Here is a 114400-nt window from a genome sequence, read left to right as displayed (position 1 = left end):
GTGGGCCGACCAGGAGCGCGTCGCCGCAATCGAACGCATCGCGGCGGATATTGCGTGAGCGCGCTGCCCGAACCACTCAACGAGCATCACCGCATCGAACCGTTCCGCAGCCGGGAGCCGGAACTCAACAATTGGCTCCACGACCGCGCCCGCCGCAGCGACGCCGCCAACACCGCCCGCACCTACGTTGCCACCGCCGCCGAAGGTCTCGTGATCGGCTACTACACCCTGTCCGGGTACAGCGCCGGCTGCCGCCGCGCACCGAGCCGCCTCGGCCGAAACCAGCCGGACCCAATCCCCGGAGTGCTGATCGGCCGCCTTGCCGTCGATGAACGTTTCGAAGGCATCGGACTCGGCAAAGCGCTGCTCCGTGACGCGCTCACACGCGTCAGCGCAGCCGCAGAAACAGTCGCCACGCGGGCGGTGTTCGTCGACGCGCTCAACGAAGACGCGGCCCGCTTCTGGAAGGGTCACGGTTTCCTCCCACTCCGCGACGAACCGCTCGCCCTGTACATGCGACTGGACGACGTGCGCGCCACTATCGCCGCACTCTGACCTGGCGCGTCAGCGCAGGCGCGCCACCCCGGCGTGCAGGTCCAACACGAGCGCGACCCTGGCGCGGGCTCGAGGCGCCAAGCGCACGGCGATCCGCGAGCCGCCCTCGAGCGAGACGTCCTGTTCCTCGTCAGTGTCGACATCCCGGAGCACGGCCCGACGGATGACGTGCTCTCCGAACCCGCCTGCCTGTATGACAGTCTCCACACCGTCATCGCCGAGGTTCACGAGTTGCACGACCGACCGCTCCGGGTCGATCGATTCCACGAGCGCCGCCACCTTCGGCGGCAGCCCCGGTCGCCCTGCGATGGGGTCGAAGTACCGCACGAACGCGTGCTGCAGCCCGCCGTTGTAGAGGGCCTGCGGCGCCCCGAACGCCGTCATCACGAGCGCCTCGGTGACCACCGGGTTCACGCGCTGCCAGCGATCCTGGTCGAATCCGGAGGCGAGGTCATCCGCTCGAAGCGCCGCGAGCCGCTCGTCCACCTGTCCGTGCGCCACCGTCAGCAGGTCGGCCGCGAAGCGCTCGACGTCGCCGTCCCTCAGCGCGGCGAACCAGGCATCCTCGTGCCCGGCCTCTTCCTTGTCGCGGAACTGACGCACCAGGGACCAGTCCCAGCCCCCGGCGGCACGCAGCTCGTCGAGCGCCCGGAGGTCGTCCGACCGGCGCGAATGCCACCAGAGCCACACCGGGAACGCCGCCTGCGGTGGCTGATGGTCGAACCACCCGTCCGGCGCGAGCCGCGTCGGCCAGAGCTCGAGCTCGTGGTCGAACTCGTCGCCGAAATGGGTGCTCCAGCGGCGCTTCATCGTCATGGCACGGCCTGTGGGCACGTCGCGCACCCGCTGGGAGCGAACGGCATCGAGGATGCCTCGAGCCAGTTGCAGAGCACCGTCATCGGCGCTCGAGGTGAGCAGCCCGGCTCCCGCGTTCAGGGCAGCGGGCAGAAGACTGTGGATGCCGTGCGGCCACGTCCATCCGTACAGCCCGCCGAACCATGAGCCCACCGGCTCGCCGCCCACCACGCCATCGGCGCCGACGTTGTCGGGGAGGAGGCCGCCGTTGTCGGCCGCGCGGCGCATCCACGCCGTCACATAGCCCTCGACCCAGTCGCGCCAACGCGCCTCTCCGGTCAGAAGCCACGCGAGCGTGACGAGGGAGACGACGCTGAGGTTCACGGCGACGTCACCGGAGCCGAACCGATGCTGCATCGCCTCGGCCATGCGCTCGGCGTTGCCCGGAGAGTCCAGGTCATCCCACGACTCGATGCCGGGCAGTCCGCGCACGGGCAGCCCGTAGGTACGCATCTCACGTCGCTCGGTGCCGAACCGCGGCAGCTCATCCTCCAGCCCCGGTCGCGGACCGCCGGCACCGTTGTGCGGTGCTCGGATGATCCGCAGCTCCGGATCGTAGTTGCCGGCCGGCGAGTCGGGCAGGTAGAGGCCCGCGAACCGGGTGACGGCATCCACCAGCTCCGGGTTGCGCGGGTCTGCGAGGCAGAGACCGTAGAAGAGCTCGAGCCCTTCGCCGAGGTGGAACCAGTCGTAGCCGGTCTCGAAACCGTCGCGGAACAGCCCCAGCTCCTCGAGCTGCGCGCTGACACCGCGCCAGATGCGCAGGCCGGCCTCCAGCAGTTCCGGGCTGCCCCCGACCGAGTAGAGCGTCGGCCAGTTGAAGACCGCCTCGAGAAAGTCGTCGGCGCCGTCGCGGCCGATCGGCCGTCCACCCGGGCGCAGCCGACCGTCGTCGTCGACGTACGTACCGGCGAACTCACGCCACGCCTGCTCGAGTCGTTCGCGCAGGCTCACCTGCAGCAGTGCCCAGTCGGGCGCTGTCATGGACTATCCCTTCGTCGCACCGACCGTGAGGCCGCTGATGATGTGCCGCTGCATGTAGAGGAAGAACACGATCACGGGCGCGACCGCGAGCAGGAGGTTCGGGAACACCTTCGTGAGGTCGGTCGTGTACTGGCTGATGCCGGTGTAGATGGCCGTCGTCACGGTGTATTGATCGGATGACGGCCCGAGCAGGATCTGCGGGCTCACGAAGTCGTTCCACAGCCCGATCGAGTTCAGGATGAGCACCGTCACGACCGCGGGTCTCAGCAGAGGGAAGATGATCGTCCAGAACGTGCGGAGCCGGCCGGCGCCATCGATCGATGCCGCCTGATCGATGTCGCGCGGCACCGTCGCGATGTAGCCCACCATAAGGAAGATGCTCACCGGCAGCGTCGTCGCGGAGTCGTAGAGCACGAGCCCCGCAAAGCTGTTCACCAGGCCGAGCGTTCGAAGCACGTAGATAGCGGGGATCACCATCGCCGCGCCCGGAATGAACGTTCCGGCGAGAAAGTACAGCATCAGCAGTCTGGTTTTGCGGCTGGTGCTGCGCGCGATCACATACGCCGCCGGACCGGCGAGCGCAATGCAGATGACGTCGACGACCACGACGATCGCCGCGGTGAAACCGTACGACGCCACCACGTTGTACTCGGGGCTCGTGATCGCGTCGATCAGCGGTTGCAGCGTGAGCCGGTCGAACGGGATGCCGAACGGCTGGCTCTGGATGTCCTGCTGCGTCTTGAACGCGTTGACGAGCAGGATGTACGCCGGTCCGCCCATGAGCGGCACGAGCAGCGCGAGCATGATCACCCGTCCGACGTTGACCCGCTCGCGCCGACGTCGACGCGGCATCCGTACGGCTGTCTCGGCGGTCATCCTTCGCCCTCCGCTGCCTTGTCACTGCGATTGCGCAGTGCGGTCACCAGCAGCGCGAGGGCTGCCGACACGATCATCAGGAACACGGCCTGCGCGTTGGCATAGCCGATCTTCGTGCTGCCGAACGACTGCGCGAGGATCACGTACGCATACGTCGACGTCGAGCCCGCCGGGCCGCCGCCGGTGAGGCTCACGACGATGTCGTAGGCGCGCAGCAGGCCGATCAGGCTGAGTATCAACGCCACCGTGACCACCGGCGCGATCATCGGGATCACGATGTTCCGATTGATCTGCCAGCGGCTCGCGCCGTCGATCTCGGCCGCCTCGATGAGCTCGAGCGGCACGGTCTGCAGCGCCGCGACGAAGAGCACCACGTTGAAGCCGAAGCCGGCCCACACGATCACCGCGATCAGCGAGATGAGCGCCAGGTTCTGCTCGAACAGGAAGCCGACCGGGCCGATCCCGAACGGGGCGAGCAGCGTGTTGAGCGCGCCCTTCGTGCCCAGGATGGCATTCCACAGGAACCCGAGGATCAGCGCGCTGATCACGTGCGGGTAATACGTGAGGGCCCGGAAGACCGAGTTCGTTCGCGACTTCTGGCGAAGGGCCAGCGCGTACATCAGGCCGAATCCGATCTGGAACGCAGAGCCGAAGATGACGATGAGCACCGTCACCCACATGGAGTGCGTGGTGTTCGGATCCGTGAAGAGATGCGTGTAGTTCTGGATGCCGATGAAGGCGGCATCCGAGAAGCCGTCCCAGTCGGTGAAGCTCAGGTAGATCGCGACTCCGACCGGCACCACCATGAGCGCGGAATAGAGCAGCACCGCGGGGCCGGCCATGCCGAGCGAGACCGCCGTGTCTTTGAGTCGTCTGTTTCGTTTGCGCGCCGCAGCGCCCTCCCCGGATCGTGTCCGGGGAGAGCGCGCGTCGGCGATCACTGCGTTTGCGAGTCCCACCACGTGTCCAAGTTCTCCGCCACCTGCTTCGGGGTCGATCCCGAGTACAGGGACTGGATCTGACTGTTCAGTTCGGTCGAGTAGCCGGGGAGCGGCTGCTCATCTGCCGCTTCGACGAATCCGCCGGGCGAGGCATCCACGATCTTCTGCACGCCCTTGCCCAGGCTCGACATCGTGTAGGTGTAGCCCTTGCGGAAGTTGCCGTCGGCGGCGAGCTCGCTGCCTACGGCGGTCTTGTCCGTGGTCAGCCACTTCACCAGACTGATCGCGGCCTTCTGATTCTTCGACTGCTTGACCACCACGTACGGGTCGGCGATATTGCTGAACTGCTTCGTCGGGTACGTGCCCGTGGTCGGCATCGAGAACACGCCGAAGTCGTCGCTGGCCTTGGCCTGGTCGGCCGCCGGAACGAAGAACGAGCCCATGATGTACATGGCCGACTTGCCTTCCAAGAAGTTGGTCTGCCCGTCGGCGTATGCGAGGCCCAGATCGCTCTTCTGCAGGTATCCCTTGTCGACCCACGACTTGTAGGCCTTGAGCGACTTCATGTAGTCCTTGTCGCCCGCGAACGTCACGTCGCCTTCCCGGCGCTTCTTGATCCAGTCGGGTGTCTTGGTCATGGTCGTCGAGTCGTTGAAGAGCGTGAACTGCGAGCCCGTGACCCACTGACCGGCGGTCTGCAGCGGCACGTAGCCGGCATCCTTCAGCTTGCCCATCGCCTTGGTGAACTGGGCCACGGTCTTGATCTTGGCTGCGTCGAGCCCGGCCTTCGTGAACGCCTCCTTGTTGTAGAAGACCAGCGACTGCACCTGCTCACCGGCACCCACGAGATACGTCTTGCCGTTGATCTTGTAGTTGTCGACGAGCGGAGTCTTCTTCGTCCACGACTCCTTGGAGAGATCGGTGAACAGCTTGGCCGTGTCAGCACTGGGGGTGACCTGCTGCACAATGTCGGGCGGATCACCCGCGGCGAGATCCTGGTTCAGCTTGTCTGCGGCCGAGATGGTGCCGGTGCGCTCCAGCTTCACCGTGACGCCGGGGTGCGCCTTCTCGTATTTGGCGAACAGCTTGTTCCAGTACGCCACCGTGAGGTTGGGCGAGATGTTCACGATGATGCGCAGGTGCGCCGACTCCGCCTTCGCCGTGTCGGCCGATGCACTCGCCGACCCGTTCGACGAACAGCCGGCCAGCACCATGGACGCCGCGCCGGCGACCACTGCGACGGCGCCTACGCGCCGCCAGATCCCTTTGCCTTTCATTCCGACTCCACTCTGATGTCTGGGGATTGAGGCGGGAAGTGACCCTAGCCTCGTTGCTGGGATCGGTCTTCGTTCCGGATGAACCGTGGTGTGCAGAACCCATTGATCCAATCGGAACGACTATCGATAGTCGAAAGAATTACACGATCGAGGTCGGAGCGCAAGCCGGTGCCGCATCCGATCACACTCGACCACGACCGTCACAGGCTTTCACCGCCGTCGACGGGCAGCGACACGCCCGTGATCATGGATGCCTGCGACGAGGCCAGGAAGACCGCCGCGTTCGCGACATCCTCCGCCCCGACCCAGCGCCGGAGCGGTTTGCGCGCGGCCTGTTCGGCGAGCTTCGCTTCGATCTCCTCGGTGCTGCCGCGCAGGGTCGCGCGCAGCATGGGCGTATCCACGCCGCTCGGGCACACCGCGTTCACCCGAATGCCCTGCTTCGCCAGATCGAGCGCCAGAGTGCGCGTCATGCCGACGAGTCCGCTCTTCGCTGCGGCGTACCACGGAGCGCCGGGGTGCGCGCGAAGTCCGGACGTGGAGCCGGTGAACGTGATGCTCGGCGCATCCGATTCGGCAAGCTGCGGCGCGAACGCCGCAACACAGTTCGCGGGTCCCTGCAGGTAGAGCTCCAGCATCGGGCCGAGTTCGGCCTCGACGCGGCCCGCGCTGAGGAAGAGTGCGTCGACACGCCCGAACGCCTCCACGGTGCGTGCGGCGAGACGCTCCAGGTCACTCGGCGACCGGATGTCCGCAGCCGAGAAGATCACGTCGGCACCGGCATCCGTCAGTTCGGCCGCCACCGCCGCCCCACGAGTGGCGTCCAGGTCGGAAAGGCTGACCCGTGCGCCTCGCGCGGCGAACAGCGCCGCCGTCGCCCGCCCCATGCCGGATGCGCCGCCGATCACGACCGCGACCCGGCCCTCGAAATCGCGCGGGACGGGTGGTCCTGCCGCGCCATTCGTGGCCGCCTCCGATCCTCCTCCGGGCGCTGCGTTCCGCTCCGCATTCGATGCGCTGTTCGATGCGGTGTTCATCGTCGTCATGTGCATCCTCCTCGACATAGGGAATACTATCGTTCATCGATAGTCGCTAATTCGTTCGCCCGGGTGACTGAGCGTTCGAAAGCGGTCCCGTCCCAGCGTGCCGGAATTCATGCCGTTCGAGGATCGTGCGACCACGGGCGATGCCGCCGGCACCGGCGACGCCCGCCGCAATCTGAAAGGACGCGCCAGCACATGCCCCTGTTCGACCTGCCTCTCGACCGCCTGCGGACCTACCGCCCGGCCAGCACGGCCCGCGCGGATTTCGACGCGTTCTGGGCGACCACGCTCGCCGAACACGCCCCAGAAGGACCGGCGCCGCGCTTCGATCCCGTCGACTCGCCGCTGACGACCATCGAGTCGTTCGACGTGACGTTCGCCGGATACGACGGGCAACCTGTCAAGGCATGGCTGCATCTTCCTCGGCATCGTCACGGTGCACTGCCCTGCGTCGTGCAGTACATGGGCTACGGCACTGGCCGTGGCACACCCGTCACGCTCCAGAACCTCCTCTACAGCGCCGCAGGCTACGCGAACCTCATCGTCGACAACCGTGGTCAGGCGGGCAGTGAGACGCCGGACGGCGACGAGGGCCGACTCGGACAGACATCCGGTTTCATGACCCAGGGCGTGCTCAGCGCCGAGACGTTCTACTACCGCCGCCTCATCGTCGACGCCGTGCGGGCACTGAGGACCGCAGCAGTCCATCCGGATGTCGACGCCCGGCACATCGCGGTCGCCGGCGGAAGCCAGGGTGCCGCGCTCGCCGTCGCCGTCGCCGCCCTCGACGACATCGCCCGCGCAGTCCTGGCCGACCTCCCGTTCCTCAGCCACCTGCGCCGCGCCGCCGACATCGCATCGGCCGGCCCGTCACTGGAACTCGCGGAATTCGGACGATCGAGGCCGGAGCTCGTGGAGCAGGCTTTCACGACGCTCAGCTACTTCGACACCATGAACTTCGCAGCACGGTCACTCGCACCCTCGCGCTTCTCGGTGGCACTCATGGATGACGTCGCACCGGCATCCACGGTGTTCGCCGCGTACAACCACTACGCCGGACCCAAGCAGATCGATGTCTACCCATTCAACGGGCACGAGGGCGGCGGCCAGCTCGCCGCCGAGCGCCGGCTCTCGTTCCTGCACGACGTCTTCGCCGAAGAAGCGAGCCCGCCGCCCATTGGTCGTGCGCCGGCCGAACATGTTTCGGCCGACTCTCTCGCGTAGCGTGCTCTGGTAAGGAGTCTGCACATGTCTTTCGACGACACCTCGGCCGCATCGTCGCCCGCCGACCGGGCGACCTCCGATCTCTCACGCACCAGCCAGGTGCCCGCCGCCCCTGATACTGCCTGGTTCACTCATGACCGGTTGGGGTTGTTCGTGCATTGGGGCTTGTATGCGTTGGGGGCGCGGCATGAGTGGGTGATGAACCGTGAGCGGATGTCGGTGGCCGATTACGAGCGGTATGCCGCGCACTTCGATCCGGATCTGTTCGATGCCCATGAGTGGGCGGCCGCGGCGAAGGCCGCGGGGATGCGGTATGTGGTGTTGACGACGAAGCATCACGACGGGTTCTGCCTGTGGGATTCCGCGTTGACGGAGTACACGGTGATGCGCACCCCGTTCGGTAGGGATGTGGTGGCCGAGTTCGTGGCCGCGGTGCGGGAGGCGGGTCTGAAGGTCGGGTTCTATCACTCGCTGCTGGACTGGCATCACCCGCATTTCCCGATCGACGGGCACCACCCGTTGCGCGACGACCCGAACGTGGCCGAGTTGAACGCGGGCAGGGATGTGGCCGTCTACCGGGAGTATCTGCACGGCCAGGTGCGGGAGTTGCTGACGAACTACGGCCGCATCGACTACCTGTTCTTCGACTTCTCCTACGGCGCCGACGAGGCGACCCCGGTGTGGGGCGGCAAAGGCGCCGATGACTGGGGTGCGCGCGACCTTCTGGGCATGGCGCGGCGGCTGCAGCCGGACATCCTCGTCAACGACAGACTCGGCATCCCCGGCGACTTCGTCACCCCGGAGCAGTACCAGCCCGACAGGCCGCTGGAGGTCGACGGCCAGCCGGTGCTGTGGGAGGCGTGCCAGACCCTCAACGGCAGTTGGGGATACGACCGCGACAACACCGACTACAAATCACCCGAGCTGCTGATCCGCATGCTCATCGACGGGGTGTCCAAGAACGGCAACCTCCTGCTGAACGTGGGCCCGAACGGGCGCGGCGCGTTCGATCCGCACGCCGAGCAGGCACTCGCGGGCCTCGGCGAATGGATGCGACTGCACGGTCGCGCCATCTACGGTGCCGGTGTCAGCGCGCACACACCGCCGCCCGACGTGCGATACACCCAGCGAGGAAACCGGCTCTACGCGCACCTGTTCGCGTGGCCGTTCGAAACACTCCACCTACCCGGGCTCGCCGACGAGGTCGAGTACGCGCAACTGCTCAACGACGGCAGCGAACTGAAGATGCGGGTCATCGACCCGAACGCCACCGCACAGAACCTCACCCAGGGCGGGCAACCGGCAGGCACTCTCACCCTCACGCTTCCCGTACGCCGGCCGGATGTCGCGGTGCCGGTCATCGAGATGTTCCTGCGCTGAGCACGCCGCGTCGCGTGCGGGGCGGTGTGCCGCTTCGACTCGGTCCCCTCGCGGGGCGAGTGCCACTTCGACTCGGTCCCCTCGCGGGGCGAGTGCCACTTCGACTCGCTCCGCTCGCTCAGCGGGCATGTGGGCTCGGTCCGCTCGGTCAGCGGGCACGCCGGACCGGGCTGCCTCAGCCGACGGCGAGCACGCTCGCCTGCTCCTCATACAGCCGCGCGTAGACGCCTCCTTCGGCCAGCAGCTCGCCGTGCGTACCGTGCTCCACGATGCGCCCGCGGTCGACCACGAAGATCACGTCGGCGGCGACGATCGTGGAGAGCCGGTGCGCGATCGCGATCGTGGTGCGCCCGTGTGCCGCGGAGTCGAGCGCCTGCTGCACCACGCGCTCCGAGATGGTGTCGAGAGCGCTGGTGGCCTCGTCGAGGATGAGCACTTCCGGGTTCTTCAGCAGCACGCGTGCGATGGCGATCCGCTGCTTCTCGCCGCCCGAGAGCCGGTAGCCGCGCTCGCCCACGATCGTGTCGTACCCGTCGGGGAACCCGGCGATCGTGTCGTGGATATTCGCGGCGCGCGCGGCGTCCTCGAGTTGCTGCTGCGTGGCATCCGGTGCCGCATAACGCAGGTTCTCGGCGATGGATGCATGGAACAGGTACGTCTCCTGGCTCACGATGCCGATGTGGTCGACGAGCGACTCGTGCCGCAGGTCGCGCACGTCGGTGCCGGCGAACAGCACGGTGCCGTCGGTCGCCTCGTAGAGCCGCGGCACGAGGTACGACACCGTGGTCTTTCCCGCGCCGCTCGGCCCGACGAACGCCGCGAACTGACCGGGACGGATGGCGAAGTCCACATCGTCGAGGGTCGCGCGCTCGCTCGCCGCGGCATCCGGATAGCGGAACGTCACGCCGCGGAACTCGATGTCGCCCACGGGCGCGTCGACGGAGACGTCGACGGCGTTCGCGCGATCGACGATCGCAGGCTTCAGGTCGAGGTACTCGAAGATGCGGGCGAACAGGGCGCCGGAGGTCTGCAGGTTGAGCGCGGTCTGCATGATCCCGATCAGCGGGAACAGCAGGCGCGCCTGCACCGTGGTGAACGCCACGATGGTTCCGGCGGTGATGTCGTGGGCGCCGAGGCCGAGCATCCAGGCCGAGACGAGGTAGACGATCGCCGGAATGGACGACAGGAACAGGTGCACCATGGCGAAGAACCACTGGCCGCTCATCGTCTCCTTCACCTGCAACGCCACCTGCGTGTCGTTCTCGGCCGAGTAGCGCGTGATCTCATCACGCTGACGGTTGAAGCTCTTCGACAGCAGGATGCCCGACACGCTCAGCGTCTCCTGCGTGATCGCGGTCATATCCGACAGTGATTCCTGCGTGGCCGTTGCGATGCGCGCCCGCACCTGTCCGACTCGCCGTTGTGCGATCACGAGGAACGGCATCAGCACGACCGCGATGAGCGTGAGCTGCCAGTTCAGCGCGACCATGGCGACGAACGCCGCGATCACCGTCACGATGTTGCCGAGCACGCTCGAGATCGTGTTGCTGAGCACGTTCGAGACGCCGCCGACGTCGTTCTGCAGGCGGGACTGAATGACACCGGTCTTGGTGCGCGTGAAGAAGCTCAGCTCCATCGACTGCAGGTGGCGGAACAGCCGTACCCTCATCTCACCCATCACGGAGTTGCCGACCCGTGCCGTCAGATAGGTCTGCCACACGCCGAGCCCGCCGGAGACGAGGAACACGGCGATCATGGCGACGACGAGGATGGTCGTGGTGCGGTAGTCCGGATGCCCCGCCTTCGGGAACAGGCCGTCGTCGAACACCCGCTGGGTGAGCAGCGGAGGCACGACCGACAGCGCCGCGGAGAGAAGCACCAGCGCGACGGTCACCGTGAGTGCGGTCTTGTGCGGCGCGAACAATGCCGCCACCCGGCGCATCAGGTGCGGGATCTTCGGCGCCTGCGCATTCGCCGCCTTCTGGGCCGCAATGTCGCGCCCCGCGGGACCGCCGTGGCCGCCACCGTGGCCGCCGCTGGAGCGACCGCCCGCGTGTCCGCCACCCGCGTCGCCACCGGGGCGGGCCGCGCGGGCACTCGGCTGTCCACCGTCCACGGCACTCCCGCCAGACGCACCGCCGCCCGTGCTGTGGCCATCCGGACCTGCACTGACACCCGGTCCGCCACCGTGCCCTCCCGGCCCAGCCTGTCTGTTTTCGCTCATGAAGCCCTCCTCGTGACGTGCGCGGCGTCTCACCACGATCGCCCACACAACAAGACACGTCAACGATATATCGTTTGGATCTATTCCGCGCTACTTCGGCCGCCTCGTCGACGGCGAACGCGTCGCGTCGTCGGCGTCACGGACCCGATCTCACCCGGTCTGGACCTGACGGACCGCGACGGCCAGGTGCACGATGGCGACGGCGACCGACCCCCGGAGTGAAGGACGCAAGCGTGACGACAACAGACAGCGGCCTGGCGAATCCCGAAGCCGAAGCATCCAAAGCAGGAAAACTCAGTCTCCCCGCGCTCACCGCGATGGTCGTCGGCTCCATGGTGGGAGCCGGCGTGTTCCAGTTGCCGACGCGCTTCGCCACGCAGACCGGGGTCTACGGCGCCCTGATCGCGTGGGGCATCGCCGGGCTCGGGATGCTCATGCTCGCGCTGGTCTTCCAGACCCTCGCGAACCGCAAGCCGAAGCTCAACAACGGTGTGTACGTCTACGCCCGTGAGGGCTTCGGGGTCTACCCGGGCTTCCTCTCCGCGGTCGGATACTGGGCATCCGCGTGTGCGGGGAACGCCTTCTACTGGATTCTGATCATGACCACGATCAGCCAGCTGTTCCCCGAGCTCAAGCCCGCGCTCGGCGAAGGCGACACCTGGCTGTCATTCATCATCTCGGCGGCGGCCGTCTGGGGGTTCTTCTTCCTGATCCGTCAGGGCGTGAAAGAGGCAGCGGCGATCAACGCCATCGTCACGGTGGCGAAGCTGGTGCCGCTGGCACTGTTCCTCGTGCTCGTCATCTTCTTCTTCAAGTGGGATGTCTTCATCGGCAACCTGAGCGGCGGTTACGACGTTCCCGGCGGAGACTCCCTGTTCCTCCAGGTGCAGGGCACCATGCTCGTCACGGTGTTCGTGTTCCTCGGCATCGAGGGGGCGAGCGTCTACTCGCGGCACGCGAAGAAACGATCGGACGTCGGCAAGGCGACCGTCACCGGCTTCCTGGCGGTGCTGGCACTGTTCGCGTGCGTGTCGATCCTGTCGTACGGCATCTTGCCGAAGGCCGAGATCGCGCACCTCCCACAGCCGTCGGTGGGCAGCGTGCTCGAAGCGGCGGTCGGACCGTGGGGTGGCGCGTTCATCCGCATCGGGCTCATCATCTCGGTGCTCGGCGCCTATCTGGCCTGGCAGCTCCTGGCGGCCGACGTGGTGTTCGCCGCCGCGAGCGACAAGGACATGCCGAACTACTTCGGCCGTCTGAACAAGCACGGCGCGCCGGCGAACGCCGTGCTCTGGACGTCCATCTTCGTCACGGCCATCCTGTTCGCCGTGCAGTTCCTGCACAACGCGCTCGACTTCACGCTCGACCTCACGGCGGCGCTGTCGCTCGCGCCGTACGCCCTGGCCAGCGGCTACGCGATCAAGATCGCGCTGAAACGCGACGGCTACGACATCACGAAGCCCGACCACCGCACCCGCGACCTCGTCATCGCGATCATCTCCACCGTGTACACGCTGTTCCTCGTCTGGGCGGCCGGGTATGTGTTCATGTTCCTGGCGGCCCTCTTGCTGGCTCCGGCGACGCTGCTGTACTACTTCGCGCGCCGCGAGCAGCGACAGGATGCTTCGCCTGGCACACACGTCAGCATCTTCACCAGACCGGGCCTGATCGTGTTCATCGTGCTCGTGGTGTTCGCCATCGTGGGGCTCGTGCTGCTCCTTACCGGGGCCGTGCAGATCGCGCCGCCGGCACCCGTCGATTACTACAACCACTGATAACGAACCAGGCAAACGCAAGAAGGAGCATCCGATGCCGAATCAGCCGTACGGCGTGCACTCCGAGGTGGGCAAGCTCAACAAGGTTCTGGTGTGCCGCCCCGGGCTCGCGCACGAGCGCCTCACGCCCAGCAACAACGACGACCTGCTCTTCGACGACGTGCTGTGGGTGCACAACGCCCAGCGCGACCACCACGACTTCGTGCTCAAGCTCGAGGCGCGCGGTGTCGAGGTGGTGGAGCTGCACGACCTGCTCACCCAGACGCTGGCTGTGCCCGGCGCGAAGGCGTGGCTGCTCGACCGCAAGATCACGGCGAACGAGGTCGGGCTCGGGCTCGTCGACGATACCCGGGCGTTCCTCGACTCGCTGGATGACGCGGTGCTGGCCGAGTACCTGATCGGCGGCCTCTCGACACGCGAGCTTCCCGCGGAGTTCCGGCCCGCATCCGTGTCGCTGGCCCGCGAGTCGACGGGCACGACCGAATACCTGATGCCGCCGCTGCCGAACACGATCTACACGCGCGACACCACCTGCTGGATCTACGGCGGCCTCACGATGAACCCGCTGTTCTGGCCCGCACGGCACGACGAGACGCTGCTGATGAAGGCGATCTACACGTTCCATCCGGAGTATGCCGGAAGCACGGTGTGGTGGGGCGACCCGGAGAAGGAGTGGGGGCAGGCCACGCTCGAAGGCGGCGACGTGATGCCGGTCGGCAACGGCGCCGTGCTCATCGGCATGAGCGAGCGCACCTCCCGACAGGCGATCACCCAGGTCGCGGCGAACCTGTTCCGGGCGGGCGCTGCGTCCCGCGTCGTGGTGGCCGGCATGCCGAAGCTGCGGGCGGCGATGCACCTCGACACGGTGTTCACCTTCGCGGACCGCGATCTGGTGACCTACTATCCCGACATCGTGGACGGCATCCAGGCGTTCTCGCTGCGCCCGGCCGATTCCGGCGGCGTGGAGGTCACCGAGGAGAAGGATTCGTTCGTGGACGTGGTCGCGGATGCCCTCGGGCTGGCCCGCCTGCGCACCGTCGAGCCAGGAGGCGGCTGGTACGCCGGCGAGCGCCAGCAGTGGGACAGCGGCAACAACGCCGTCGCCGTGGAGCCGGGCGTCGTTTTCACCTACGACCGCAACACCCACGTGAACACGCTGCTGCGCAAGGCGGGCGTCGAGGTGATCACGATCGTGGGCGCCGAACTCGGCAGGGGCCGCGGGGGCGGCCACTGCATGACGTGCCCGATCTCGCGTGACCCCGTGGAGTTCTAAGCCGTACGCGACAACCCGGACCACGGCCTATGGCCGAGCGACCGCTCGCGGCTGATGCCCGAACCTCGTGGCCTGAATCGGATGCGCTCGCGCCGTCGTGTCGGGGCTGCGCATGCCCTTCTCCCGGTGCGCCGGGCGGATCTCGGTCTCCGTGCCCTCCAGCACCCTGATCTGCTCGATCAGCTTCGCCCTGAGCTCGGTGATGACCTCCTCGAACGCCGCCTCGTGGATGAGGTTCTGCAGTTCGTAAGGATCCGCTTCGAGGTCGAACAGGGCATCCTCTTCGTAAACCGTCGATGACGCGGCCGCCATGCCGTCGTCGCCGGGAACGAGCACCGAGTACTTCCAGCGCTCCGTGCGCAGCGCGCGGCCGAGTTGCGACTCGCTGATCTGCACGAGCACGCTGTCGCGCCACGGCTCCGCGTCGGGCCGGCGGTCCACCAGCGGCAGCAGGGAGCGACCGTGCAGGTTCTGCGTGTCGACTCCCGCCATCTCGAACAGGGTCGCCGGCAAGTCGACGGTGCTGACGAGCTCGCTGTGCCGGCCGCCCGCGGTGAACGGGCCGCCGTGCAGCACGAACGGAACCCTGATGGATGCCTCGTGGCACGACCGCTTGTATTCCGCGTTGCGCGTCTTGAAGTGCGACCCGTGGTCGGAGGTCACCACGACGACGGTGTCGTCCAGCAGTCCGAGGCTCTTCAGCGCATCGTTGATGCGGCCGATGCACTCGTCGAGCCGCTTGATCTGGCCGTAGTATCCGCCCAGGTGCGCGGCAGACGTGCCGCCGAGCGTCGCGAGGTCCGGCGGCGTCCACCGTCCGGTGTACTGCTCCGCGTAGCCGTCCGGCGCCGGATAGTCGTCGCGCTCGTTCTGATGGTGCGGCTCGAGGAACGAACTGAACAGCATGAAGGGGCGGTCGTGATTGTCTGCGATGAAGCGGATGATGGCATCCGTCAGAGCGTCGGCGCGATAGCCGGGAAGCATGACGGGCTCGCAGTCCTCGTCCCAGACGACAGTGCGGTACTCGTCGGAGCTGAATTCCAGCAGGTCGGCGGCGAGCCAGCTTCGGTAGCCGCCGCGGTGCTCCTCGGTCACCGGGTCCTGGTCGGCGAGGTGCCACTTTCCGATGTAACCGGTCTGATAGCCGGCGTCGTTGAACGCGCCCGCGATCGTCCTGGCATCGACTGCGAGCGGGATGCCGTTGACGTGCACGCCCGTCGCGGTCGGCATGAGCCCGGTCTGCAGAGCCGAGCGTGCGGGAGCGCACACCGGGTTCGGCGTGAACGCGTTCTCGAAGTGCGTGCCGGTCTGAGCCATGCGGTCGATATTGGGCGTGAGCCCGAGAGGGTTGCCGTGCACGCCGAGCGTGTCGAACCTCTGCTGGTCGGTGAGGAACACCAGGACATTGGGTTTGTCGGCCACAGTCCTACCTTTCTGGTCGAAAACCTGTCGATTCGGACGTGCGCCGATTCGCAAGTCCGTCGGTCACTTGATCCCGGACATCGCGATACCCCGAACGACGTACTTCTGCGTGAACAGGAACAGGGCGCAGATCGGCACGAACAGCAGAAGAGAGGCCATCGCCGTCAGGTTCCACTGCGTGAACGACTCCTTGTTGAACAGCGGGAGCGCGATGGTGATCACGCGCATCTGCTCGGTCGAGGTCGCGATCAACGGCCAGATGAACTCGTTCATCTGGAACACGAATGAGAACAGTCCGAGCACGGCCAGGGCCGGCTTCGTCTGCGGCAGCACGATGTTCCAGTAGATGCGCCATTCGGATGCCCCGTCCACGCGAGCCGCTTCGCCCAGCTCGTTCGGCACCGAGATCATGTACTGCCGCATCAGGAAGATGCCGAAGGCATCCATCAGGAACGGCACGACCAGACCCTGGTACGAGTTGAGCCAGCCCGCGTTGCTGAACATCACGTACAGCGGCAGCATGCGAACGAAGAACGAGATCATCATCGTCGCGAGGATGGCCGTGAAGATCGCGCCTTTGAGCGGGAAGTCGAACTTCGCGAACACGTAGCCGACCATCGGGTCGAACACGAGGTGGGAGATCGTGATGAGGCCCGCGACGATGAGGCTGTTCAGCAGGAAGCGACCGAACGGCGCGGCGTCGAAGACGCGGGCGATGTTGCCCCACTGCCACGTGCTCGGGAGGAGCACCGCCGTGCCGCCCTGCACCTCGGCGTCCGACTGGAAAGCCAGCGAGATCATGTACAGCAGCGGGATGACGCATGCCAGGGCGAGCAGGATCGCGACGACATAGCTGACCGCTGTCGCGCCGGGAAAGAGCCGGTCATCGAGCCCGCGCTGGGAGCGGCGACGGGCCGGGCGGGCTGCGAGCGTCATACGAGATCCTTCCGACGCCCGATCCTCATCTGGATGAAGGAGAGGATCAGGATGAAGATGAGCAGCAGGAACGCCATCGCGGAGGCGTAGCCGATGTCCTGGTTGGTGAACGTCTCCTGGTACACCTGGAAGACGAACAGCGACGTCGCATCCCCCGGCCCGCCGTTCGTGACGATGTACGGCAGCCCGAACTGCTGCATCGAGCTGATCACGCCGACAAGCAGCACGAAGAACGTCGTGGGCGCCAGCAGCGGAACCGTGATGCGACGGAACCGGGTCCACACGCCCGCGCCGTCGATCTTGGATGCCTCGTAGACCTCTTCGGGAATGGCCTGCAGTCCGGCCAGGAACAGCATCATCACGTATCCGCTCTCCTGCCAGACGGTGATGCCGATCAGCGTCTGAAGCGGCGCGGTGTTGAGCCACTCCTGCCCGGGAAGCCCCACCGCGTGCAGAGCCGTGTTCAGGATGCCGACGCTCGGGTCGAGGATGTTCCGCCACAGCAGACCGACGATCGCGATCGACGTCATGTAGGGAACCAGGATCATGGTGCGCAGCACGACGCGCCCGCGCAGTCCCTGGTTCAGCATCAGCGCCAGCAGCAGGCCGATGATGATGCTGCCCACCAGGCTCCCGGCGGCGTATTCGAGCGTGACGAGGAACGAATGGATGACGACGGGGTCGCTGAGTGCGCGCAGGTAGTTGTCGAAACCCACGGGCACCGGGTCGGTGAGGCCCGAGGTGAAGCTCGTGAGGAGCTCGTTGAAGAGCGGATAGAAGAACATCGCGACGAAGAAGACGACCGCCGGTATCAGGAACAGATACGCGGTGATGATCTGCTTGCGCCGCAGCGGCGTGACGCGCCGCCCCTGGCGCCGGGTCGGCGAAGGCGGCGTGCCCTCGTCCACCACGGGAACGGTGTCGACAAGACTCATGGCCACGACCTAGACGTACGACTTCACGGTGCTCTGGAACTTCGCCATCGCGGTGTCGACGGCGGTCTGCTGAGACACGATCTGCTGGTACATGGTGGTGTACGCCGTAGTGATGCTGGCGATGTTGTTGTTCTGCGACAGCGGCTTGTCGGTGGCGACCGCGAGCGGAAGCGACTTCGCGACGACGTTCAGGAGCGGATCGCTCTTCACTGCGGAGTTCTCGGCCCACGACTTGCGCGGCATGGTCATGCCGGTCTCCGTCGTCACCGCGAGCTCCGTCTTCAGCTTGGTCATCTCCTTGATGAGCTCCCACGCGAGGTCGGCGTTCTGCGATTTGGCCGGGATCATCAGGCCGGAGCCGGCGAGCGTCGCCGACTGCGTCTTGCCGGTGAGCGGCGCGGCGATGCCCAACTCGATGTCGGCGCTGCCGGTCTGGATCGGGCTGATATCCCACGGGCCCGTGAGGATCATGGCGGACTGCTTGGCCGAGAACATCTTCTGCGGCCCGGAGTAGCTGACGCTCGCGACCGGTGCAGGCGACGACTTGTACTTGTAGACCATGTTCTGCTGGAGGGCGAACGACTTCGCCGCCGCAGCTTCCGGCGTGAGGAACTTCTTCGAGCTCGCGTCGAAATAGTCCGCTCCGGCCTGCAGCACCCACGGCAGCGAGTAGCTGGAGTCCTGGTTCAAGGCGGCCCCGTAGACGCCGTTGCCCGTGAGCGCCTTGCACGCCTCGGTGAACTCGTCCCAGGTCTTCGGAGCGTCGACGTTGGCGGCATCCAACAGCCCCTTGTTGTAGAAGATGAGGCCGTTGCAGGTGAGGTGCAGCGGGATGGCGTACGTGCTGCCGTTCGCCTGCCGCACCTCGACGCCCGCCTTCACGAAGTCGCTCGGGAAGCCCATGGCCTTTCCGTCCTTGGCGATGTAGTCGTCGAGGGCGAGGACGTTGCCCGCCGTGCCCCAGCGCACGCTCCACCAGGAGCCGTTCTCCTCGCACAGGTCGGGCACATCACCGGAGAGGAAGCCCGCCGTCAGCTTTGTCTGCAGGTCGGGCCACTGCTGCGGGTTCACGGTGACCTTGATGTTGTGCTCCTTCTCGAAGCGCGAGAAGAGGTCGGTGTACGCCTTGTAGATGTGGCCGGCGTTCATGTAGATCACGAGCTCTTTGCCCGTGCGTTCACCGGTGACCCCGTGCTTGCCCTTGCCCTTGGTGCTCGACGAGCCGGACGACTTGTTGAGCCCGACGGAACAGCCGGCGAGCATGCCGGCGGAGGCGAGCGAGAGGCCTCCGATTCCGGCGGCTTTGAGCAGGGAGCGGCGCGACAGGCCATTGTTCGGCTGGTTCACGGTGATCTCCTTCGATCGAGGCGCGCATGGGGCGCCTGGTTGGCGTTTTGGGGTGGGGTGGATCAACTGGATGCCCGGACGAACCTCGTCCACGGCAGGGACAGGGTGGTGCAGGGAACCGCTGGGTCGTCTATGCGTTCCAGCACGTGGTCGAAGATGGCGGCGAAGTCGCCCTCGGGGATGCCGAGGCTCGTCAGCTCGGGAACGGTGCTGCGACCCTCGGCGGTGTTTCCGCAGCCGATCACGGCGAGATCGTCGGGCACGCGGATGCCCGCGTGCCCAGCTGCCCAGATGGCGGACACCGCGCCGCGATCGCTGAATGAGATCAGGGCATCCGGTGCCTCGTCCTCCGCCAGAAGGCGCAGTACCTGGTCGTAGGTGGCCTGACGGTTATCGGCACACGTCACGACTCGCGAGGACAGGTCGGCGGCGCGCATTCCATCGAGGTAGCCACGCTTGCGCAGGTTGACATGCGGGGAGCCGTGAGGAGCCTCGTAGTCGAGGAACACGATGCGCCGGCGGCCCGAGTCGGCGAGATATCGAACGGCGTCGATGACCGCCTCGCGCTGGAACTCGCGCACGACATCGGCCGCGTCGGTGACGATCGTGTCGCTGAAGATCGTGACCGGCACATTGCTGTCGGTCGCGTACGCCAGCATCTTCTCGTTGTCCTGGTCGTCGCAGTTGGCGATGAGCGCGTCGAGGTAGCCGCGGGCGAGTGCACGCTGCACGGATTCGGCCGTGTCCGACTCGAACGGGATCTGCACCAGGCTGTAGTCGCGCTCGGCGAAGTGCCTCAGTGCGCGAGCGGAGAACGCGTCGAACCACGGGGTGACCGGCGGCACATAGGCGACGCCGATGATCTCGGAGCGCTGGCGCCGCAGAGCGCGTGCGCGGTGGTTGACGACGTAGCCGAGTTCGGCCGCGGCATCCTCGACGCGCTTGCGGGTCTCTTCGGGGAACGAGCGCTTGCGCGACTCGTTGCCGCTGAGCAGGTACGAGACCGTCGAGGGAGACACGTCGGCGAGTTGGGCGACGTCGGCCTGCGTCGGCCGGGTTCGAGCGTTGAGCACAGTCATACGATTGACTAACTTGATCGGCTTGTCAATCGTTTGACTGAATTTGTTTGCCGAAAGGCGCGAAGTTCGATCGGAGGCTGCCGCCACCGTCACCGGCGCCGGCCGTGCTGGAAGGCGTTCGCCGCCGCGCACGAGGGGAGGGTCCCGGCGAGACGCCGGGACCCTCCCCTCGTTGTACGGAAACCGCGCGCTACAGCTGCGCCCAGGCGCGCGTCAGCACGTCATGCAGGATCTCCCGGATCTGCGCGAACTCTGTGGGGCCGATCGTGAGCGGCGGCGAGAGCTGGATGACCGGGTCTCCACGGTCATCCGCCCGGCAGTACAGCCCGGCCTCGAACAGCGCCCTCGACAGGAAACCGCGTAGCAGCCGCTCCGACTCCTCGTCGTTGAACGTCTCCTTGGTGGCCTTGTCCTTCACCAGCTCGATGCCGAAGAAGTAGCCCGCACCGCGCACGTCGCCGACGATCGGCAGGTCGAGCAGCGTCTCCAGCTCTGCGCGGAACAGCGGCGAGTTCTCGCGCACCCGCTCGTTGAGCTTCTCCTCCTCGAAGATGTCGAGGTTCTCCATGGCGACCGCTGTCGACACCGGATGCCCGCCGAACGTGTAGCCGTGCGGGAAGGATGCCTCGCCATGCTTGAACGGCTCGTACACCTTCTCGCTCACGATGCACGCACCGAGGGGCGAGTACCCGCTGGTCATCGCCTTCGCGCACGTGATCATGTCGGGCTCGTAGCCGTACTCGTCGCACGCGAACCACTGGCCGATGCGACCGAACGCGCAGATCACCTCGTCGCTGACCAGCAGCACGTCGTACTCGTCGCAGATCTCGCGCACGCGCTGAAAGTATCCGGGAGGCGGCGGGAAGCATCCGCCCGCGTTCTGCACCGGTTCGAGGAACACAGCCGCGACGGTGTCGGGCCCTTCGAACTCGATCATCTCCGCGATGCGGTCGGCAGCCCACTGTCCGAATGCCTCGAGATCGTCGCCGTGCTCCGGCGCCCGGTAGAAGTTGGTGTTCGGTACACGGAACCCGCCCGGTGTGAGCGGCTCGAACATCGCCTTCATCTCGGGGATGCCCGTGAGCGCCAGCGCTCCCTGCGTCGTGCCGTGATACGCGATCGACCGCGAGATCACCTTGTGCTTGGTGGGCTTTCCGCGCAGCTTCCAGTAGTACTTCGCGAGCTTGAACGCGGTCTCGACGGCCTCGCCGCCGCCGGTCGTGAAGAACACGCGGTTCAGGTCGCCGGGCGCGTAACTCGCGAGCCGGTCGGCGAGCTCGATCGCGGCGGGGTGCGCGTACGACCAGATCGGGAAGTAGGCGAGCTGCTCGGCCTGGCGGGCGGCGGCATCCGCGAGTCGTTTGCGTCCGTGGCCGGCGTTCACGGTGAACAGGCCGGCGAGGCCGTCGATGTACTCCTTGCCCTGGATGTCCCACACCCGGTGGCCCTCGCCGCGCACGATGATGGGTACGCCAGAGCCGTCTTCCATCACGGACTGGCGGGCGAAGTGCATCCAGAGGTGGTCCTTCGCCTTCGCCTGCAGCGCGGCGTCGTCGAGGCCCACGCCCGCGGCCATTGTCTCGGTGCTCGTCATCGTGCCCTGCCTTTCCACCGCACGGCTTGCCACCGACGGTGCTACGTCATCTCTTCATTCTCTTCACCGCGGATGCCCGCCCGCAGCCCGCGCGGACGAATCGCCCGATTCGTCCTGGTTTTGCGACGCCGCGTCGAGCCGCCGTGCGTCATGCGGCGCCGGACGCGACCGATGGACGCGGCGTCGTATCCCGGAGTACGCCTGGATGCCTCGCAAGGCCAGATTGCGCACCCCGAGTCCGGCAGCTGTCTTCGGCACCAGTTGCGAGGCCGTCGTCCGCACGCGCTTCTGCTTGGGCATGACGAGCATGCGGTGCCGCCGCTCGTATTCGGCGAACGCGTCGGCCGGATCCGCATGGTCCGCCAGCGCCTCTGCGAGCGTTCGCGCCCCGATCATGGCGAGCGACGAGCCGTCGCCGAAGAGCGAGACCGACGAAGCAGAGTCACCGAGGAGCACAATGCGTCCGCGATGCCAGGCGTCCAGTCGCATCTGGGTGACGGTGTCGAAGTAGACCTCCGGCGCGTCGACGAACCGCTCGACGAATTCCGGAACGCGCCAGCCGACGTCCGAATAGGCGTCGGCGACGATGCGTCGATGCTGCGCCGTGTCGCGATGATCGAAGCTCTCGGCGAGCGCGCTGTGGAAGATGAACGCGCCGATCGGCACGCCGGTCGAGGGATGCAGCGAGAACGAGACACCGGGCGCGTTCACCATGGTCATCTCTTCGGGGTCCACCGTGGCGCCCGGAGCGGAGACGGTGCCCACGAACATCCCGATCCGATGGGAGAAGTTGCCCTCGGGGCCGAACGCGAGAGCACGCACCCGGGAGTGCTGCCCGTCGGCCCCGATCACGATGTCGAAGCGGCCGCTGGATCCGGATTCGAACTCCACGCCGACGCCGCCCGGATGCTCCTCGAGCCGCGCGATCGAGTCGTCGAAAACGACGTTCGCACGCTGCTTCGCCGCGTCGAGAAGGATGCCCGCCAAGTCTGCCCGAGGCACCTCTACCCCGTCGGCGCCACCCGTCACGGAGTCTGCCGCGATCGTCGCCACGCGTCTGCCCGACGGGTCCAAAGCGACCAGCCGTCGGACTCCGGTCGCCGCGTCGCGTACGCGCTCGTCGACCGCCATCTGCCGCGCCACGAGCATCGCCTCGCCGTGCACATCGACCGGGTTGCCGCTGGAACGCTGCCCCGCGGCCTTCTCGACAACCGTCACGTGCACGCCGCGCGCGGCGAGTTGCCAGGCCACAGTCGCGCCGGCGATGCCGGCGCCGCACACGAGGGCCGATCGCATGGCGCCGGCTCCCGACGCCGACGCGCGGCTTCCCTCATCTCGAACCGTCTTCCGGTTTTCGCATTCATTGCTAGTTCGCACTCGATGCAATTTAGCATCGATTGCTAGAGTAGTGACTGTGGCTCCTACCGAACTCGCAGCAGGGCAGACATTGCGTGAACGCAAGCGGGCACAGACTCGCGAGCGCATCGTCGCCGCGGGAGTGCGGCTGTTCTCGACGAAGGGCTACGACGACACGACAGTGGCCGACATCGCCGCCGAAGCCGACATCGGCACCCGCACTTTCTTCGGCTACTTCGAGGGCAAAGACGCCTTGCTGTTCGGCGCAGGCAATGACCGCATCGACATCGCGCTCTCGACCATCGCTGAGGCCTCGCCCGACGACGACCCCGCCGGGGTGCTTCTCCACGCCTTGGACGCCGCGGCGAAGGCGACCGACGACGACTTCATGAGCGAGCAGGCCGTTCTGCGACTGCGGCTCGTCGACTCTGTTCCCGCTGTCCGTGCGCGCGGAGCACAGGCGGAGCTGGCGGCCACCCGCGACATCGCCGCGGCCTTGCTCGCGAAGTTCACGCAGCTGGATCCCGCGCAGGCGGCGGGTATCGCTGGAGCGTTCGTCGGCGCCAGCACCGCTGCCGTGCAGGCCGTGCTGCACGACTCGTCCGGGCTCACGGCTCCGCAGCGTGCGGAGCGCATCCGATCCGCTGTCGCCGCCGGCCTCGGTGTGAAGGAGTGAGCGGGAGACTGGAGCGCAACACTCGATGATGAACGGAAGTGCGGCATCCATGACCTCGACCATCGCTGAGGTGCGCCTGCACCGAGTAGCCGTGCCGCTCGTGCGTCCGTTCGTCACCGCGGTGCGCACTGCGACCGAGATCGACGCGATGATCGTCGAGGTGATCGACAGCGACGGGCGAAGCGGATGGGGCGAGGCGCCCACCAGCTGGCGTGTCACCGGCGAGAGTCCGCAGAGCGTCACCGCTGCGGTCGAGGGACCACTGCGCGAGGCCGCGCTCGGACTGCCGGTGAACGATCCGGCTGGCGCGAGTCTCGCGCTCGAACGCGCGGTCGTGCGCAACTCCTCGGCGCGCATGGCGGTCGACTGCGCCCTCTACGACCTCGCGGCGCAGTACGCGGGAGTGCCGCTGTTCCGGATGCTCGCGCGCTCGTCTTCGACGCCGGCGCGCCCCGAGCCCGCAAGTGGCTCCTCGCCGAGGGACACGTCGCCGAGAGCCGTGTCTCCGGCCACCCTTCGTGCCGACAGTGCCGCGGCGTCCGCGACCGCGGTGCGCACCGACATGACGCTGTCCGCGGTGGCCGATGCCACGGGCATCCAGCAGCTCGTCGAGACGGCAGTGCAGCACCGGGATGCCGGCTTCCGCACACTCAAGCTCAAGGTCGGCGCAGGCGGTGACGACGTCGTCGCCATGCAGGCGGTGCGGGATGCCGTCGGCCCGTCGGTCACGCTGCGTGCGGACGCGAACCAGGGCTGGAGCCCCACGCGGGCGGTGGGCGTGATCCGCGCGTGGGAGGACGCCGGACTCGACGTGCAGCTCATCGAGCAACCGGTGCACCGCGACGACATCGACGGCCTCGCGTTCGTCACGGCGCGCGTGACCACACCGGTGCTCGCCGACGAGAGCGTGTGGACGTCTCGAGACGCCCGAGAGGTGATCGCGCGGCACGCCGCCGACATGATCAACATCAAGCTGGCGAAGACCGGCGGCATCCGCGAGGCGATCGCGCTCCGCGACCTGGCGGCGAGCGCCGGCGTGCGCGTCATCGTGGGTTGCATGATGGAGAGCCACGTCGGCATCGCGGCGGCCGCCGCGGTGGCTGCATCCATCGACGCGTCGGCTCCCGTGGCCGCGGTCGGCGTGGCGCCCGGCGCGGATCCTTCCGGCGCGTCACCCGGCACCGATCCCTTCGACACGTCATCCGGCACCGCAGCGGCCAGCGCTGCTTCCCCCAGCGCGTCACCGAAGCTCGCGGCGGCCCCGATGGCGCACGACCTCGACGCCGGACTCTGGATGCGCCGCTCGCCCGTGCACGGCGGCATCCGCTACGAAGGCGAGACAGTGCACCTGGCCGAGGCACCCGGTCTCGGCATCACCGCTCTCCGCTGACCCGTCGGAGCGCGCGCGGAAGACGCACGAGGCAAACCCGGGCACCAGCGCGATACGCAAGAGGCGGACCGGGCACCAGGCCCGACCCGCCTCTTGCGTATCGCGTGGGCGTCAGCTCGCGGAACCGGCGCAGGCGTACACCGCGCGCGCCGGAGCGGGCACCGACGTCTGACCCGCAGGCAACGTGCCGTGCAGCGCGTAATACGTCAGGTCCGCCACGCGCTGCGGCCCCTGCGACGCTGTCGCAGCTGATCCGTTCAGGAACAATCCGGCGCCGGGGAGCGTGGTGCGCGCCGCCGTGACGTAGTCGTACGGGGTGCTCCCGCCGTCTTCCGCCGACGGATCCGTCCAGCCGCAGACGTTGTACTCGAGCGCACTCGTCGCCGCCGTGCCCGACGTGATCACGAGGTGCTGGCCGGAGAGCGTAGCGGCCCACGCGACCGCGAACGACGAGGTCACCTGCGCCGCGGGAAGGCCGGCCGCTGTCGCCGCAGCGTCCGCCGCCGCACGGTCATCCGCCGTCGCCGCGTACAGAAGCACCCGGTCGGCGAAGGTGGCCGGCCCGGTCGGCAGCGACTGCGTCGTCCACGGGCCGGTCGGCGACGCCGTGTCGCCGGTGGTGTCCATCACCGGGCCGTTCGCGGTCTCCAGGTACACCTGGATCGGCTGGTGCGCCACCGGATGCGCGCTGATCCCGGCGAGCGACGTGGCGGTTCCCGGCAGCGTCGTGGTGTGCCAGCCCGAGCCGTCGCTGTACGTGATCGCCGGCGTCCCTCCGTCGGTGAGGTACGCGATCGCCGTACCGAGCGGGTGCGCCGCACCCGAGGCATCCAAGGTTCCGGGCGGCTGCACGAAGGAACCCAGACCGCCGGTGACCGCCGATGCCAGCAGGTAGTTCGTCGCCGCGACGGCGCTCCCTTCAGCCGGAGTGCCCTGCAGCGCCGACTCGCTCCACGATCCGTGCGAGCCCTCGGTGAGCTCCGCGAACGAGCTGCCGTGGTGTCCGTGCGCGATCACGCCGTTGACCACGACCACCGCATCGCCGGACGGCGTCGTCATGGCCGCCAGGGCCGCCCCGGAGCGCACCTTCGCGTTCAGGTTCGCCGTGTGCCAACCGCGACCCGCCTGCTCGGTCACGGTGACGTGGCCCGAACGGCCCACGCCGAAGACGCGCGGTCCGCTCGTGGTGACGGCGATCGCCAGCGGCGCAGCGCTCATCGGCGCTCGGCCGATCTCGTGGCTGGACCACGTGCCCGACTGCAGGCTCGTCTCGGCGAGGCGGCCGCGGGCATCCACGAAGTACACCGCGGGTCCGGATGCCGTCACCGCCGCGACCACGTCGCTTCCGTTCGCCGGTGTCCCCGGCAGCACCCGGCTGCTCCACGTGCCGTCGATGAAGGATGTCTCGGCCAGCGCCCCGTCTGCGTTGCGATAGAAGGCGTGCGGCGTCATCGCCGAGTCGGCGTCGGCATCCTGGTAGGCGAGGTTCGCGATCGAACCGCTGCTCGCCGGCGTTCCCGCCGTCTGCACCTGCAACCAGCTCGCGCCGTCCCACACATCGGCGACGAGGCCGTCGCCACCGCGCAGGAACCGGTAGTACGACACCGGGTAGCTCGAGTACCAGACCGCGGTGGACGGCACTGCCGCTTCGCTGCCGGATGCCGCCAGTACCGTCACGTTCTGCCGCACAGTGCTGATGGTGCCGAAGTTCGAGGTTGCGGTCACCGTGATCGTGAAGGTGCCCGGCGTGGAGAAGACGTGCGTGACATCCGCACCGGTGGCATTCGTGGTGCGGCCGTCGCCGAAGGTCCAGTAGTAGCCCGTGATCGAGCCGCCGCGTTCGGATGCGCTGGCGTGGAAGACGGCATCCGTTCCGGTCACGGCTGTGTGCGAGCCCGAGATACCGGCGCGGGGGTTCGGCTTCTGCGCGGACGTCGGCGGCGAGACGAGCACCCACTGCTCACCGGCACCCCAGGTGTTCGCGGCGAACGTGGTGAGGTTCAGGTTGGTGTCGTGCTCGACCTTGACGTTGACCGAGCTGCTGAAGTCACCGTTGACCATGTCGACCGTGCCGTCATCGTTCACCGCGACGATGATGCCGACGTGATCGGCGTACCGCGTGGCGCTGATCGCACCGGAGCCGAAAAACGCGACGGCGTCACCGACCTGCGGAGTGCCGCTGTCGGCGACGGGGGTCTGGCCGTCGTCGAGCGCCCACTGATAGAAGCTGGATGCCGCGGCGTTGATCGTGTTCATGTCCTGCGTGATGCCGGCCTTCTGCCAGACCCACTTGACGAAGTCGGCGCACCAGTTCTCGTTCGAGTTGCGCACGTTGAAGGTCGAGTCGTAGCCGCAGTCGTTCGAGTTGGCCGAGAATCCCGCGACCATCGTCGTGTACGGGTTGCAGTTCAAGCCGCCGAAGCCGGTCACCACGGGGTTGTCGCCGCGACCCACCTGGCTGAGTGCGATGCTGGCGATCTTCGCCCGCAGCTCCGGGTTGCTCGCGCTCTTCGATGCGTCGCTCGGGGATGCCGTGCTCGGGGATGAAGTGCTCGGCGATGCCGTCTCGGGCGCTGCCTTCGACGTCCCGCTCGACGAGTCTGTCGACGACGTGCTCGAGCCCGAACTCGACGAGTCCGCCGTGCTGCTCGGTGCGGATGTGGCCGCCTGGCCGGTCGACGCGGAATCGGCGGTGGCCGACGTGCTCGCGGAAGTCGACGTGCTCGCCGGGCTCGAAGCCGGGCTCCCGGATGTCTGGCCCGAGTCGACCGCGAACGCCGGCTGTGCGAGCGCGAACGACGCGACGACGGCCACGGGCAGCAGCCACCTCGCCCATCGCCGCCGGAGTGGTGGCGCGTCCCCCTGCCGAGACTCGGTCGGTCGAGATCCGATGGAATGACGGACAGGTCGAGATCCGGTGGATCGGCGGCGCGCTGCAGCCACAGTGACATCCCTTCATTGGGCGAGTCCGGGAGCTGCGCGCCGTCTTCCCGATGACGCCGACGCGCACTGCACCCGAGCGGAGTGCCCCGAAAGGGGGCCGTCTTCCGGGGTACCACCGCGCGCTCCCAGGGGTCAATACCCTTCTCGCGCGTCCGCTCGTCTGCGCACTGTCGCGTCAGCCGTCAGCCGTCAGCCGTCAGCCGCCAGCCGCCAGCCGCCAACCAGCCCCGAGCCGTCAGCGCAGAAGTGCCTGCGCCACCGCGCGAATCGCCTCGCGCCCCTGCTCCGGCTCGTATCCGCGCGTGCACACGGCGAGGTAGCGGCGGGTCGCGCCGTCGCCGACGTAGGCGACGTCGTGTTCGATGCCCGGCACATCCCCCGACTTCGAGCCCCATGTCACGCCGGCTGCCACGACGGCGCCGATGCGCGCATGCTCCTGCGCCTGCAGTACGCCGCGCATCCAGGAGGCATGCTCCGGCGTCGTGAGCACGCCGCCTGCGCGCCCATCCCTGATGGCACCGTCCGCGTCCGCATAGGCGATGGCGCTGTCCGCACTCCCGAAGGCGATGGCGCCGACAGCGCCCGGGCGGGCGATGGCGCTGTCCGCACCCGGGCTGGGGATCGCGTCGTCCGCGCCCCGCTCGACGCGCTCTCCCCCATCACCGCTCGTTCCGCCGCCCGCGCCCGTCACGAGGCAGCGCATGATCGCCACCAGGTCGGCCGGAGTCGTCTCGTTGGTGAGACCCGCACCTATGGCGCACGGGTCGCCGATGCGCCGCTCCATGCGCGTGCTCGCCGCGCCGCACAGCGCGAACGCCTCCGCGACGCGTGGGGCTCCGAGCCTGTCGAACAGCACGTTCGTGGCCTCGTTCGACGAGCGCACGATCATCATGCGCACCAGTTCTGCCATGGAGGCCCGCGAGCCGTCCGGCGGGAAGAGCTCGTCGCGATCGTCCGGGTCGAGCACGAAGGTCTCCTCGCTGCCGCCGCAAACGAACTCGTGTCGGCACTCGAGTTCCGCATCGAGGCCGGCGGCGCCGAGCTCACCCCGCTCGGCGGCGAGCACGGCGGCGAGCATCACGCCGAGCTTCACGGTCGACGCGGAGTAGAAGACGGTGTGCGGGTCGCGGGCTGCGAGCATGCGTCCCGCTCCGTCGGCGAGCGCGTACGCGACCACGGGCGTGCCGTCACTGTGCGTCGTGACCACCGGACTCATCGTGCTCCTCCGCTCCGGCGCGTGCCGAGCCTGCGCCGCCACCATCTTGCCCCGCACAGACGAATCGCCCGATTCGCGCGCGATTCGCGACTGAATCCACCGGGACGCCCGCTGTGGTGGTTGCGACAATGGGAGGCGGGCCCCGACACGTGTGCACCTCGTCGACGGCCACCGCGCAACCACGGCGGCGAGTCGCGCCGGCGTGAACGAGCTTCAGTGAGGCATCCATGGGCAGCACCGTGTTCGAGCGTCAGCGCCCGAGCGCCGCCACCGTCGATCACGCGCTAACGGGCACTCGCCAGGCCGTGTTCTGGCTCGAAGATGCCCCGGCCGATTCGTACCCGACGCTCACTGCGAGCACGTCGGCCGATCTCGTGGTCGTCGGTGGCGGTTATTCCGGGCTGTGGACGGCACTGCTCGCCAAGCAGCGCGACCCCGGCCGTTCCGTCGTGCTGCTGGAGGCGAAGACGATCGGCTGGGCGGCATCCGGACGCAACGGCGGCTTCGCCGAGTCGAGCCTCACGCACGGGGAGGAGAACGGGCGCACCCGGTTCCCCGACGAGTACGGGCACCTCGCGCGCCTGGGGCGGCAGAACCTCGACGAGCTCGAGGCGACAGTGCGTGACATGAAACTCGACGCGGACTGGGAACGCAACGGCTCGATCGACCTCGCCGTCGAACCGCACCAGGTGGAGTGGTTGCGCGACGAGGCCGGCGCCGTCGACGCCGACAGCGACGACGTCTTCCTCGATGAGGCGCAGATGCAAGCATCCGTGCATTCCCCCACCTATCTCGGCGGCCTCTGGCATCAGAAAGACGGTGCCACCGTGCACCCGGGCAAGCTCGCCAGGGCGCTGGCGCGAGCCTGCGCGGATGCCGGCGTGCAGATCTTCGAGCACACGCCCGTCGCCGAGCTGGTCACGTCCGGCCTCAGCAGGAGTGAGGGCGTCGACGTGCACACCTGGAGCCGCGACCTCACCGGCCGCCCGACCGCCGCGACCGTGCGTGCCAAGAAGGTCGCGCTCGGCACGAACGTGTTCCCGTCGCTGCTCAAGCGCAACCGGCTCTACACCGTGCCGGTCTACGACTACGTGCTCATGACGGAGCCGCTGTCGTCCGCGCAGCTGGATGCGATCGGCTGGCAGGGCAGGCAAGGTCTCGGCGACAGCGCAAACCAGTTCCACTACTACCGACTGAGCGCCGACAACCGCATTCTGTTCGGCGGCTATGACGCCGTGTACCACTACGGCGGCAAGGTTCGGGATGTCTACGAACAGCGGGAGCGCAGCCACCGCATGCTCGCAGAGCACTTCTTCACCACGTTCCCGCAACTCGACGGCCTGCGCTTCACGCACAAGTGGGCCGGCGCGATCGACACGTGCAGCCGGTTCTGCGCGTTCTACGGAAGCGCCCGCGAGGACCGCATCGCGTTCGCACTCGGTTACACGGGGCTCGGCGTCGCCGCGACGCGCTTCGGCGCCCAGGTGATGCTCGACCTGCTCTCCGGACACGACACCGAGCGCACGCAGCTGCAGATGGTGCGCTCGAAGCCGATTCCGTTCCCACCCGAGCCCGTGGCATCCCTGGGAGTCAACATGATGCGATGGGCGCTCGACCGCGCGGACCACCACGAGGGGCGACGCAACCTGTTCCTGCGCACGATGGATGCCGTCGGCCTCGGCTTCGACTCGTAGCCGGCATCCTCCGTTTCGACTCCTAGCCGGCATCCTCCGTTTCGACTCCTAGCCGGCATCCTCGGCTTCGACTTGTACCCGGTATCCTCGGCTTCGACTCGTACCCGGCATTCCCCGTTTCGGCCCCCGGGTCCCCGCTTCCGGACTCTCCGGCCTCCGCCTTCAACCGCGACCGCCTCCGGCCCCTGCGGCACCTTCGGCCCCTACCCCACCTCCGGCTCCTGCCACGCTTCCGGCCCCAACCACACCTCCGGCGGCACTATTTCAGGCCATTTCGGGTCAGATCGATATATCCGGCGTCTGACGTCACATGTCCTGAAATCGTGCCGGATCGGCGCCCACGGTGACCGATCCGGCGGTGGTCTCGGCGACGGAAGTGGCGGCATCCCGCAGCCCCGAACGGAGGACAGCTCGGGAAGGTCAGTCGACCGTGCCGGGAACGTCAGTCGACCGTGCCGAGGAATTCGATCGTCGACGTGAGCGCGGACCGGGCCGCCGCGTCGTTCAGGTGGAACTGGTACTCGTGATGAAGCGGCGGCGTCTCGTCCGCCGGATAGAACACGCTCGTCACCGGAACGCCCAAACCGTTCAGCTTCGCCGCCATCGGCTTCGACTGCCCCGCGGTGAGCGGATCCGCGTTGCCTCCGGAGATCCAGGTGCGCGGAAAGTCTTTCGTGACATGGTCGATCGTCGTCATCGCCTCGCCCCCGGCGGTGTGCGACCAGTCCTTCGTGCCGAGGTACGACCAGAGCGCGACGCGGAATCCCCATCCACCGATGCCGGGCGCCTTCGGGATGCCGCGCACGTCGTAGATCCCACAGTTCAACACCGTCGCTCGCAGCTGCTCCGGCGTTAGCGCGGGCTGGATGCCCACCCTCTTCGCGTACGCCGGGTTGGTGACCAAGACATCCAGCTGCGCCGCGTACTGGGCTCCGGCCGAGTCGCCGGCGAGCACGATGCGGTCAGGATCGACGCCGAGTTCGGACGCGTGATCGACGATGAATCCGAGCGCCGTGTTCAGCTGCTTCAACGCCACGGGATACTGCGCCTCCGGCGCCACCGTGTAGTTCAGGCTGATGCCCGTGTACCCGTGCGCGGCGATCATTTTCACGTACGGGTCGACGTTGCCCTTGTCCCCCGAGATCCACGCGCCGCCGTGGATCCAGATGATCGTCGTGCGCGGCGTCACTGCGCCCGACGGCGCGAACAGGTCGAAGGTCGTGTCAGAGGATCCTCCGGGCGCGTACGCGATGTCGGCCCGCTCGCGCACCCCGCTCGTCGGCTCGTACTGCGTCATCACGTCGACCGTCTTGTGCGCGTTCATCTCGAACACGGTGCGGATCAGCAGCGCACTGGGCCAAGGGCTGACGAACGAGAAGACCGCTCCGATGGCGACGAGCACCAGGATGCTCGCACTCACGATCACGCCATGGCGCCGGTACCACGGCGTTCCCCCCTGTGCCCCCACGCGACGACCCTATCGGTCGGGGCCGGGTCGGCCCGCACAACGGCGGCGAAGACTCCCGAGCGAGCACCCGCCAGAACCTCCCGAACGGGCACTAACTCAGGCCATGCGGAATCAGAACGCAGATATATCGATCTGACCCGACATGGCCTGAAATAGTGACGCCACCAAAGTGACGCCGCCAAAGTGACGCCACCAAAGGGTCGCCACCGGCCCGTACAGGGGCACGACCCGTCACTAACTCAGGCCATGCCGACTCAGAACGCAGATATATCGATCTGACCCGACATGGCCTGAAATAGTGACGCCACCAAGGGGTAGCCACCAAGGGGTAGCCACCAAGGGGTCGCCGCGGGGCCGCCGAAGGGTGCCGTCCGAGGTGGAAGCCGCCTACCCGAACGGGTTCGGCGTCATCGTGTACTTCGTGTACAGGTACTCCTGGATGCCCTCGAACCCGCCTTCGCGGCCGAGTCCGGACTGCTTCACACCGCCGAACGGCGCCGCCGCGTTCGACACCACGCCCACGTTGAGGCCCATCATGCCCGTCTGCAGCCTGTCGATCATGCGCTGTCCGCGCGCGAGATCCTTCGTGAACACGTAGCCAACGAGGCCGTACTCCGTGTCGTTCGCCAGGCGCACCGCCTCGTCCTCGTCGCGGAACGGCACGATCGCGAGAACCGGTCCGAAGATCTCCTCGCGCAGAATCTCGCTGCCGGCCACGACATCCGAGATGACGGTGGGCTCGAAGAACGTGCCCGTGCCGTCGAGCGCGGATCCACCTGCACGAAGCTTCGCGCCGCGACCCACAGCATCCGTCACGAGATCGGATGCCTTCGCCACCGCCTTGCCGTCGATGAGCGGTCCGATGTTCACGCCGTCCTCGGTTCCGCGGCCGATCTTCAGCGCCTTCACACGTTCCGTCACCCTCGCCGCGAACTCCTCCGCCACCGACTCGTGCACGATGAACCGGTTGGCCGCCGTGCACGCCTCGCCGATGTTGCGGAACTTGGCCGCCATGGCGCCGTCGACCGCCTTGTCGAGGTCCGCATCGTCGAACACGACGAACGGCGCGTTGCCGCCGAGCTCCATCGACGTGCGCAGCACGTTCTCCGACGCCTCCTTCAGCAGCGCGCGCCCCACGGGAGTCGAGCCGGTGAACGACAGCTTGCGCAGCCGCGGGTCCGCGATGATGGGCGACGACACCTCGCCCGATGTCGTCGTGGTCACCACGTTGAGCACGCCGGTCGGCAGCCCGGAATCTTCCATCAGCTTCGCGAAATACAGCGTGGTCAGCGGTGTCAGGGCGGCGGGTTTGACCACCACGGTGCATCCCGCCGCCACAGCCGGCGCGATCTTGCGCGTCGCCATCGCGAGCGGGAAGTTCCACGGCGTGATCAAGAAGCACGGCCCCACCGGGTGCTGCGTCACGATCGTGCGTCCGGTGCCCTCGGGGTTCGTGCCGTAGCGACCCGAGATGCGCACGGCCTCCTCGCTGAACCAGCGCAGGAACTCGCCGCCATAGGTCACCTCGCCCCGCGCCTCGGCGAGGGGCTTGCCCATCTCGAGCGTCATCAGCAGCGCGAAGTCGTCGGCGCGCTCCTGCAGCAGCTCGAACGCCGTGCGCAGCACCTCGCCGCGCACCCGGGGCGGCGTCGCCGCCCAATCGTCGCCCGCGGCGACGGCGGCATCGAGCGCGCGGATGCCATCAGCCGGCGAGGCGTCCGCGATCGCCTTCAGCACATCGCCCGTCGCCGGGTCGTGCACCTTCAGCTCGCTCGGCCGCTCGCCGTCGATCCACTCGCCGCCTATGTACAGCTTGCCCGGCACATCCGCCAGAAGTTCTTGTTCGCTCAGCATTCGATCAGCGCCTTTCCCACGATGTCGATTCCTTCGTTCAGCAGTTCGTCCGAGATGACCAGCGGCGGCAGGAACCGAATCACGTTCCCCCACGTGCCACAGGTGAGCACCACGACGCCCTGCGCGATGACGGATGCCGCCACGCGCGACGCGAGCGCGGCATCCGGTGCCCCCGTTGCCGGGTCCACCAGTTCCATGGCCATCATCGCGCCGAGGCCGCGCACGTCGCCCACCCGCGGGTCGGTCGCCTTCAACTCGTTCAGTCGGGCCGCGAGGATGCCCCCGATCGCCCGCGCGCGCTCCGTCAGGTTCTCCTGCTCGTACGTCTCGATGGTCGCGAGCGCCGCCGCGCACGCGATCGGGTTGCCGCCGTAGGTGCCGCCGAGCCCGCCGACCTGGGCGGAGTCCATGATCTCGGCCCGTCCGGTGACGGCGGAGAGCGGGAGGCCGCCGGCGATGCCCTTGGCCGTGGTGACGAGGTCGGGCACGATGCCGAACTGCTCGCTGGCGAACATGGTGCCGGTACGAGCGAAGCCCGTCTGCACCTCGTCGGCGATGAACACCACGCCGTTGTCGTTCGCCCACCTCTGCAGCGCGGGCAGGAAGCCCTCCGCCGGCACGATGAAGCCACCCTCGCCCTGAATCGGCTCGATCAGGATGGCGGCGAGGTTCTCGGCACGCACCTGCGCTTCGATCTGTGCGATGGCGCGGGAGGCGGCATCCGCCCCGCTGAGTTCGTCGCGGTACGGGTACGACAGCGGCACGCGGTAGACCTCCGGCGCGAACGGGCCGAAGCCGCTCTTGTACGGCAGGCTCTTGGCCGTGAGCGCCATGGTCAGGTTGGTACGGCCGTGGTACGCGTGGTCGAAGACGACGACGCCCTGCTTCTTCGTGTAGTGCCGGGCGATCTTGACAGCGTTCTCCACGGCTTCGGCCCCGGAGTTGAACAGCGCGCTGCGCTTGACGAAGTCGCCGGGCGTGAGCCGGTTCAAGGCCTCGGCAACCTCCACGTAGGAGTCGTAGGGCGAGATGGTGAAGCAGGTGTGCGTGAACTGCGCCACCTGTCGCTGCACGGCCTCGACGACGCGCGGTGCGGAGTTGCCGACGCCGGTGACGGCGATGCCCGAGCCGAGGTCGATGAGCGAGTTGCCGTCGGCATCCACGAGCACACCGCCGCCGGCCGCCACCGTCGCCACCGGGATGGTGTGTCCGACGCCCTTGGCGACCGCCTCGGCCTTGCGTTCGAGCAGGCGCCGCGACTGCGGCCCCGGAATCTCGGTGACGAGCCGCCGCTCCTGCGGCAGCTCGGGGCCGCCGGTGGGGGCGGTGGGCGCCGCGTCGGTCGGCGTGTCGACGATGGTCATGGTGCCTCGATTCCTGTGGTCGTCGTATGGGCGCCGCGCGGAGCGGTCCGCGTGGCGGCCGGCCACTCGTGCGGTGAGCACGCTGCGTAGCCGGGGTGAAGCATGTATCGGTACTGCGTCTGAAACGGACCGTGTTCGTAACTCAGGCCGACCGTTGGTGAGCGCTCAGTGGCACCGCGGAATCACGCTGTCGGCCGCGCGAGCGTCGGCGCTCGTCCTGAGTTGTGAACACGAGAAGTGCCCCGTCCGGGTTCAGGTTAGGCCGGGCGCCGCGAGGCGCGCCTGGACATCACGTCTAACCGATCGCGAAAACTGTCCACTCTGTACAATCTGGGCCATGCCCCACCCCACGCTCCGCCGCCTGCTCGCCACGCGCGAGCTCGGCCTGAGCCTGCTCGGGCCGTCGGATGCCGTCCCTTCCGCCGCGCTCGACACTCCCGTTTCGTGGGCCCACGGCTCCGATCTCGCGGATCCCAGCCCGTTCCTCGTCCCCGGTCAGCTCCTGCTCACCACCGGCACCCAATTCAGTGCAGAGGCCACCGATTCCGACTACGACGGTTACGTCGCACGCGTGGCCGGCGCCGGCATCGGAGGACTCGGATTCGGCGTCGGCGTCGTGCGCGAGACCCCGCCAGGACTGCTCGACGCGTGCACTCGCGCCGGTCTCCCGCTGCTCGAGGTGCCGTACCGCACGCCGTTCATCGCGATCGCGCGCGCCGTCGCTGACCTCATCGCCGAACAGGCATACGCCCGCAACACGTGGGCGCTCGCCGCGCTGCGTGCGGTCTCGCTCGCCGCGCTCCGCCCCGACGGGCTTTCAGCCACGCTCGCGGAGCTCGCCCGACAGCTGGACCGTTGGGTCGCTCTCGTCGATGCCTCCGGCTCACTCGAGATCGCGCACCCTGCTCGCGCACTCTCGGCGGATGCCCGCGTCTCCGTCGAATCCGAAGCCCGGCGGATGCTCTCGGCCGGCCGCCGCGCCGCCTCCACCGTTGCCGAGGCGGGCACGGTGGTCTCGTTGCAGACGATCGGCGCCAGCGGGCGCCTGCTCGGCGTGCTCGCCCACGGCGGCACGGGCGATGTGGACCAGGCCGCCCAACAGGTGGTCACGAGCGTGGTCGCACTCGCGGGTCCGGCGCTCGAGCGCGGTCACGAGCTGGACTCGGCGCGGGATGCCATGCGATCGGCGTTGCTCCGCTCGCTCGACACGAGCGCGGCCCTTCTGGTGGAGCTCGGTGACGGACGGCCAGGCACCCGTTCGAAGGCACGTCCCGGCGGTCGCCGCGCCGCTCCGTCGGATTCCGCGGCTGACGACGACGACGAAGGGACGCAGGCCGCCGCCGCGATCGAGCGCGTGCGGCGACGGGTGGCCGCCGATGTTTCCTCGTCCGCCGTCGGGACCTTCCCCGTCGCCCCCTCCGCCGTCGCCGCCTCAGCAGATTCCTCTGCTACCGAGGCCGCCGAGTCCGGCGAACCCGGCGAGGGCGGCGCTCGCACGACGAAGGACGGCACGCACGCTGTGGCGCGAGACGACACGGGCGGGGCGGCACAGGCATCCGCTCTGCTGGCGCCGCTGAGGGCTCACGACCGCAACGGCGCACTCGCCGAGTCCTTGCGCGTCTGGCTCGAGCACAACGGGATCTTCGACGCGGCCGCCCGTGAAATGGGTGTGCACCGCCACACGTTGACCGCGCGCATCCGCACCGCCGAGCAGTTGCTCGACTGCGACTTCGACTCGTTCGCCGACCGAGTTCGGATGTGGGAAGCCCTACGCCGCACGACGTAACGTTGCCCCATTCACGAAAGGCTTCGCTCATGCGTCTCATCACCGCCGATGGTCCGCTGCCGTCGCTCGCCGGCCCCGAGTCCCTCGCGCCGCACGCCCGTCCTGCCTCCGTGGCGACACCGCGACTCCCGTCGCGATCCCCTGGCGGATCACCCGTGAAGGACGACGAACCGAACGACGATGCGCCGCGCCGCCGCGACCCCGTGCGCGTGGGACTCGTGCAGCACCGCTGGCGAGCCGACCGCGACGAGCTCGAAGCTGTTCTGGATGCCGCCATCGCGCAGGCCGCGCAGGCGGGCGCGACCGCGGTGTTCCTTCCGGAGCTGACGCTGTCGAGATACCCGGCCGACGTGCGTGGCGGCCCGCGGGCATCCGAGATCGCCGAAGACCTGGCGACCGGGCCGACGTTCACGTTCGCGTCTCGAGCGGCGCGGGCGTACGAGCTCGGCGTGCACGCATCCCTCTACCAGCGTGATGAGCACGGCGACGGGCTCGGGTTGAACACCGCGATCTTCGTCGATCGCCACGGCGAGCTGGTCGGCGCGACGCACAAGCTGCACATCCCCGTGACGGCCGGGTACTACGAGAACACCTACTTCCGCCCGGGTCCCGCGCGCGACGCCTACCCCGTCTACGCGCCGGCGGAACTCGCCGGCGGCGTGCTCGGCATGCCCACCTGCTGGGACGAGTGGTTTCCCGAGGTCGCTCGCCTGTACTCGCTTGCGGGCGCCGAGGTGCTCGCGTATCCGACTGCGATCGGATCGGAGCCCGACTACCCTGCCTTCGACACCGCGCCGCTCTGGCGGCAGGTCATCGTCGGCAACGGCATCACCGCCGGCACCTTCATGATCGTGCCGAACCGCACGGGCGACGAGGGATCGCTGAGCTTCTACGGCTCCTCATTCATTTCCGACCCGTACGGCCGCGTTCTCGTGGAGGCGCCCCGCGACGAGGAGGTGGTACTCGTCGCCGACCTCGATCTCGATCAGCGTGCACACTGGCTGACGCTCTTCCCGTTCCTGGCCACGCGCCGTCCCGACACCTACGACCGACTGACCGCGCCGGTGGATGCCAGCAGCCCGTTGGGTGCATCGCCCACGGCTCGATCTCCGCGCTCGGAGTGAGTCCGCTCGAGACGGTGTCGTCCTCGCGCCCGGCACGGCAGACTGGGTCGCGGGGGAAACATGGCACACGAACGCGACGACGACACACCGGCGACCGAGGCCCAGGCGGACCAGGCACCGGCGGCCGAGGCCGGCGCGGACCACGCACCGGCCGCTGAGGCGCGGGCGGACGAGGCGCAGACCGACGGGCCCAACGCCGAGGACGCCGAGCCGGATGCGGCGACGACGCCAGGGCAGACGACGACGGTTGAACGATCCGTGGTTCCGGCACGATCGGACGAGCGCGAGCAACCCGACCGGTTCGAGCAGCCCGATGGCGACGAGGAGATCGACGGGAGCGAGGGCTCTGACGTGTTCATCGTCGACGAGGCGGGCGAGATCGAGGTCGAGGTGGTCGAGACCGAGCTTTTCGCGGTGGATGCCGACGGCGAGATCATCGAGGTCGCCGACGTCGCCGAGACCATCGAGGCCGTCGACGTCACCGAGGCCATCGAGACAACGGAAGCCGCCGAGGCCCCCGAGACCGCCGAAACCGCCGAGACGTCTGAGACCATCGAGACCTCCGAGCGCGAGGAACGCGATGGGAGCAGTGGCGCCCCCGTGGCCCGTCCGGAGGGCGCCCCTTCCGAAGGCGACCGCGCATGGCGCATGCCCGCCGAGACCGCTCCGCAGGAGCGCATCTGGATGTCGTTCCCTCCGGGCGGCGGCAACTACCTCGGCGAGTCCGACGAGGAACTGACCGACGCGCGCACGGCCTGGACCGAGGTGGCCCACAGCATCCTGCGCTTCGAGCCGGTGACGATGGTCGTCGATCCGCACGACATCGGCGTCGCTCGCCGGTTCCTCTCCACCGAGGTCGACGTCGTGGTTGCTCCGCTCGACGACGCCTGGATGCGCGACATCGGCCCCACGTTCGTGCTCTACGAGAACGGCCGGCTCGGCGCCGTGACCTGGCGCTTCAACGGCTGGGGCGGCCAGGAGTGGGCCAATTGGGAGAACGACTCCGTCATCGGGGCCACTGTGGCCGCGCGAGCCGGGGCGACGCGGGTCGTGAGCGACCTCGTGAACGAAGGGGGCGGCATCCAGGTCGACGGGCTCGGCACCGTGCTGCTCACCGAGACGGTGCAACTCGACCCCGGGCGGAACCCGGGCGTCAGCAAAGAGGAGGTCGAAGCCGAGTTCGCGCGCACCCTGGGCTCCACGAACCCCATCTGGCTGAAGCGCGGCCTGCATCGCGACGCGCAGACCTACGGCACGCGGGGGCACGTGGACATTCTGGCGACCTTCCCGTCACCGGGCCGCGTACTGGTGCACAGCCAGCAGGATGTCGCTCACCCCGATCACGAGATCACCCGCGAAGTCCTCGACGCACTTCGCGACGCGCGCACGCCGGAGGGTGTCGAGTGGGATCTGATCGAGCTGCCCGCCCCGCAGGTGCTGCGCGACGACAGCGGCTTCGTGGACTACAGCTACGTCAACCATCTCGTCGTCAACGGCGGCGTGATCGCGTGCACGTTCGACGACCCGAACGACGAGCCTGCGCAAGACATACTCACCGAGGCATATGCCGGTCGCGAGATCGTCGGCGTGGATGCCCGCGCGCTGTTCGCGCGCGGCGGCGGCATCCACTGCATCACGCAGCAGCAGCCGGCGGTCGGCTGAGGGCGCCGTCCCGCCTCCCGTTCTCCGTCTTGCTTCGAGCCACCCCTTTGTCGTCGAGCACCCGCGTCTGTGGCCTGGTCACCCCTTGTCGCCAAAGCACCGCGTGTTCGGCGAGCCACCCGCTTGTCGTCGAGCCACCCTCGAATCGACGCGAATAAGCGGGTGGCTCGACAACAACGGGTCGCCCGACAACAACAGGGTGGCCCGACAACAACAGGACGGCCCGACAACAACAGGACGGCCCGACAACAACGGGACGGCTCGACAACAACGGGGTCGCTCGACGAAGCAACAGAAGCGACTCCGCAAGGACGGGGCACCCCGACTGCAGGGGCGGGGCTCACCCGAGTTCTGCGCGCTTGAGGTCCACGACGCGGCGGGCTGCGGCATCCACGAGCTTGGCGAACGCCGGATCCGACTGCGCCTTCGCGACGACCGCGTTCACCATGGGGGCAGCCATCGAAGGGACCGCGGAAACCAGCACGATGTCGACGCCGGCCTCGATCGCCAGCACCGCCCGGTCTCCCGGCGACCACGATGCCACCTGCTGCGCCGCCGAGAGGTCGTCGGTCATCACGACGCCTGTGAAGCCGAGCGTTCCACGCAGCAGACCTGTGACGATCTTCGACGAGAACGCCGCGGGCGCCGACGGGTCCAGTTGCGTGTAGATAGCCGTCGACACCATCACGGCGCGGGCGTCGTGCTCGATCTCTGTCTTGAACACGCCGACGCTCGGGCTCGTCGCCGTCGTCACGGTATCGGTCACGCCCGAGTTCGTATCGGTGTTCTCCGTGACGTTCCCGAGCCCCGGAAAGTGCTTGATCACGGGCACGACGCCAGAGGTGTCCATGCCGCCGCGGAAGGCATCCGCGTGGCGCGTGATCGCCTCCGGCGTGTAGCCGTACTGCCGGTCGAAGCCGCCGATCGGCGGGTTCTGCGGCGCGAACTGCGGCGATGGCAGCAGGTCGACCACCGGTGCGAGGTTCATGTTCACGCCGGATGCCTTCAGCTGACTTCCCCACCGCGTCGCGTTCGCCTTGAGTGCGTCCGGTGCCATCATGCCCTGCTGCACCGCGCTCGGCATGTCGTCGAAGCCCGGACCGTTCAGCACCTGCACCTCACCGCCCTCCTGGTCGGTGCCGACGAAGAGCGGGAGCCCTGCCGTGGCATCCGGTGTGGCGAGCGCCGTGAACTGCTTGACGATGCCGGCGGTGGCCGCGGTGCCGGCGTGCGACCGCCCTGCGAGGAAGACGTTGCCGACGTGCAGCGAGGTGACGGCCTTCACGGTGGTCGGGTCCGCCGTCGTCGCCTGCGTCCCCACCATGAACAGCTGCCCGACCTTCTGCTGCAGCGTCATCCCGGCAAGGGGGTCAGTGGGGGTCGGCGTCGGCGTGGGTTTCGGCGACGCCCGGTGCGTGCGCGAGGCAGTCGCCGTGTGCCGGGGCGCAGAGGATGCCGCACAGCCGCCGAGCAGACCGGCGAGCGCGACCAGCGCGGTCGCGACGAGCATCCGTGATCCGAGCCTGCGCATCCCCTCGATCGTAGGCCGCGGGGACGGCCGAGGTGGCAAGGAGCGGCCTCAGGTCGCCCGCGCGGCGCGTGACCGTGCTGCGCCTCCGCACGCCGGGACGGCAGGCTTCAAGGCCGGACGCGGAGGCCAGGCGGGGAGAGCTCCAGGCGGCGATCCGAGCCGGCTCCCGGGGTGACCGATCGACGCGAGCGCTACGCGGCCGCGGCCTCCAGCTCCCGGTCGGCGTCCCCGTCCACGTCGCTGTCGTCGAACGGCTCGCCGCGACGCCGCGCGTCGTAGAGGTCGAGGTTCAGGATGCCGTTGCGCTTGGCCACCACTGTCGGCACGAGCGCCTGCCCGGCGACGTTGATGGCGGTGCGTCCCATGTCGATGATCGGGTCGATCGCGAGCAGCAGGCCCACGCCGGCGAGCGGGAGTCCGAGCGTGGAGAGCGTGAGCGTGAGCATCACGGTGGCGCCGGTGGTGCCGGCCGTCGCGGCGGATCCGACGACGGCGACCACGATGATCAGCAGGTACTGCCCGAGGTTCAGGTGGATGCCGTAGAACTGCGCGACGAAGATCGAGGCGAGCGCCGGGTAGAGCGCGGCGCATCCGTCCATCTTGGTGGTCGCGCCGAGCGGCACGGCGAAGGATGCGTACTCCCGCGGCACCCCGAGATTCCGCTCGGTCACGCGCTCGGTCAGCGGCATCGTGCCCATCGACGAGCGCGAGACGAAGCCGAGCTGGATCGCCGGCCACGCGCCCGAGTAGTACTGCTTGACCGAGAGTCCGTTCGCGCGAACGATCACCGGATAGACCACGAACAGGATGATCACGAGGCCGACGTAGATGGAGACGACGAACACGCCGAGCGAGCCCAGGGCATCCCACCCGTAGGTCGCGACGGCCTTCGCGATGAGCGCGAGGGTTCCGATGGGTGCCAGACGGATGATCCACCACAGGATCTTCTGGATGATCGCGAGCACCGACGAGGTCAGCTTCAGGAACGGCTCCGCCTTCTTGCCCACCAGCAGAGCCGCGATGCCGATCGCCGCCGAGATGACGATCACCTGCAGCACGTTGAACGAGACGGCGGTCGTGGCGGTGGTCGCCGCTCCCGTGCCGGCCACCTGCGTGCTCGCGCTGAGACCGAACACGTTCGACGGGATCAATCCGGTGAGGAACGCCCACCACGAGCCGACGTGCGACGGAAGCGCCTCGCTCGACTTGGCGACACCGGCGTGTGCGCCCGGCTGGGCGATGAGCCCGATCGCGATGCCGAGCAGCACCGCGATGAACGCGGTGATGGCGAACCAGATGAGCGTCTGCACCGCGAGTCGGGCCGCGTTCGAGACCTGCTTGAGGTTGGCGATCGAACTGACGACCGCCGTGAACACGAGCGGCACGACAGCGGCGGTGAGCAGCGACACGTAGGAGCCGCCGATCGTGGTCACCGTCGCGGTGAGCCAGTTCGGGTCATCCGCCGTGCCACCGAGCGTGCGGGCGATGAGACCCACCACGACGCCGAGCACGAGGCCGGCGATGATCTGAAGGCCGAAGGATGTCAGCCACCGCGGCGCCCGTCCCTTGCGTGGACCCGCACCGCCCTCGTATTCGGGGCCGGGGTTCTCGGAGTCGGTACTGCTGCCGCTGTCGGAAGTCGTCGTGGTCACTCCGGTGACGGTAATGGCGTGCACCTCGGTTCGTCACGCCTGTGAACTCGTGTTACACCGTGAGGTCACGGGGCCCTGCTGGCGGGCCGCCGCAGGCGCCGGCGAGGCCGGCGGGCCGTCGCGGCGGACGCCCGGTGAGCCGGCCCCGGCGGACGCCTGCGGCGGCGGCCCGCGACAAGTGCACCGAAATGGCGTCGCTGCCGCATTGACCGGGGCGGCCGCGCCACGTGGACCGGGGTGGCCTCGCCGCGTTGTTAAAAGCGGACTACGCTGCGTTTTATCCGTGATCGCGGGAGCGCAAGCATCCGTCGGTCGCTTTCCACCACGTGTACTCCAGGAGGGGTCCTCATGAGCATCGCCGAACGCCGCGCGCAGACCGAATGGCAGGGAGCACTCGCCAGCGGGACCGGTACCATCACCGGCTCCAGCGGCGCGCTCGACGGGCAGCCCGTCACGTGGGCGTCGCGTACCGAGGCCCCTGGCGGAAAGACGAGCCCCGAGGAACTCGCGGCCGCCGCGCACTCGTCGTGCTTCTCGATGGCGCTCGCGCTCACCCTCGGCCAGCACAAGGCCGAGCCCGAGCGTCTCGCCGTGGCATCGACGGTGACGCTCGACGAGGTGGACGGCCTTCCGACGATCGTCTCGTCCGCCCTCACCGTCGACGGTGCTGTGCCCGGCATCACCGCCGAGCAGTTCCAGGAGTACGTCGACGAGGCCGCGAAGCTGTGCCCCGTCTCGCGCCTGTTCGCCGGCGCGAAGATCACGGTGGAGGCGACCTTCAGCGGCAGCTGAGCAGGCGCCCCTGCGGGCCGGCCCGATCGCGGCGCTATCCGCTCGGGCTCCGGCCCCTTCGCCGCTGAGACATACCGATTCGGCCGACACATACCTCCGCGAGGCCTGTCTCAGCCGAATCGGTATGTCTCGTTGTGGCGCGGAGGTGTCGTGGCGCGGCCGGAATGCGATGGAATGGCCGCATGGGCATCGATCGCATTCCGGCCGTGTTCGAGCGCAAGGATGCGCGGTGTGACATCATCCGCGGCGACTCCGAGCTGCGCATCCTGTTCGACGACGGCCGCTGGTTGGAAGGCCCCGCCTACTCGCCGCAGGGACGTTTCCTGCTGTTCAGCGACATCCCGAACGACCGAGTGCTGCGGTACGACGAGGTGAGTGGGCGCGTCGACGTCTGGTCGCGTCCCGCCGGCTTCGAGAACGGTCGCAGCGTCGACCCCGAGGGGCGCTTCATCAGCTGCCAGCACGGCAATCGCCGCGTCGTGCGTCGTGAGCACGACGGCGCCATCCGGGTGCTTGCGGATGCCTACGACGACCATCGCCTGAACAGCCCGAACGACGTCGTGGCGCGTTCCGACGGCTCCGTGTGGTTCACCGACCCGAGCTACGGCATCCTCACCGAGTACGAGGGCCATCGCGGCACCGAGGAGATCGGCAGCCGCAACGTCTATCGCTGGGCACCGGATGCCCCGCTCACCATCGTCTGCGACTCCCTGACCCAGCCGAACGGCCTGGCCTTCTCTCCCGACGAGTCGCTGCTGTACGTGAGCGACAGCGAGTCGCGCACGATCACCGTGTTCGACGTGCTCGGCGACGCCGTGTCCGCTCCGAGGCCGTTCGCCGCGAACGAAGCGGGATACGACGGCATGCGCGTCGACGCCGCGGGCCGCGTCTGGATCTCGACGACCGAAGGCGTGGAGATCTACCACCCCGACGGCATCCTGCTCGGCCTGCTGCGATTGCCGGAGACGGCGGCGAACCTCGAGTTCGGGGGCCCGCAGCGCAACCTGCTGTACATCACGGCGACCACGCGGCTCTACGTCATCCGCCTGACGGTCGAGGGATGCCCGCGCCTCTGATGCGCGTGGCAGCATCGTCGTTCGATGCGTCCACATCGACCCTTGTGCCGGGATGCCTCGCCCGGCTACGGTAGGCCAGTCCGGTTCTCGGGCGCCTCACCATCGCTCGCGGCGCAACAGCGCACGCTCGAGCGCAACGCAACACGAAGGGAGCACGTCATGATGCAGATCATCACGCACACTCAGCCCACCGTCTTCGTGTTCCGTGGCGCCATCACCGGAATCGCCCGACGACTCGGGGCCGGGATCGCCGCCGGCGCAGCCTGCTAGCGGATTCATCTGCGCTCTGACGCCGGCGCGCACGCACGGCGTCGACATCCTGGTCCCGCCGAGAACCGAGTGACATCGGCTCGCCCGTGATGACCATCGACGAGCGGTCGCACCGCTTCGGCTGAGGCCCTCGTCGGCATCCGCAGAACCGGGATGCCGCTGGGCGGTCGGCGTCGTCCTCGCGCAAACGCCGCGCCTGGATCGGCGCCCGTTCCTGTGGCATGCGCTCGCGCGGCAGCCGCGCCTCGTCCTCACGAACGAAGCCGTCACTCGGTACTCACGAACGCAGCCGTCGTTCCGTCTTCAGTACGAAGCCGTCGTTCGTGACCGGGATCATCCCGGCAGCGTCGGTCGACCCCCTCTCCGCACCGCAGGCTCACGAGCCAGAACGAATCGATGGACATGACTCTTCACCAGCCGCCGATGACGGCCGAACACCGACCCACCACCCCGCACACACGAGAGACGATGATGAACACTCAAACAGCCACCGATCGCCCGGCCCTGACCGACAGCCAGGCGCTCGACAACAGCACGGCGTCCGCGAATGCGCGAGCGTCCCAGTCGCTCCGCACCGCCACGTCGGAGCGCACGGACGCGCTGCGCAGGAACGCGCATCCGCCGAGTACGCTCGACCGGCTCGCGATGCGGGTCGGTCTCGCGCTCATCCTGTGGAGCCGTCATCGCACCCGCCCGCAGGTCGATCGCGACGAGCAGTGGTCGCGCGAAGCGCATCACAACCGCCTGGAACGCGAGCGCCGCGCCCGGGAGCAGGCATGGCTCGTCGCCGTCGACTCGCTCGCACGGCGATGAACTATGGCGGTTCCGCACGCCGACGCATCACCACCGTGCCAGCGAATCGGCGATGTGCCGTGCGGAGGACTCAGCCTCCGCACGGCACATCGAATTCGCTCTCCGGCCGACGTCGGCACCGACTGCTACACGCCGGCGACGTGGATGAAGATCGGGCTTCCCCAGATGGCGCGGTGCGAGACGTAGCGACCCCAATCCGGGGAGTCGACGATTCCGCCGTCGCCGTCGTAGATGCCGATGTGCTGGCCCGGGTACACCACGAGGTCGCCGGCCACTGCCTGCGACTCCGACACTTCGGTGCCCATCGAGGCCTGCTCATCCACGCCCCGCGGCATGCTGATGCCGTTCTGGCCGTAGACCCATTGCACGAGCCCGTCGCACTCGAAGCCCTCCGACGGCGAGGCACCCGTGGAATACGGCACGACGCCGATGTACGTCTCCGCGAGCGCGAGAATCTCGGCGCCGAGGCCCGTTCCGCTGCTGGCAACGGATGCCGTCGCCTGCGCGTTCTCGCTGGCCGCCTCCGCTGCCGCCGCTGCTGCGGCTGCCGCAGCAGCGGCGGCAGCCTTCTTCTGGTCGAGTTCGGCCTGACTGGTCGCCCCGTACGTATCGACCGCGACGGCGGTCTGCTGCGTGTCGGCAGCAACCGACATGGTCTGCGCCGGCGTCTGCACCGAGACGGCCGCCGTGCTCGGATTCGGGTCCTGGTCGGGAGTGAAGGCCGCAGCGGGAGCAGCAGTCATCACGGCGGAGAAGCCGACAGTGCAGGTCATCGCGACGAGCGCGAAGCCGAGGCCGGTGCGCATTCGCCTCTTCTGCAACGTCGTGCCGTTCGGCGACGCCGCTTGCGACCGGCTCGCAGTGCCTCCGGACGACCCTGCGTTCCCCCGCGCCGCAGCGCTTCTCGGAGGCACCGGGCCGCCGACGACCGCGGCGGCCGGCACCGGAGTCGGAGCTACAAGAGGATTTCGTGGCGCGGCATCGGACCGCAGCTGTTCCTCACGCATGCGGTCTTCACGGGTACGGGGTGAGCGGGAAAGGGATCGGGTGGATGTGGGGATGGCGCGGTGGCGTCCGTGGGGCATGGATTCGTCTCGCTTTGGTTCTCGGGGTTCGGACGTACCCAGGACACAATTCCATAACGATCGACGTTGAAACTGGAGATAACGTCAGAATCCGCGAACCGGTCACATCATCGACCGCCCGGATCGAGTCGCGACCGACTCTCGTTCCGCTTCCGTCGGCAGTGCTGCTTCCGTCGGCACGGTGCTTTCGTCGGCACGGTGCTTCCGTCGGCACGGTGCTTTCGTCGGCACGGTGCTTCCGTCGGCACGGTGCTTCCGTCGGCACGGTGCTGCTTCGGCACAGTGCTGCTTTGGTACGGTGCTGCGCTGTGCAACTCGCTGCTCAGAGCGCAGCGCGCCATTCAGGATAGGACGACCTGAATGGCAGCCTCCGGTGTATTCACCCGGAAGCTCACCGACTCCTCGATGTAGAGGCTCACGCTCTGCGCGTCGTGCTCGCGATAGCCGATGGCCAGGTCCTGTCCCACCTCGAGCACGAAGTCGCCGCCGCGCTGGCTGAGCACGACGGCCCCATCGAGCCCGGGCACCCACTCGACCGGTCCACCCAGGATGTCGCGAAGGTGTCGGATGAGCGGGTATCCGCCGCCCTCGTTCGCCTCGATCACGCTGGTCCACTGCGCGGGACCGAGCGCCAACGCGTACGGCCCGTCCACGCCTGATCTCTTCAGCGCGGCGATCGCCTGCGTGATCACGTCGTCGTAGTCCTGAGGGGTTCCTTCGTGCACGAGCGGACGATGCGGAGACGCGGGGATGATGCCGATGATGCCCGTGGCATCCCACCCGTTGAACACGGCCGAGTTTTCCACGCGAGCGATGCGCACGGCTGCGTCGTCGAGCGGGCCGAGATCCACATCGTCGGCGCCCCGGTCCACCGAGTCGAGCTCGTCACGCTCCAGCGCGAAGTCAGCGCGCACCTCCACGAGCGGCAGCACGCGACGGGTGCGGGCGATGACCGACTGCTCCGGGGCATCCACGACGCCGCCGACGCGGCCGAGGTTCGTCGCCGAGTGCTCCCACCCGTGCGGCCCGGAGAAGTCGACGAGCTTGCGGGCGCCGAGCGCGACCGGAAGGCGAGCGGACGCCTCCTCATCGAGCAGTGCCCACGTCGCGTCGGTGAGCGGTGCGCGGTCGCGCAGCAGGTGACTCGACATGATCTACGTCCCTTCCGTTCCGCCAGCGGCGGAACCGTCGTTCGAAGCGTCATCGAGTGCGGCCGCTCGGAGCGAGCCGATGCCGAGTGATCCACCGCGCTCGGCTTCCTGCGCTGCCGAAGCGCCCGCGGTTCCCTCCGCCTCGTCGCGCGCGCCGAGCAGCTCGCTCAGATCGTCCGGATCGCCGAGCGCCTGCAGCACCGGGTTCGACGGCACGAAGAAGGTGCTGCCGGTGGCGGCAGTGGAGACGTCGAGGATCTTGTCGTAGAAGCCGGGCGGGTCGCCGATGAACATGTTCTCGATCATGCGCATCGTGACCCAGAGCCGAGCGGAGTAGCCGATGAAGTAGGTCCCGAACTCACCGGCTCCGGGCCGCCCGAACGGCATGTTGTCGCGCAGAATGTCGATCTCGTCGCCGTCGTCATCGGTGATCGTCGTCAGGGTCTTGTGCGCCTTCTGGTCCTCGACGCTGTCGTCGAGCTCCACGTTGTCCGACTTGCGGCGGCCGATCACGGCTTCCTGCTCTTCGACGGTGAGGGACGCCCAGCGGTCGAGATCGTGCAGATACTTCTGCGCGACGACATAGCTGCCGCCCGCGAAGTGGGGATCTTCGTCGCCGATGACGGTGGCATCCGCCAGATCGCCGCCGATCGGGTTCGCGGTGCCGTCGACGAAGCCCAGCAGGTCGCGCACGTCGAAGTAGCGGAAGCCCGAGGTCTCGTCGGCGACGCGCGCGGCAGAGCCGAGAGCATCCAGAAGCAGGCGTTCGAGCTCGAAGCACAGGTCGACGCGGTCGGCCCGAATGTGGAAGAGCAGGTCGCCGGGAGTCGAGGGTGCCGTGTGCACATCGCCGCGCACGGTGGGGAACACCTCGAGTTCGGCGGGGCGGATGCCTGGCGACAGCCGGTCCCAGAGCAGTCGCCCGATCCCGACCACGCAGGAGAGATGACCGCCGAGATCCCGGAAACCGACAGTCTTCACGAGGTCGTCGATGCCGGAGACCGTCTCGCGCACGGTGGCGAGGGAGTCGGCGTCGGGCGCGATCGTGACGACGAGGAAGATCGCGAAGCGCGACAGCGGCGCGTCGACGCTCTGCGCGTCGATCGGCACCCGGTCGCCGTGCTCGCTCGACATGCGCTCCCCCTCCGCCACGCTCACACTACCGCCGGGCCCTGCTTCGTCGTTCGGTCGTTCGGACCTTCGTCGATCGATCGAACGCCGACCCGCCGCACTCTTCCCGGCTCCCTGAGACATGCCGAGTCGAATGAGGCAACCCTGAAACCGGGGTGATCTCATTCGAATCGGCATGCCCGTGAGCGGGGCCCGCGGGCGTCCGCACGCGGTAAGTTCGCTTCTTATGGGGGCTGTGGAGGAACGGCGGGCGTCCGAGACACCCACGACGTTCATCGCGCGAGCCGCGCGAGCGCTCCACCGCGCGGGCCTGTTCGCGATCGACCTCATCAGCACCGAGGCGACGGTCTACGGCATCGTGCTCGTCGGTGCGCTGATCGCCGTGGGCTGGCGCTTCAACACCGATCTCGAGGTGCTGGCGTTCATCATCGGTTCCACGCTCGTCTTCTGGCTGACCCACGTGTACGCTCGAGCAGCCGTCGCCCGGCACGAGGACGTCGAGGCGGAGCATCCGATCAGCGTCCGCGCGGCGCTCGCCGAGGCGGTGAAGCACTCCTACGGAATGCTCGTGGCCATGCTGCTGCCTGCCATCTTCTTGCTTCTGGCAGCCCTGGGCGTGCTGGACGAGTACGTCGCCTATTACATCGCGCTGTGGATCGGCGTCGCGCTGCTCGTGGTGATCGGCTTCGTGGTGGCGACCCGTAACCGCCGGCCGATCTGGCTGCGGTTCGTCGCATCAGTCACTACGGGGGCGCTCGGCCTGCTCGTGATCTGGCTCGGCACGCTGGTGCACTGAGGCCGCCCCGCGGCAGTGGTCGAGGGAGCCGATCAGGCGGCCAGCCGCACCGCTTCCAGCAAGAGGTCGAGTTGATCCAGGTCGGCGACGTCGAGCAGCTGCAGGTAGACCCGGCTGGCACCCAGGTCGCGCAGTCGCGCGAGACGTTCGGCGACGTCCGCCGGCGTGCCGTGCAGACCGTGGGTGCGCTGGGTCGCGACGTCGAGCCGGAGGCGGTGAGCGCGAGCATCCGCGTCCGCCGCCGTGGCGCCGATCGTGGCGGTGACCGCAGCGGAAAGCGGCAGGGACTCGGGGTCGCGACCGGCGGCATCCGCGGCATCGCGCACCCGCGCGAAGCGCTCCGCGAACACCTCGTCGGTGACGAAGCCCGTGTTGAACTCGCTCGCGTACTGCGCGGCGAGCGCCGGCGTGCGCTTCGGCCCGCCTCCGCCCACGATGAGCGGGATGCCTGTGCCCACCGGCCGCTGAGCCCCCGGTGCCCGGTCGAGCCGGTAGTGCTCGCCCTCGAAGGAGAACGTCTCGTCGGCGGGCGTGCGCCACAGCCCGGTCATGATCGCGAGCTGCTCCTCGAGCAGCCCGAACCTCTTGGCGGGGAAGGGGATGCCGTACGCCTCGTGCTCCGGCGCGTTCCAACCGGCGCCCAGGCCGAGTTCCGCGCGCCCGCCCGACATCGCGTCCACATTGGCGACCTGCACGGCGAGTACGCCCGGCTGACGGAACGTGACGGGCGTCACCAGCGTGCCGAGCCGCACATGCTCGGTGGCCACGGCCAGCGCGGCGAGAGTGGTCCAGGCATCCGAGACGGCACGATCGCCGAGGACTCGCGGTCGGGCCCAATGTAGTGGTCGGATCGGAAGAAGCCGTGGAACCCCGCCCGATCGGTCGCCTGCGCGATGGCGAGCAGCTGGTCCCAGGTCGCGCCGAGCTGAGGCTCGACGAAGATGCAGTACTCCACCGGGTAATCCTGCCGCACGTGCCGCGGCGCCGTGACGGGCCCAGGGCTCCAGGCTCAGCGCGGGCGCTGACCTAGACGCAGACGCAGACCCAGACGCAGACGCAGACGCAGACGCAGACGCAGACGCAGACGCAGACGCAGACGCAGACGCAGACGCAGGATGCCACGAGCCGGCACCGCAGGTGCTGTCCCCTCACCGATGAGTTGCCTGACTTCGCTCCTCCGCTGTCGGCGTTCGCGCGTAACGTGGAAGTGCCCGTTTCTGCTCGAGAACACACCAGCCGACCACGATGAATGCATACGCCACGACGCCCGAGACACCGACTCCCGTGCGCTGGTGGGTCCCTGTGGTGCGGGGAATCGCCATCGGCGTCGGCTCCGTCTTCGCCGCCGCCATGGGCGTCTCCGCGCTCACGGCCGCCGAGGGCTTCTGGGCGCGTGGCAAGCTGATGCCCACCAGGGTCGCGAGTTCGATCGCTGCGCACGGCCTGTTCGGCGAGCACACCGAAGACACCCCGCTGCACCTGGTCCTGATGGGCGATTCCCTGGCGGTGGGCTACGGCTCCGACGATGATGCGAAAACCGTCGGCGTGGTTCTGGCCACCGAGCTCGCCGCCGCATCCGCTCGACCGGTGCGCCTCGACAACGTCGCCGAGGTCGGGGCCGAGTCGCTTGACCTCATCGAGCAGCTCGTGACGGTGCGCCATCTCGCGACGCCGCCGGACGTCGTCGTCATCATCGTGGGCGCCAACGACGTGATGCATCTGCGGTCGCTCGTGGCGGCTCTTCGCCCTCTGCGCGCCACGATCACGGCGCTGCGCGGCGCGGGCGCGCGCGTCGTGCTCGCGACCTGCCCCGATCTGGGCACCGTGCGCTCGTTCTTCGAGCCCCTGCGCTTCTTCGCGCACTGGATCAGCCGCGTGCTCGCCACCAGCCAGACCATCGTGGCGCTGCGGGCGGGCGCCCGCACGGTCTCGCTGGCGGATGCTCTCGGGCCGTTGTTCCGCCGCGAGCCCGGCACGATGTTCTCGCGTCTCGACCGCCTGCACCCCTCGGGACTCGGGTATCAGCGCGCCGCCGAGGTGCTGCTGCCGAGTGTGCTGGCCGCTGCGGGACATCCGACGCCGGGCGAGCGCGCAGTGCCGTTCCGGGTCTACGACAAGAGCAGCAGACATCCGCTCGCCTGGCTCGCGTTCCGCGCATCGAGGCGAGCCGGCCAGCGGCTGCGGCACATCGACGACGTCACCTCGCCCGCGTGAGGGTACTCCCCTCGACCCGGCGAGCCTGTGCTTTGGCGCACAATGCGCGTCAATGGGTTGCGGGTTTCGTGCCGCTTCGGAATCGTGGCCGACTCATGGAACGCAACCGGAAGGAGAGCCCATGCTCACCCTCACCGATAACGCCAGCACGATCGTGAAGACGCTGACCACCCAGGCGGTCGACTCTGCAGAGGGCGGCCTGCGCATCAGCAGTCCGGACCCGGCGACCTCGAGCTTCGCCGTGACCGTCGCCCCGGCCCCGGAGACCGCCGATCAGGTCATCGTGGACGGCGACGCCCGCGTGTTCGTGGACGAGAGCGCATCCGCTGCCCTGGACGACAAGGTGCTGGACGCCCAACTCGACGACCAGGGAGCCGTGCACTTCCAGCTCGGTCTGCAGTCGCCGGCCTGAGGCGTTCACTTCGCTTCGGCATCAACGCGGGCGCCTACGGGACTACGGTCCGTAGGCGCCCGCGTTATCCCCCTGAGTATGGGGAGTCGATGGCGGTCTGCACGCGAAGCCTCATAGCATCGTTGCCGTGAGTGAAGACGACGCGCAGCAGCACGGGCCGAACCAGGCGTCCGGTGCCGCCGCGCAGCCGGACCCACGGACGCTCGGACACGAGAACCTGTATTCGTCGGAGCGTGCGAAGGCGTTCATCGACGCGGTGGTGGCCATCGCGATGACGCTCCTCATCCTGCCGCTCATGGAGAGCGCCAGCGATCTGGGAAATGCGCCGAAGCAGCAGCAGCACGCCGCAGTGTGGTTGGACGAGAACAGCGGCGCGCTGTGGGCATTCGCGATCAGCTTCGCGATCATCGCCATGTTCTGGATCACACACCACCGGCTGTTCGCCCGCGTCGAGTTCGTGACGTCGCAGCTCATCTGGCTCAACATCGCGTGGCTGTTCTCCATCGTCTGGATGCCGGTCGCCACCGCGATCACGGGCGCGCTGGATTCGACGGACCAGGTGGCCGTCCTGATCTACATCGGCTCGATGGTCCTGACCAATCTGCTGACCCTCGTGCTCCGGTTCTATCTGCGGGCACATCCGCTGCTGCACACCATCACGCGGTACCACCAGCTTCGCGGCATCGCGTCGGATCTCGCCATGGCGATCCTGTTCGTCATCTCCCTGATCGTGGCTCTCACCGTGCCCGCGATCGGCTACTTCGCGCTGTTCCTGACGATGCTGACTGGTCCGTGTCAAGAGCTGCTGTCACGCATCCTCGGAGTCCCGAAGGAGAAGAAGGATCGGACCAAGCAGGAGCGCGCAGCGAAAGCAGACCCCGGGGCCTGAGCGCCAGCACGAGCAGGAACACGAGCACGAGCACGAGCACGAGCACGAGCACGAGCAACACGGCCTACGCCAGCAGGCCCCGATCCGCCGCCTTGCGCACGGCCTCGAGGCGCGAGGTGGCGCCGAGCTTGACGAAGATGCTGTTCGCGTGACGCTTCACGGTCGACTCGGTGATGCCGAGCTGCTCAGCGATCTGCTTGTTGGACTGCGCCAGGCTGATCAGGTGAAGCACCTCGTTCTCCCGGTCGGTGAGCGGCTCGGGCTGTGCGCTCACCGGACGCTTCGCACCCTGCGCCGGCGGCGTCGCCACGGCCTCGACCAGCGAGTCGATGAGCGCCGCCCCCGATGTGGACTTGCTCAAGAACGCCCGGGCGCCCGACCGCAGCAGCATGTCGCGCAGCGGCGCGTGATTGTGCATGGTCACGATGACCACCGCCGATCCCGGCGAGACGCGCTGAATCCTGCGCAGCGTGTGCTCGACGGGCGTGCCGTCCACCTCCACGTCGAGAATGACCAGCTCGGGGCGGTGCCGGCCCACCTCGTCGACACCATCGGCCGTCGTGGCGGCGGAGGCGACCACCTGGATGCGTCCGTCGTGTGCGAGCAGGTTGCCGAAGGCATCCAGGAACACGCGATGGTCGTCGATGAGCACGGCGCTGATCGGCGCCCGCGTTTCTGACGTCGGCGATCCCGACTCAGCCGCTGAGGATGTCGCTCCCCGCCCCGGCGTTCCCGATGTCGGCGCTCCTGACTTCTCAGTCGTTGGCATAGGGCACTTCCACGACGATCCGCGTACCATCGCCGGGCGTCGAGCCGAGGACGAAGGATGCCCCGATCAACTCCGAGCGTTCGCGCATCCCGACCAAGCCCATGGCTCCAGGGCGGATGCGCAACGGGCTGAAGCCGCGGCCATCATCCCACACGTCGACCGTCAGCTGGGCGGAGTCCCAGTTCAGGTGCACTCCCACCACGGATGCCTGTGCGTGCGCGAACGAGTTGCGCAGCGCCTCGCGGATGATGAGGAACACCTGATCCCGGGGTGTATCCCTGAGCATGCGCGGCTCGCCGGACTCGGAGACTTCGAACGCGATGTCGTGGATGCCCGCCTCGGCCAGGTAGAGCTCCACCGATTCCCGCAGGGAGCGCGACCCGGTGACCTGCCGCAGCTCCATGGCGATGGTCTGCGCTTCGCCGAGAGCCTGATGGAGGAGCTCGTGCGCGCCGACCCGAGTCGCCTCCGCGCCGTCCTCCTCGGGATGACTGTCGGCGAGGTCGAGCTTCATGAGCCCGGAGGCGAGCGTGTGCGCGACCCGGTCGTGCAGGTCGCGGGCGATGGACACCCGTTCCTCGCGCTGCACGGCCGTGATCCGATTGAGCAGCACGCCCACGTACGACAGCGCCGCCGAGGTGAGCAGGCGGAAGATCTGGTCGCTCAGCGCGACCGCGACCGCCTGCTGCGAGACGGAGTGACCGGCATCCTGGATGGCCTGGCGCACACTCGGCAAGGCCGCCGAGAAGAGCAGGCGTGCTGCCTGGAGGCTCTCCGCGGGATGCACGTGCTGCGCCGCGCGCGCCACGCCGACGTCGGTGCCGCGCTCGTCGGCCTCATCGGGGCTCGCGTCGACAGTGAACCCGAGCTGGGAGAAGGTCGCGCCGATGAGGAACCGCACCTGGTCGCGCAGACCCTCTTCGAGCTCGTCGTCCTCGAGAAGCGGACTCTCCGCCGCGATCAGGCCCTCGCGCATCCGGGTGTAGACGTGCTCGAGAACGACACCGAGGGCATCCCTGCTGATCCTCATGCCGTCACACTCCCCCGTGACTCTCGTGCGCGCCGCTCACGCCATCGCCACGATCACCAGATTGGCCGCCAGCTGACTCACCATGAACACCGCGTACATCATGCGTTTCGATCCCAGATCGCGTCCGCGGGCGGTCATCGCCAGCATGGCGGCGCCGGCGAGCACGAAACATCCGGCGACCAGGCGACCGGCGAGCGACGGGATCGCGAAGCCGGCTAGGCCGACGAGCACGCAGGCAGCGGAGACCAGCCAGGAGGCCGGACGCATGCCCACCATCACGGGCAGCGTGCGGCGGCCGGCCTCGCGGTCACCGACGATGTCGCCGAGGTCTTTCGTGTTGCCGGCCACAGACATCCACAGCGACAGCAGCACCGCGATCGCCAGTGTCTGCGGGCTGAGAATGCCGCCGGCCGCGTGGAGCCCCGCGGTGTACGTGAGGATGCCACCGAGCCCGATCACGAGAGCCGCCGACCACACGTGCTTGGTCGCGGCGAACCGGCCCGCGGAGTACCACCAGCCGATCAGCAGCGAGGCGATGACGGATGCCGTGAACCAGACCCCCAGCGTGGCGCCCAGCAGGATGCCCACTACGGCGAACCCGGCGCACCAGATCACCGCGATCCGCAGCGGCAGGCGCCCGCTCGCCAGCGGCCGTCGCGAACCGTTCAGCCTGTCGCCGGGCATGTCGGCGATGCCGTTGTAGAGGTAGACGGCGGCCGTGACGGCGGTCCATGAGAGCACGCCCACGACGACGACGAGCCAGGCGCGAGCATCCAGGGCGATCCAGCCGCCGGGAGCGCCGAGCGAGGCACCGGCGACGAACCGCAGCGCGAACATGACGAGCACGACGGGCCGGCATTCGGCGAACACGAGCGGCACCATGTGCCAGCCGAGCCGCGGGGCCGCATCGCCCGGGCGGGATTGCGCGCCGATCGTCACCCGACGATCTTTCCGCACGGCGGGCGGAGGCGCCAAGCGACCGTACCCCGGTGGTACGCCGTACTCCTGCCCAGCGCCACTCGTCCTCACGAGACATACCTCCTCGGCTGAGACAGGCCGCCAGGAGGTATGTCTCGGCCGAAGACGTATGTCTCACGAGGCGACGGACGCGCGACGGGAGCGGCGGCCCGCGTAGGCGACATCCCACAGTCGCCGCCACATCCCGCCGGTGCCGATATGGAGCCGCCCCATACATGACGTGCACCCGCGAGCGGCGACGCTATAGCCTGCGAACGGGGGCATCCGTCGGCCGCGTGCGGCGGCGAGCCCGCAGTCGACGACGACCGCGAGAGGACGTGAACAGGCGTGAACATCGTCGTGCTCATCAAAGAGGTGCCCGACACCTACGGCGACCGGGCACTATCTCTGGAGACCGGGCTGGCCGACCGCGAAGCGGTCGATGCGGTGCTCGACGAGGTGGACGAGCGGGCGCTGGAGGCGGTGCTGGCGTATGCGGACGAGCATCCACAGACGAACATCGTGCTCATGACGATGGCGCCCGAATCCGCGATGGCCACCGTGCGCAAGGCGCTCGCACTGGGGGCGTCGTCGGCCGTGCACATCAGCGACGAACTGCTGCTGGGCGCCGACCTCACTCTCACGGCGGAGGTGCTCGCCGCCGCGCTGAAGCGCACCGGGTTCGACCTCGTGATCGCCGGCGAGAAGTCCACCGACGGCTCCGCCGGCATGCTCCCGGCGATGCTCGCCGAGCTTCTGGATGCCCCGCAGCTCACGTCGCTCTCCGCCGTCACCATCGCCGACGACAGGGTCGCCGGTACCCGTTCCACGGAGTACGGAACGGCCACCGTGTCGGCGCCTCTGCCCGCCGTGGTCTCGCTCACCGAGGCGCTGCCCGCGGCGCGCATCGCCAGCTTCAAGGGCGTGATGGCGGCGAAGAAGAAGCCGGTCGAGACGCTCACCGCGGCCGACCTCGGCGTCGACGCCGAGCGCTACGACGTGCCGCGCTCCATCGTCGTCTCGGCCGCCGAGCGCCCGCCGCGGGCGGCCGGCGTGAAGATCGTCGACGAGGGCGACGCCGGCACCCAGCTCGCCGAGTACCTGATCGCCAACCGGCTCGCGTAGGAGAACGACATGACCGACTTCCCCGCCGACTCCGTGCTCGTCCTGCTCGAGGTCACGCCCGACGGCGCACTGGCCAAGACGAACGCCGGCCTGCTGGGCGCGGCCACCGGCATCGGCTCCCCGGTGGCACTGCTCGTCGCGCCCGCCGACAGCCACGCCACCCTGGCCCAGGGTGCGGCCGCCCTCGGCGCCGGCACAGTGCTCACCGCCGACGCCGACCCCGGCGCGCTCATCGTGCCGATCGTCGACGCGCTGGCCGCGGCATCCGAACTCGTGCACCCCGTCGCCGTTCTGGCTTCGCACTCCGTCGAGGGGCGGGATGCCGCTGCCCGCTTCGCCGCGCGCACCGGCGCCGCGGTGAGCGTCGACGCGGTCGCAGTGGAGCGTGACGACGAGGGCATCGTCGCGCACCACTCCGTCTTCGGTGGCGCCTACACCACGGTGTCCGCCGCCACGTTCGCTGCCCCGGTCGTCACGGTGCGCCAGGGCGCCGTGGATGCCCGAGCCGAGCCCGTCGCGACGCCGGCGGTCTCTGCGCTGCAGGTGCAGGCATCCGGTCGTCCCGCTGCCGCGGTGGAGTCGTTCGAGCCGCTCGAAGCCGCCTCGTCGCGCCCCGATCTGCGCGGCGCCGCCAAAGTCGTCTCCGGTGGGCGCGGGCTCGGGTCGGCAGACAAGTTCGCGCTCGTCGACCAACTCGCCGACGCGCTCGGCGCAGCCGTCGGCGCCTCCCGTGCCGCGGTCGACGCGGGGTACATCCCGCAGTCGCACCAAGTGGGCCAGACCGGGGTCTCCGTGTCGCCGCAGTTGTACGTGGCACTGGGCATCTCGGGCGCCATCCAGCACAAGGCCGGCATGCAGACGGCCAAGACCATCGTGGCGATCAACAAGGATGCCGACGCCCCCATCTTCGACATCGCCGACTTCGGCGTCGTGGGCGACGTGTTCACCGTCGTGCCGCAGCTGATCGCGGCGCTCGAGGCGAAGTCGAAGTGACGCCCGTGCCCGCCGGTTCACTTCGACGAGGGCTCCCCCGGTACCCCGGCGGCGAGCCGTGGCCGCCTGCGAATGCCGCCGGCGTCTCGCCAGTCGCGGCCAGCGCAGGCGAGATGGATGCCACGCCAGCGCCCTCCCCCGCGCCGCCTGCACCCGAGGCGGTCGGCGTCACAAGGAACACACTGGCTCCGCACGGGTCCGCGCCGGCGACGGAGGTCGGGCCCTCCGCCTCCGCTGCAACAGACGTCGCCGCAGGCGCTACGACCGTGAGCGCCGCCGTTGCAGGCGCCGCGACCGCGAGCGCCGCGACCGCCGGCGCTGCACCGCGGATCCGCCGCGGCCTCCCTCGGCGACCGGGAGCCGAACCTTGGCCGCCCATCGATGTGGGCGCTGCGTCATCCGCTGGTCCCCACGTGCCGGAAGCGGTCGTGGAGGATGTGGCGCCGCCGACTGCCGATGCAAGCACCGCGGCTTCCTCCTCTCCGACAGTGGCCGGGGCGGCGCCCGTAGCGGCAGCGCGCGAACACACCGCCGCGGTCGCCACGCCCGACCTCGCTCCCGCATCGGTCGCTACGGCAGACGTCGTCGACGTCACGCTGCGGCGCGGACTTCCCCGCCGTGCCGGAGCAGAAGCGTGGCCCCCTGTCGCGTCGGTCTCCGCGCCACAGGCTGCACCCGCACGACAACCCGTGGCCGCGGCCCCGGGAGAGCGCACGACCACGGAAGGCACCACGCCCGAGGCCAAGCCGGAGCGCACGACCGCTAAGCGAACGACCGCAGAACCCGCCGGAAGGGCGGCCGAGCATGCCGCAACCGCGCCCACGGCGGCGGCGAAATCTCCGGAGTCCGAAGCGACCGTCCCGACCCCTGCCGCACCGCCGGCCGTTCCCTCGGTGCCCGTCGTGCCCGCGGCCGACGTCGCTCCGCCGACCCGGGATGCGGGCCCAGTTTCCTCGGCGCCGCCCGCGGCGGGCGCGCCCACAGTCCCCGCGCAGCCGCCCACCCGCACGCACGCGCCTCGGCGCACACCGGCAACCGCCTCGCGACCAGCGGCGAAGTCGGCGACGAAGGCCACGGCATCCGCCACCGCACGCACGTTCGGACCCTACTCACCCGCGCAGTGGATCGGCGCCACGATCATCATCGGCGTCGCGTTGGCATGCCTCGCCCTGCTCCTGGTGGCGATCGTGCGCGGCGTGCTGTCGCTGCCGGCGTTGCAGGACTTCGTGAAGACGTACCCCGGTGACTCGCCGCTGCCGAAGAGCGCGCCCGTGGGCATCCCGGCGTGGCTCGGCTGGCAGCACTTCTGCAACGTGTTCCTGATGGTGCTGATCATCCGGTCGGGGATTCAGGTGAGGCAGCAGAAGCGACCGCCGGCGTACTGGACGTCGAAGAGGAATCCGCAGCACAAGGTCAGCATCACCGTGTGGCTGCACCAGGGCCTCGATCTGTTCTGGATGCTCAACGGCGTCGTCTTCGTCGTGCTCCTGTTCTCGACGGGCCAGTGGATGCGTATCGTCCCCACGTCGTGGGACGTCTTCCCGAACGCCGTGTCGGCGACGCTGCAATATCTGTCGATGAACTGGCCGACGGAAAACGGGTGGGTCGACTACAACGCGCTGCAGCAGCTGGCCTACTTCGCCACGGTGTTCCTCGCGGCGCCGCTGGCGGCCGCTACCGGCTTCCGCATGTCGGGGCTGTGGCCCTCGAAGGCTGCCCGGCTCGGCACGGCGTATCCGATCGAGTGGGCGCGGCGGCTGCACTTTCCGATCATGCTGTACTTCGTGGCGTTCATCATGGTGCACGTCACGCTCGTGTTCTCCACCGGAGCGCTGCGCAACCTGAACCACATGTATGCGGCGCGCGGATCAACCGACCCGAACGCATACACCGGCGACTGGACTGGCTTCTGGATGCTCGTGGCCTCGCTGATCGTGATCGCCGCAGCCTGGATCGCGGCCCGCCCCACTGTGATCGCACCGATAGCGCGAGTGTTCGGCACCGTCTCCAGCCGCTGACGTTCGGTGAATAGCTGACCTTCAGTGAATAACTGACGTTCAGTGAATAGCTGACCTTCAGTGAACCCGACCTCGAAACTCCGGAGAGTCCGTCGGCTTCATCAGACACCGGGTCGGCCATCGCCGTCACTATTTCAGGACGTACGGCGCCAGACCGCGGATATATGGATGTGACCCGATATGACCTGAAATAGTGACGGCGACACGACGTGACACGACGTCGTGAACGAGACGAGGTCGTGAACGACACGAGGTCGTGAACGAGACGAGATCGTGAACGAGACGAGGTCGTGAACGAGACGGGGTCGTGAACGAGACGGGACGGGCGGAGCCTCCGGCCCGCCTCGGTCGGACGACGAGGGCCGCCCCAGGGGATCCCCTGAGGCGGCCCTCGTACGGCCTTGTCCGTCTGCGCGTCAGCCCGGCCGCCGGTGCTACTGCTTCGGCTTGCCTGCCAACTGACGGCTGACGATGTCGCGCATGATCTCGTTGGTGCCGCCGTAGATGCGGTGCACGCGGGCATCCGCGAACGCCCGCGTGATGGGGTACTCCATCATGTAGCCGTAGCCGCCGTGCAACTGCACCCCGGTGTCGAGCACCTCCCACTCGCGTTCGGTCGCCCAGAACTTGACCTTCGCCGCCTCTTCCGCCGAGAGCTTGCCGTCCCGGTAGTGCAGCAGCGCGCGGTCGATGTACGCCCACATCGCATCCACGGTGGCGGCCATGTCGGCCAGCTTGAAGCGGGTGTTCTGGAAGTCGGCGATGCGATGGCCGAACGCCTCGCGCTCCTTCACGTAGTCCAGCGTCCACTCGAACGCCGCCTGAGCCGCACAGGCGCCGGCCACGCCGATCGAGAGCCGCTCGAGCGGCAGGTTCATCATGAGCTGCACGAATCCGCGGCCCTCGACCCCGCCCAGCAGGTTCTCCTCGGGCACGAAGACGTCGTTGAACGACAGCTCCGCCGTATCGTGCCCGTGAAAGCCGAGCTTGTCGAGCTTCTTGCTGTGCTCGAACCCCTCCATGCCGTCTTCCAGGATGACGATGCTGAAGGCATCCGGTCGGTTGCCCTCGCCCGTCTTCACGAACGTGACGACGATGTCGGCCGTCACACCGCTGGAGATGAACGTCTTCGCGCCGTTGATGACGTAGCCGCCCTCGACCCGCTTCGCTGTGGTGCGGATGCCACGCAGGTCGGACCCTGCACCCGGTTCCGTCATCGCGAGCGCACCGATCACCTCAGCGGTCGCCATGCGCGGCAGCCACTTCGCCTTCTGCTCGTCGGTCCCCATGTGCACGATGTAGGGAACGGCGAGGTCGTCCTGAATGCCGAGCGCGCTGGCGAGCGAGCCCGCCCCCGCGCGGATGATCTCTTCGCCCACCACGGCGCGAAAGCGGTAGTCCTGCAGCATTCCCGCGCCACCGAACTCCTCCGGCACCGACAGGCCGAGCAGTCCGGTCTCGGCCGCGGCCTTCATGGTGTCGCGGTCGACTTCGCCTGCGGCATCCCACCGCTGTATCGCCTCGTTCGTGACGTAGCGCTTGATGAACTCCTTCACCACGTCGCGGAACGCCTCGTGATCCTCGTCGTAAATGTCGCGCTCCATCGGCGGACCCCTCCTCACTCGGCGGGCGACCCTGCCCGACCGCGCGAGTCAGTGTACGGCCGGAAATCCGGCGGGTCACGACCGTTGGAGGTTCCGGATAGTCGGGGGCCGCGGAGGCGCCGTCGTGTTCGTGCGAGGCCTCCAGCGACGGGCGTTCGGCGGGTGGCGGCACGACGAACGGATGCCCGCGCCCGCCTCGTGACCCGCCGCGCCGCGCACCCCGCGCCGCGCACCCCGCTCAGCGCGTGCCGCTCGGTCGCCGCCGCCGTTCCATGCACGCTGCTCAGAGCTCCCCGTCACTCAGAGCTCCCCGTCACTCGGTGCACCTCCCTCGGCGCACCTCCCTCGGCGCACCTCCGCTCAACGCGCCGCCGCTCTGCAGGCGCCGATCAGCGTGCGCCGCTCAGTGTGCGCCGAGCCGCTCCTGCGAGTTCGCGAGATGCACGCGCATGGCGGCGCGCGCATCCTCGGCGTTGCGGCGGGCGATGGCCCGGTAGACGTTCTCGTGCTCGAGCGCTACCAGCGAGACGTGCGCTGCGGAGCTGCCATCGGCATCCGCCACCAACCGTTCACGCGGAGCGGCGATCGCCGAGCGTCCGAGCGAGTCGAGAAGTTGCAGAAAGTAGCGGTTGCCGGAGGCGAGGGCCACGCTGCGATGAAAGTCGAAGTCGGCGGAGACGGATGCTCCGGGCGAGCTGGTCTCGGACTGGAACCTCGTCAACGCGGCTTTGACCGCGGCGATCGCACGGGCATCCGCTCGGCGTGCCGCGACGCCCGCCGCCTCGGTCTCGAACCCGAGGCGCAGCTCGATCAGCTCCGCGAGTTCTGCAGGGGTACGCGCCTGGGACGCGTCGACGCTGAACGGCACCGTGCTCGGGCTGGTGAGTACGAAGGAGCCCCGCCCCTGCTGCGTTTCGACGAGCCCCCGCGCGTTCAGCCGCGACATCGCCTCGCGCACGACGGTGCGACTCACGCCGTAGGTATCCACCAGCACGCTCTCGGTGGGCAGCCTGTCGCCGGGCCGCAGTTCGCCGTTCTGGATGCTCTCGGCCAGCCTTCGCACGACCTGTTGCGTCAAGCCTTCGGGAGCGGATCGGTCGACGGCCCCGATGATCGGCGCGTTCGCCGCCAGCCCGGTCGCCCGACCGGCCGCCACCGATCGGGCCGCCGCCTCTTCCGCGGCGGACGGGACCGCCCCTCGGCCCGCAGCGGACCCGCCCCGGCCAGTTCTACTCTTCGTCGCCACCGGGACTTCACGCGGCCGTCGACGTCACTGCGTCGAGCTCGAATGAGTCGACGGTCCATCGCCGCGCCTGCTCGGAGAGCTCGATGCCGAGGCCGGGCCGATTCGGCACGAGCATGCGGCCGTCTCGCGTCTCGAGGCGTTGCGTGAAGAGCGGGTCGAGCCACTCGAAGTGCTCCGCCCAGGTCTCCGTCGGGTAGGCGGCGGCGAGGTGCAGATGGATCTGCATGGCGAAGTGTGGCGCCAGCGCGAGGCCGTGGTGGTGGGCGAGGGTCGCCAGCCGCAGGAACGGGGTGATGCCGCCGATGCGCGGCGCATCGGGTTGCAGGATGTCCACCGCGTCCGCGTCGATCAGGGTGCAGTGCTCGGCGACGCTGGTGAGCATCTCGCCGCTGGCGACCGGGGTGACCAGAGCGGCGGTGAGACGGGCGTGACCGGCGGCGTCGTAGGCATCCAGGGGCTCCTCGATCCACGTGAGGTCGAAATCCTCCAGCGCGCGACCCACGCGCATGGCCGTCGCGCGGTCCCACTGCTGGTTGGCGTCGACCATGAGCGGCACGTCGGCGCCGATCGCCTCGCGCACGGCGGCGACCCGGGCGAGGTCGCGCGCGGAGTCCGGATGCCCCACCTTGATCTTGATGCCGCCGATGCCGTTCTCGAGAGACTGAGTCGCATTCGCGGTGACCTCCTCAAGGGAGGAGTGCAAGAAGCCGCCGGAGGTGTTGTAGGTGCGCACCGAGTTGCGGTAGGCGCCGAGCAGCTTGGCGAGCGGGAGCGCGGCACGCTTCGCCTTGAGGTCCCAGAGCGCGATGTCGATCGCGGCGATGGCCTGCGTGGCGACGCCGGCGCGGCCGACGGAGGCACCCGCCCACAGGAGTTTGTCGTACACGCGGCCGATGTCGCTGGAGTCCTCACCGAGGAGCTCGTGCGCGATCTCTTTCAGGTGCGCGTACTGGGCGGGACCGCCGGCGCGCTTCGAATAGCTGAACCCGATGCCCTCCGCTCCATCGCGCGTGCGCAGCTCCACGAACAGCATGGCGACCTCGGTCATCGGACGCTGGCGCCCGGTGAAGACCTTGGCGTCGCTGATGGGCGTGGCCAGCGGAAGCGCAACGGATGAGACGCGGATCCACTCGATGGGGTCGACGGCGCCGACGGCGGCCTCATGATCGCCACCGAAGGGAAGCCGAGGGTTTTGCTGCGTGCTCACGAGTGCCTCTGAGATTCATATGATGACCGTGCAAGTCATCATATGGCATATCTCCGGCGTCGACCGCAAGCAGAGCTCGTAGCCGACCGCTCGTGCCGGGGCTGACCACCACGTGTCGCGCGTTCGGTCCCGAATGTCGTGGCGGGCGGGGCGGTGGGCTGCCGACTCACTCGGCGACGCGCGTCAAGTGCTTCATGACCTGCAGCCCGTGTGCAGACCCGCCGCCGGCACGCAGCGCGACGGCGACGAAGACCGCTTCGGCGATCTCCTCCTCGCTCGCCCCCTCTGCAGCCGCCGCCTTGGTATGCGCCTCGATGCAGTAGACGCACTGCGTCGTGAGAGTGACGGCGAGCGCCATGAGCTCCACATACTTGCGCGGGATCTGCATCCCGGGCCTTCGGAGGGCCGCCTCGTCGAACGCCATCAGTGCGGCGAACGCCTCCGGAGCCGCGCGCCTCAGATGGCGTGCGTACTGTCTGTCGCTGGGGTCGTGGTAGTGCCCGGTGTCGGTCATGCAGATGCTCCCTCCGCGGGGACTCGGATCCGGTGAAGCCCGGCATCGCCCTTCCCCGGACGAGGCGGTGCCGGGCTGTCGGTCGGCAGGCCGCGTCTCGTCAGTAGTAGACGCCGACGGCTTCCCCGGCCGCCTTCGAGTTCAGCCAGGCGATCGAGTCCCGGTATCCCCACCAGTAGAAGAGTGCCGAGGCGACGGCGACCAAGATCGAGTCCCAGGGCGCCTTGATCAGGTCCGCCCCGCCGAAGGATCCGACGCCGGACGCCACCAGGATGAACAGCATGTAGGCCACGAACCACGCACCGCGCAGAAGGAGCTTCGGCGTGAAGACGACGCGGTCGCGCATCATCACGAAGACGGCGATTGGGATAGCGATGACGAACAGCAGGATCGACAGCCACACCTGCGACCAGCCCGACCAGTAGAGGATCAGACCGGAGATCACGAAGGAGAGCGGAGCGACGACGCCCATTCCCTTCTTCATCCACGGGCGCGCCTTCAGTCGAGGGTCCTTGGAGTTCACGCCCGCCGCCACGGCGATGACCGCGTAGCCCACCGCGAAGAAGAATCCGAGCGAGGCGACGAGCCCCTGCCACGACTGGAAGACGAACAGGAAGATGAGCGAGATGACCAGGTTGACGACCAGCGCGTTGGCCGGGATGCCCGTGCGCACGTTCACTTTCGCCACCCACTTCGGCAGCAGCCTGGCCTGCGCGATGCCATAGGTTCCGCGAGCGCCGGTCCCGAGGCCGAGCAACAGACTGCCGGATGGCGAGACCACCGCGTCGACGAGGAGCAACTGCGTGAGCCACGCGAGGTTGAGCAGACCGGCGAGCTGAGCGAACGGCGAGTCGAAGTTCAGCCCGTGCCAGCCGCCTTTGGCGAGGAGGTCGCTCGGAACGGTCCAGATGTAGGACGACTGCAGAAGGATGTAGACCACGAACGCGGCACCGAAGCCGACGAACGTTCCGAGAGGGATGTTGCGACGCGGGTTCTTCGCCTCGCCGGCCATGACCGCGGGGGTCTGGATGCCGCCGAACGAGTAGATCAGACCCGCGCCGATCACCGCGGTGAGCACGCCGCCCGCACCGTATGGCGCGAAGCCGCCGCCGGTCTGCACGTTCGATGCGTCGAAGCCGGAAGCGAAGAGCAAGGCGATCGTCAGCAGGGGAACGACCACTTTGAAGATCGTGATGACGTTGCTGATGCGCGTCATCAGCAGCACGCCGAACCAGTTCAGAGCGGTGAAGAACACGAGCACGAGCGCGGCCATGATCAGACCGAGCATGCTCAGCTTGCCCTGCGAGACCAGCGCGGGCCACCAGTTGCTGGCGTACTGCAACAGCCCGGATGCCTCGCTCGGCGTTCCGAACGCGGTCTGCATCAGCAGCACCCAGCCCGTCATGATGCCCATGAAGGGGCCGGAGAGCATCGAGGGCCAGCGAGTGTTCCCACCCGCGATCGGACGAGTGACGCCGAGCTCGATGAAGGTGAGGCCGACCAGCGTGGTCGCGATCGCGGCGATGATCCAGGAGCCGAGCGCGGCCGGTCCCGCCATCCCCGCCGCGTAGTACGCCGCGAACAGCCAGCCCGAGCCGACCATGCCGGTGAAGGTGAGCGCGGCGAGTGTGAACCACCCGATGCGTCGTTTGAAGTGGCGGTCTTGCTCGTCGATGAGCGCCGCGGAGATGGTGCTGGTCGTGACGCCGCCTGTCGGCGGCTTCGTCTGTTGCTGGGTCATGAAAGCTCCATTGCATTCAGTGCCGAGCGGGAAGGTCGGCCGCAGTCTCAACAGGATGTTGTGTGCCGAAGCGCTGAGCGATGAACCGGTGCCGAACTTCAACAACAGTTGGAAGTTTTGCCACGTTTAGTGGTCGTTGTCAAATTTTAGTTGAATATCTCCACGGCGTGTGTACATTGGAATCGTCGACCACGCCGCACGGATCCCCCGCGCCCCAGCCGCATGCATCCGTGACGCTCAACAACGGAGAACGAGGACCATGACTTCATCACGCGCCGCACGCTCTGTCGATGCGGTTCGGGCCACGCATCCCACCTCCGATAGGACCAGCCACGCTGCGAACGAGCTCGTGGAGCCGCCGTATCAGCCGACCATCGACGGGGAACGTCTCATCGCGGTCTTCTCCTCGCTCGTCGAACCACTGGGGCGCTCCCTTCCTTCCTCGACCGAAGTGGTCCTGCACGATCTGAGCAAGCTGCCCGACTCGATCGTCGCCATCCACGGCACGGTCACCGGCCGTCGCGTCGGCGACCCGGCGACCGACTACCTGCTCGAGAAGATCGAGAAGCTCACCGACGACAATGCGGTCGGATACGAGACGCACCTGCCGGACGGCCGGCGCATCCGGTCCTCGACCATGATCATCCGGGACATCTCCGGTCAGCCGGTCGCGGCGCTGTGCCTCAACTCGGACCTCTCGGTGTGGGAATCAGTTCAGAGCGTGGTCACCTCGATGCTCGGAATCGCCGTTCCGACGAATGCGCCCCGCCCACTTGTGCCCGCGATCGCGTCTCAACAGGACGACGATCCCGAGTTGTTCGCGACCGACGTCGATCAGCTCGCGGCTCACCTCATCAAACGAGCTGTGGCCACGATCGATGTTCCGGTCGAACTCATGCAGAAGAAGCACAAGGTCGCTGTTGTACGCGACCTCAAGGACCGCGGGATGTTCCACCTTCGTGACGCCGTCGACATGGTCGCGGCGAGCCTGGGGGTGACGCGGTTCACCATCTACAACTACCTGAACGAAATCGGCGATGACGAGGACACCGATCCCGCCGACGAGACCACGAGAGACAAGGAATCCCTATGAGCACGGCAACTGAACTCGACCAGATCTCTATGGATCGCCTCCGCGAGATCGGCAGCCTCAAGTGGACGGCGTTCCCGGGAACGATCGGTGCGTTCGTCGCGGAGATGGACTTCGGCAACTCTCCCGCGATCAAGTCGGTGCTGCACCGCGCGATCGACGACGGGCTCTTCGGATACCTGCCCGGCAGCCTGTCGACGGCGATGTCCGAGGCGTGCGCCCGGTGGGAGAAGGATCGCTACGGCTGGGAAGTCCCCGCCGAGTGGATACGCCCCCTGCCCGACGTGTTGGCGGGACTGGAAGCGACGATCCTGCACTTCACCCGTCCCGGCTCGAAGGTCGTGCTGCCGACGCCGGCGTACATGCCGTTCTTGAGCATTCCGCCCGCGCTCGGCAGGGAGATCGTCCAGGTACCGATGCTGTGCGAGGACGGCCGGTATCTCTTCGATCTGGACGGCATCGACCGGGCGTTCGCCGACGGCGGCGGTCTGCTCATCCTCTGCAACCCGTACAACCCGCTCGGACGGGTATTCACCCGCGAGGAGCTCGACGCGGTCAGCGAGATCGTCGCACGGCACGATGCGCGGGTCTTCTCGGACGAGATCCACGCTCCACTCGTCTATGCCCCTCACCAGCACGTCCCCTACGCCAGCGTCAACGACGCCGCGGCGTCGCACACCATCACGGCGACGAGCGCGTCGAAGGCGTGGAACCTCCCCGGTCTCAAGACGGCTCAGCTCATCCTGTCGAACGACGTCGACGCAGAGGAGTGGAAGCGAGTGGGGGTCATGACCGAGCACGGCGCCAGCAACCTCGGCGTCCTCGCCAACACAGCTGCTTACAACGACAGCCGGGACTGGCTCGACGACACCGTCTCCTATCTCGACGGAAACCGCGCCCTTCTGGGCGACCTGCTCGCCGAGCAGATCCCCGAGATCGGATACTCCGCCCCCGAGGGTACGTACATCGCATGGTTGGATGCCCGCGGCCTCGGCATCGAGGGATCGCCCGCCGAATTCTTCCGCGAGCGAGCCGGCGTCGCCCTCACCGACGGTGTCGCCTGCGGTGAGGCAGGCGAGGGCTTCGTGCGCTTCATCTTCGCGACCTCGCGCCCGATCATCGAGCAGTCCGTGCGGCAGATGGCCGACGCGCTCCGGCGCCGGTGAGCGACGCGACGCGCGCCGCCGCGCATCACGAGCCTGATCTCGGGCGCGGGAACCGGGCGCGTCTCGTCATCGCACAGCTGCTGTGCGGTGTCGGGATCGCGTCGGGCGTCGCGGTGGGCGGCATCCTCGCCGAGCACCTGTCCGGCATGATGGGCGTGGCCGGCTTCGCACAGACGGCATCCGTCGTGGGCGCGGGCATCATGGCGATCCCGCTGGCGCGCCTGGCGACTCGCTGGGGACGCCGCTGGTCGCTCACGATGGGGTTCGCCACGGCCATGATCGGTGCCGCCCTGATCCTCGTCGCCGTCGCGAGCATGCAGTTCTGGCTCTACATGATCGCCATGCTGCTGTTCGGCTCCGGCACCGCCACGAACCTTCAGTCGCGCTACGCCGCGATGGAGTTCTCCAGGCCCGGCGCCGAGGCCCGCTCGATGTCCATTGTGCTCTGGGCCACGACGATCGGATCGATCGCCGGGCCGAACCTCTCCGGTCCGGGATCCGACATCGGCAAGGCGCTCGGGATCGACCCGATGGGCGGCCCCTACCTGTTCTCGCTCCTCGGCTTTCTCTTCGCCGCCCTCGTGGTGTGTACGATCCGTCCCCTTGCGAAATCGTCCCAGTCGCGTGTCGCGACCGATGCGGGCGCGGGCGGAGACGGTGCTCCGTCCCACGACACCGCGTTGGAGGCTGGGAAGGCATCGCGCGACGTGGTTGGGCGAGCCGACGCGGAGCATCCGCGTCTGGGCACTTTCGCGGCGCTCCGCCGGGCCGCCGGCCACCCTCGGGCCCTGTTCGCGCTGGCCTGCGTCATCGGCAGCCAGATGATGATGACGTCGGTGATGGTCATGACGCCGGTGAGCATGAACAACGACGGCATGTCGCTCGAGATCGTCGGCATCGTGATCAGCGTGCACATCATCGGCATGTATGCGGCCAGTCCCGTGTTCGGATGGCTCGCGGACCGTCTTGGGCCGGCGCGTGTGGCCTGGATGGGCGTCGGGATATTCCTGGTGTCGTTCCTGCTCGGCGGATGGGACGCCACCCTCGGCAACGGGGCGATGCCGCCGCTGACGATCGCCCTGTTCTGCCTCGGCCTCGGGTGGTCGGCGTGCCTGATCGGAGGTTCCGCGCTCCTCGTGGAGTCCGTCTCCGAGCGCGTGCGCGTACCGCTTCAGGGCGCCAGCGACTCGCTGATGAACTTCGGCGCCGCCGCACTCGGTGCCCTGGCCGGCCCGGTTCTCGCGTTCGGAGGCTTCTTCGCCGTCAACCTGATGGCGTTCCTGGTGCTCGCGGTGCTGGCTGCGCTCGGCGTGCGCGCCTGGCTGAACCGACGCGGCGCGGCGCAGGTCGACTCGCCGATGCCGCGGGAGTTCAGCTCGCGGTAGCCGAGACGAGTTCCCGAGATGGGACTGATGCTGCCCTGCGCACGTTCGGCACGCACCGAACACGGATTCGTCATCCATGGATCGTCAGGTCCTGGATAAGCCAGCTGGCCCTCTGCACGCTGAGGACTGATCCCACGAACCGCAGAAGGAGCAGCGCGCCATGCCACGCAGACCGATCGACATCTCCGTCCCTCACCTCACCGGCCGGCGTGTGGTGCTCACCGGAGGCAGCGACGGCATGGGCCTCATCATGGCTGCTCGTCTCGCCGCCGCCGGGGCTGAGCTGATTCTCCCGGTACGCAACATGCGCAAGGGCGAGGCCGCGATCGCGACCATCGCCGAGAGCGCCCCGCACGCGAGGGCGTCGCTTCGCGCACTCGACCTCGCCTCTCTGGACTCGGTCGCCGAGCTCGCAGACATCCTGCTCGGAGAGGGCGAGCCGATCCACGTGTTCATCGGCAATGCCGGCGTCATGACTCCGCCCGAGCGCCAGACCACGGCGGATGGGTTCGAGCTGCAGTTCGGCACCAATCACCTGGGCCATGCCGCCCTCATCGCACACCTCATGCCGCTGCTGCGCGACGGGCATGCCCGCGTCACGCTGCAGATCAGCATCGCCGCCAATCAGGGCGCGGTGAACTGGGATGACCCGAATTGGCAGCGTTCGTATGACGGCATGAGCGCGTACCGCCATTCCAAGATCGCCTACGGTCTTTTCGGCCTCGAGCTCGATCGTCGCAGCAAGGCCCACGGCTGGGGCATCAGCGCCAACCTCGCCCATCCCGGCGTTGCACCCACGAACCTCCTTGCAGCCCGACCCGAGATCGGCCGCACCGAGGCGGTCCGCTTCCGCAGAATGATCACAGCTCTCTCCCGCATGGGCATCATGGGCACCGTCGCCAGCGCCGGTCTCCCCGCCCTCATGGCCGCCACCACGCCCGGTGACCAGGGCGGCAGGTTCTTCGGGCCCACGGGGATCGGCGGCGTCGGCGGACGTCCGGGCGAGCAGAAGCTGTACTCCCGACTCCGCAGCCCCGAAGACGCGCGACGCATGTGGGACCTCACGCAACGACTGACCGACGTCCCATTCCCGACGGCGTGAGCCTGAAGGACGAGCCCGATCGAGCGGGAGCGACGAACGCTCCGTCGGCTCTGTTTCAGTCCCCACGAACCCCTCGGACCCGTCGTCTTCGACAGCGACCTTACGGTCGACGAGGGAAGCTGGTCTCGTACCGGATTGGCGGGACGCTCATGACACGCCCGAACCCGTCCACTCTTTCTGGCCGATAAGCCCCGAACCCATCCACTCTTTCTGGCCGATAAGCCCCTGATGAGATGCCAGACTCAAACGAAAACGGCCCGCTTTCGCGGGCCGTTTTCTACTGTCTCAACACAGTGTGCGCCATGAGGGATTCGAACCCCCAACCTTCTGATCCGTAGGCAGTGGTTACGGCCCACATTTGCCAATAGATCAAAGGGCGATCGTGGAGCCGTGCACACATTGGTGCACACATACTGAGGCTCCGCATGCGCTGTCAATCATCGGTTGCCAGCCCGCAGAGCTCGGCCTGACGTCGAGAGCAGCCTACGAGGCTCAGGCCCTTAGTAGGTGCTCCGGTCGTGTCGGTAGTTGCTGGACGAAGCGCTCAAGATCAGTCACTAGATACAGCGGTTTCGTGCCGGAGAAGTGAGGCGTGACATCACCCAGACGCACATGCTGACGCAACCGGGTTGGCGACATCCCCAGCGCCTCCGCAGCGGTGTTGTGGTCCATTGCCACCACCGCGGTCGGTCGCGCGGTGTCAGCTGAGGTCCGCGTGCTCATCAGATGCCTCCGGCGAGCCGAGACCACGGCGGCATGCGGTGTCGTGTCGGGATCACCTGCATGCCGGGTTCGTCCTTCAGCTCGATGTAACTGCCATCCAGCGCTCGAGCGCTTTGTCGCACCACCTCTGCCAGCGGCGAGTCCGTGGCAGTCATAACCGTCCACCCCTCATCCACCATCCACAGCGCGATCTCCAACGCTCGCACCTTCTCCGCGCTTGTGAGCACCTGAAGATCCGTCGACAGCAGCACCACGGTATGCGCACCGTCCTTGGTAACAAGGTTCACCAGCTCCGCCTTCATAACCTCCGCCCCTTTCACCAGTTGCTGATCGTTTTTGTTTGCCTTCCGGCGGAGAGATCAGTGGTGAGTGGAGGGGTGTGCAGTGCCGGGACCGTGGAATACCGGACGAAGCGGTAGCGCAGGAGGATATGCCGCGAAAGCCCGGAACGGAACGCCCCGGAAACGAACTACGATCGCGCAGCGGAAAGGCAAACAAGCCCCAGAAGACACAGCGCCGCCCTCCGTGGCGGCACTTCGGGCGGTCCGAGGCCATTCGCGTAACTGTCGGCGCCGCGAGATCCGCACCCTCATGGACGCACTAACGAGGCCGCCTGCCTCGTTAGAGTTCCCGGGATTCGCTTGCGCGCTCGTGCAATGCTTGAAGCATGTGGGAGGAGCAGTGGGGAATCACAGGGATCGGCTACGAGGGTCAGTCCGTCGAGACTTTCGTGTTGAGCCTCGAGCGCTGGCAAGTCAAAACGTTGTTCGATGTCCGGCTCAACCCGCTTTCACGGAAACCCGGCTTCTCGAAGAACGCAATGCGCTCTGCTCTTGAAGAGCACGGGATCGAATACGTCCACCTTCCGGCTCTTGGGAACCCGAAGGACAACCGCGACGGCTACGGCGAGCTCGGTACCGAGACTGCTAACGCGGCGCGCGGAACCTTCAAGCTGCGGCTGAATGACGAGACCGCGCAAGAAGCGCTTGACATGATCGTCACGGCGGCGGAGCGCATGCGTGTCGTCGTGATGTGCTTCGAGGGCAACACCCACAACTGCCACCGCGAGCAGGTGCTCGAGGAGGTGGAGTGCCGCTTGCGTGCGCTCGTCAGCGCCTAGAGGCTGTCGAAGTCAAGCACCGAGCCATAGTCGGAGGCGACAGGCGGGTAGTAGAAGCCAAGGATCGAGAAGCTCGTGCGCTTGATCATGTCGTGCATGTTGCCTACATAGAAGTACACGCGGTTCTTTGGCCCGCAGATCTCGTCCTGAAACCTAGCCGTGATCTTCTCGATTGCGATGTCGTCGGCGTCACTTCTCAGGCGGCGCTGGAAGACCGTGAACTCCCAGTCGAGGATTGTCTGAGTGTGGCCCCTGCACGTTGGAGTGTCACAGAACCAGGTGATCTGGCCAGCGAAGCGGGGCCGCTCGAGCGGCGGTGGCGGGATCTCACCGAAGATCGGTATCTGTTGCTGGGCATTCTGAATCTTCGCCCACTCGGCATCCGTCCAATCCCGATCGACGCTGACCTTCATTGACCTAAGCTTCCGGACTCGCACCAGCCCGAGCGACGGGCCGTTTTTGTCCTTCTTGATGCCCTCGTTGAGCTCGCACATCGTCGGCCCGATGAGCTGCTCGACGATCTTCCCGCGGCTCTCCCAGCCCTCGATTACCCTCCCAGCCGGGTTGATCGATGCATGGACCACCCGATGACTCTCAATGCGTTTGTCGTTAGTCGGCGCGATCAGGTCGGCTTCGATCACCTGGTACTTGTGAAAGCGCTGCGCCTCGGAGAACCAGCGCATCGGAACTGGGTACAGACGCACCCACTCGATCGGCATGCTGTCGACTCGGATGCCTGCCACACACGTTGTGTCACCGTACTGCGTGGACGGCTCAGGCGATGCAGTGACGGTCACTAAGACGCGGGCATGCTCCTGCTGAACCACAGCTCTCTCCTTGTTAGGCAAGCGTTCCTCATCTTGCCGCCGGGCAAGGATATGCCGGTCCGCCGCGCCGACACACTCTCTCCAATTGGACTGGGGGACACGACACGCATGCGTTAGCATCTGCGTATGGATGCAGATACTGCGATCTGTGGGCGCGAGGTCGACAGCCAATACGTGGAGCTGGCGGTCGAGGTGTTCTCGATGCTGGCCGACGCCACACGGGTACGGATAGTCCTCGCTCTCCGAGATGTTGAAGAGCTGTCGGTGAACCACCTGGCGGACATCGTAGACAAGCCGCCGTCGGCCGTCTCCCAACATCTGGCGAAGCTGCGCCTGGCACGCATTGTTGCGACCCGTCAGGACGGCCAACGAGTTTTCTACCGGCTGGAGAACGAGCACGCCAGGCAGCTCGTGTCCGATGCGATCTTCCAAGCCGAGCACTCCTTGGGAGGGGCGCCGCGCCACCATCACGCACAGACCGAGGAACAGGCATGACCTCCCCCCACACGCACGAGCACGAACATCCGCACGACCACGACCATCAGCACGAGCACCACGGTCACGGGCACGAGCACGAGCACCACGGTCACGGGCACGAGCACAACCACCACGACAGCCATGACCATGAACACGGGCATGACCATCCACACGGTGGGATAAAGGGCTTCCTCTACGACCTATTCGTGCCTCATACGCATGATGCCGCCGACTCAGTGGATGACGCCTTGGAAGCGAGCAGGGCGGGTGTGACTGCGGTCAAGATCTCGATGTTCGCGCTACTGGGGACGACAGTTCTGCAGTTCGTGTTCGTGCTCTTCACCGGATCGGTCGCCTTGCTGGCAGACACGATCCACAACTTCGCAGACGCCCTGACTGCGGTCCCACTGTGGATCGCGTTCGTGCTCGGCCGTCGTGTCGCCACCCGCCGCTACACGTACGGCTACGGACGCGCTGAGGACCTTGCGGGCATGTTCATCATCTTCGTCGTAGCGCTCTCGGCGGTCGTTGCGGGTTGGGAAGCGATCGACCGATTCATCCATCCCCGGCCGGTGGAAAACGCGTGGTGGCTGATTGCCGCCGGATTGATCGGATTTGCAGGCAACGAGCTCGTGGCCATCTACCGCATCCGTGTGGGTCGCCGGATCGGCTCTGCGGCACTGGTGGCCGATGGTGTTCACGCTCGCCTCGACGGAATCACTTCGCTGTCCGTCGTGCTCGGTGCGATCGGAGTGATGATCGGTTTCCCCTTGGCCGACCCGATCATCGGCCTACTCATCGCCATCTCGATCCTGATCCTGCTGTGGGGCACCGTAAGGTCCGTCGGTGCACGCCTGATGGATGCCGTCGACCCTCACTTCATCGAGCGGGCCGAGCACGCGCTCCAGCACACGCAAGGCGTGACCGGCATTCAGGGCGTCAAGCTGCGTTGGATAGGACACCGTCTCATCGGGTCCGCAATCGTCACCACCGACAAGGTGGAACTGCATGAGGCCACGCACATCGCCGAGCACGCATCCGAGCACGTTCGCGGCGAATTGCGCAACCTCGACGACTTCGTCGTGACACCGACGCCAACCGACCGCTGAACGAAACCACTCAAGAGGAGAGAAACCCCATGTCCGTCGTCAAGATCAACGCCATCCACGTCCCGGAAGGACGCGGAGGCGACCTCGAGGCTCGCTTCGCGGGTCGCGACCATGCCGTCGGCCAACAGCCCGGCTTCGAGAGCTTCCAGCTTCTTCGCCCCGTCAAGGGCGAAGACCGCTACTTCGTCGTCAGCACCTGGGACAGCGAGGACTCCTACCAGGCGTGGCGCGCGGGCGAGAGCGGTGCCCACCACGGCGGACCCAATCCGGTCGCCACCGATGCCGACCTCCTCGAATTCGAAGTGGTCGACCTGTAGGCGTTCTAATGCAGCAAACAAGCTGACTCATGCGCCGCGCTTTCCCGATTGACGGTCGCGCGGCTCAGGGGACTCTACGAGCGCACTAGACGTGCGATGGCGTCGGAGGCTTCCTTGATCTTCGCCTCAGCATCGTCACCGCCGAGTTTGACGGCGTCGCTGACGCAGTGTTTGAGATGGTCGTCCATCAGGCCGAGCGCGACGGATTGGAGGGCGGAGGTGAGCGCAGAGATCTGGGTCAGGATGTCGATGCAGTACTTCTCTTCATCGACCATCCGATAGATCCCACGCGCTTGCCCTTCGATGCGCTTAAGCCGGTTGAGGTAGTTCGACTTGTCGGTTATATAGCCGTGGTCGGCATGTTCCTCGTTGTTCATGGTCGAAGTTCCTTCGGGTTCAATGCTGCGCGGCGCTGAGGCAGCGGCAACAGTGGCATCACGCTCGCCCGTCCGACACGAAAAGTACGAAACCAGCGGAGCGAGCCGCCCGCGGCCAGCGGCACTGAGATCAGGTTACCGACTCATGGGCTCCTGGCGTTCCGGGTTTCGCCGGGAAGATGTCGCGGTAGAGGTCGCCGCCGAAGCTCGTCGGAAGCGGGTCGCCCTCGATCAGCCGGAACGTACGCTCGCGTTCTGCTCGCAAGAAGTAGGCCTCTGTGTCACCGACGAAGCCGTGCGCGAGGTCGTACAGATGCGTGACATAGGCGACACGAATGCCCGACTCCAGCAGAGCGTGCACGATCTGCCGCGCGATCTCGGACCCTTCGCGCTCGTTCGTCGCGGCGAACGACTCGTTGAACAGCATCAGCGCGCCCGGCTGGATCTGCATCACCACCTCGTGCATCCGCGCAAGTTCCTCGTCGAATTTGCCGCTGGCGAGTTCGACGTCTTCCTCGCGCTTGAAGTGCGTGTACACGCCATTCACGACGGTGGCGGACAAGGACTTCGCCGGCACGAACATGCCGGCCTGCATCATCAGCTGGGCGAGACCCATGCTGCGCAGAAACGTGGACTTGCCGCCACGGTTGGCACCCGTGATGACGACCAGCCTGTGGCCGCCGGCATCGACCGTGTTGCCGATGATGGGGCTGCCTGAGCTCACGAGCGCGAGGCTGACGTCGTACAACTCGTCGCACGAGAACTCATGCCGCTCGGCGGGAACCGGCAGCGGAAAGCCGGTGTGCAGACCGCGGTCTTCCAGTGCGTGCGCAAGGTTCACGCATCCGAGGTAGAAGCCGAGCTCCCTGCGCATCATCACGAAGAAGCTCAGGATGTGGTCGGTGGAGCGGGCCAGCGCATCGGCCACCAGGTTGAGGCCCTTGCCGCGCATCACCGTCAGCGCGTTGGCGCCGGCCTCGTCGCGCTCTGCGATGCGGAACGACGGCGTGGGGTGCGTGAACGACTCCCACTTCTCACCCAGTGTGCGCTTCCCGTGCTCCGGCCGACGCAGCACGATCGCCGATGGCTTGCCACCGTGGTCGAGATGGGCACCGATCAGGATGCTGCCTCGGAACCGCAGCCGTCGCAGGTGACGGTCGATCTCCTCGAAGTAGGCGTCGTCGAGCTCCTGAAGCGTCATCGTGAAGAACCGGCGGAACCCATCGGAGGCGAACTCGTCGCCATGCTCGGCGGCGATCGCACGCAGAGTGCGCAGGAGGGAGACAAAGATCTCCAGTACCTGCACGGCATGGCCGAGGATCGCACTCGGGTTTCGATCGCTCAGCCACCCGTACACCTTGCGCTGACGGGTGATCGCGTCGACGGCGATGTCGTACAGTTCGCGAACGATCTCTTCGTTCCGCAAGCAGTCCTGCAGAACCGCCTGCCGATAGCGGATGTCGTCGACGCTCGTCAGCGATTCGAGAACCACACGACGCGCGGTCTCGGCGAGGAACTTGTCGTCTGCGGCCATCGCCTCGATCACGGGATCGAGCTCGAGGTCTTCGGTGAGTACCTGGGCGTTCAGCGGCGGTCTGGGTTCCGTCGGCAGGGCGCGATCGGGAAAGAGCAGGTAGGTCTTCATGGTCATGCTCCCTTCTCGACCGGGTCGAGTAAAACCCGCGACTCCGATTGGGTTCCCTCGATCGACTGCCTGACCTGCGCGTTCCGGAGCCGGTACTTGTCGGCGAGAGCGAGGGCGTAGGCCAGCCCGTCCGCCGGGCGCCGTTCGAGTTTGAATGTGCGCTTGGTCGGCTCAGCAGGATCGACCGCGGCGACCATGCTCACGGTCGTGTCGCTGAGGGTCGTGAGCTCGTCGACGAAGGTGACACAGACGGCGAGGATGTCCCGTTCGATGATCTGCTTCAGCACCGCAGTACCGAGCAGGATCGAGTCGTCGAGCGTGGTCGAGTTGAAGATCTCGTTCATGATGACGACGCTGTCGCTCGTCGCCGCCTCGAGGATCTTCCGGATGCGAACCAGCTCGTCCTCGAGCTTGCCGCGCAGATTGCTGATGTCCTCCTGCTTCTCGTAGTGCGTGAACAGCGCGTCGAACAGGAACAGCGACGCTGAGGAACCGGGCACCGGCAGCCCGAGTTCGGCCAGCCAGTGCAGTTGGCCGAACGTGCGCGAGAACGTCGTCTTTCCGCCCTGGTTCGCACCCGTCACCACGATCAGCCGTTCGGGTTCGCGCAGTTCGAAATCGTTCGTCACCATGGACGCCCGGTGCCTGTCGAGCTTCTCGGCCAGGGTCGAACGTGTGCTGCGCGGAGACCGCTTTGGAGGCCGACACCCGGGGCATGCAGAACTCCAGGCCGTCCTCCACCATCGGTGCGAGGTGCTCGAGATACGAGAGATAGAACTGCAACTCCCGGTCGACCCGTGCGACCGTCGGGTCCAGGTAGGCGGCAGGCTCGGAGCAGGCGTACTCCCGCACATACTGATCGAGTGCCGCGAAGACGTGCTGGTTCTCCTCCCCCACCAGCCGCAGCACGCCCTCCTCCACGCGGTCCGCGTCGACGTAATCGGTGTACCGCACCCGGTGATCCTTCACCTCGCCCTGCTTGAACCGGGCGAACGTCGCCTCCACCTCAGCGCTGTAGTCCGGCTGATCGGCGAACGGCGCCACCTCCACTCGCAGTCCGTCGATCCGAACCGTGAAGTGGATCTCATCGAGGCGCGATCGGATATCTGCGGCGCGTTCGACCGCCTCCGTGAACGCCTGCCCTGTGACGAGTGCATCGAGCCAGTCGCGCAAGGCGAGCATCCCGGCGGACCGCAGCGGGACATCCTTCAGCGCCCGGGCGAAATCGCGGACGGCGCCCTGGTGCGTGACGATGGCCGAAAGCACCCAGAACGGGCGCTGCTCCCGCGCGAAGAGCCTGGACGCCTGGACGAAACGTGCTCGGTGCAGCCGCATGCCCTCTGCGAATTCCGCTGCCGCATGATGCACCGCCGGATGCGCGAGGTCCGTGTACACACCTTGCCGGTACTCGATCACCTCGCTGTCGCGGACGGCCGTCCAGTAGATGGGCGGCAACTCGTATTCCTCGCGCGAAGCCGTCAGCGTCTCGACGATCTGGTCGAGGCCGAGGTCGCGGAAACACTCCGGTTCCTTCGTCGCGAACGGTGCGCTGACCCGGTTCGAGCCGGGAAACAGGATGCTCTCGAACATCACTTCTGCTCCTCTCATCCGCTCCGAGGTCGGTCGGTGCGGGGAGAAGCCATCAGCGGTTCGTTCCGCGGTTGCGGCGAGCTTCATCGCCGTGTTCCACCAACCAGTGTGCCCGAGAAGCCGCATTACCGCCACCATGCGGTACGTGCGCGCCGAGTGTCGGTAGGCTGATCGAACGGCGATGGATCCCGCCGGGGCGCCGATGCCTGAACCGCACCAACGCTGATGGTTCCTACCCCCTTGAAACGGAGGTAGACCATGTCTGGGAACAGCGTGGAGATGATCGTCGAGATCCCCGCCGGCTGCCGCAACAAGTACGAGGTCGACCACGACTCCGGCCGCGTTCGGCTGGACCGCACCCTCTACACATCGATGGTGTACCCCGCCGACTACGGTTTCATCGACCACACGCTGGCCGACGACGGCGACCCTCTCGATGCCCTCGTGCTGCTGGACGAGCCGACCTTTCCCGGCGTCGTGGTGTCGATCCGCCCGGTGGGTCTCTTCCGCATGGACGATGAGAACGGACACGACGCCAAGGTGATCGCGGTGCCGGACGGCGACCCGCGCTGGGCGGAGATCCGCGAGATCGGCGACGTGCCGGCCATGACCCGTGACCGCATCGCGCACTTCTTCACCCACTACAAGGAGCTGGAACCGGGCAAGTTCGTCTCGGTGCACGGCTTCGGCTTACGCCGCGACGCCGAAGTGCTGCTGCACGACGCACAGCAGTCGTACCGGTACGGCGACGTCTACGAGAGCTGACCGCACCACCGCTCCACCAGCCACAGCCAGCGATGACTCGAGAACGAGGATGCCCATGCCGGACGACGACGAAAAGCTCACCCCCGACGCCGAGGCAACCAGGCCCAGCCCGGAATCCGGTCCGGAGACACCGAACGGTGACGAGGAACCGGACTCACAGCGCTGGCTGACGTCAGGCGTCGTCTCGGTCGGGGCAGCGAGCTTCTTCTCCGACTCCGGGCACGAGATCGTCACCAGCGTCTTCCCCGCCTTTCTCACCGGCGTACTGGGCGGCACAGCCGCGTCTCTCGGCGTGATCGAGGGCGTCAGCGACGCCCTGGTCGGAGCAGCGAAGGTGGTCGGCGGCCCGCTCGCGAACGATCCCGCGAGGCGCGGCCGGCTCGCCACCGGCGGCTACCTGATCACCGCCATCGCCACGGCCGCGATCGGTCTTGCGACCGCGGTCTGGCAGGCCGGCCTGCTCCGTGGCCTGGCGTGGGCGTCGCGCGGCATCCGTTCCCCCGCCAGGGACTCGCTGCTCAGTTCGATCTCGAATCCGCGCGCATTCGGGCGATCGTTCGGCGTCGAACGAGCAGGCGACAACCTCGGCGCCGTCGTCGGGCCGCTCGTGGCCTCCGTGCTCGTCGCCTGGCTCGGGCTGCGGCCGTCGATCTGGTTCGCGTTCATTCCGGGCATCCTCGCGGCCCTCGCCATCACGTTCGCCGGAAGGGAAGCCCTTCGGCGACACCGAAACCGCGTGCGCACCCCCTTCCGCCTCGACGTGAAGGGTTTACGCGCGGCGGGCCTCGCCCGGCCGATGCTTCCGGTGCTGCTCTTCGAGTGCGGAAACCTGGCGACCACTCTGCTGATCCTCCGCGCAACGGATGCCCTCAAAGCGGACGGTCTCGCGGCCGCCGCATCCGTCGCCATCCTTCTCTATGCGGCGCACAACGCCGTCGCGGCCCTCGTCTCCTTCGCCGGCGGAGCGTGGCTGGACCGGATCGGCCCGCGACCCGTGTTCGCGATGGGTGCGGGCGTCTACGTCGTGTCGTACCTGTTCTTCGGGCTCGACGTGTCGGCCTGGCCGCTGCTTCTCATCGGATTCGTGCTCGCCGGAGCCGGCATCGGCTTCGCCGAGACGGCCGAGTCCGCACTGGTGGCGCAGGCGCTCCCCGACCGCCTGCGCGGAAGCGGGTTCGGCGTGATCGGGGGAATCCAGGCGATCGGCAACATCGTCGGAACCGTGGTCGCGGGCATCCTGTATGCGGCGGTCTCCCCGGTCGCCGCGTTCGTGTATGCCGCAGCGTGGATGCTGCTCTCCGTCGCCGCATCGGTGCTCTTCACGCACCGCACGTCTCCCGGTGTGGGATCTGATGCGAAGAAGAATCGTTCAGAGTGAGCGCATTTCCTGGCGTTCAGCATTGGAGCCAACGCCGACGACTCATGATCGTGTTGACATTGAACGCCGCTCTGATCCTCGCTCTTGTCACGGTGGGACTGTTCGCGCACTCGGTCAGCGTGCTTGCCGCCGCGGGCGACACCCTGGGCGATTGCCTCGGTCTCGTCATCGGGCTGATCGCCGTGTCACTTCGGGACCGAAATCCCGATCATCCGCATGCTCAACGCCCGATCGCAATTGCTGCTCTCGTGAATGCGTGTCTGCTGATCATCGTGGCAGTATCCGTTGTCGTCGAATCCATCGTGAGGCTCGCGGAGGGCATCCCAACGGTGTACGGGCTGCCCGTCGTCGTCGTGAGCGTGATCACCGTGGTGGTGATGCTAGTGGGTGCCTCAGTACTCGGCTTCGCGGCGTCAGACGAAGACATCCACATGCGATCGGTGCTCCTGGATGCCCTAGCCGACGCCGCAGCTGCCGCAGGTGTGACGATTGCTGGCGCGATCATCCTGATCTCCGGCGGACTGTATTGGCTCGACCCGGTGCTCGCATTGGCCATCTCTGCGTTCATCGGGATCGCCGCAGCCCGACTGGGCTTGAAGGCCATCGGTGCCCTGCGTGGACGAGCCGCGGAATTCCATGACAACTAGACGTAGACCCGGCCCGATCCGACGAAGGATCCATCACACCCGAGCGCCATCACAGGGATGAGCCCACCCAGAGACTTCCGAAGCCGACCGCGACGGTGACGATGAGCACCGCGAAGCCGTTGGTTGCCGCCATCACGTATTCGCGTTCCTGCACGAGCCTCATCGTCTCGATGCTCGCCGTGCTGAAGGTGGTGTACCCGCCCATCATCCCCGTGCCGAGCACGAGGACCCACGGTGGCGGAAGCAGAGCGTGCAGTGTGAGCCCGGTGAGGAAGCCGAGCAGGAGTGAACCCGACACGTTGATGATCGCCGTTCCCCATGGGAACACCGATCGCACGCGCGATCGCACCAGCCCGTCGACGACGAACCGCAACGCCGCCCCGACGCCGCCGGCCACGCAGAGCGCCGCGAAGACTGCCGGTGTCATCGTCCCCGTCTTCCCGGCAGCGCACGCCACCGCTGAATCTCCGCGCCCACGGCGATCCCGGCGAAGGCTGCGGCGGCACCGCCGATGACGCTGAGCATGCCGTAGACGATTCCGACCCACGCGTGGCCGGCGGTGAAGGTCTGCGCCACGCCGACCGCAAGCGTGCTGTACGTGGTGTATCCACCCATGAATCCGGTGCCGACGAGCAGCCGCAGCATCCGGCGATGCCCCTCGTCGCGGCCGAGGTGAAGCAGCGTCTCGAGCACCACGCCAAGCGCGAACGCACCGGTGAGATTGATCAGGAAGATCGCCGTGGGAAACGCACCGGCCGCGGGTATGACGAGACTCAGCGCCTCCCGCACACCGGTCCCCGCCGCTCCGCCGAGTGTGACGACCCCGATGTATCGCCAGCGCAGGTGCACGGGGCGTGGGCGTTCGGGTCGGTGCGCATCGGCCACTTCGAGGTCGCTGTCGACCGGAAGCTCGTCCGTGATGGTTCCTGGGTCGTCGTTCAGAGCGGATGCCTTTCCCTTTTCGCCGCTAGCGCAGCCCGTATCGAAGCGACGGCTCGCGCCGGGCGATGTGCAGCAGACGGTTGTACTTCGCGACCCGCTCGCCTCGCGCCGGCGACCCCGACTTGATCTGGCCAACGCCGGAGCCGACAACCAGGTCCGCGATGAACGTGTCCATCGTCTCCCCGGAGCGGTGCGACACCATGCACGCCATGTCGTTCTCGCGCGCAGTGGCGATCGCGTCGAAGGTCTGACTCACCGTGCCGATCTGATTCACCTTGATGAGTGCAGCATTCGAGTAGCGCTTCTCCGCACCGTCCCGGATGCGTGCCGGATCGGTGACATACAGGTCGTCGCCGACGAGCTGCGTCGTGTCGTGCACTCGCTCGTACATCAGCTGCCACCCCTCGAAGTCGTCTTCGGCGAAGCCGTCCTCGATGCTCCAGATCGGGTAGTCGCCGAGCAGGCCATCGTAGTAGTCGACGAGCTGTCGCCGGTCGAGCCGCCTACCTTCGACCTGGTAGCTGCCGTCGCCCAGATAGAACCCGTTGGCGGCGGGATCGATGGCGATCTTCACGTCCTCCGTGCTGTAGCCGGCTTCCACGATCGCCGCCAGCAGCAGGTCGAGAGCTTGCACGGGGCTGGACAACGCCGGCGCGAAACCGCCCTCGTCGCCTAAGCCGGCCGTGCCGAACTTCTCACGCACCGCACCCTGAAGCGTGTGGTAGATCTCCGACCCCACACGCACGGCCGCCTGCTCCGAAGAAACACCGACCGGAGCGAGCATGAACTCCTGGAAGTCCAGGTCGTTGGCCGCGTGAGCGCCGCCGTTGAGAACGTTGAAGTGCGGCACGGGAAGCAGCGGCTGCGAGCCGGTCTGGCCCGCGATCCAGGTGTACAGCGGAACGCCGGCGATGTGCGCGAACGCCCGTGATGCCGCCATCGAGACGGCGACGACGGCGTTGGCGCCCAACCGCGAAAGGTTCGACGTGTAGTCCAGCGATCGGAGCGCATCGTCGAGATCACGGATGCTCGACCAGGCCGTTCCGGTGAGCATCGCAGCGATCTCGCCCTCGACACCCGCCACGGCGTTCAACACGCCGCGTCCCGAGTATTCGACTCCTTGGTCACGCAGTTCGACTGCCTCGAACGCTCCCGTGGATGCACCGGCCGGCGCGGCCGCCGCGTGCACGGAACCGTCGTCGAGCGTGAGGGCGACAGAGATTGTCGGCCATCCGCGAGAGTCGAGCACCTGTTCGGCCTCGACGGACCTGATGGTCAATGCCTGACTGGGCATGGGTCACCTACCTCGACTCGTGGAGAGTTGCAGTAGGAGTCATCGGCCAACGTGGCGGTTGGAGCGACTGGTCGACTCAGTGCTCGGGTGGGAACCCCATCACCCAGTTCTTGAGGCTACACGACGAACGTTCTTAGGGCGGTGGTAGCAACAGCACCCGTCGCCATGGCAAGGCTGCCGACCTGTGCGAGCATGCCGTGATTCGGCCGAGCCGTGCTGGCCCGCGCCTTGCGGCTTCCAACCGACCTACGACGACCGGGAACCCAGCAATTCCTTGACGAGTGTGCTCACCCGTTCCTTGATCTCGTCCCGGATGAGACGCACCTGATCCGCAGGCTTGCCTGCGGGATCGGTGAGTTCCCAGTCGTCGTAACGTTTGCCGGGGAAGATCGGGCAGGCGTCGCCGCAGCCCATCGTGATCACGATGTCGGCGTCACGTACCTGGTCAGTGGTCAGCAGCTGCGGGATGGTGCCGGTGATATCGATACCGTCTTCCGCCATGACCTGCACGGCGACCGGGTTGATGGTGTCGCCGGGTTCGGAACCTCCGGAGAGGACCTGAACAAGGCCGCCGGAGAGCGCGCGAGCATAGCCCGCGGCCATCTGGGAGCGACCCGCGTTGTGCACGCAGACGAACAGGATCGTGGGTGTCTCAGGCATGGCGTCCTCAGTCTCGAATGGGGGCCGGCCGCCTGGGCATGCCTCGGCGACCGGCAGAGGGTCAGCAGCAGCCGGGCTCGCAGCAGCCCTCTTCGGGGTCACAACAACCGTTCATCATGGTTTCCTCCTTTCATCGACATCTGTCGATTCATACAGTCTGCGACCGAACATCGATGACTGTCAATCTTGTGCGAGACTGGGAGCATGTCCATCGCCGAGCCGCTCCCGATCCGCGACCTGCAAGCGTGTTGTGCCCCGCTCACGCGCGAGCCGATCGACAGCGCACATGCGGAATCCCTAGCCAAGTCCTTGAAAGCGCTCGCCGACCCGGCACGACTCCGCCTCCTGTCGATGGTGGCCGCGCACGCCGACGGCGAAGCATGCGTTTGTGACCTGACCGACCCGCTCGGGCTCGTCCAGTCCACGGTCTCCCACCACGTGAAGGTTCTGGTGGACGCCGGCTACCTCACGGTCTCCAAGCGCGGCACCTGGCACTATTACCGTCTCGTACCGGGTGCCCTGGACGCCGTGTCCAGCCTTCTGACGACGGTCTGATGACCGGACGGCATCCGCTCTGGCGCTCATGCGTCGCCGAGCTGCTCGGCACCGGCATGCTCACCCTCGCCGTGGTCGGCTCCGGCATCGCCGCCAGCCAGCTATCGAAGGATCACGGCATCCAACTGGCCATCAACGCGTCCGCCACTGGGCTCACGCTCTACGTGATCATCGTCGTTGTGGCGCCCGTCTCCGGCGCCCACCTGAACCCCGTCGTGTCACTGGTCGACGTCGCACTCGGAAGCCGACCCTGGAAGCACCTGGCCGGTTATCTGCCCGCGCAACTCATCGGCGGCGCGCTCGGGGTGATCCTGGCCAACACGATCTTCGGCAAAGCCCCGGTCTCTCTCGGCACCGCCGACCGCCTCACGGTCGCACATCTGGCTGCGGAAGTCGTTGCGACGGCGGGACTCGTGCTGGTGATCTTCACCCTCGCGCGTGGCCCGCAGCACCGGACGGTACCCGTCGCCGTTGCCGCCTACATCACTGCCGCGTACTTCTTCACCTCCTCAACGAGCTTCGCCAACCCCGCCGTCACACTCGGGCGGATCTTGACCGACACCTTCACCGGAATCACACCAGCCTCCGCGCTCGCATTCCTGCCCGCCCAACTCATCGGCGCCGCGGTGGGCGCCGCCTGCGCCGTGATGCTCTTCCCGTCGCGCCGCGTCGTCAACGACGGCAGTCGCGCTGGGTTCGATCGTCACGAACGAGGCGTGCAACTCCCCCGGCACACGGGTAGCCCCATTGCTTGACGTGCAGTGGCCAGGTTTGGTCTACACAGACTGCACACTCCGCGCGGCGATGGATCGCGAGGAGAGGTCGTGGCGAGCAGCGCAGGCCAGCCGTCGTGCCTCGGCTACACGCTTGACGGCGCCCACGCCGACGAGCGATATCTGTACCGACGGCGGGTTCGCTGATGAGCCGGATTGCCGACGCCGAACTGAGCCTGCATTTCGGTCGTCTCAGCGGGGACATGGCCTACAAGCTGAACGCGCTCCTGGCGATACTCACAGTGGTGACCGGATCGCCACGAATTGATGGCGGATGCTTGAGAGCGTGCAGAGCCGGAATCGAGGAACGCGAATGCCAGATGACGAAAGGGCATCAGGCCGACCGACACTGATCGTCGGCGTGGTGCGCGAGCAACCGGACGACGTCGTGCGGCAGGCGATCCGCTTCGCCGAACTGCTCGGCGCCTCCCTCGTGCTCGCCACCGTGGACCCCACCCGCTACACGACCGGGCGCAACCCGGATGGCAGCGTCTCCGCGTTCGCCATCGACCCGGACTCGGACGAGCCGATCACCGAGGAGTTCGACTCCGAGTTCGCCGAGCACCTTCGCCATCTGCTGGAACCCACCGACGTCACCTGGAGTCTGCGCGCGCTCGCCGGCGACCCCGCGCACGAACTGGCCCGCCTCGCCCACGAACTGGACGCGGTCGCCATCGTGGTCGGCACACGCAAACGAGGACTTCGAACCACAGCGCACGAGTTCTTCAACGGTTCCGTCGCCGTGCACTTGGCACATCGGCAGCACCACCCGGTGATCATCATCCCGCTCGACCCCGTCGCGCACGGTGAGCGACTCCCCTGGGAGTAGCTGGCGAGATCCATTCCTCCGGGTGACCGTGGTCGCGGACCGAGTGCCCTCACCGGCACGAACAAGCCCTATTCCACGTGAATAGCCCCTGATACCCTGCCTGGGTATAGGTCGATGGCGCGCTGTATCCATGGCGGCCTGACACGAGGAGACACGATGGTGCTACTTGGTGTGGCGGTGCTTCTCCTGCTCGTCCTCTATGGCCTCTCCTCCGGGGTGCGGATCTCGCACCGCGTTCTGTGCCGCGAAGCCTTCATGTCGGGTCTTCCCGTGAGAGAGCACGCTGTCTCACGGTTCCATGTGCGCTGGTATCTGATTGCGATCGTCTTCGTGGTCTTCGACATGGAGATGGTGTTCATGTATCCCTGGGTTCTCGTCGTGCGTGAAACCGGTGCCGGATCCGTCGTGGAAATGTTCGCGTTTCTGGCCGTTCTGGTGGCCGCGGTCATCTACGCATGGCGTGAGGGCGTGTTCAGGTGGACCTGACCGCTGTCCTGCTCAGGCTGCCCGTTCCTCGAATATTCGTGGTGAGCGCTCCGGGTTCGTCGGCCCTGCGATTGGCGATCGAGCGGGAGACGCGGGCGCGGGGCTGGGTCGAGGCGCTCACCCCGGCGAACACGGACATCCTGGTCGTCTGCGGCGGCGACGGTAGCTTCCTCGCTGACTCAACCGAGCAGATCTGGCGGCAGGTGCCGTGCCCTCGCGCATACGTCCAGGTGACTACCGCGCGTACGCTTGCCCAGCAGCTCGACGATGCTCAGGCGGCTCTGCGCGACGTGGCCGCACTGCGGGAGGATGCTGAACGCCACGAACACTTCCACGACCGCGAGACCGGCGGTCATGAGATGGACATGGGCGGCACCGACCACGGCGACATGGGCGACATGGATCGCGGTGGCATGGGCGACATGGATCACGGCGACATGAGCATGAGCATGGACGTGCCTGGCGGGATCCCGATGGCCGACCGCGGGAGTGACCGCGACGGACTGAAACTCGATCGATTGCATGTCGCTCTCGGACCCGCGCTGCCGGACTGGCCCACCGGGCTCATCGTGCGGCTCGTGCTTCAGGGCGATGTCGTGCAGGAGGCAGAGACAGAGGCGATCGGGCTTCCGGTCGGATCATCGTTCTGGCTGGAGGCAGAACGCGACGCCCTCGACCCCATCCGGGTTCACGCTGCGGCCGCGGCGGACTCCCTGCAGCGCTTCCTGAGCGTCGCCGGGTGGCGAAGCGCAGCCATGACCGGCCGCCTGCTCCGGGACGAACTGTTGGCATCCGCGCCTTCGACCGCGCATCCTCGTTTCGTTCGATGGATGCGAACGGTGCGTCGATCGCACACGCTTCGCTGGTCGATAAGCGGGCTCGGAGAACTCGGCCCCGACGCGCCTGTAGGACTCCGCGGCGACGCGTACTCACGGTCTATGCGCTGGCTCGACGAGATTGCTGCCGCGATCAAGGCCCGGGATGCGGACGGGCCCGCGGATGCGACTTGGGGGTCGCAGCGCGCAGAGGGTGCACGAGCCGTTGTCCGGATGCTGCCGTCCCTGCTCATCGGCCAGGAATTCGCCGGCGGGCGGTTGATCGTCGCCTCCTTCGACCCTGACCTGGAGACGCTGCACGAACTCGACGCGTCCGCGCGCATGCCTGCCGACGGGTCGGGATCGTGACGTCGCCGTGGAACGCGCTGATCGCCGTGAGCTTGCTCGGCGGCTTCTCGTATGCCGCGGCCTCGGCGTCTGTTCTGCTGCGACACCGGGCCAGCGGAGCGCGGCTCGCCGCGGCATGGTCGGCGCCGACCCGTGAAGGAGCGCGGCTGCTAGTGGCTCAGCGCAGCGTCGTCGTGGGTTCCGACAGGGCGCTTGCGCGGATCGGTTCCGCCCTTCTGCCTCTGGCCGCAATCATGGCCGTGCTGGTCGTGCCGCTCGGTGCTCATGCGATCAGCGATCTCTCCGTCGGCGTCGTCTGGTTCAACGCGATGGAGGTGCTCGCGTGGGCTGCGGTTTGGATGGTCGGGTGGGGTTCGAACGCACCGTGGGGTGTGATCGGTGCGAACAGGTTCCTCGCCCAGGGTCTCAGCTACGAGTTGCCACACATGTTCGCCCTGATCACGGTGGCCGTGGGCGCGAACTCCCTGCAGGTCAACCAGATCGCTGCCGCACAGCACGGGCAGTTGTGGTTCGCGTTGACGATGCCGGCCGCCTTCATCGTGTATCTGATCTCGATCATGGGATTCTCGTTCTGGGGCCCATTCGACCAGTCAGTGGGTCGCGACATCGTCGGCGGAGCGGCCTCGCAGCTCTCTGGTGTCGATCGGCTGGCGTTCTGCGGCGGCCGGTACCTGCTGTTGACCGTCGGCAGCGCGATGGCGGTGCCGTTCTTCCTCGGCGGCGAGGCCGGGCCATTGTTGCCTGGTTGGGCTTGGCTTCTCATCAAGACGGCGGCGGTACTGGCGGTACTGGTCTGGGTGGGGCACCGCATGCCGCCGATCCGGATGGAACGGTTCGCCGAGATCAGTTGGATGGTGCTGCTGCCAGCAACGATCGTGCAGGCCCTCGCGGTATCGATTTTCGTACTCGTGGGATGGATGTGATGCGGCCGTGATGGATGCGATTGCCTTCGGGGTGTGCTCGGTAGGATCCATTGCCGCGGGCATCACGGTGTTCCGTGTCGCTTCGATGGCACGGGCCACGTTCGCACTGCTCGCCTCGTTCGTGCTGGCAGCGGTCCCGATTCTGTTGCTGGGCCTGACCTACCTCGGTGTGCTGGTCATCCTGATGATGGTCATGGAGATGATGATCATGGTCGTCTTCATGCTCATGTACATGATGAACCCTGCCGGCCTGATGCCGATGAAGATGGTGCACAACAACCGTGTCTCGACGATCGTCGCTGCCGTAGTGTTCGTGGTTCTCGCGGTCGGCGCAACGGTCACGCCATGGCCGCACGGGGGACGACGCTCGAACGCCGATCCGACGAAGGCCCTGGGGCTGGATGTGATGGGCCCGCACATGCTCGTCATGGTGATCATCGGGCTCGTGCTCTTCGCGACGATGGTTTCCGCGATCGTCCTCGCTTCGGCCCGTGGACGATACGACAGGTATGGCGATGATCTGCGTGTCCGACCGCCGCAAGACCCCGTTCAAGGCGGACTCGGCGGTCGCCGGCGAGGCGGGCTGCAACGATGATCCTTTCGCTGTATCTGATCCTGGCGGCCGGCTTGTTCGCGGTGGGCCTGTACGGGCTGCTCAGCCAGCAGTCGATCGTGATGATCATGATGGGGATCGAGCTCGCCATCAACGGCGTCATCGTCGCGGCGGCCGCCGTCTGGTACTTCATCGTGCCAGGCAGTCCCGACGCGCAGACGGTGGTGCTCGTCGCGATGACCGCGATGGCCGTCGAAATGGGTATGGGCTTCGCGGTGACCACCGCCATCTTCCGCGCCAGAGACGTGGACATGGTCGACTCGGCATCCGACCTGAAGGGATGACGCGCCGTGCCCCTCGTTCTCCTGGTGATGCTGCCTGCGGCGGCAGCGGTCGTGCTCCTGCTGCGCGGCCGTCGAACGGATGCCGCCGCACCGGCCATCGCAGTAGCGGTCGCCGTGATCGATCTCGGCCTCGCGATCGTCGCGGCGATCGCCCGGCCGAGCGCTGAGGTGACGGCGCTGAACTCCATCCCAGGTGCAGTGGCCGTGGACGGACTCGCGGCGATCGCGATGGTCACGGTCGCGGCTGTGTTCCTGGCCGTGGTCGTCTTCGCGTGCGGCGACATCGGGCGCGGCGAGGCGCGGTCGCGGTTCTTCGGCACGATGCTGCTTTTCGTTGCCGCCATGTTCGTCACGGTGACGGCGGTGAATATCTTCACGTTGCTCGCCGCGTGGGAGATCATGGGCGCTACCTCATATGCGCTGATCGGGTTCTGGTGGAGCGAACCGGGAAAGGCGCGATCCGGGCTGATCGCGTTCATCACGACCCGGTCGGCGGATGTCGGAATGTACGTTGCCGCCGGGGCGGCGCTAGCGGCCGGAGCGGCCGGTCTCAACCTGGCGCGCCTTGATGAGGTTGCCGGTGGCTGGCGCGACATCGCCCTCGCCGGTCTTGCGCTGGCGGCGCTGGGCAAGTCGGCACAGTTACCGTTCAGCTTCTGGCTGTCGCATGCGATGGCCGGCCCTTCCCCGGTCTCCGCGCTGCTGCACTCGGCTGCAATGGTCGCCGCCGGCGGATATCTTCTGCTGCGCATCGAGCCCGGCATCACGGCGACCGGGTGGCTCGGGCCGGTGGTGGCGTGGATCGGCGCGCTGACTGCACTGCTGCTGGGCGCTGTTGCCGTCGCACAGCGTGATCTGAAGCAGCTGCTGGCCGCTTCGACCTGTTCCCAGATCGGCTTCATCGTGCTGGCCGCCGGCGTCGGCGGCGTCGCAGGCGGCGCAACGCAGTTCGTCGCCCATGCCGCCGTGAAGAGCCTGCTGTTCCTTGTCGCAGGTGCCTGGTTGGCCGCGCTCGGCACGAAGAATCTGCTGCGTCTGCGTGGCGCAGCACGCACCCACCCGGTCGCCGGTATCACGTTCACGGTCGGGGCGCTGGCTCTCGGCGGGCTTCCGCCGCTGTCGATCTGGGTGGCCAAAGACCAGATCCTCAGTGCGGCCCTGCCAGCATCTACGGCGCTCTACACCGTCGGCCTGGCGGCTGCGGCGCTGAGCGCAGCCTATTCGGCGAAGGCCCTGGCGGTCATCTGGACTCGACCGGCGTCGGTGGCTCCGCTCGATGTCCGTGCGGGGCGGATACCGGTCAGCGAGCTACTGCCGTTGCCCGCGCTGGCCATCGCGGCCACCGTGCTCGGCGTGTTGGGGGTGCCCCCACTTGCCGCAGCGTGGTCGAGAACGCTCGGCACGCCGGACGCACCCACATCGCCCCCCTGGGAGTTCGCGATGTCGGCCACGCTCGCCGTCACCGTCATCGTTCTCGTTGTCTGGTGGCAGCACCGACGTCTGACTCGCAGCGACGAACTCGTCGCCGATACCGCTTGGCTGCGCGACTGGCTCAAAATGGAAGCCGGCATCGACGTGATCGTCGTGCGTCCGATCCGCGCATTGTCCGCGTGGTGCTCCCGGTTCGACGACCGCGTTCTCAGTCAGGCCGTGACTACGGTCGGCAGCGCCGTGCTTCGGCTCTCCCGCGTCGTCAACGCCCGCCTCGAGTGGGCGATAGCCGCCGCCGTCGCATTTGTCGCCGATGGCGCTCGGAGACTTGCTACCGCTGCAGTGCGCCCGCAAACCGGCCTGCTGCATCAGTACTACGACCAGGCGATCGTCGGCATGGCCGTGCTCGTCGCAGTGTTCATTCTGATGAGGTGACCGTGCTCTCGATCATCGTGTTCCTGCCCGCGATCGTCGCGGCGCTTCTGCTGTTCGTGCCCCGAAAGCGCGTTCGGCTCTTCCCGTGGATCTGGGTTGCGACCTCGGCCGTCGACCTGGCGCTGATCATCGTGGCGTGGACCGGCTACATCGTCGGCACAGGCACGGGCTTCGGCTACGAAGAGAACGTCCGGTGGCTGCCGATGCTGGGCTCGGGATACCACATCGCGGTCGACGGCTTCTCACTGCCCATAGTTGCGCTCACCGGAGTGCTTTTCCTGGCCTGCGCGGTCTACTCGCTGCGCGAGCAGCGGCGCACACGCTCCTGGGTGATCCTCTTCCTCTTCCTGCAGACCGTGTCGCTGGGCCTGTTCGTCTCTCTCGACCTGCTGGTGTTCTTCGTCTTTTTCGACCTCTCGATCGTGGCGATGTACTTCATCATCGCCGGCTGGGGTCATCCCGGTGCGGCGCGCGCGGCTCTGCAGTTCTTCCTCTACACGTTCGTCGGCTCGCTTGCACTGCTGCTGGGTTTCATCGGGTTGTACCTGGCGAGCACCCCACACACGTTCGACATGGTGCAACTCGTGCACCAGGATCCGTTGAAGGGCGATCCCGTGGTCGCGGGAATCATCCTGTTCGCCATCAGCCTCGGCTTGGCCGTCAAGACCCCGACCGTGCCGTTCCATACCTGGTTGCCCCCGGCGCACACCGAGGCGCCCACTGCCGGCTCGGTGATCCTGGCCGGAATCCTGCTGAAGATGGGCACCTACGGCTTCGTGCGGATCGCGATGCCGATCCTGCCGCAGGCGTGGCGCGACTACGCCTTGGTCTTCGTGATCGTCGGTGTGGTCTCGGTGCTGTACGGCGCGCTGGTCGCTCTGGCGCAGACGAACCTGAAACGGATGATCGCCTACACCTCCGTCAACCACATGGGATACATCATCCTCGGGCTCGGGGCCGCGGGACTGGCAACCGGGTCCAACGTGCAAGCATCCGCCCTCGCGGTCAGTGGGGCGGTGACCCAGATGGTCAGCCACGGGCTCCTCACCGGCGCGCTTTTCCTACTCGCCGGAGTTCTGTATGCCCGTGGCGGCACGTACGACATCGGTGCATACGGGGGCTTGGCGAAAACTGTGCCGGTCTTCACCGGCTTGATGGCGGTGGCCGTGTTCGGGTCGCTCGGTCTGCCCGGGTTCTCCGGATTCATCGCCGAGTTCCAGATCTTCACCGGCAGCCTGGGCTCCGCGCCGGTTCCGACGGCTCTGTCCGTGATCGGGATCGTCATCACCGCGGCGCTTCTGCTCCGCATGTTCCAGCGCATCTTCTTGGGCGCGGGCCAGCGATCACATGACGAAGCACCTCCCGCCCCCCAAGCATCCATGAAAGATGTCTTCTCCCGGGAGTTCTTCGCCGTCGCACCGCTACTCGCGCTGTCCGTCGTGATCGGCATCCTGCCCGCGTTCCTCTTGCACGTCATCGATCCGGCAGCCCGCGCACTGGTCGCCCTGGTGGGTGGATGAACGGCATGCAGTCCGGGCAGGAGATCGACCTGACCGCATTCGTGCCCGAGATCGCGATCGCCGTGACGGCGGTCCTCGGCCTTCTGGCCGGCAGCTGGCTGCCCCGATACCGGCAGTGGGTAGTCCGGGCGCTCGCGCTGCTGGGCATCCTGGTCGCCGTGATCGCCACGATCATCTCGATGACGCGGGCGCCGGAGGCCACCGCTGCGGGAAGCTACACGATCGACGTGTCGCTGAATGCTGCACGCCTCGCCATTCTTGTCGGTACCGCGATCGTGATCGGGCTCGCGTCCGGCTCGATTGCCGCTGCAAAGCGGGAGTCCGAGTTCCACGTGCTGTTGCTGCTCGCCGCGCTGGGCACCATCGTGCTGGCCGGCGCCACCGACCTGCTGGTACTCGCCGCCGGATACCTGCTGGCCAGTGTTCCGCTCTACGCGCTGGTTGGATTCGCCAAGGACCGCCTGGGCACCGAGGCGACGCTCAAGTACTACCTTATGGGTGCTCTGTTCGGTCTGCTGCTACTGGCCGGTGTCGTGCTGTTGCTGGCGACCGGCGGCAGCACGGTCTACAGCGAGCTCAGTCGAAGCCTGCCGCGTGGTCCGACGGCAGTCGTCGCGACCGGGATGCTCATGTTGACCGCCGGCCTGCTGTTCAAGGCGGGTTCGGTTCCCGCCCATTTCTGGGTGCCCGATGCGATCGACGGCGCGACACCACCGATCGCGGCGTTCATCGCCACCGTGCCGAAGATCGGCGCCCTCGTCGCGTTGTTCCGCATCAGCACGGATGCCTTCGCGAACGTGCCGCTGGACTGGTCGCTCATGCTCGCGCTTCTGGCCGCGGCCACGATGACGCTCGGCAATCTGGCAGCCTTCTTCCAACGCACCGTCCGGAGGCTGCTGGCGTATTCGACGATCAGTCAAGTCGGCTACCTCATGATGATCATTGCGGCGTACGGTCATCCCACTCGGGCGCTTCCGAGCCTTCTCTACTACCTGCTCGCCTACACCGTCACCAACCTGGGCGCGTTCGCAGTAGTCGCCGCATTCGCCTCGCGACGCGGCGTCGACGACTACCGTGGCCTATTCCGGCGACATCGCTGGGTGGCGCTCAGCCTGATCGTCTGCCTACTCGGACTGGTCGGAACGCCGCCGACCGCGGTGTTCGTCGGCAAGCTGACCGCCTTCACAGCAGCCTTGGACGCCGGAATGGGTTGGCTCGTAATACTCGCGGCAGCCAACACCGTGGCCAGTGTCTTCTACTACCTGCGGTGGATCTTCGTCCTGTTCCAACGAGATCACGTTGGCCCCGAGGCTTCGGAACCCTCAGGGCCGACGGGGATGCCACGAACGGAAGCCGCAAGCATCATCCTCGCCGTGGCTCTGGGTGTGACCTCCATCGTGGTTGGACTCGTCGCCAACCCGGTTCTGGAGCTGCTGAGCAGCTCCAAGTGACGGATGCGCAGAACCTACGCGGCTGCGTACCTCGCGGGGTCGGCGTCGAAGTCGGGGAGGCATCCGGCGCAGCAGAACCAGTAGCGGGTCCCCTCGTAGTCGCGGTAGAGGCCGGCAGCCTCCGCCTCGGTCTTGACGACGATGCTTCCCTTCATCACCGGGCACTCGGCGAGTTCCGCGTTCGATGGCCCGAGCAGCGTCTTCTCGTCGGCGGGCTGAGTGTGCTGGTGGCCGTGCGAACCGTGGTCGTGCGAACCGTGGGCGTGGTGGTGGTCGGTCATGGGGGTTCTCCTTACTGGGGGGGTCTGGCTGGTGTCAGGCGTTCTGAAGAGTTCGGGATGCGGTCGTGCGGCTGCCGAGCGCGTCAGCGGCGGTCGCGTGGGATCGGAATCGGCGTAGCCGGAGGCTGTTGCTGACCACGAAGATGCTGGAGAATGCCATCGCGGCACCGGCGAACATCGGGTTCAGCAGCCCGAACGCGGCGAGTGGGATGGCGGCGATGTTGTACGCGAACGCCCAGAACAGGTTGCCCTTGATCGTGCCCAGGGTGCGCCGGGCGAGCCGGATCGCATCGGCTGCCGAGCGCAGGTCACCTCGTACCAGGGTGAGGTCTGCCGCTTCGATGGCGACATCGGTGCCGGTGCCCATCGCGAGCCCCAGGTCGGCCTGCGCGAGGGCCGCAGCATCGTTCACTCCGTCGCCGACCATCGCCACGACCCGGGCGTCGGCTTGCAGCCTGGTGATGACCTCGACCTTGTCCTGGGGCAGTACCTCCGCAATGACTTGGTCGATGCCGACCTGCTGCGCGACGTGGTGGGCCACCGTCGAATTGTCGCCGGTGAGAAGCACCGGGGTCAGCCCTAGGGCCTTGAGCTGGGCGATTGCTTCCGCACTGGTGTTCTTCACGGCATCCGCCACGACCAGCACGCCTCGTGCCTTGCCGTCCCAGGCCACCACGACCGCTGTTTGACCTGCGGCTTCGGCCTCCGACTTCGCTGCCAGCAGTGCCGGGTCCTCTGAGATCGACCATTCGATCAGCAGCGTGGCACGGCCGACAAGCACGAGGTGCCCGTCGACGATGCCCTGCACGCCACGTCCTTCGATGTTCACGAACGACTCAGGTGCGGGAAGTGCTCCGACGCGTTGCGTCGCACCCTTCGCGATCGCCTGCGCGATCGGGTGCTCGGAGCCATCCTCGACAGCCCCGGCGATTCTGAGCAGCTCCCGTTCGTCGACGCCTTCCGCTGGGTGGATGCCCAGCAGCGTCATCTTCCCGGTTGTGACGGTGCCGGTCTTGTCGAGCACGATCGTGTCCACCTTGCGGGTGGATTCCAGCACCTCAGGGCCCTTGATCAGGATGCCGAGCTGCGCGCCGCGCCCCGTGCCGACCAGTAGCGCGGTCGGGGTGGCCAGTCCGAGTGCACACGGGCAGGCGATGATGAGCACCGCCACGGCCGCTGTGAACGCCATCTCCGCGGGGAACGCGGCGAGCAGCCAGGCGCCGAGCGTGACGATGGCGACACTGATCACGATGGGCACGAAAATGCCGGAGATCTTGTCGGCCAGGCGCTGCACCTCGGCTTTGCCGGACTGGGCATCCTCCACGAGCTTGGCCATCTGGGCCAACTGCGTATCCGAGCCCACCTTGGTCGCTCGCACGGTCAGGCGGCCGCCGACGTTCACCGTCCCGCCCACAACGGGGTCAGCGACAGCGACCTCGACCGGAATCGACTCGCCCGTGAGCATCGACGCGTCCACAGCGCTCGTGCCATCGACGACGACGCCGTCCGCGGCGATCTTCTCACCCGGCCGCACGACGAATTCATCGCCCGCAGCCAACTGTCCGATCGGGATGCGGGTCTCGACCCCCGCGCGGAGAACCGAGACGTCCTTCGCACCGAGCTCCAGCAGCGCCCGCAGGGCAGCGCCGGCTCGACGCTTCGAGCGCTTCTCGAAGTAGCGTCCCGCCAGCACGAACATCGTGACGCCGGAAGCGACCTCCAGGTAGATGTTCCCCGCCCCGCTGGTGGGCGCGGCCGAGAAGTCGAAACCGTGCCGCATCCCAGGCATCCCGGCCGTTCCGAAGAACAGCGCATACAAAGACCAGACGAAAGCCGCGATCGTGCCGACCGACACCAGCGTGTCCATCGTGGCCGCACCGTGCCGCAGGTTGGTCAGCGCTGCCTTGTGGAACGGCCACGCCGCCCAGACGATGACCGGCGCGGCCAGGGTCAGCGACAGCCACTGCCAGTACGTGAACTGCAGCGCCGGAATCATCGCCAGTGCGATCACCGGTACGGCCAGCACGATGCTGCCGATCAGGCGCTGCCGCAGCGAGACCAGTTCTGCATCCGGTGCCTCTTCGGCGTCTTCGGTCGGCTCGGCCACCGGGAGCGTCGCCGTGTACCCGGTCTTCTCGATCTCCCCGATCAGCGCGCTTGGATCGAAGCCCTGCGGTACGTTCACGCGCGCCTTCTCGGTCGCGTAGTTCACCGTCGCCACCACGCCATCGAGCTTGTTCAGCTTCCTCTCGATGCGCATCGCACACGACGCACACGTCATGCCGCCGATCTCGAGCTCGATGCTCGAACCGGGCACCGCCGGGTGAACGTCGGACGTCGTCATGAACTCCTCCTGGACTACCGTGCCGTCTCATGACGGCCATTGAGCTGTTTCGCGCAGATCAGACGCGCACCGCGGTATAACCGGCCTCCTCGACCGCGCCCAGAACCTGGGCATCGTCGATCGCATCCGCGCCGGTCACCACGAGCCGGCCGGTCGCAGCCGACACCTCGATCTGCTCCACGCCAGGGATCTGCTCGACCTCTTCGCGCACCGACATCTCACAGTGTGTGCACGTCATCCCGGTCACGGCGTATTCCGTCGTCGACATTCGCTCCTCCATACGGGTAGGGGGTATGTGTTATGGAACACGATACCTCCTGGCGGTATTCCGTGGGAGTTGAAGATCCGGTGAACCGACGACCCATGCAGAAACGACTGCATTGCAGGATTCGTAGTGGTGATCGACCCGATGGGTACCGCGAACACTGTCTGCGACTACTCGTTCGGCGTGCTCGCCCTGACCGTACTCGGCAGCATCCTAGGGGTGGCCCTGCGCCGTCTTCTTCGGCGATTCTTGGCAGGCAGCGCCCGACAATATCGCTATGTCCACTCCCGCCCCCACGGTGACGAGCCATGCCCGCACCCAAGTGAACGGAATCCTGCGCCCTTCGCAACATCCGGTGGCCATCCTGGTCACAGCAGCGATAACGATCGTCGTCCTCACCGGCATCGGATTCGTGCTGACCTCCCATCCGATCGACCTGGCACTGTCAAAGGCGCTGAACATATCGCACGCCGGGTCCATGGCCCGCCTGACCAACGTCGTCTACCAACTGTTCAGCCCGATCCCCGCGATACTCATCACCGTCGTAGCCACCGGCGTGATCTGGGCACTCAGCAGGCAACTCCGCGTCGCGGCAGCGTTCGCCGGGGTTGTCGCCGCAACGTGGATCCCGTCCGACCTGATCAAGCTCGCAGTGCACCGGCCCCGACCCGACATACACCTGATGACGCACCCGTTCTACCCCGTCCAGGTCGACCCGTCCCACCCCAGCGGGCACACCGCGTTCGTCACCGCATTCGTCGTCGCCGTGATCTTCGTGCTCCGCGGCACACGATGGCTGCCACTCGGCGCCGTGCTCGGAGCCATCCTCGTCATCGTGGTCGCCGTGTCGCTCTCGATCGACGCCGTGCACTACCCGACCGACGTTCTCGCCTCCATCCTCTGGTCGCTGGCCGTAGCCCCCGCAGCGCGGCTCATCTGGGCCGACTGGCTCATGCCACGAATCCCACTCCTCCGGGAACCCGCACCTCCCACGCTGCGGTCATAGGTGGCAGATCGGCCTTGACTTCCCGGATCAATTTCAGGTTCATATGAACAATTATTCATTGAACGTGAAGGCGTTGTCTTTTCCGCGAGGCAACGCCGGGAGGTGATGATGAACTGCCCGATCGATGGAACTCCGCTGGCGCTGTCCGAGCGTAACGGCATCGAAATCGACTATTGCCCTCAGTGCCGCGGCGTCTGGCTGGACCGTGGCGAACTCGACAAGATTCTCGAGCGAGCCGACTCCGCGTACCCCGCGCGCACGGTGCAGCAGCCCCGTTATGACGACGGATACCGCGGTGGCGATCATCACGGGGGCAGTCGTGAAAACTACGGCAAGCGCCGTCGAGGCGGCTGGCTTGGCGAACTCTTCGACTAGGCTCCCGCGCCTCACGGTCTTCGGTGCGTCGATCGATCACGCCCGCCGACGCCTGCATGCACGCTCATCCACAATTTCGGAGAGACACGCCACTCGTTCACCCTCCCCCCGCGGCCCCAGCTCGTCAGCGTCGAGGTTCCAGTCGTTCCGGCTGGTATCGTTATATGAACGTTTAATCAGATGTGGAGACCGCGGTGGAAGCAACCGGTGAGCAGGTAGATGAGTGCGACCTGAAGCTTGTCGACCCGGGGAAGGTGTCCTGGGTGGCCGAGGCGCTTCCTTCCACGGACACCGTGACGGACTTGGCGGATGTCTTCTCTCTGCTCGGCGACCCCGGCAGGCTGCGCATCCTGATGTCGCTGCTGAGCGGTGGCGAGATGTGCGTGTGCGATCTTGCCGCGACCACGACGATGAGTGAGAGCTCGGTCAGCCATGCGCTGCGCCTGTTGCGTGCGCACCGTGTGGTGTCCGTATCGCGGCGGGGACGGATGGCCTACTACCGTCTGGATGACGCGCACGTTCGCATGCTTCTCGACCTCGGGCTCACGCACACCGGTCACACGGTGGCAATCCACCCGGAGCGCGGTGAGCAGGCGGACGCGTGAGGGCACAGACGCAACCGGGCAAGCCACACCAGCATTCGCACGGGGCCGCGCCGGGTGCGGATTCCCAGCTTCTTGTCATCGCGCTGGCGTTGATCGTGAGCTTCATGATCGTCGAGGTCGTCGTCGCGATCATCGCCGGCTCGCTGGCGCTACTCTCCGATGCCGGACACATGCTCACTGACGCTGCGGCGATCGCCGGCTCGCTGATCGCGATACGACTGGCGGCGCGGCCGACCAGCGCGAACTGGACCTTCGGGTTCAAACGCGCGGAGATCCTCTCGGCCGCCGTGAACGGCATCACCCTGGTCGTGATCAGCGCCGTGGTGGCGATCGAGGCGATCCGCCGGTTGTTTCAACCACCGCCGGTGGAGGGCGGCCCTGTGCTGATCGTGGCCCTGCTCGGTGTCGCGGTGAACCTGGTCACCGTGTGGGTGCTGGCCAAAGCGAACCGGAGCAGCCTGAATATCGAAGGCTCGTTCCAGCACATCCTCACCGATCTCTACGGCTTCATCGCCACCGTCATCGCGGGATTCGTGATCCTCTTCACCGAATTTACGCGCGCAGATGCGATCGCGTCTTTGATCGTTGTCGTGCTCATGCTGCGTGCGGCATGGGGCCTCCTGCGCGACTCCGGACGCATTCTGCTGGAAGGCGTTCCCGAGGGCGTCGACCTGAGCGAGATCCGTGCGCATCTGATGCGGCCGGAGCATGTGGTGGATGTTCACGATCTGCATCTGTGGACCGTGACCTCAGACCTTCCCGCCCTCTCGGCCCATGTCATCCTCTCCGACGACTGCTTCTACGACGGACACGCGCCGAAGGTGCTCGACGAATTGCAGGAGTGCCTGGCCGGGCATTTCGATGTGGAACACAGCACGTTCCAGTTCGAGCCGGCCGACCATACCGCTCACGAACACGGAGCCGACCACCGATGACCAACCACACCGACACCACTACTGAGGCACGGACCGTCGTGCTTCGTCGCCGGATCCGATGGATCGTCGCCGTCACCATCACGTACAACGCGATCGAAGCGATCATTGCGATCACGGTCGGTGCCGGCGCGTCCTCGGCGGCTCTAGTCGGATTCGGGCTGGACTCCATTGTGGAGGTCCTCTCTGCAGCCGTCATCGCGTGGCAGTTCGCCGCGCCGGACCCGGAAACGCGAGAGAAGACCGCCCTGCGACTGATCGCACTGGCGTTCTTCGCACTCGCCGTCTACGTCACGATCGACGCCGCACTCGCGCTGCTAGGAATCATCACCGCCGAACACAGTCTGATCGGGATCATCCTGACCGCACTAAGCCTCGCGATCATGCCGTTCCTCAGCTTTGCCGAACGCCGCGCGGGACGGGAGCTCGGATCTGCGTCCGCGGTCGCCGACTCCAAACAGACCCTGATCTGCTCCTATCTCTCCGCGGCCGTCCTGCTCGGCCTTCTGCTCAACGCCCTCTTCGGGTGGAGATGGGCCGATCCGGTCGCCGCCCTGGTTGTTGTCGGCTTCGCCGTGCGCGAAGGTGTAGAAGCGTGGAAAGGCGATACCTGCACCGTTCCCGTCTCCGCCTTCACCGGGGAGCAAAGTAGCCCCGGGAGGGGCCCGATTCAGCCTGTTGTGCGGTGATCACCGCGCCACCACAACGCCACCCACAAGCCGCAGCGGCGGCAGATGCGCGATCGTCCACCGTCAAGCTCGTGAACCTTGCTTCGCGGCAGGTCTCGGCCACAGCACGAGCACATCACCAGGTCCTCGTTCATCGGACGCGAATCGCCTCCACGATTTGTTCAACCGTGGGTACCCCGGCCAGCCCATCAGGAGTGGCGTAGATCCGGCAGGCCAGGTCCGAGGTTCGTCGACTGGTGGGGAAGAGATCTTCGCCGTCGACCAGGATCGTGGGTGACCCAGAAAACGGCACCGCAGCCGCATCCTCGGAAGTACGAAGGAGCCGATTCTCCACCACAGAAGCGGTGTCACCGAGCTGCGCCAGCGCCTCACGAATCCGATCACCGGCATGCTCCCAGTTCGGGCACTCATCGATATGAAGAACTTCGATCTTCATGCCCTTATTCTCCACCGGCGACCGCGACGCCGCCATATCGTGGGCGCCGCTGCGGCTCTTACTGCGTCGACGTCGCCTCTCGCGCTTCGCAGATCGGTCGACTGCGAGTGGCACGCCGCGTCCGGCTTTTGACGAAATTCAGGCTTACGGGTGGGGCACGACGGTCCCGGCGGCACCGTCGAGGGTCACCAGCTGGCCGGTGCTTAGCTGTGTGGTCGCATTGCCGGTTCCGACGACGGCGGGGATGCCGTATTCGCGGGCGATGAGGGAGGCGTGTGCGGCGAGGGTTCCGCCGTCGGTTATGACGCCAGCCGCTCGGGCAAACAGTGGTGTCCAGGCGGGGGCGGTGGCCTTGGCGACGAGGATCTCACCTTGCCTGAAGCTGGCGAAATCGGCGGGGCTGTAGACCACCCGCACCCGGCCTGTTGCTCGGCCGATGCTGGCCGGGTGACCGAGGATCGCGCCTTCGGGCGTCTGGTGCCCGGTGCGGGCTGTCGTGACGGCGTGCGCGATCGGGTCGCCGATCAGGCGAGGAGGCTCACCGAGGGTGAGCGGGGCAGGCAGCCGGCGTTGCCTGCCCCAGAGCCTTCTCCGCTCCTGCACAGTCGCAGCGAGGCCCTCTGGGGTGGCGCGGATCTCGGAGAGGGTGAGGAAAAAGATGTCATCGGCGTCGCCGATCATCCCGGCGCGTCGTAGCAGCGTGCCGAGGCGATGAGCGCACTGGCGCAGGACCGGCCAGCCGAGCGTCAGGTCGCGGGCCTGTTCTTCGCGGAGGGCGGCGAATCGTTGATTGACCGCCAACAGGTCGTTGAACTTGTTGAGCAGCCTGCCGTTGTTTGCCAGCGCGTGTCGGCAGGTCTCTTCGGCGGTCTGCCGTTCGGAGACCAGGGTGGACGTCCTGGCCTGATCCACAGTCGCCGTCGACGAAACGGTTGCAGGGTCGGCGTTGTTCTCGCCGGCCGTCGGGAAGTACCAGTCGAGCGAGAAGACAGCGTGGCCCGGGAGCTTTGGTGGAGCATCGGAGAGCCCTCGTAACAGCACCTGGTGACCGGCCGCGCCGACGGCCGTGGAGGTGAGGCGTGCGGCCAGGTGCCCAGCCCAAAACTTGGCCAGGGCGCCCTCCATCTTCCATGCCGAACCGCCGACGACCGCGAGGAACCACAAGTAGGAGCCGGCGACTGAGGAAATGTCGTTCACGATCTCCACCAGGCGTTCAATGCCGGCAGCGTCGACTTCTGTCTCGGCGGCGCTGACAAGCCGTCGGTAGGTGGGAAGGGTATCGTCTCGCCATTCCATTTCGAGTCGATGGATGGCCGAACGGTCGGCAGCCACGGGGTTGCGGGACACGCGGGCGAGCACGTTGTAGAGGAACCACGGTGCCCGACCACGACTTTCGACCATTACCCGCCACAATGTTCGCGGCGATGGGATCGGCGTTGCGTTGTAGTACCAGCCGTTGACCGTGGCGTAGCGGAAGGGTACCTGCACCCGGGCAGACTTCCACATCCCGTTCAGATACCCCGATTCCAGTTGGGGGATGATCCAGTCCGCGAACAGCGGTGTCATCGCCTCCGGTAACCACTCGCCGATCCGGAAATTGCGTGCCCACAAGCCGGGCCCCGGCGGGACCCATTCGACGGCGTCGACAACAGCGGTCATCGGCCGTGCTTGGATCAGGAACAGGGTCCCGTCAGCGTCGATAGCCCACTCAATGTCCTGCGGCGACCCGAACTCAGCTTCTACCCGACGGGCGAGCGTCGCGATAGCCTCCGCCTGCCCGGTTTCAAGCGCGCCGTCCCCAGCGCGCGTGCGGCTGGCCCTGCCCTCGCGGACCACCCATTCCTCACCCACCGCCTCACCGGACACCAGCGGTTCGGCGAGCCCGGCAACGGCGGTCACGACGGTCTCGTCCCGGCGTCCGGTCAACGGGTTCGCCGTGAACGCCACTCCGGCGGACATCGGGTGGACCATCTGCTGGACGAGCACCGGCACACCGGCAGAGTCCAGGTCCGGCACCAGGGTGGACTGTGTTCCGTGATATGCGGTCACCCGCGCATCCAGCCCCGAGGCAATGACGTGACGGATGGCCTCCGCAAGGCCCCCTCGCTCGACGTTCAGGACCGTCTCGTAGAGACCGGCATAGGAAGCATCCGCAAGGTCCTCGGCAATGGCGGAGGAGCGAACGGCGAAGGGGCCGGGCCCGATCCGATCCGCAGCACGACCGAGCGCCTCGTCCGCCTCTTCGCCAAGGGTCCGCAACGCCGTCGGGATGACCACGAACCCGTCCGGCACACGGAAACCGCGCGCCACCGCGCGGCTCAGATTCGCCGCCTTGCTCCCGATCCATTCACTTCTGGGGTCGTCGATTTCCGCAAGTTGGGGAAGCAGTCGTACTTCGTCCAATCTGACCGCCACCATAGGTAGTAACGCGATACGTAGTATTGCTACTACCATAGACGTATCGGACCCCAGGCGCCAGACTGCCGAGCGAAGCCGAGTCGACGGAAGGGAGAAGCCATGTTGCCCATGCGGCCAGAGGCATTGAAGGGACACCTGGACGCCTTGCTCCTGTCCGTTCTCGAGGACGGCCCCCGGCACGGATACGCCATCATCGAAGCGGTGCGCACCGGCAGCGGTGGAACATTCGACCTCCAAACCGGGACAATCTATCCCGCTCTCCACCGACTCGAACGCGCCGGCTACATCGCCAGCCGATGGCATGTCATCGGCGGCAGACGCAGACGCGAATACGACCTGACCGCATCCGGACGCCGAGCGCTGGGCGCAGAGCGCGCCATCTGGGTCCAGTTCTCCACCGCGGTCTCCGCCCTGCTCCAGGAGAAACCATGGCCCGCCGCACTGTCGTAAAGTCGCCGGCCGAAGCCAAGCTGGAATCGCAAGAGGTCGAGCACTACCTGAGAACTCTCGGCGGGCAGTTGCGCGGGCCCGCGAGAGCGAGAGCGGCCGTGATCGATGAAATCCGGGACGGCCTCGACGACGCGATCGCTGCCGGCACCTCGCAGGGCATGTCTACGGCGGAAGCATCCGAGGAAGCGATCGCACAACTCGGCGCGCCGCAGCTGGTGGCGGCTGCCTTCGCGGGTGAACTGGCCATCCATCAAAGCCGCACGATCCTCTGGCGGCTTCTGCTCACCGGGCCCCTCGTAGGCATCTGGTGGTTCCTGCTACTCGTCGTCCCTTCCCAGCACATCCAACCCGCCACGGTCATATCCGCCATCCCCGCATTACCGGTCGTGGCCCCCGCCGTCATGATCGCCACCGGTGTTCTCGCCACAACGGGCTCGCTCATCCGCTGGCTACCCGAGTCCTCACCACGTCAGGCGGCACTAGCTGCCAGCCTGATCGGACTGGTGACCCTTGCAGTCGACACGACCATGCTCGTCATCCTGGCGACGCGCGTCCTGAACGGCACAGCCGGGTCACTTTCCCCGATCATCGCGGGCATAGCCGCCGCGGCCAGCATCGGCAGGTTCCCATTCGCTGGAGCAGCCATTTGCCACAGCGTTCGCCGGCTGATGTTCTCGCGATAGCAGATCGTGCACCGATCGACCCCGAGCCATCCGTCCGCTGTGTGGACATCGCGCGTCGGCCACACACGGGGGCTATCGTTCGTACGCGACGACGGTCATCATCCCGGACTCTCCGTGGTAGATGTTGTGGCAGTGGCTGAGCCACTGGCCGGGGTTGTCGGCGTCGAACTCGACCTGCAGCGTCTTGCCGGGCAGCACGATCGACGTGTCCTTGCGCGGCCCGCCGTTCGGGTGCTGGTAGGTGTGGCCGTGCAGGTGCATGGGGTGCCACATCTTCGTATCGTTGACGAGCTTCAAACGCACGCGTTCGCCCTTGCGCACCCGTAGCGCGTCTTGCAGAGGCTTCTTAATGTCGAACCGACGGTTGTTGATCGCCCAGTCGTATGAACTCATGTCGCCAGACAGCTTCATGGTCAGCGTGCGGTCCACCGGCTTCGAGCGCAGGCGGACCGCGGATGCCGTCGCCAGCTGGTCGGCGGTGCCGACCCGGGAGGAAACCAGCTCGGGGATGGACGTCGTTGGCGCCGGGGCTGTTCCCGCGGCGGTGCGCAGCAGCGCGAATCCGGCGGCATCCTTGCCCTCGGCCGATGCCACAAGCGGAAAGACGCCGTCACCGGCCGTGACGATGACGTCATAGCGCTCGCCCATCCCGAGGAGCACGCTATCGACGTCTTTCGGCTCGACCGGGTATCCATCGGTGTGCGTGATGGTCAGCGCGTGGCCGCCGAGCGCGACGCGGAACGCGGTGTCGCCGCCGGCGTTGATGAAGCGGATGCGTATGCGTGAGCCGGGTTTGGCGGTGAAGGTCTCCGGGTCGGCGGGCGGGCGCCCGTTGATCAGGTATTCCGGGTAGTAGACGTCGCCGGTGTCTCCGCCGAGCAGGGGCGAGTTCGTGCCCATCAGCATGTTGCCCATCCGCATCAGCATGCCGTCCATGCCCATCGATGCCATGCCTTTGGAGAGTTGTTTCAATACCTGGTCGGGAGTGGCGGTGACCCCGTCGAGCCAGTCATCCAGCACGACGACCCACTCCTCGTCGTAACGGAGTGGATCGTGCGGGTCCTCGACGATCAGCGCCCCGTACAGTCCTCGATCCAGCTGGGTGCCGACATGGGGGTGGAACCAGTACGTCCCGGGATGCTCCGCGATGAACTTGTACGCAAAGGAATTGTCGGGCGCGATCGCCTTCTGGGTGAGCGGTGGCACCCCGTCCATGTCGTTGCGCAGTGCCACGCCGTGCCAGTGCACGGATGTGGGGTCCGGCAGCTGGTTGGTGACTTGTGCAAGAACGGTGTCTCCGGCGCTGACCCGGATGGTCGGGGCCGGTGTGGAGCCGAAGGCCCAGGTGTTCGCCATCTTGCCGGCAAGATCCAACTGCATCGGCTGCGCATTCAACGTCGCGGAGACGACGCGGCCGGTGCTCCGCCGCGCCTCTTCGGCGGTGGTGACGGCCGATGAAGTCGGTGAGATGAGTCGGGGTGGTGGTGAGGTGCAGCCGGCCAGGGTTGCCAGCGCCGCGGTTCCCAGACCGGCAGCGAGCAGCCGGCGACGTGTGATCGGGTGAGATGGATTCGTGAGGTCGGGCATAAGTAGTCGTCCAGAGTCAAGGAAGGGATGAGGGGACTGTCGTGCGCACGCTGTCGGCGGGGGTGCCGGACGCCACCGAGACCCGGTCGCGCCCGGCATTTCTGTCAGCCGAGGGACGTGAGCATCGCCTGCATCTCGGTGACTTCCTGGGACTGCGAGTTGACGATGTTGTCGGCGAGCTTCTTCGCCTTGGTGTCTTTGCCGCCTGACTGTTCTTGCTTGGCCATGTCGATGGCGCCCTGGTGATGCTGGATCATCAGGCTCAGGAACGCCTTGTCGAATGCCGGACCGGTCGCAGCCTTCAGCTGGGCCATGTCCTGCGGAGTCATCCCGGGCATCGAGTTCATGCCGGCGCCGTCGGTCGGCATCGGGGTCGACATGTCCATTCCAGACATGTCCGAAGGACTCGGGCTTGATCCGGAACCCATCTCGGGCATGGTGAGCGGCTCCCCCCATCCCTTCAGCCATGCTTTCATCTCATCGATCTCGGGCTGTTGCGCATCCTTGATCTTCACCGCCAGATCCTTCACCTGAGCGGATGCTGCGCGGGTAGGGGCGAGGCCGGCCATCTCGATCGCACCCTGGTGGTGCACGATCATCATCTGCGCGAACATGGCGTCTTGCGCATTGTGCGTCCCAGCGGGTGTGGATGAGGAATGGGACATCCCGGGCATGTCGCCCATCCCGGAGCTGGTGCAACCGGCGAGCAGACCACCGGCGGCCAGAACGACGCCGGCGAGGGCGGCGCGAGGTGCGAACTTCATGAAGTACTCCAAATACTGGTACGGAAAGTGAGAACACGCGTCGGAGGTGCCGCCTGCCCGAAGACAGAGCCCTCCCCAGCGACCTCTAAATCCGCAACACCTGGAGTGCGAGCACGCGATCGGTCGCGAACGCGCCTGACCGCCCTTGCTCATTCGGCGCCGATCGAAGCGGCGACGGCACGTGCTGTTCGCCGACCGCAGGGGAAGCTGATACGGCGAGAACGATCGGCGACGCCACGAAGAGGCAGGCGTGCATCCCACCGTGGGACATCGCATCCGTGCATGCGGTGCCGGCCTCGCCCGAATCCGCTGCCTGCCGATGACCGGCACCAGCGGTCGCAGCAGCCGTTGGATCCGGCGGCATCGGGGTGGCTGTGGCTGCAGAGGCCGACGACATCCGCATGTTCATGGATGCATCGAGCATGCTGTGCATTGCAGTGATGCCCACGACGAGGATGAGCGTGATCACGACACGTGTGGCGATGCGCAACGTGCGCGCTGCACGCAACCGCTCGAGCCGGATCATACGTTCCACGGTACCCGCTACGGGTATGCCGTACCTGAACCAAGAGTGCGAGTTGACCAGAGCACTTGGGGGAACGTCTGCGGTGTCGCCGCTAGACGGGCAGTGTCGTTCCACCGATCATCGCCTGGAGGCTGTAGATCCATGCGGTCCAGAGGCCGGTGATCATGAGTACACCGATCACGATGAGGAGGATGCCGCCCGCCAGGTTCACGGCGCGGATGTGACGGCGGAGGAACGCGACCGCGCCGGCGGCCCAGGTGAATCCGAAGGCGATCAGGATGAAGGGAACGCCGAGCCCGAGGGCGTAGAAACCGGTCAGTAGGGCACCGCGGGCCGCGGATTGGCTGGACAGGCTGAGCGAGAGAACCGCGGCCAGCGTCGGACCGATGCACGGCGTCCAGCCGAGTCCGAACACCATGCCGAGAAGTGGTGCTCCCGCGACGCCGGTCGAGGGTCGGGCGGGGAGCTTGATCGTGCGCTGCAGGAGGGAGAACGCGCCGACGAACGCCAATCCCATGAGCACGACGATGATGCCGAGGACTCTGGTGAGAACGTCTTGCCAGCGGATCAGCCAGGAGCCGAATGCGCCCGCTGCGGCACCATACGCGATGAACACCACAGCGAACCCGAGGACGAAGAGCACCACTCCCGCCACGGTGCGCCGACGTGAGCGTCCAGCGGTACCATCGGCCATTCCGCTGACATAGCCGAGGTAGCCCGGTACGAGCGGCAGGACGCAGGGCGAGGCGAACGAGACGGCGCCGGCGAGGATCGCGACGGGGATGGCAAGAAGAAGCTGGCCGTTGGAGACGATCGCTGCGAATGCCGATCCCATTACCGGGAGCCTGTCCTGATCAGTATGGCGATGCTGGTGGTCTCCCGACTCACTTCTGGCTCACGGTTATTGCTCCGGCAAGGATGAGCAGGCCGGCCATGGGATAGCCGGCTGCGAGATCGATCCAACCCGGCGGTTGGGCACCGAAGGCTCCGAGATGGGCGAGCCAATGTTGCAGCGCGACCGCTGCACCAACGGACATGACGCTCCAGCCGATCACGCGGAATCGTCGTTTGCGTCGGTAGGCCGCGCGGAGCTGTTCAGGCGTCTTCTCAATCTCCGCGTGCGTCGAACGCTTGCGCGGCGGTTCGTTCTTCTTGGGCACGAATATGTCCTTTCGGTTCGAATGGCGGCTCATACGTCTCGTGTTCAGAGGCCGCTGTAGGAGTGGAGACCCTTGAAGAAGACGTTGACGATGCCGAAGTTGAACATCACGGCGCTGAACCCGATGAGTGCCAACCACGCCGACCGCGAACCGCGCCAGCCGCGGGTCGCCCGGGCGTGGATGTACCCGGCGTAGAGGACCCAGATGATGAACGTCCAGACTTCTTTGGTGTCCCAACCCCAGTAGCGGCCCCAGGCCTTCTCTGCCCAGATCGCGCCGGCGATGAGAGTGAAGGTCCAGAGGATGAATCCGACGATGTTCATCCGGTAGGCGAGGTTCTCCAGCGCCGCCCATTTCGGCAGGGTGCGAAGGAAGGCGAACTGCGGCGGCCGCGCATCGGTCTCTTGACGCTCTCGTCGCGCCTTCAGGAGCTGAACGCCGGAAAGCGCGAACCCGAGAGCGAAGAAGCCGGTGGCGATGATCGCGACGATGACATGGATCACCAGCCAGTACGACTGCAGCGCCGGAGGCAGCGGTGCGACGGGAACGTAGTACCGTGCGCTTGCGATTCCCAGCAGCAGGAGTACGAGTCCGATGACGAACGTGCCCAGGAACCGGAGGTCGTACTTGAGTGTCACGAGCAGGAAGACACCGACGATGATGAGGGTGCCGGTCATGGAGAACTCCCACATGTTCGCCCACGGGACGCGGCCGGCGGCAATTCCTCGAAGAACGTCCGCCCCTAGGTGCAGGCCGAATCCCACGAGCGTCAGCACGAATGCGGCACGCAACACTCCGGACGTCTGCGGCCGCTCTTCATGGGCGTCCGCGCTCGTGGTCGACTGGCGGACGAGGACACCCGTGTTCCCTATGGCATTCGCGAGCCTCGTGGTCGAGGTCGGGGTTTCGGCTTCGGCATGCCGGGCGACCGCGCTGATCACGGTGACCGAGGGGGAACGTCGACGGGCGAGATCGAGGGCGAAGGTCACGAACGCGGCGGCGTAGATCGCGATGGCCCCGATGATGAGCAGCAGCGAAAGCTGCGACAGTGTGTCGGTCATGTTGTTCTCCTTGTGTCCTCTTCTGGGTGCCGACCATCTGATGCGCCGGGGTCGCGGTTGCGAAGGGCCTCGATGTGGTTCTGTGCCAGCGTTTCGACCACCGTCTCGAGTTGTGGGTCATCGCCCCGAGCCAGGCCCGCATACTCGAGTCGGAGCGGTCCGGATGCCTGCCCGATCGCCTTCACCCACAGCCTTCGACGAGGCACGAAGAGCGATGTGAGGAGGCCGCCGAACGCGCAGACCGTGAACAGAAGCACCCAGCCTTGGGCCGGATCGTGGTTCACCTGGAAGGAGGCGAACCGGGAGACGCCGTCCAGGGACACCGAGCCCAGCCCGTCGGGAAGCTGTTGACTGTACCCGGGAGCAAGCTCGATCGATTTCACGCCGGTGCTCACGCCGGTCAGTTGTTTCAACCGGGACGTGTCCAGGGTGTACACGGACCGGGGCACTCCGCCGTTCAACCCGAGGTCACCCGAATAGACATTCAGGGTGAGCATCGGTGCCTTCACGTCCGGATAGGACGAGTAGAAGGCGCCGTTCTGCGCCACCGCTTTGGTCGGGTAGAAGAATCCCATCATCCCGATCTGCTGCTGGAGGCCGTCGGGCACTTTCACGACTCCGAGGGATGTGAGGTTCGAATCCTGGGGCAGGAACGGGACGAAGTCGCTGAAGACGACGTGCCCTCGTGGATCGCGGACCGTGATGTGCGGCGCGTAGCCGTTCCCGAGCAGGTACACGTTGGTGCCGCCGATGTTCAGCGGCTCGTTGACCTTGATCGTGGTCTTGTAGCCGTTCCGGGAGTCCTGAGTGCGAGCGGTGACAGTCGCGGTGTAGTCCGTCGGCAGCCCGCGAGCATCCTTGTTCTGCGTCTCATACGTGACGGCCAACTTGTCCAGCCGGATCGAGTACGGCGACAGTTCGGCGTCGGTGAAGAAGCGGCCCGGGTTGAAGGAGTCGTACGCGGCGAGGGTGTTGATCATGGTCTGTCCCTCGACGACGACGCGGTTGCCGTTGTACCCGAAGCCGCCGCCGATACCGACCGTGATCAGGATGCCGAGCAACGCGATGTGGAAGACCAGGTTGCCGGCCTCGCGAAGGTAGCCGCGTTCGGCGCTGACCGAGAGCTCGGTGCTGTCTTTCGTCTGGGCACCCTCGAATACCGCGACCCGGTATCCGCGCCTGCGCAGCAAGGATCGCGCGGCGGCGATCGCGTCCGGGGCCGTCACCGCGCTGCCAGTAGCCTTTCCGTCGTCGTTCAGGTCGAGGGCGATGAAGCCGGGCATCCGCGACAGGCGAGCCGGCGTGCGGGGCGGAGCGGTGCGGATCGCCCGCAGGTGATGGACGGTGCGTGGCAGTACGCATCCGATCAGCGAGAGGAACAGCAGCAGGTAGATGCTGGAGAACCAGAACGAGGTGTAGGCGTCGAATACCTGGAACTTGTCGAGGATCGGGGCCAGACCCGGGTTCTCCTTGAAGTACTGGACCACACCGTTCGGATCGGCAGTGCGTTGTGGGAACAGCGAGCCGGGGACTGCAGCGAGGGCGAGCAGCAACAGCAGGAACAGTGCCGTGCGCATGCTCGTCAGCTGCCGCCATGCCCAGCGCCCCCAGCCGATGATTCCCAGGCGCGGTTGTGACACGGCGGTCGGGGTGCGTTCAGTCGGCTCTGCGTCGATGCGCTCAGTCGATCGAGTCATCGCACCTCCCGTTCAGGATGGAGGACCGATCACGCACGATTCCCGCTCTCGGAAGTCGGGACCCGATCGGACTCGCGGACTGAACTGTTGTTCGCGGTCCGTGGTGGGTGTCCGGGGAGGTAGGGGTCGGGTTCGGTGTCGGGGTGTCGTCTGGTTTGGATGACGAGGAGCACGATGCCGGCGGCGATGGCGGTGAAGGATGCCCAGTCGTTGGCGGGGATGCCGAGGAAGCCGTCGCTGGTCGGGTCGATGCGGATGGCTTCCAGCCAGCTGCGGCCGATGCCGTACCAGATCAGGTAGGTCGCGAAGGCGCGACCCCATCGCAGGTTCAGTCGTCGTTCCAGGATCAGGATGATGGCCACTCCGGTCAGGTTCCAGAGGATCTCGTAGAGGAACAGGGGATGGAACAGGGTGCCGGCGGGGAGGCCGGGCGGGAACTTCGGGTTCGTCGACTCGATCTGCAACCCCCAGGGCAGTGTGGTGGGCAGGCCGAAGAGTTCGTGGTTGAAGTAGTTCCCGAACCGGCCCAACGATTGTGCGACCAGCAGGCCAGGGGCGAGAGCGTCGGCGAAGGACCAGAATCGGATTCCGGCGCGACGGCATCCGATCAGGGCACCCACCGCGCCGCCGAGAAGGGAACCGTAGAGGGCGTTGCCGCCGTCCCAGATCGCGAACACGTTCCACAGATTCGCGCCGGGATAGAAGTAGTCGCCTGTGTGCGTGAACACGTGGTAGAAACGGGCCCCGACCAGGC

The 114400-nt window shown here is 67.2% G+C and carries 108 protein-coding genes and 3 riboswitches (2 of these 111 cut by a window edge); of the genes, 52 read left to right on the top strand and 56 right to left on the bottom strand.

Translation table 11 applies throughout. The features are described 5' to 3' along the window. Window positions 1-58: the final stretch of a type II toxin-antitoxin system TacA family antitoxin gene (locus H623_RS18370; RefSeq protein ID WP_022900199.1), read on the top strand. 269 nt of this gene lie to the left of the window's left edge; the window shows 58 of its 327 coding nt (coding positions 270-327); its start codon lies beyond the left edge, outside the window; the stop codon is at window positions 56-58. After that, complete coding sequence (locus H623_RS0106830) at window positions 55-555, top strand: GNAT family N-acetyltransferase (protein ID WP_022900198.1); 501 nt, start codon at window positions 55-57, stop codon at window positions 553-555. Before H623_RS18370 ends, H623_RS0106830 begins: the two co-directional genes overlap by 4 nt. 9 nt (window positions 556-564) lie before the next feature. Here the strand turns inward: H623_RS0106830 and H623_RS18365 are convergent, their stop codons facing one another. The 5 genes from H623_RS18365 to H623_RS18360 all read right to left on the bottom strand — a co-directional run bounded on the left by H623_RS18365 (window position 565) and on the right by H623_RS18360 (window position 6534). Beyond that, on the bottom strand, window positions 565-2394 hold the full coding sequence (locus tag H623_RS18365) for a DUF8034 domain-containing protein (protein ID WP_022900197.1): 1830 nt from the start codon (window positions 2392-2394) through the stop codon (window positions 565-567). Between the two features lie 3 nt (window positions 2395-2397). After that, entirely contained in the window at window positions 2398-3270 is an 873-nt protein-coding gene (locus H623_RS0106820) for a carbohydrate ABC transporter permease (protein ID WP_084485710.1), read from the bottom strand. Then, entirely contained in the window at window positions 3267-4112 is an 846-nt protein-coding gene (locus tag H623_RS0106815) for a carbohydrate ABC transporter permease (RefSeq protein WP_033371381.1), read from the bottom strand. The genes H623_RS0106820 and H623_RS0106815 overlap by 4 nt, the downstream gene beginning before the upstream one ends. Before the next feature lie 95 nt (window positions 4113-4207). Further along, a complete protein-coding gene (locus H623_RS0106810) occupies window positions 4208-5488 on the bottom strand; it encodes an ABC transporter substrate-binding protein (protein WP_022900194.1) in 1281 nt (426 codons plus the stop codon). Window positions 5489-5688: 200 nt separating this feature from the next. Then, a complete protein-coding gene (locus H623_RS18360; RefSeq protein ID WP_022900193.1) occupies window positions 5689-6534 on the bottom strand; it encodes an SDR family NAD(P)-dependent oxidoreductase in 846 nt (281 codons plus the stop codon). A gap of 192 nt (window positions 6535-6726) precedes the next feature. Here H623_RS18360 and H623_RS18355 point away from each other — a divergent pair, with 192 nt between their 5' ends. Beyond that, window positions 6727-7755 carry an acetylxylan esterase gene (locus H623_RS18355; RefSeq protein WP_022900192.1) on the top strand — a complete coding sequence of 343 codons (1029 nt, stop codon included), beginning with the start codon at window positions 6727-6729 and terminating at the stop codon, window positions 7753-7755. A gap of 24 nt (window positions 7756-7779) precedes the next feature. Next, window positions 7780-9135 carry an alpha-L-fucosidase gene (locus tag H623_RS0106795; protein WP_022900191.1) on the top strand — a complete coding sequence of 452 codons (1356 nt, stop codon included), beginning with the start codon at window positions 7780-7782 and terminating at the stop codon, window positions 9133-9135. A 175-nt stretch (window positions 9136-9310) separates the two neighbouring features. Here H623_RS0106795 and H623_RS18350 read toward each other — a convergent pair whose 3' ends face one another. Then, entirely contained in the window at window positions 9311-11359 is a 2049-nt protein-coding gene (locus H623_RS18350; RefSeq protein ID WP_084485769.1) for an ABC transporter ATP-binding protein, read from the bottom strand. A 233-nt stretch (window positions 11360-11592) separates the two neighbouring features. Between H623_RS18350 and H623_RS0106785 the strand changes: the two genes are divergently transcribed. Next, window positions 11593-13134, top strand: coding sequence for a basic amino acid/polyamine antiporter (locus H623_RS0106785; protein WP_281169279.1), 1542 nt, complete (start codon window positions 11593-11595; stop codon window positions 13132-13134). Window positions 13135-13168: 34 nt separating this feature from the next. Beyond that, window positions 13169-14407 carry an arginine deiminase gene (locus tag H623_RS0106780; RefSeq protein ID WP_022900188.1) on the top strand — a complete coding sequence of 413 codons (1239 nt, stop codon included), beginning with the start codon at window positions 13169-13171 and terminating at the stop codon, window positions 14405-14407. 27 nt (window positions 14408-14434) lie between these two features. Here the strand turns inward: H623_RS0106780 and H623_RS0106775 are convergent, their stop codons facing one another. From H623_RS0106775 to H623_RS18345, 7 genes are all read right to left on the bottom strand, one after another. After that, on the bottom strand, window positions 14435-15829 hold the full coding sequence (locus tag H623_RS0106775) for a sulfatase family protein (RefSeq protein ID WP_022900187.1): 1395 nt from the start codon (window positions 15827-15829) through the stop codon (window positions 14435-14437). Between the two features lie 63 nt (window positions 15830-15892). Beyond that, the gene (locus tag H623_RS0106770; RefSeq protein ID WP_022900186.1) at window positions 15893-16765 is read right to left on the bottom strand and encodes a carbohydrate ABC transporter permease; all 873 of its coding nucleotides are present in this window, start codon (window positions 16763-16765) and stop codon (window positions 15893-15895) included. Next, window positions 16762-17700, bottom strand: a complete 939-nt coding sequence (locus H623_RS0106765; protein ID WP_022900185.1) for a carbohydrate ABC transporter permease — start codon at window positions 17698-17700, stop codon at window positions 16762-16764. The genes H623_RS0106770 and H623_RS0106765 overlap by 4 nt, the downstream gene beginning before the upstream one ends. Before the next feature lie 9 nt (window positions 17701-17709). Continuing rightward, complete coding sequence (locus tag H623_RS0106760) at window positions 17710-19047, bottom strand: ABC transporter substrate-binding protein (RefSeq protein WP_022900184.1); 1338 nt, start codon at window positions 19045-19047, stop codon at window positions 17710-17712. Window positions 19048-19109: 62 nt separating this feature from the next. Continuing rightward, window positions 19110-20126, bottom strand: coding sequence for a LacI family DNA-binding transcriptional regulator (locus H623_RS0106755; protein WP_022900183.1), 1017 nt, complete (start codon window positions 20124-20126; stop codon window positions 19110-19112). A gap of 190 nt (window positions 20127-20316) precedes the next feature. Further along, on the bottom strand, window positions 20317-21720 hold the full coding sequence (locus H623_RS0106750) for an aspartate aminotransferase family protein (RefSeq protein WP_026940022.1): 1404 nt from the start codon (window positions 21718-21720) through the stop codon (window positions 20317-20319). A gap of 63 nt (window positions 21721-21783) precedes the next feature. Beyond that, window positions 21784-23016, bottom strand: coding sequence for an FAD-dependent oxidoreductase (locus H623_RS18345; RefSeq protein ID WP_022900181.1), 1233 nt, complete (start codon window positions 23014-23016; stop codon window positions 21784-21786). 118 nt (window positions 23017-23134) lie between these two features. Between H623_RS18345 and H623_RS18340 the strand changes: the two genes are divergently transcribed. Beyond that, entirely contained in the window at window positions 23135-23752 is a 618-nt protein-coding gene (locus tag H623_RS18340; RefSeq protein WP_022900180.1) for a TetR/AcrR family transcriptional regulator, read from the top strand. Between the two features lie 49 nt (window positions 23753-23801). Beyond that, a complete protein-coding gene (locus H623_RS0106735) occupies window positions 23802-25142 on the top strand; it encodes a mandelate racemase/muconate lactonizing enzyme family protein (RefSeq protein WP_026940021.1) in 1341 nt (446 codons plus the stop codon). A gap of 111 nt (window positions 25143-25253) precedes the next feature. On the opposite strand, the gene H623_RS20940 is transcribed toward H623_RS0106735, so the two are convergent. Further along, a complete protein-coding gene (locus tag H623_RS20940; RefSeq protein WP_022900178.1) occupies window positions 25254-27530 on the bottom strand; it encodes a PKD domain-containing protein in 2277 nt (758 codons plus the stop codon). On the opposite strand from H623_RS20940, the gene H623_RS20935 reads away from it, so the two are divergent. Then, the gene (locus tag H623_RS20935; protein ID WP_022900177.1) at window positions 27508-28041 is read left to right on the top strand and encodes a hypothetical protein; all 534 of its coding nucleotides are present in this window, start codon (window positions 27508-27510) and stop codon (window positions 28039-28041) included. The two genes, H623_RS20940 and H623_RS20935, sit on opposite strands and share 23 nt — an antisense overlap. Window positions 28042-28320: 279 nt before the next feature. Here H623_RS20935 and H623_RS20930 read toward each other — a convergent pair whose 3' ends face one another. Next, window positions 28321-29301, bottom strand: coding sequence for a serine hydrolase (locus tag H623_RS20930; protein WP_169514900.1), 981 nt, complete (start codon window positions 29299-29301; stop codon window positions 28321-28323). A gap of 227 nt (window positions 29302-29528) precedes the next feature. Here H623_RS20930 and H623_RS0106720 point away from each other — a divergent pair, with 227 nt between their 5' ends. Then, a complete protein-coding gene (locus H623_RS0106720) occupies window positions 29529-30995 on the top strand; it encodes an NAD(P)/FAD-dependent oxidoreductase (protein WP_022900175.1) in 1467 nt (488 codons plus the stop codon). Between the two features lie 442 nt (window positions 30996-31437). On the opposite strand, the gene H623_RS0106715 is transcribed toward H623_RS0106720, so the two are convergent. From H623_RS0106715 to gabT, 3 genes are all read right to left on the bottom strand, one after another. Then, window positions 31438-32463, bottom strand: coding sequence for an alpha/beta hydrolase (locus H623_RS0106715; protein WP_026940020.1), 1026 nt, complete (start codon window positions 32461-32463; stop codon window positions 31438-31440). A gap of 387 nt (window positions 32464-32850) precedes the next feature. After that, window positions 32851-34317 carry an NAD-dependent succinate-semialdehyde dehydrogenase gene (locus tag H623_RS0106710; RefSeq protein ID WP_022900173.1) on the bottom strand — a complete coding sequence of 489 codons (1467 nt, stop codon included), beginning with the start codon at window positions 34315-34317 and terminating at the stop codon, window positions 32851-32853. Next, window positions 34311-35681, bottom strand: coding sequence for a 4-aminobutyrate--2-oxoglutarate transaminase (gene gabT, locus H623_RS0106705; RefSeq protein ID WP_022900172.1), 1371 nt, complete (start codon window positions 35679-35681; stop codon window positions 34311-34313). The genes H623_RS0106710 and gabT overlap by 7 nt, the downstream gene beginning before the upstream one ends. Window positions 35682-36018: 337 nt before the next feature. Here gabT and H623_RS0106700 point away from each other — a divergent pair, with 337 nt between their 5' ends. The 3 genes from H623_RS0106700 (at window position 36019) to H623_RS22360 (ending at window position 40253) form a co-directional block, all read left to right on the top strand. Continuing rightward, window positions 36019-37467, top strand: coding sequence for a PucR family transcriptional regulator (locus H623_RS0106700; RefSeq protein WP_022900171.1), 1449 nt, complete (start codon window positions 36019-36021; stop codon window positions 37465-37467). Window positions 37468-37496: 29 nt separating this feature from the next. Then, window positions 37497-38591, top strand: coding sequence for a nitrilase-related carbon-nitrogen hydrolase (locus tag H623_RS0106695; protein ID WP_022900170.1), 1095 nt, complete (start codon window positions 37497-37499; stop codon window positions 38589-38591). A gap of 648 nt (window positions 38592-39239) precedes the next feature. Further along, window positions 39240-40253: an agmatine deiminase family protein gene (locus H623_RS22360; RefSeq protein WP_026940018.1), complete on the top strand. Its 1014-nt coding sequence runs from the start codon at window positions 39240-39242 to the stop codon at window positions 40251-40253. Between the two features lie 340 nt (window positions 40254-40593). Here H623_RS22360 and H623_RS0106685 read toward each other — a convergent pair whose 3' ends face one another. Together H623_RS0106685 and H623_RS18320 are read right to left on the bottom strand one after the other, a co-directional pair. After that, a complete protein-coding gene (locus H623_RS0106685) occupies window positions 40594-41784 on the bottom strand; it encodes a glycoside hydrolase family 3 N-terminal domain-containing protein (RefSeq protein WP_022900168.1) in 1191 nt (396 codons plus the stop codon). 191 nt (window positions 41785-41975) lie between these two features. After that, a complete protein-coding gene (locus H623_RS18320; protein WP_084485700.1) occupies window positions 41976-43436 on the bottom strand; it encodes a dicarboxylate/amino acid:cation symporter in 1461 nt (486 codons plus the stop codon). Between the two features lie 348 nt (window positions 43437-43784). Between H623_RS18320 and H623_RS0106675 the strand changes: the two genes are divergently transcribed. The 3 genes from H623_RS0106675 to H623_RS0106660 all read left to right on the top strand — a co-directional run bounded on the left by H623_RS0106675 (window position 43785) and on the right by H623_RS0106660 (window position 46387). Then, window positions 43785-44228, top strand: coding sequence for an OsmC family peroxiredoxin (locus H623_RS0106675; protein WP_022900166.1), 444 nt, complete (start codon window positions 43785-43787; stop codon window positions 44226-44228). Between the two features lie 182 nt (window positions 44229-44410). Further along, window positions 44411-45304, top strand: a complete 894-nt coding sequence (locus tag H623_RS0106670) for an SMP-30/gluconolactonase/LRE family protein (RefSeq protein ID WP_022900165.1) — start codon at window positions 44411-44413, stop codon at window positions 45302-45304. 741 nt (window positions 45305-46045) lie between these two features. Continuing rightward, window positions 46046-46387, top strand: a complete 342-nt coding sequence (locus H623_RS0106660) for a hypothetical protein (protein ID WP_157560895.1) — start codon at window positions 46046-46048, stop codon at window positions 46385-46387. A 125-nt stretch (window positions 46388-46512) separates the two neighbouring features. Here H623_RS0106660 and H623_RS18315 read toward each other — a convergent pair whose 3' ends face one another. The 3 genes from H623_RS18315 to H623_RS18310 form a co-directional block, all read right to left on the bottom strand. Next, a complete protein-coding gene (locus H623_RS18315) occupies window positions 46513-47193 on the bottom strand; it encodes a C40 family peptidase (RefSeq protein ID WP_051143103.1) in 681 nt (226 codons plus the stop codon). Window positions 47194-47813: 620 nt separating this feature from the next. Next, window positions 47814-48623 carry a family 1 encapsulin nanocompartment shell protein gene (locus H623_RS0106650; protein ID WP_022900161.1) on the bottom strand — a complete coding sequence of 270 codons (810 nt, stop codon included), beginning with the start codon at window positions 48621-48623 and terminating at the stop codon, window positions 47814-47816. Window positions 48624-48626: 3 nt separating this feature from the next. Continuing rightward, window positions 48627-49757 (bottom strand): Dyp-type peroxidase, encoded by a 1131-nt coding sequence (locus tag H623_RS18310; protein ID WP_084485765.1) that lies wholly within the window; start codon window positions 49755-49757, stop codon window positions 48627-48629. Between the two features lie 223 nt (window positions 49758-49980). On the opposite strand from H623_RS18310, the gene H623_RS0106640 reads away from it, so the two are divergent. Beyond that, the gene (locus H623_RS0106640; RefSeq protein WP_022900159.1) at window positions 49981-50550 is read left to right on the top strand and encodes a hypothetical protein; all 570 of its coding nucleotides are present in this window, start codon (window positions 49981-49983) and stop codon (window positions 50548-50550) included. 32 nt (window positions 50551-50582) lie between these two features. Here H623_RS0106640 and H623_RS20720 read toward each other — a convergent pair whose 3' ends face one another. Both H623_RS20720 and H623_RS22320 read right to left on the bottom strand, forming a co-directional pair. Beyond that, window positions 50583-51317 carry an LLM class flavin-dependent oxidoreductase gene (locus H623_RS20720; protein WP_342664580.1) on the bottom strand — a complete coding sequence of 245 codons (735 nt, stop codon included), beginning with the start codon at window positions 51315-51317 and terminating at the stop codon, window positions 50583-50585. After that, window positions 51281-51505, bottom strand: coding sequence for a hypothetical protein (locus H623_RS22320; RefSeq protein WP_342664579.1), 225 nt, complete (start codon window positions 51503-51505; stop codon window positions 51281-51283). The genes H623_RS20720 and H623_RS22320 overlap by 37 nt, the downstream gene beginning before the upstream one ends. A 290-nt stretch (window positions 51506-51795) precedes the next feature. On the opposite strand from H623_RS22320, the gene H623_RS18300 reads away from it, so the two are divergent. The 3 genes from H623_RS18300 to H623_RS18295 all read left to right on the top strand — a co-directional run bounded on the left by H623_RS18300 (window position 51796) and on the right by H623_RS18295 (window position 54065). Continuing rightward, complete coding sequence (locus tag H623_RS18300; protein WP_051143102.1) at window positions 51796-52764, top strand: SGNH/GDSL hydrolase family protein; 969 nt, start codon at window positions 51796-51798, stop codon at window positions 52762-52764. A gap of 121 nt (window positions 52765-52885) precedes the next feature. Then, on the top strand, window positions 52886-53176 hold the full coding sequence (locus H623_RS0106625; protein WP_022900158.1) for a (Fe-S)-cluster assembly protein: 291 nt from the start codon (window positions 52886-52888) through the stop codon (window positions 53174-53176). 127 nt (window positions 53177-53303) lie between these two features. Further along, window positions 53304-54065, top strand: a complete 762-nt coding sequence (locus H623_RS18295) for a TMEM175 family protein (RefSeq protein ID WP_022900157.1) — start codon at window positions 53304-53306, stop codon at window positions 54063-54065. Between the two features lie 64 nt (window positions 54066-54129). Here H623_RS18295 and H623_RS0106615 read toward each other — a convergent pair whose 3' ends face one another. From H623_RS0106615 to H623_RS0106605, 3 genes are read right to left on the bottom strand one after another with little or no spacing between them, the layout of a single operon-like run. Then, a complete protein-coding gene (locus tag H623_RS0106615) occupies window positions 54130-54834 on the bottom strand; it encodes a LuxR C-terminal-related transcriptional regulator (protein ID WP_169514899.1) in 705 nt (234 codons plus the stop codon). Next, window positions 54821-55864 (bottom strand): sensor histidine kinase, encoded by a 1044-nt coding sequence (locus H623_RS0106610; RefSeq protein ID WP_022900155.1) that lies wholly within the window; start codon window positions 55862-55864, stop codon window positions 54821-54823. Before H623_RS0106610 ends, H623_RS0106615 begins: the two co-directional genes overlap by 14 nt. Window positions 55865-55900: 36 nt before the next feature. Further along, entirely contained in the window at window positions 55901-56803 is a 903-nt protein-coding gene (locus H623_RS0106605; protein WP_022900154.1) for a UbiA prenyltransferase family protein, read from the bottom strand. A 366-nt stretch (window positions 56804-57169) separates the two neighbouring features. On the opposite strand from H623_RS0106605, the gene H623_RS0106600 reads away from it, so the two are divergent. From H623_RS0106600 to H623_RS18290, 3 genes are all read left to right on the top strand, one after another. After that, window positions 57170-57946: an electron transfer flavoprotein subunit beta/FixA family protein gene (locus tag H623_RS0106600; protein ID WP_022900153.1), complete on the top strand. Its 777-nt coding sequence runs from the start codon at window positions 57170-57172 to the stop codon at window positions 57944-57946. Between the two features lie 9 nt (window positions 57947-57955). Then, window positions 57956-58939, top strand: coding sequence for an electron transfer flavoprotein subunit alpha/FixB family protein (locus H623_RS0106595; RefSeq protein ID WP_022900152.1), 984 nt, complete (start codon window positions 57956-57958; stop codon window positions 58937-58939). Between the two features lie 413 nt (window positions 58940-59352). Next, window positions 59353-60957: a cytochrome b/b6 domain-containing protein gene (locus tag H623_RS18290; RefSeq protein WP_245558923.1), complete on the top strand. Its 1605-nt coding sequence runs from the start codon at window positions 59353-59355 to the stop codon at window positions 60955-60957. A gap of 434 nt (window positions 60958-61391) precedes the next feature. Here the strand turns inward: H623_RS18290 and H623_RS0106585 are convergent, their stop codons facing one another. The 5 genes from H623_RS0106585 to H623_RS0106565 all read right to left on the bottom strand — a co-directional run bounded on the left by H623_RS0106585 (window position 61392) and on the right by H623_RS0106565 (window position 67269). After that, entirely contained in the window at window positions 61392-62561 is a 1170-nt protein-coding gene (locus H623_RS0106585) for an acyl-CoA dehydrogenase family protein (protein WP_022900150.1), read from the bottom strand. 403 nt (window positions 62562-62964) lie between these two features. Beyond that, window positions 62965-63717 (bottom strand): FadR/GntR family transcriptional regulator, encoded by a 753-nt coding sequence (locus H623_RS0106580; RefSeq protein WP_022900149.1) that lies wholly within the window; start codon window positions 63715-63717, stop codon window positions 62965-62967. A gap of 97 nt (window positions 63718-63814) precedes the next feature. Beyond that, on the bottom strand, window positions 63815-64942 hold the full coding sequence (locus H623_RS0106575; protein ID WP_026940011.1) for an L-talarate/galactarate dehydratase: 1128 nt from the start codon (window positions 64940-64942) through the stop codon (window positions 63815-63817). Window positions 64943-65180: 238 nt separating this feature from the next. After that, window positions 65181-65528, bottom strand: coding sequence for a carboxymuconolactone decarboxylase family protein (locus H623_RS0106570; protein ID WP_022900147.1), 348 nt, complete (start codon window positions 65526-65528; stop codon window positions 65181-65183). Between the two features lie 100 nt (window positions 65529-65628). Further along, window positions 65629-67269, bottom strand: coding sequence for an APC family permease (locus H623_RS0106565; RefSeq protein ID WP_022900146.1), 1641 nt, complete (start codon window positions 67267-67269; stop codon window positions 65629-65631). 259 nt (window positions 67270-67528) lie between these two features. Between H623_RS0106565 and H623_RS0106560 the strand changes: the two genes are divergently transcribed. The 4 genes from H623_RS0106560 (at window position 67529) to H623_RS0106545 (ending at window position 72012) form a co-directional block, all read left to right on the top strand. Next, the gene (locus H623_RS0106560) at window positions 67529-68362 is read left to right on the top strand and encodes a helix-turn-helix transcriptional regulator (RefSeq protein ID WP_084485694.1); all 834 of its coding nucleotides are present in this window, start codon (window positions 67529-67531) and stop codon (window positions 68360-68362) included. Continuing rightward, window positions 68359-69525, top strand: coding sequence for a MalY/PatB family protein (locus tag H623_RS0106555; protein ID WP_022900144.1), 1167 nt, complete (start codon window positions 68359-68361; stop codon window positions 69523-69525). The genes H623_RS0106560 and H623_RS0106555 overlap by 4 nt, the downstream gene beginning before the upstream one ends. Further along, on the top strand, window positions 69522-70910 hold the full coding sequence (locus H623_RS18285; RefSeq protein ID WP_022900143.1) for an MFS transporter: 1389 nt from the start codon (window positions 69522-69524) through the stop codon (window positions 70908-70910). The genes H623_RS0106555 and H623_RS18285 overlap by 4 nt, the downstream gene beginning before the upstream one ends. 160 nt (window positions 70911-71070) lie before the next feature. After that, entirely contained in the window at window positions 71071-72012 is a 942-nt protein-coding gene (locus tag H623_RS0106545; RefSeq protein ID WP_022900142.1) for an SDR family oxidoreductase, read from the top strand. A 722-nt stretch (window positions 72013-72734) separates the two neighbouring features. On the opposite strand, the gene H623_RS0106540 is transcribed toward H623_RS0106545, so the two are convergent. Beyond that, complete coding sequence (locus tag H623_RS0106540; protein WP_022900141.1) at window positions 72735-73037, bottom strand: hypothetical protein; 303 nt, start codon at window positions 73035-73037, stop codon at window positions 72735-72737. Window positions 73038-73402: 365 nt separating this feature from the next. Here H623_RS0106540 and H623_RS18280 point away from each other — a divergent pair, with 365 nt between their 5' ends. Beyond that, window positions 73403-73855 carry a DUF488 domain-containing protein gene (locus H623_RS18280; RefSeq protein WP_022900140.1) on the top strand — a complete coding sequence of 151 codons (453 nt, stop codon included), beginning with the start codon at window positions 73403-73405 and terminating at the stop codon, window positions 73853-73855. On the opposite strand, the gene H623_RS0106530 is transcribed toward H623_RS18280, so the two are convergent. After that, window positions 73852-74682, bottom strand: coding sequence for a hypothetical protein (locus H623_RS0106530; protein WP_022900139.1), 831 nt, complete (start codon window positions 74680-74682; stop codon window positions 73852-73854). The genes H623_RS18280 and H623_RS0106530 overlap by 4 nt on opposite strands. Before the next feature lie 126 nt (window positions 74683-74808). On the opposite strand from H623_RS0106530, the gene H623_RS0106525 reads away from it, so the two are divergent. Further along, window positions 74809-75177 (top strand): ArsR/SmtB family transcription factor, encoded by a 369-nt coding sequence (locus H623_RS0106525; RefSeq protein WP_022900138.1) that lies wholly within the window; start codon window positions 74809-74811, stop codon window positions 75175-75177. Here the strand turns inward: H623_RS0106525 and H623_RS22160 are convergent. Continuing rightward, the gene (locus H623_RS22160; RefSeq protein WP_245558922.1) at window positions 75150-75320 is read right to left on the bottom strand and encodes a hypothetical protein; all 171 of its coding nucleotides are present in this window, start codon (window positions 75318-75320) and stop codon (window positions 75150-75152) included. The genes H623_RS0106525 and H623_RS22160 overlap by 28 nt on opposite strands. A 45-nt stretch (window positions 75321-75365) precedes the next feature. On the opposite strand from H623_RS22160, the gene H623_RS18275 reads away from it, so the two are divergent. Together H623_RS18275 and H623_RS0106510 are read left to right on the top strand one after the other, a co-directional pair. Then, complete coding sequence (locus H623_RS18275) at window positions 75366-76268, top strand: cation diffusion facilitator family transporter (RefSeq protein ID WP_026940009.1); 903 nt, start codon at window positions 75366-75368, stop codon at window positions 76266-76268. A 29-nt stretch (window positions 76269-76297) separates the two neighbouring features. Next, a complete protein-coding gene (locus H623_RS0106510) occupies window positions 76298-76585 on the top strand; it encodes an antibiotic biosynthesis monooxygenase family protein (RefSeq protein ID WP_026940008.1) in 288 nt (95 codons plus the stop codon). Window positions 76586-76659: 74 nt separating this feature from the next. Here the strand turns inward: H623_RS0106510 and H623_RS0106505 are convergent, their stop codons facing one another. The 3 genes from H623_RS0106505 to H623_RS20925 form a co-directional block, all read right to left on the bottom strand. Further along, on the bottom strand, window positions 76660-76962 hold the full coding sequence (locus H623_RS0106505; RefSeq protein ID WP_022900136.1) for a metal-sensitive transcriptional regulator: 303 nt from the start codon (window positions 76960-76962) through the stop codon (window positions 76660-76662). 130 nt (window positions 76963-77092) lie between these two features. Then, a complete protein-coding gene (locus H623_RS18270) occupies window positions 77093-78613 on the bottom strand; it encodes a MutS-related protein (protein WP_022900135.1) in 1521 nt (506 codons plus the stop codon). Continuing rightward, entirely contained in the window at window positions 78610-79239 is a 630-nt protein-coding gene (locus tag H623_RS20925) for a MutS-related protein (RefSeq protein WP_051143099.1), read from the bottom strand. Before H623_RS20925 ends, H623_RS18270 begins: the two co-directional genes overlap by 4 nt. 994 nt (window positions 79240-80233) lie before the next feature. Next, window positions 80234-80297, bottom strand: a riboswitch (Fluoride riboswitch). Window positions 80298-80365: 68 nt separating this feature from the next. Then, window positions 80366-80439: riboswitch (Fluoride riboswitch) on the top strand. 16 nt (window positions 80440-80455) lie between these two features. Here H623_RS20925 and H623_RS0106490 point away from each other — a divergent pair. Genes H623_RS0106490 through H623_RS18255 form a run of 3 tightly spaced genes read left to right on the top strand, consistent with a single transcriptional unit; the run spans window position 80456 to window position 82987 of the window. Next, a complete protein-coding gene (locus H623_RS0106490) occupies window positions 80456-80962 on the top strand; it encodes an inorganic diphosphatase (protein WP_026940006.1) in 507 nt (168 codons plus the stop codon). 55 nt (window positions 80963-81017) lie between these two features. Continuing rightward, window positions 81018-82340, top strand: a complete 1323-nt coding sequence (locus tag H623_RS18260) for an MFS transporter (RefSeq protein ID WP_022900133.1) — start codon at window positions 81018-81020, stop codon at window positions 82338-82340. A gap of 44 nt (window positions 82341-82384) precedes the next feature. Beyond that, entirely contained in the window at window positions 82385-82987 is a 603-nt protein-coding gene (locus tag H623_RS18255; RefSeq protein WP_022900132.1) for a cation diffusion facilitator family transporter, read from the top strand. Between the two features lie 49 nt (window positions 82988-83036). Here the strand turns inward: H623_RS18255 and H623_RS0106475 are convergent, their stop codons facing one another. The 4 genes from H623_RS0106475 to H623_RS0106460 form a co-directional block, all read right to left on the bottom strand. Further along, window positions 83037-83414, bottom strand: coding sequence for a fluoride efflux transporter FluC (locus H623_RS0106475; RefSeq protein WP_022900131.1), 378 nt, complete (start codon window positions 83412-83414; stop codon window positions 83037-83039). Next, window positions 83411-83872 (bottom strand): fluoride efflux transporter FluC, encoded by a 462-nt coding sequence (locus H623_RS0106470; RefSeq protein WP_245558921.1) that lies wholly within the window; start codon window positions 83870-83872, stop codon window positions 83411-83413. The genes H623_RS0106475 and H623_RS0106470 overlap by 4 nt, the downstream gene beginning before the upstream one ends. 82 nt (window positions 83873-83954) lie before the next feature. Next, window positions 83955-85223 (bottom strand): phosphopyruvate hydratase, encoded by a 1269-nt coding sequence (eno, locus tag H623_RS0106465; protein WP_022900129.1) that lies wholly within the window; start codon window positions 85221-85223, stop codon window positions 83955-83957. Between the two features lie 26 nt (window positions 85224-85249). Next, window positions 85250-85336, bottom strand: a riboswitch (Fluoride riboswitch). 133 nt (window positions 85337-85469) lie between these two features. Further along, a complete protein-coding gene (locus H623_RS0106460; protein ID WP_022900128.1) occupies window positions 85470-85883 on the bottom strand; it encodes an arsenate reductase ArsC in 414 nt (137 codons plus the stop codon). 204 nt (window positions 85884-86087) lie between these two features. On the opposite strand from H623_RS0106460, the gene H623_RS0106455 reads away from it, so the two are divergent. The 11 genes from H623_RS0106455 (at window position 86088) to H623_RS0106405 (ending at window position 96367) form a co-directional block, all read left to right on the top strand. After that, window positions 86088-86438: an ArsR/SmtB family transcription factor gene (locus H623_RS0106455; RefSeq protein ID WP_022900127.1), complete on the top strand. Its 351-nt coding sequence runs from the start codon at window positions 86088-86090 to the stop codon at window positions 86436-86438. Then, on the top strand, window positions 86438-87193 hold the full coding sequence (locus tag H623_RS18250; RefSeq protein ID WP_022900126.1) for an aquaporin: 756 nt from the start codon (window positions 86438-86440) through the stop codon (window positions 87191-87193). Before H623_RS0106455 ends, H623_RS18250 begins: the two co-directional genes overlap by 1 nt. Before the next feature lie 331 nt (window positions 87194-87524). Next, window positions 87525-88040: a universal stress protein gene (locus tag H623_RS0106445; RefSeq protein WP_022900125.1), complete on the top strand. Its 516-nt coding sequence runs from the start codon at window positions 87525-87527 to the stop codon at window positions 88038-88040. Between the two features lie 156 nt (window positions 88041-88196). After that, window positions 88197-88526, top strand: a complete 330-nt coding sequence (locus H623_RS0106440; protein ID WP_022900124.1) for an NADH-quinone oxidoreductase subunit A — start codon at window positions 88197-88199, stop codon at window positions 88524-88526. A 41-nt stretch (window positions 88527-88567) separates the two neighbouring features. Then, on the top strand, window positions 88568-89710 hold the full coding sequence (locus H623_RS18245) for a hotdog family protein (RefSeq protein ID WP_211217975.1): 1143 nt from the start codon (window positions 88568-88570) through the stop codon (window positions 89708-89710). Continuing rightward, window positions 89707-90633 carry a complex I subunit 1 family protein gene (locus H623_RS0106430; RefSeq protein ID WP_022900122.1) on the top strand — a complete coding sequence of 309 codons (927 nt, stop codon included), beginning with the start codon at window positions 89707-89709 and terminating at the stop codon, window positions 90631-90633. Before H623_RS18245 ends, H623_RS0106430 begins: the two co-directional genes overlap by 4 nt. A gap of 10 nt (window positions 90634-90643) precedes the next feature. After that, window positions 90644-91228 carry an NADH-quinone oxidoreductase subunit J gene (locus H623_RS0106425; protein WP_022900121.1) on the top strand — a complete coding sequence of 195 codons (585 nt, stop codon included), beginning with the start codon at window positions 90644-90646 and terminating at the stop codon, window positions 91226-91228. Continuing rightward, window positions 91225-91530, top strand: coding sequence for an NADH-quinone oxidoreductase subunit NuoK (locus H623_RS0106420; RefSeq protein ID WP_022900120.1), 306 nt, complete (start codon window positions 91225-91227; stop codon window positions 91528-91530). The genes H623_RS0106425 and H623_RS0106420 overlap by 4 nt, the downstream gene beginning before the upstream one ends. 6 nt (window positions 91531-91536) lie before the next feature. After that, on the top strand, window positions 91537-93396 hold the full coding sequence (locus tag H623_RS0106415) for an NADH-quinone oxidoreductase subunit 5 family protein (RefSeq protein WP_022900119.1): 1860 nt from the start codon (window positions 91537-91539) through the stop codon (window positions 93394-93396). Then, window positions 93393-94916 (top strand): complex I subunit 4 family protein, encoded by a 1524-nt coding sequence (locus tag H623_RS0106410; protein WP_022900118.1) that lies wholly within the window; start codon window positions 93393-93395, stop codon window positions 94914-94916. Before H623_RS0106415 ends, H623_RS0106410 begins: the two co-directional genes overlap by 4 nt. A 5-nt stretch (window positions 94917-94921) precedes the next feature. Next, the gene (locus H623_RS0106405; RefSeq protein WP_022900117.1) at window positions 94922-96367 is read left to right on the top strand and encodes an NADH-quinone oxidoreductase subunit N; all 1446 of its coding nucleotides are present in this window, start codon (window positions 94922-94924) and stop codon (window positions 96365-96367) included. A gap of 14 nt (window positions 96368-96381) precedes the next feature. Here the strand turns inward: H623_RS0106405 and H623_RS0106400 are convergent, their stop codons facing one another. The 3 genes from H623_RS0106400 to H623_RS0106390 are packed head-to-tail and all read right to left on the bottom strand — an operon-like array spanning window position 96382 to window position 99260. Then, entirely contained in the window at window positions 96382-96648 is a 267-nt protein-coding gene (locus tag H623_RS0106400; RefSeq protein ID WP_022900116.1) for a YHS domain-containing protein, read from the bottom strand. Between the two features lie 34 nt (window positions 96649-96682). Continuing rightward, a complete protein-coding gene (locus H623_RS0106395) occupies window positions 96683-98992 on the bottom strand; it encodes a heavy metal translocating P-type ATPase (protein ID WP_022900115.1) in 2310 nt (769 codons plus the stop codon). 58 nt (window positions 98993-99050) lie between these two features. After that, window positions 99051-99260 (bottom strand): heavy-metal-associated domain-containing protein, encoded by a 210-nt coding sequence (locus tag H623_RS0106390; protein ID WP_022900114.1) that lies wholly within the window; start codon window positions 99258-99260, stop codon window positions 99051-99053. A 274-nt stretch (window positions 99261-99534) separates the two neighbouring features. On the opposite strand from H623_RS0106390, the gene H623_RS0106385 reads away from it, so the two are divergent. The 5 genes from H623_RS0106385 to H623_RS0106365 all read left to right on the top strand — a co-directional run bounded on the left by H623_RS0106385 (window position 99535) and on the right by H623_RS0106365 (window position 102864). Next, window positions 99535-100263 (top strand): phosphatase PAP2 family protein, encoded by a 729-nt coding sequence (locus tag H623_RS0106385; protein ID WP_033371378.1) that lies wholly within the window; start codon window positions 99535-99537, stop codon window positions 100261-100263. 108 nt (window positions 100264-100371) lie between these two features. Beyond that, window positions 100372-100638 (top strand): TFIIB-type zinc ribbon-containing protein, encoded by a 267-nt coding sequence (locus H623_RS0106380; protein WP_026939996.1) that lies wholly within the window; start codon window positions 100372-100374, stop codon window positions 100636-100638. 194 nt (window positions 100639-100832) lie between these two features. After that, window positions 100833-101243 carry an ArsR/SmtB family transcription factor gene (locus H623_RS0106375; protein ID WP_033371510.1) on the top strand — a complete coding sequence of 137 codons (411 nt, stop codon included), beginning with the start codon at window positions 100833-100835 and terminating at the stop codon, window positions 101241-101243. Further along, complete coding sequence (locus H623_RS18240) at window positions 101240-102178, top strand: cation diffusion facilitator family transporter (protein ID WP_022900111.1); 939 nt, start codon at window positions 101240-101242, stop codon at window positions 102176-102178. Before H623_RS0106375 ends, H623_RS18240 begins: the two co-directional genes overlap by 4 nt. Next, complete coding sequence (locus tag H623_RS0106365; RefSeq protein WP_022900110.1) at window positions 102175-102864, top strand: cation efflux transmembrane domain-containing protein; 690 nt, start codon at window positions 102175-102177, stop codon at window positions 102862-102864. Before H623_RS18240 ends, H623_RS0106365 begins: the two co-directional genes overlap by 4 nt. A gap of 130 nt (window positions 102865-102994) precedes the next feature. Here H623_RS0106365 and H623_RS0106360 read toward each other — a convergent pair whose 3' ends face one another. Continuing rightward, the gene (locus tag H623_RS0106360; protein ID WP_026939994.1) at window positions 102995-103300 is read right to left on the bottom strand and encodes a DF family (seleno)protein; all 306 of its coding nucleotides are present in this window, start codon (window positions 103298-103300) and stop codon (window positions 102995-102997) included. Between the two features lie 144 nt (window positions 103301-103444). Beyond that, window positions 103445-105703 carry a PEP/pyruvate-binding domain-containing protein gene (locus H623_RS0106355; RefSeq protein ID WP_169514897.1) on the bottom strand — a complete coding sequence of 753 codons (2259 nt, stop codon included), beginning with the start codon at window positions 105701-105703 and terminating at the stop codon, window positions 103445-103447. 114 nt (window positions 105704-105817) lie between these two features. Between H623_RS0106355 and H623_RS0106350 the strand changes: the two genes are divergently transcribed. Further along, window positions 105818-106168, top strand: a complete 351-nt coding sequence (locus H623_RS0106350; protein ID WP_022900107.1) for a PadR family transcriptional regulator — start codon at window positions 105818-105820, stop codon at window positions 106166-106168. Then, window positions 106147-106851: a permease prefix domain 1-containing protein gene (locus H623_RS0106345; protein ID WP_022900106.1), complete on the top strand. Its 705-nt coding sequence runs from the start codon at window positions 106147-106149 to the stop codon at window positions 106849-106851. Before H623_RS0106350 ends, H623_RS0106345 begins: the two co-directional genes overlap by 22 nt. 72 nt (window positions 106852-106923) lie before the next feature. On the opposite strand, the gene H623_RS0106340 is transcribed toward H623_RS0106345, so the two are convergent. From H623_RS0106340 to lgt, 8 genes are all read right to left on the bottom strand, one after another. Further along, complete coding sequence (locus H623_RS0106340) at window positions 106924-108438, bottom strand: multicopper oxidase family protein (RefSeq protein ID WP_022900105.1); 1515 nt, start codon at window positions 108436-108438, stop codon at window positions 106924-106926. A 104-nt stretch (window positions 108439-108542) separates the two neighbouring features. After that, window positions 108543-109202 carry a DUF305 domain-containing protein gene (locus tag H623_RS0106335; protein ID WP_022900104.1) on the bottom strand — a complete coding sequence of 220 codons (660 nt, stop codon included), beginning with the start codon at window positions 109200-109202 and terminating at the stop codon, window positions 108543-108545. An 85-nt stretch (window positions 109203-109287) separates the two neighbouring features. Continuing rightward, on the bottom strand, window positions 109288-109728 hold the full coding sequence (locus tag H623_RS0106330; protein WP_022900103.1) for a hypothetical protein: 441 nt from the start codon (window positions 109726-109728) through the stop codon (window positions 109288-109290). Between the two features lie 91 nt (window positions 109729-109819). After that, window positions 109820-110563, bottom strand: a complete 744-nt coding sequence (locus H623_RS0106325) for a cytochrome c biogenesis CcdA family protein (RefSeq protein ID WP_022900102.1) — start codon at window positions 110561-110563, stop codon at window positions 109820-109822. A gap of 49 nt (window positions 110564-110612) precedes the next feature. Beyond that, window positions 110613-110888, bottom strand: coding sequence for a hypothetical protein (locus H623_RS0106320; protein ID WP_033371509.1), 276 nt, complete (start codon window positions 110886-110888; stop codon window positions 110613-110615). A 44-nt stretch (window positions 110889-110932) separates the two neighbouring features. Continuing rightward, window positions 110933-111949, bottom strand: a complete 1017-nt coding sequence (ccsB, locus tag H623_RS0106315) for a c-type cytochrome biogenesis protein CcsB (RefSeq protein WP_022900100.1) — start codon at window positions 111947-111949, stop codon at window positions 110933-110935. Next, window positions 111946-113646 (bottom strand): cytochrome c biogenesis protein ResB, encoded by a 1701-nt coding sequence (resB, locus tag H623_RS18235; protein ID WP_022900099.1) that lies wholly within the window; start codon window positions 113644-113646, stop codon window positions 111946-111948. The genes ccsB and resB overlap by 4 nt, the downstream gene beginning before the upstream one ends. 29 nt (window positions 113647-113675) lie before the next feature. Then, window positions 113676-114400: the 3' portion of a prolipoprotein diacylglyceryl transferase gene (gene lgt, locus H623_RS18230; protein WP_022900098.1), read on the bottom strand. 199 nt of this gene lie beyond the right edge of the window; only the last 725 of its 924 coding nucleotides appear in the window; its start codon lies beyond the right edge, outside the window — the gene reads right to left on this strand; the stop codon is at window positions 113676-113678.

The sequence above is a fragment of the Humibacter albus DSM 18994 genome (assembly GCF_000421825.1).
Taxonomy (GTDB): domain Bacteria; phylum Actinomycetota; class Actinomycetes; order Actinomycetales; family Microbacteriaceae; genus Humibacter; species Humibacter albus.
Note: the sequence above shows the minus strand (reverse complement) of the source record. Positions and strands in the feature narration are given on the sequence as shown.

Bases quoted from the DNA above. Each gene is read 5' to 3' on its own strand.
- H623_RS18365 (WP_022900197.1), bottom strand. From the start codon at position 2,394: ATGACAGCGCCCGACTGGGCACTGCTGCAGGTGAGCCTGCGCGAACGA.
- H623_RS0106820 (WP_084485710.1), bottom strand. From the start codon at position 3,270: ATGACCGCCGAGACAGCCGTACGGATGCCGCGTCGACGTCGGCGCGAG.
- H623_RS0106815 (WP_033371381.1), bottom strand. From the start codon at position 4,112: ATGGCCGGCCCCGCGGTGCTGCTCTATTCCGCGCTCATGGTGGTGCCG.
- H623_RS0106810 (WP_022900194.1), bottom strand. From the start codon at position 5,488: ATGAAAGGCAAAGGGATCTGGCGGCGCGTAGGCGCCGTCGCAGTGGTC.
- H623_RS18360 (WP_022900193.1), bottom strand. From the start codon at position 6,534: ATGACGACGATGAACACCGCATCGAACAGCGCATCGAATGCGGAGCGG.
- H623_RS18355 (WP_022900192.1), top strand. From the start codon at position 6,727: ATGCCCCTGTTCGACCTGCCTCTCGACCGCCTGCGGACCTACCGCCCG.
- H623_RS0106795 (WP_022900191.1), top strand. From the start codon at position 7,780: ATGTCTTTCGACGACACCTCGGCCGCATCGTCGCCCGCCGACCGGGCG.
- H623_RS18350 (WP_084485769.1), bottom strand. From the start codon at position 11,359: ATGAGCGAAAACAGACAGGCTGGGCCGGGAGGGCACGGTGGCGGACCG.
- H623_RS0106780 (WP_022900188.1), top strand. From the start codon at position 13,169: ATGCCGAATCAGCCGTACGGCGTGCACTCCGAGGTGGGCAAGCTCAAC.
- H623_RS0106770 (WP_022900186.1), bottom strand. From the start codon at position 16,765: ATGACGCTCGCAGCCCGCCCGGCCCGTCGCCGCTCCCAGCGCGGGCTC.
- H623_RS0106765 (WP_022900185.1), bottom strand. From the start codon at position 17,700: ATGAGTCTTGTCGACACCGTTCCCGTGGTGGACGAGGGCACGCCGCCT.
- H623_RS0106755 (WP_022900183.1), bottom strand. From the start codon at position 20,126: ATGACTGTGCTCAACGCTCGAACCCGGCCGACGCAGGCCGACGTCGCC.
- H623_RS0106750 (WP_026940022.1), bottom strand. From the start codon at position 21,720: ATGACGAGCACCGAGACAATGGCCGCGGGCGTGGGCCTCGACGACGCC.
- H623_RS18345 (WP_022900181.1), bottom strand. From the start codon at position 23,016: ATGCGATCGGCCCTCGTGTGCGGCGCCGGCATCGCCGGCGCGACTGTG.
- H623_RS0106735 (WP_026940021.1), top strand. From the start codon at position 23,802: ATGACCTCGACCATCGCTGAGGTGCGCCTGCACCGAGTAGCCGTGCCG.
- H623_RS20940 (WP_022900178.1), bottom strand. From the start codon at position 27,530: ATGGTCGCGGGATTCTCGGCCAACTCGAACGACTGCGGCTACGACTCG.
- H623_RS20930 (WP_169514900.1), bottom strand. From the start codon at position 29,301: ATGAGTCCGGTGGTCACGACGCACAGTGACGGCACGCCCGTGGTCGCG.
- H623_RS0106720 (WP_022900175.1), top strand. From the start codon at position 29,529: ATGGGCAGCACCGTGTTCGAGCGTCAGCGCCCGAGCGCCGCCACCGTC.
- H623_RS0106710 (WP_022900173.1), bottom strand. From the start codon at position 34,317: ATGCTGAGCGAACAAGAACTTCTGGCGGATGTGCCGGGCAAGCTGTAC.
- gabT (WP_022900172.1), bottom strand. From the start codon at position 35,681: ATGACCATCGTCGACACGCCGACCGACGCGGCGCCCACCGCCCCCACC.
- H623_RS0106700 (WP_022900171.1), top strand. From the start codon at position 36,019: ATGCCCCACCCCACGCTCCGCCGCCTGCTCGCCACGCGCGAGCTCGGC.
- H623_RS0106695 (WP_022900170.1), top strand. From the start codon at position 37,497: ATGCGTCTCATCACCGCCGATGGTCCGCTGCCGTCGCTCGCCGGCCCC.
- H623_RS22360 (WP_026940018.1), top strand. From the start codon at position 39,240: ATGCCCGCCGAGACCGCTCCGCAGGAGCGCATCTGGATGTCGTTCCCT.
- H623_RS0106685 (WP_022900168.1), bottom strand. From the start codon at position 41,784: ATGCGCAGGCTCGGATCACGGATGCTCGTCGCGACCGCGCTGGTCGCG.
- H623_RS0106675 (WP_022900166.1), top strand. From the start codon at position 43,785: ATGAGCATCGCCGAACGCCGCGCGCAGACCGAATGGCAGGGAGCACTC.
- H623_RS0106670 (WP_022900165.1), top strand. From the start codon at position 44,411: ATGGGCATCGATCGCATTCCGGCCGTGTTCGAGCGCAAGGATGCGCGG.
- H623_RS0106660 (WP_157560895.1), top strand. From the start codon at position 46,046: ATGAACACTCAAACAGCCACCGATCGCCCGGCCCTGACCGACAGCCAG.
- H623_RS18315 (WP_051143103.1), bottom strand. From the start codon at position 47,193: ATGCGCACCGGCCTCGGCTTCGCGCTCGTCGCGATGACCTGCACTGTC.
- H623_RS0106650 (WP_022900161.1), bottom strand. From the start codon at position 48,623: ATGTCGAGTCACCTGCTGCGCGACCGCGCACCGCTCACCGACGCGACG.
- H623_RS18310 (WP_084485765.1), bottom strand. From the start codon at position 49,757: ATGTCGAGCGAGCACGGCGACCGGGTGCCGATCGACGCGCAGAGCGTC.
- H623_RS0106640 (WP_022900159.1), top strand. From the start codon at position 49,981: ATGGGGGCTGTGGAGGAACGGCGGGCGTCCGAGACACCCACGACGTTC.
- H623_RS18300 (WP_051143102.1), top strand. From the start codon at position 51,796: ATGAATGCATACGCCACGACGCCCGAGACACCGACTCCCGTGCGCTGG.
- H623_RS0106625 (WP_022900158.1), top strand. From the start codon at position 52,886: ATGCTCACCCTCACCGATAACGCCAGCACGATCGTGAAGACGCTGACC.
- H623_RS0106615 (WP_169514899.1), bottom strand. From the start codon at position 54,834: ATGCCAACGACTGAGAAGTCAGGAGCGCCGACATCGGGAACGCCGGGG.
- H623_RS0106610 (WP_022900155.1), bottom strand. From the start codon at position 55,864: ATGAGGATCAGCAGGGATGCCCTCGGTGTCGTTCTCGAGCACGTCTAC.
- H623_RS0106595 (WP_022900152.1), top strand. From the start codon at position 57,956: ATGACCGACTTCCCCGCCGACTCCGTGCTCGTCCTGCTCGAGGTCACG.
- H623_RS0106585 (WP_022900150.1), bottom strand. From the start codon at position 62,561: ATGGAGCGCGACATTTACGACGAGGATCACGAGGCGTTCCGCGACGTG.
- H623_RS0106570 (WP_022900147.1), bottom strand. From the start codon at position 65,528: ATGACCGACACCGGGCACTACCACGACCCCAGCGACAGACAGTACGCA.
- H623_RS0106565 (WP_022900146.1), bottom strand. From the start codon at position 67,269: ATGACCCAGCAACAGACGAAGCCGCCGACAGGCGGCGTCACGACCAGC.
- H623_RS0106560 (WP_084485694.1), top strand. From the start codon at position 67,529: ATGACTTCATCACGCGCCGCACGCTCTGTCGATGCGGTTCGGGCCACG.
- H623_RS0106555 (WP_022900144.1), top strand. From the start codon at position 68,359: ATGAGCACGGCAACTGAACTCGACCAGATCTCTATGGATCGCCTCCGC.
- H623_RS0106545 (WP_022900142.1), top strand. From the start codon at position 71,071: ATGCCACGCAGACCGATCGACATCTCCGTCCCTCACCTCACCGGCCGG.
- H623_RS0106540 (WP_022900141.1), bottom strand. From the start codon at position 73,037: ATGAAGGCGGAGCTGGTGAACCTTGTTACCAAGGACGGTGCGCATACC.
- H623_RS18280 (WP_022900140.1), top strand. From the start codon at position 73,403: ATGTGGGAGGAGCAGTGGGGAATCACAGGGATCGGCTACGAGGGTCAG.
- H623_RS0106525 (WP_022900138.1), top strand. From the start codon at position 74,809: ATGGATGCAGATACTGCGATCTGTGGGCGCGAGGTCGACAGCCAATAC.
- H623_RS22160 (WP_245558922.1), bottom strand. From the start codon at position 75,320: ATGCCCGTGTTCATGGTCATGGCTGTCGTGGTGGTTGTGCTCGTGCCC.
- H623_RS0106510 (WP_026940008.1), top strand. From the start codon at position 76,298: ATGTCCGTCGTCAAGATCAACGCCATCCACGTCCCGGAAGGACGCGGA.
- H623_RS0106505 (WP_022900136.1), bottom strand. From the start codon at position 76,962: ATGAACAACGAGGAACATGCCGACCACGGCTATATAACCGACAAGTCG.
- H623_RS18270 (WP_022900135.1), bottom strand. From the start codon at position 78,613: ATGACCATGAAGACCTACCTGCTCTTTCCCGATCGCGCCCTGCCGACG.
- H623_RS20925 (WP_051143099.1), bottom strand. From the start codon at position 79,239: ATGGTGACGAACGATTTCGAACTGCGCGAACCCGAACGGCTGATCGTG.
- H623_RS0106490 (WP_026940006.1), top strand. From the start codon at position 80,456: ATGTCTGGGAACAGCGTGGAGATGATCGTCGAGATCCCCGCCGGCTGC.
- H623_RS18260 (WP_022900133.1), top strand. From the start codon at position 81,018: ATGCCGGACGACGACGAAAAGCTCACCCCCGACGCCGAGGCAACCAGG.
- H623_RS18255 (WP_022900132.1), top strand. From the start codon at position 82,385: ATGATCGTGTTGACATTGAACGCCGCTCTGATCCTCGCTCTTGTCACG.
- H623_RS0106475 (WP_022900131.1), bottom strand. From the start codon at position 83,414: ATGACACCGGCAGTCTTCGCGGCGCTCTGCGTGGCCGGCGGCGTCGGG.
- eno (WP_022900129.1), bottom strand. From the start codon at position 85,223: ATGCCCAGTCAGGCATTGACCATCAGGTCCGTCGAGGCCGAACAGGTG.
- H623_RS0106460 (WP_022900128.1), bottom strand. From the start codon at position 85,883: ATGCCTGAGACACCCACGATCCTGTTCGTCTGCGTGCACAACGCGGGT.
- H623_RS0106455 (WP_022900127.1), top strand. From the start codon at position 86,088: ATGTCCATCGCCGAGCCGCTCCCGATCCGCGACCTGCAAGCGTGTTGT.
- H623_RS18250 (WP_022900126.1), top strand. From the start codon at position 86,438: ATGACCGGACGGCATCCGCTCTGGCGCTCATGCGTCGCCGAGCTGCTC.
- H623_RS0106445 (WP_022900125.1), top strand. From the start codon at position 87,525: ATGCCAGATGACGAAAGGGCATCAGGCCGACCGACACTGATCGTCGGC.
- H623_RS0106440 (WP_022900124.1), top strand. From the start codon at position 88,197: ATGGTGCTACTTGGTGTGGCGGTGCTTCTCCTGCTCGTCCTCTATGGC.
- H623_RS0106425 (WP_022900121.1), top strand. From the start codon at position 90,644: ATGGATGCGATTGCCTTCGGGGTGTGCTCGGTAGGATCCATTGCCGCG.
- H623_RS0106420 (WP_022900120.1), top strand. From the start codon at position 91,225: ATGATCCTTTCGCTGTATCTGATCCTGGCGGCCGGCTTGTTCGCGGTG.
- H623_RS0106405 (WP_022900117.1), top strand. From the start codon at position 94,922: ATGCAGTCCGGGCAGGAGATCGACCTGACCGCATTCGTGCCCGAGATC.
- H623_RS0106400 (WP_022900116.1), bottom strand. From the start codon at position 96,648: ATGACCGACCACCACCACGCCCACGGTTCGCACGACCACGGTTCGCAC.
- H623_RS0106395 (WP_022900115.1), bottom strand. From the start codon at position 98,992: ATGACGACGTCCGACGTTCACCCGGCGGTGCCCGGTTCGAGCATCGAG.
- H623_RS0106390 (WP_022900114.1), bottom strand. From the start codon at position 99,260: ATGTCGACGACGGAATACGCCGTGACCGGGATGACGTGCACACACTGT.
- H623_RS0106385 (WP_033371378.1), top strand. From the start codon at position 99,535: ATGTCCACTCCCGCCCCCACGGTGACGAGCCATGCCCGCACCCAAGTG.
- H623_RS0106380 (WP_026939996.1), top strand. From the start codon at position 100,372: ATGAACTGCCCGATCGATGGAACTCCGCTGGCGCTGTCCGAGCGTAAC.
- H623_RS0106365 (WP_022900110.1), top strand. From the start codon at position 102,175: ATGACCAACCACACCGACACCACTACTGAGGCACGGACCGTCGTGCTT.
- H623_RS0106360 (WP_026939994.1), bottom strand. From the start codon at position 103,300: ATGAAGATCGAAGTTCTTCATATCGATGAGTGCCCGAACTGGGAGCAT.
- H623_RS0106350 (WP_022900107.1), top strand. From the start codon at position 105,818: ATGTTGCCCATGCGGCCAGAGGCATTGAAGGGACACCTGGACGCCTTG.
- H623_RS0106345 (WP_022900106.1), top strand. From the start codon at position 106,147: ATGGCCCGCCGCACTGTCGTAAAGTCGCCGGCCGAAGCCAAGCTGGAA.
- H623_RS0106340 (WP_022900105.1), bottom strand. From the start codon at position 108,438: ATGCCCGACCTCACGAATCCATCTCACCCGATCACACGTCGCCGGCTG.
- H623_RS0106335 (WP_022900104.1), bottom strand. From the start codon at position 109,202: ATGAAGTTCGCACCTCGCGCCGCCCTCGCCGGCGTCGTTCTGGCCGCC.
- H623_RS0106330 (WP_022900103.1), bottom strand. From the start codon at position 109,728: ATGATCCGGCTCGAGCGGTTGCGTGCAGCGCGCACGTTGCGCATCGCC.
- H623_RS0106325 (WP_022900102.1), bottom strand. From the start codon at position 110,563: ATGGGATCGGCATTCGCAGCGATCGTCTCCAACGGCCAGCTTCTTCTT.
- ccsB (WP_022900100.1), bottom strand. From the start codon at position 111,949: ATGACCGACACACTGTCGCAGCTTTCGCTGCTGCTCATCATCGGGGCC.
- resB (WP_022900099.1), bottom strand. From the start codon at position 113,646: ATGACTCGATCGACTGAGCGCATCGACGCAGAGCCGACTGAACGCACC.